96 protein-coding genes and 1 tRNA gene (1 of these 97 running past the window's edge) are annotated in these 115,343 nt (G+C 58.4%); 59 read left to right on the top strand and 38 right to left on the bottom strand.

Annotated elements, in window-relative coordinates:
• Both sodB and pcaF read left to right on the top strand, forming a co-directional pair.
• Positions 1-80: the final stretch of a superoxide dismutase [Fe] gene (gene sodB, locus EDC26_RS14655; RefSeq protein ID WP_132583912.1), read on the top strand. 499 nt of this gene lie to the left of the window's left edge; only the last 80 of its 579 coding nucleotides appear in the window; its start codon lies beyond the left edge, outside the window; the stop codon is at positions 78-80.
• Positions 81-392: 312 nt separating this feature from the next.
• Entirely contained in the window at positions 393-1,598 is a 1,206-nt protein-coding gene (pcaF, locus tag EDC26_RS14650) for a 3-oxoadipyl-CoA thiolase (protein ID WP_132583910.1), read from the top strand.
• Between the two features lie 10 nt (positions 1,599-1,608).
• Here the strand turns inward: pcaF and EDC26_RS14645 are convergent, their stop codons facing one another.
• A complete protein-coding gene (locus tag EDC26_RS14645; protein ID WP_425012737.1) occupies positions 1,609-2,085 on the bottom strand; it encodes a DUF192 domain-containing protein in 477 nt (158 codons plus the stop codon).
• Positions 2,086-2,109: 24 nt separating this feature from the next.
• The gene (locus EDC26_RS14640) at positions 2,110-2,355 is read right to left on the bottom strand and encodes a cold-shock protein (RefSeq protein WP_132583908.1); all 246 of its coding nucleotides are present in this window, start codon (positions 2,353-2,355) and stop codon (positions 2,110-2,112) included.
• 321 nt (positions 2,356-2,676) lie between these two features.
• On the opposite strand from EDC26_RS14640, the gene clpS reads away from it, so the two are divergent.
• From clpS to EDC26_RS14585, 11 genes are all read left to right on the top strand, one after another.
• Positions 2,677-3,000, top strand: a complete 324-nt coding sequence (clpS, locus tag EDC26_RS14635) for an ATP-dependent Clp protease adapter ClpS (protein ID WP_132583906.1) — start codon at positions 2,677-2,679, stop codon at positions 2,998-3,000.
• A gap of 155 nt (positions 3,001-3,155) precedes the next feature.
• The gene (gene clpA, locus EDC26_RS14630) at positions 3,156-5,468 is read left to right on the top strand and encodes an ATP-dependent Clp protease ATP-binding subunit ClpA (protein WP_132583904.1); all 2,313 of its coding nucleotides are present in this window, start codon (positions 3,156-3,158) and stop codon (positions 5,466-5,468) included.
• Entirely contained in the window at positions 5,468-6,781 is a 1,314-nt protein-coding gene (locus EDC26_RS14625; RefSeq protein WP_132583971.1) for a paraquat-inducible protein A, read from the top strand. Before clpA ends, EDC26_RS14625 begins: the two co-directional genes overlap by 1 nt.
• A gap of 11 nt (positions 6,782-6,792) precedes the next feature.
• On the top strand, positions 6,793-8,502 hold the full coding sequence (locus tag EDC26_RS14620; protein WP_132583902.1) for a PqiB family protein: 1,710 nt from the start codon (positions 6,793-6,795) through the stop codon (positions 8,500-8,502).
• Between the two features lie 21 nt (positions 8,503-8,523).
• Positions 8,524-9,159: a PqiC family protein gene (locus tag EDC26_RS14615; RefSeq protein ID WP_132583900.1), complete on the top strand. Its 636-nt coding sequence runs from the start codon at positions 8,524-8,526 to the stop codon at positions 9,157-9,159.
• Positions 9,160-9,302: 143 nt separating this feature from the next.
• Positions 9,303-13,124 (top strand): trifunctional transcriptional regulator/proline dehydrogenase/L-glutamate gamma-semialdehyde dehydrogenase, encoded by a 3,822-nt coding sequence (gene putA / locus EDC26_RS14610; protein WP_132583898.1) that lies wholly within the window; start codon positions 9,303-9,305, stop codon positions 13,122-13,124.
• An 80-nt stretch (positions 13,125-13,204) separates the two neighbouring features.
• On the top strand, positions 13,205-14,365 hold the full coding sequence (locus tag EDC26_RS14605; RefSeq protein ID WP_132583896.1) for a branched-chain amino acid ABC transporter substrate-binding protein: 1,161 nt from the start codon (positions 13,205-13,207) through the stop codon (positions 14,363-14,365).
• Between the two features lie 118 nt (positions 14,366-14,483).
• Positions 14,484-15,416, top strand: coding sequence for a branched-chain amino acid ABC transporter permease (locus EDC26_RS14600; RefSeq protein ID WP_132583894.1), 933 nt, complete (start codon positions 14,484-14,486; stop codon positions 15,414-15,416).
• Positions 15,416-16,507 (top strand): ABC transporter permease subunit, encoded by a 1,092-nt coding sequence (locus EDC26_RS14595; protein ID WP_132583969.1) that lies wholly within the window; start codon positions 15,416-15,418, stop codon positions 16,505-16,507. Before EDC26_RS14600 ends, EDC26_RS14595 begins: the two co-directional genes overlap by 1 nt.
• The gene (locus EDC26_RS14590) at positions 16,504-17,334 is read left to right on the top strand and encodes an ABC transporter ATP-binding protein (RefSeq protein WP_165931038.1); all 831 of its coding nucleotides are present in this window, start codon (positions 16,504-16,506) and stop codon (positions 17,332-17,334) included. Before EDC26_RS14595 ends, EDC26_RS14590 begins: the two co-directional genes overlap by 4 nt.
• 52 nt (positions 17,335-17,386) lie before the next feature.
• Positions 17,387-18,127 carry an ABC transporter ATP-binding protein gene (locus EDC26_RS14585; RefSeq protein ID WP_132583892.1) on the top strand — a complete coding sequence of 247 codons (741 nt, stop codon included), beginning with the start codon at positions 17,387-17,389 and terminating at the stop codon, positions 18,125-18,127.
• 599 nt (positions 18,128-18,726) lie between these two features.
• Here the strand turns inward: EDC26_RS14585 and dut are convergent.
• The 5 genes from dut to EDC26_RS14560 all read right to left on the bottom strand — a co-directional run bounded on the left by dut (position 18,727) and on the right by EDC26_RS14560 (position 25,031).
• On the bottom strand, positions 18,727-19,176 hold the full coding sequence (gene dut / locus EDC26_RS14580; protein WP_132583890.1) for a dUTP diphosphatase: 450 nt from the start codon (positions 19,174-19,176) through the stop codon (positions 18,727-18,729).
• Between the two features lie 132 nt (positions 19,177-19,308).
• Entirely contained in the window at positions 19,309-20,517 is a 1,209-nt protein-coding gene (coaBC, locus tag EDC26_RS14575; protein ID WP_132583888.1) for a bifunctional phosphopantothenoylcysteine decarboxylase/phosphopantothenate--cysteine ligase CoaBC, read from the bottom strand.
• Positions 20,518-20,694: 177 nt separating this feature from the next.
• Positions 20,695-21,246 carry a signal peptidase II gene (lspA, locus tag EDC26_RS14570; RefSeq protein WP_132583886.1) on the bottom strand — a complete coding sequence of 184 codons (552 nt, stop codon included), beginning with the start codon at positions 21,244-21,246 and terminating at the stop codon, positions 20,695-20,697.
• Positions 21,239-24,076, bottom strand: a complete 2,838-nt coding sequence (gene ileS / locus EDC26_RS14565) for an isoleucine--tRNA ligase (RefSeq protein ID WP_132583963.1) — start codon at positions 24,074-24,076, stop codon at positions 21,239-21,241. Before ileS ends, lspA begins: the two co-directional genes overlap by 8 nt.
• Positions 24,066-25,031, bottom strand: a complete 966-nt coding sequence (locus EDC26_RS14560) for a bifunctional riboflavin kinase/FAD synthetase (protein ID WP_132583965.1) — start codon at positions 25,029-25,031, stop codon at positions 24,066-24,068. The genes ileS and EDC26_RS14560 overlap by 11 nt, the downstream gene beginning before the upstream one ends.
• A 48-nt stretch (positions 25,032-25,079) precedes the next feature.
• On the opposite strand from EDC26_RS14560, the gene purN reads away from it, so the two are divergent.
• The 4 genes from purN (at position 25,080) to EDC26_RS14540 (ending at position 30,954) form a co-directional block, all read left to right on the top strand.
• Positions 25,080-25,778, top strand: a complete 699-nt coding sequence (gene purN / locus EDC26_RS14555; protein WP_132583884.1) for a phosphoribosylglycinamide formyltransferase — start codon at positions 25,080-25,082, stop codon at positions 25,776-25,778.
• 191 nt (positions 25,779-25,969) lie between these two features.
• Positions 25,970-27,241, top strand: a complete 1,272-nt coding sequence (locus EDC26_RS14550; protein WP_341802618.1) for an RsmB/NOP family class I SAM-dependent RNA methyltransferase — start codon at positions 25,970-25,972, stop codon at positions 27,239-27,241.
• A 114-nt stretch (positions 27,242-27,355) separates the two neighbouring features.
• Positions 27,356-28,570, top strand: a complete 1,215-nt coding sequence (locus EDC26_RS14545; protein WP_132583880.1) for a DesA family fatty acid desaturase — start codon at positions 27,356-27,358, stop codon at positions 28,568-28,570.
• Positions 28,567-30,954 carry a UvrD-helicase domain-containing protein gene (locus tag EDC26_RS14540; RefSeq protein ID WP_132583878.1) on the top strand — a complete coding sequence of 796 codons (2,388 nt, stop codon included), beginning with the start codon at positions 28,567-28,569 and terminating at the stop codon, positions 30,952-30,954. Before EDC26_RS14545 ends, EDC26_RS14540 begins: the two co-directional genes overlap by 4 nt.
• Before the next feature lie 467 nt (positions 30,955-31,421).
• Here EDC26_RS14540 and EDC26_RS14535 read toward each other — a convergent pair whose 3' ends face one another.
• From EDC26_RS14535 to EDC26_RS14510, 6 genes are read right to left on the bottom strand one after another with little or no spacing between them, the layout of a single operon-like run.
• Positions 31,422-32,201, bottom strand: a complete 780-nt coding sequence (locus EDC26_RS14535) for an ABC transporter permease (protein ID WP_132583876.1) — start codon at positions 32,199-32,201, stop codon at positions 31,422-31,424.
• An 8-nt stretch (positions 32,202-32,209) separates the two neighbouring features.
• Positions 32,210-33,412 (bottom strand): ABC transporter substrate-binding protein, encoded by a 1,203-nt coding sequence (locus EDC26_RS14530; protein ID WP_132583874.1) that lies wholly within the window; start codon positions 33,410-33,412, stop codon positions 32,210-32,212.
• A gap of 8 nt (positions 33,413-33,420) precedes the next feature.
• Complete coding sequence (locus tag EDC26_RS14525; protein WP_132583872.1) at positions 33,421-34,242, bottom strand: ABC transporter ATP-binding protein; 822 nt, start codon at positions 34,240-34,242, stop codon at positions 33,421-33,423.
• An 8-nt stretch (positions 34,243-34,250) separates the two neighbouring features.
• On the bottom strand, positions 34,251-34,415 hold the full coding sequence (locus tag EDC26_RS14520) for a rubredoxin (protein WP_132583961.1): 165 nt from the start codon (positions 34,413-34,415) through the stop codon (positions 34,251-34,253).
• Complete coding sequence (locus EDC26_RS14515) at positions 34,415-35,539, bottom strand: acyl-CoA dehydrogenase family protein (protein ID WP_132583870.1); 1,125 nt, start codon at positions 35,537-35,539, stop codon at positions 34,415-34,417. Before EDC26_RS14515 ends, EDC26_RS14520 begins: the two co-directional genes overlap by 1 nt.
• 12 nt (positions 35,540-35,551) lie before the next feature.
• Positions 35,552-36,094: a carboxymuconolactone decarboxylase family protein gene (locus tag EDC26_RS14510; RefSeq protein WP_132583868.1), complete on the bottom strand. Its 543-nt coding sequence runs from the start codon at positions 36,092-36,094 to the stop codon at positions 35,552-35,554.
• Between the two features lie 313 nt (positions 36,095-36,407).
• On the opposite strand from EDC26_RS14510, the gene EDC26_RS14505 reads away from it, so the two are divergent.
• The 3 genes from EDC26_RS14505 (at position 36,408) to EDC26_RS14495 (ending at position 38,596) form a co-directional block, all read left to right on the top strand.
• Positions 36,408-36,734 carry a DUF1330 domain-containing protein gene (locus EDC26_RS14505; protein WP_243700925.1) on the top strand — a complete coding sequence of 109 codons (327 nt, stop codon included), beginning with the start codon at positions 36,408-36,410 and terminating at the stop codon, positions 36,732-36,734.
• 93 nt (positions 36,735-36,827) lie between these two features.
• Positions 36,828-37,787, top strand: a complete 960-nt coding sequence (locus EDC26_RS14500; protein WP_132583866.1) for a dihydrodipicolinate synthase family protein — start codon at positions 36,828-36,830, stop codon at positions 37,785-37,787.
• A gap of 5 nt (positions 37,788-37,792) precedes the next feature.
• The gene (locus EDC26_RS14495) at positions 37,793-38,596 is read left to right on the top strand and encodes an enoyl-CoA hydratase-related protein (RefSeq protein ID WP_132583864.1); all 804 of its coding nucleotides are present in this window, start codon (positions 37,793-37,795) and stop codon (positions 38,594-38,596) included.
• A gap of 37 nt (positions 38,597-38,633) precedes the next feature.
• Here EDC26_RS14495 and EDC26_RS14490 read toward each other — a convergent pair whose 3' ends face one another.
• The gene (locus tag EDC26_RS14490) at positions 38,634-39,701 is read right to left on the bottom strand and encodes a LacI family DNA-binding transcriptional regulator (RefSeq protein WP_132583862.1); all 1,068 of its coding nucleotides are present in this window, start codon (positions 39,699-39,701) and stop codon (positions 38,634-38,636) included.
• Positions 39,702-39,890: 189 nt separating this feature from the next.
• Here EDC26_RS14490 and EDC26_RS14485 point away from each other — a divergent pair, with 189 nt between their 5' ends.
• The 6 genes from EDC26_RS14485 to EDC26_RS14460 all read left to right on the top strand — a co-directional run bounded on the left by EDC26_RS14485 (position 39,891) and on the right by EDC26_RS14460 (position 44,871).
• Positions 39,891-41,132, top strand: a complete 1,242-nt coding sequence (locus tag EDC26_RS14485; RefSeq protein WP_132583860.1) for a CaiB/BaiF CoA transferase family protein — start codon at positions 39,891-39,893, stop codon at positions 41,130-41,132.
• Positions 41,125-41,907 carry a 3-ketoacyl-ACP reductase gene (locus EDC26_RS14480; protein WP_207915162.1) on the top strand — a complete coding sequence of 261 codons (783 nt, stop codon included), beginning with the start codon at positions 41,125-41,127 and terminating at the stop codon, positions 41,905-41,907. Before EDC26_RS14485 ends, EDC26_RS14480 begins: the two co-directional genes overlap by 8 nt.
• A gap of 19 nt (positions 41,908-41,926) precedes the next feature.
• The gene (locus EDC26_RS14475; protein ID WP_132583856.1) at positions 41,927-42,724 is read left to right on the top strand and encodes a transporter substrate-binding domain-containing protein; all 798 of its coding nucleotides are present in this window, start codon (positions 41,927-41,929) and stop codon (positions 42,722-42,724) included.
• Between the two features lie 68 nt (positions 42,725-42,792).
• Positions 42,793-43,506: an amino acid ABC transporter permease gene (locus EDC26_RS14470; RefSeq protein WP_132583854.1), complete on the top strand. Its 714-nt coding sequence runs from the start codon at positions 42,793-42,795 to the stop codon at positions 43,504-43,506.
• A complete protein-coding gene (locus EDC26_RS14465) occupies positions 43,503-44,159 on the top strand; it encodes an amino acid ABC transporter permease (protein ID WP_132583852.1) in 657 nt (218 codons plus the stop codon). The genes EDC26_RS14470 and EDC26_RS14465 overlap by 4 nt, the downstream gene beginning before the upstream one ends.
• Complete coding sequence (locus EDC26_RS14460; protein ID WP_132583850.1) at positions 44,140-44,871, top strand: amino acid ABC transporter ATP-binding protein; 732 nt, start codon at positions 44,140-44,142, stop codon at positions 44,869-44,871. Before EDC26_RS14465 ends, EDC26_RS14460 begins: the two co-directional genes overlap by 20 nt.
• A gap of 233 nt (positions 44,872-45,104) precedes the next feature.
• Here the strand turns inward: EDC26_RS14460 and EDC26_RS14455 are convergent, their stop codons facing one another.
• The 5 genes from EDC26_RS14455 to dapC are packed head-to-tail and all read right to left on the bottom strand — an operon-like array spanning position 45,105 to position 51,153.
• Positions 45,105-47,042 (bottom strand): ABC-F family ATP-binding cassette domain-containing protein, encoded by a 1,938-nt coding sequence (locus EDC26_RS14455; protein WP_132583848.1) that lies wholly within the window; start codon positions 47,040-47,042, stop codon positions 45,105-45,107.
• Entirely contained in the window at positions 47,039-47,935 is an 897-nt protein-coding gene (gene prmB, locus EDC26_RS14450) for a 50S ribosomal protein L3 N(5)-glutamine methyltransferase (protein WP_132583846.1), read from the bottom strand. The genes EDC26_RS14455 and prmB overlap by 4 nt, the downstream gene beginning before the upstream one ends.
• A gap of 25 nt (positions 47,936-47,960) precedes the next feature.
• On the bottom strand, positions 47,961-49,097 hold the full coding sequence (dapE, locus tag EDC26_RS14445) for a succinyl-diaminopimelate desuccinylase (RefSeq protein WP_132583844.1): 1,137 nt from the start codon (positions 49,095-49,097) through the stop codon (positions 47,961-47,963).
• Positions 49,097-49,918 (bottom strand): 2,3,4,5-tetrahydropyridine-2,6-dicarboxylate N-succinyltransferase, encoded by an 822-nt coding sequence (gene dapD, locus EDC26_RS14440; protein WP_132583957.1) that lies wholly within the window; start codon positions 49,916-49,918, stop codon positions 49,097-49,099. The genes dapE and dapD overlap by 1 nt, the downstream gene beginning before the upstream one ends.
• Positions 49,919-49,959: 41 nt before the next feature.
• Positions 49,960-51,153, bottom strand: a complete 1,194-nt coding sequence (gene dapC, locus EDC26_RS14435) for a succinyldiaminopimelate transaminase (protein ID WP_132583842.1) — start codon at positions 51,151-51,153, stop codon at positions 49,960-49,962.
• A gap of 232 nt (positions 51,154-51,385) precedes the next feature.
• Between dapC and EDC26_RS14430 the strand changes: the two genes are divergently transcribed.
• From EDC26_RS14430 to EDC26_RS14405, 6 genes are all read left to right on the top strand, one after another.
• Positions 51,386-51,470 (top strand) — tRNA-Leu (locus EDC26_RS14430).
• Between the two features lie 425 nt (positions 51,471-51,895).
• On the top strand, positions 51,896-52,426 hold the full coding sequence (locus EDC26_RS14425) for a Csu type fimbrial protein (RefSeq protein ID WP_165931037.1): 531 nt from the start codon (positions 51,896-51,898) through the stop codon (positions 52,424-52,426).
• Between the two features lie 23 nt (positions 52,427-52,449).
• Positions 52,450-53,199, top strand: a complete 750-nt coding sequence (locus tag EDC26_RS14420) for a fimbrial biogenesis chaperone (protein ID WP_132583838.1) — start codon at positions 52,450-52,452, stop codon at positions 53,197-53,199.
• A gap of 10 nt (positions 53,200-53,209) precedes the next feature.
• Positions 53,210-55,543, top strand: coding sequence for a fimbria/pilus outer membrane usher protein (locus EDC26_RS14415; RefSeq protein ID WP_165931036.1), 2,334 nt, complete (start codon positions 53,210-53,212; stop codon positions 55,541-55,543).
• Positions 55,531-56,616: a Csu type fimbrial protein gene (locus EDC26_RS14410; RefSeq protein WP_132583834.1), complete on the top strand. Its 1,086-nt coding sequence runs from the start codon at positions 55,531-55,533 to the stop codon at positions 56,614-56,616. Before EDC26_RS14415 ends, EDC26_RS14410 begins: the two co-directional genes overlap by 13 nt.
• Positions 56,617-57,735: 1,119 nt before the next feature.
• Complete coding sequence (locus EDC26_RS14405; RefSeq protein WP_132583832.1) at positions 57,736-61,869, top strand: autotransporter outer membrane beta-barrel domain-containing protein; 4,134 nt, start codon at positions 57,736-57,738, stop codon at positions 61,867-61,869.
• 223 nt (positions 61,870-62,092) lie between these two features.
• Here the strand turns inward: EDC26_RS14405 and EDC26_RS14400 are convergent, their stop codons facing one another.
• Entirely contained in the window at positions 62,093-62,971 is an 879-nt protein-coding gene (locus EDC26_RS14400) for a lipid A biosynthesis lauroyl acyltransferase (RefSeq protein ID WP_243700924.1), read from the bottom strand.
• Between the two features lie 323 nt (positions 62,972-63,294).
• Between EDC26_RS14400 and tig the strand changes: the two genes are divergently transcribed.
• The 4 genes from tig to lon all read left to right on the top strand — a co-directional run bounded on the left by tig (position 63,295) and on the right by lon (position 69,294).
• Complete coding sequence (gene tig, locus EDC26_RS14395; protein ID WP_132583828.1) at positions 63,295-64,605, top strand: trigger factor; 1,311 nt, start codon at positions 63,295-63,297, stop codon at positions 64,603-64,605.
• Positions 64,606-65,262 carry an ATP-dependent Clp endopeptidase proteolytic subunit ClpP gene (clpP, locus tag EDC26_RS14390; RefSeq protein WP_132583826.1) on the top strand — a complete coding sequence of 219 codons (657 nt, stop codon included), beginning with the start codon at positions 64,606-64,608 and terminating at the stop codon, positions 65,260-65,262.
• 94 nt (positions 65,263-65,356) lie between these two features.
• Positions 65,357-66,664 carry an ATP-dependent Clp protease ATP-binding subunit ClpX gene (clpX, locus tag EDC26_RS14385; protein ID WP_165931035.1) on the top strand — a complete coding sequence of 436 codons (1,308 nt, stop codon included), beginning with the start codon at positions 65,357-65,359 and terminating at the stop codon, positions 66,662-66,664.
• Positions 66,665-66,816: 152 nt separating this feature from the next.
• Positions 66,817-69,294: an endopeptidase La gene (lon, locus tag EDC26_RS14380; RefSeq protein ID WP_132583822.1), complete on the top strand. Its 2,478-nt coding sequence runs from the start codon at positions 66,817-66,819 to the stop codon at positions 69,292-69,294.
• A 137-nt stretch (positions 69,295-69,431) separates the two neighbouring features.
• Here lon and lexA read toward each other — a convergent pair whose 3' ends face one another.
• Both lexA and EDC26_RS14370 read right to left on the bottom strand, forming a co-directional pair.
• Positions 69,432-70,073: a transcriptional repressor LexA gene (gene lexA, locus EDC26_RS14375; RefSeq protein WP_132583820.1), complete on the bottom strand. Its 642-nt coding sequence runs from the start codon at positions 70,071-70,073 to the stop codon at positions 69,432-69,434.
• 192 nt (positions 70,074-70,265) lie between these two features.
• The gene (locus EDC26_RS14370; protein ID WP_132583818.1) at positions 70,266-71,465 is read right to left on the bottom strand and encodes an amino acid aminotransferase; all 1,200 of its coding nucleotides are present in this window, start codon (positions 71,463-71,465) and stop codon (positions 70,266-70,268) included.
• An 80-nt stretch (positions 71,466-71,545) separates the two neighbouring features.
• On the opposite strand from EDC26_RS14370, the gene uvrB reads away from it, so the two are divergent.
• From uvrB to EDC26_RS14315, 11 genes are all read left to right on the top strand, one after another.
• Positions 71,546-73,576, top strand: a complete 2,031-nt coding sequence (uvrB, locus tag EDC26_RS14365) for an excinuclease ABC subunit UvrB (protein WP_132583816.1) — start codon at positions 71,546-71,548, stop codon at positions 73,574-73,576.
• Between the two features lie 450 nt (positions 73,577-74,026).
• Positions 74,027-74,518: a low molecular weight protein-tyrosine-phosphatase gene (locus EDC26_RS14360; RefSeq protein WP_132583955.1), complete on the top strand. Its 492-nt coding sequence runs from the start codon at positions 74,027-74,029 to the stop codon at positions 74,516-74,518.
• A 324-nt stretch (positions 74,519-74,842) separates the two neighbouring features.
• Positions 74,843-75,352 (top strand): Fe-S cluster assembly transcriptional regulator IscR, encoded by a 510-nt coding sequence (gene iscR, locus EDC26_RS14355; RefSeq protein WP_132583814.1) that lies wholly within the window; start codon positions 74,843-74,845, stop codon positions 75,350-75,352.
• 21 nt (positions 75,353-75,373) lie between these two features.
• Positions 75,374-76,585 (top strand): IscS subfamily cysteine desulfurase, encoded by a 1,212-nt coding sequence (locus EDC26_RS14350; protein ID WP_132583812.1) that lies wholly within the window; start codon positions 75,374-75,376, stop codon positions 76,583-76,585.
• A gap of 13 nt (positions 76,586-76,598) precedes the next feature.
• Positions 76,599-76,988: a Fe-S cluster assembly scaffold IscU gene (gene iscU / locus EDC26_RS14345; RefSeq protein WP_132583810.1), complete on the top strand. Its 390-nt coding sequence runs from the start codon at positions 76,599-76,601 to the stop codon at positions 76,986-76,988.
• A complete protein-coding gene (iscA, locus tag EDC26_RS14340; RefSeq protein WP_132583808.1) occupies positions 76,985-77,308 on the top strand; it encodes an iron-sulfur cluster assembly protein IscA in 324 nt (107 codons plus the stop codon). The genes iscU and iscA overlap by 4 nt, the downstream gene beginning before the upstream one ends.
• 259 nt (positions 77,309-77,567) lie before the next feature.
• Positions 77,568-79,160, top strand: a complete 1,593-nt coding sequence (locus EDC26_RS14335; RefSeq protein ID WP_132583806.1) for an ABC transporter substrate-binding protein — start codon at positions 77,568-77,570, stop codon at positions 79,158-79,160.
• Between the two features lie 131 nt (positions 79,161-79,291).
• The gene (gene dppB, locus EDC26_RS14330; protein WP_132583804.1) at positions 79,292-80,311 is read left to right on the top strand and encodes a dipeptide ABC transporter permease DppB; all 1,020 of its coding nucleotides are present in this window, start codon (positions 79,292-79,294) and stop codon (positions 80,309-80,311) included.
• A gap of 10 nt (positions 80,312-80,321) precedes the next feature.
• Positions 80,322-81,209: a dipeptide ABC transporter permease DppC gene (gene dppC, locus EDC26_RS14325; protein ID WP_132583802.1), complete on the top strand. Its 888-nt coding sequence runs from the start codon at positions 80,322-80,324 to the stop codon at positions 81,207-81,209.
• Between the two features lie 9 nt (positions 81,210-81,218).
• On the top strand, positions 81,219-82,199 hold the full coding sequence (gene dppD / locus EDC26_RS14320) for a dipeptide ABC transporter ATP-binding protein (RefSeq protein WP_132583800.1): 981 nt from the start codon (positions 81,219-81,221) through the stop codon (positions 82,197-82,199).
• Entirely contained in the window at positions 82,196-83,287 is a 1,092-nt protein-coding gene (locus EDC26_RS14315) for a peptide ABC transporter ATP-binding protein (RefSeq protein ID WP_132583798.1), read from the top strand. Before dppD ends, EDC26_RS14315 begins: the two co-directional genes overlap by 4 nt.
• Here EDC26_RS14315 and lysS read toward each other — a convergent pair.
• The 4 genes from lysS to EDC26_RS14295 form a co-directional block, all read right to left on the bottom strand.
• Complete coding sequence (lysS, locus tag EDC26_RS14310) at positions 83,253-84,794, bottom strand: lysine--tRNA ligase (protein ID WP_132583796.1); 1,542 nt, start codon at positions 84,792-84,794, stop codon at positions 83,253-83,255. The two genes, EDC26_RS14315 and lysS, sit on opposite strands and share 35 nt — an antisense overlap.
• A 10-nt stretch (positions 84,795-84,804) precedes the next feature.
• On the bottom strand, positions 84,805-85,557 hold the full coding sequence (locus EDC26_RS14305) for an SDR family oxidoreductase (RefSeq protein ID WP_132583794.1): 753 nt from the start codon (positions 85,555-85,557) through the stop codon (positions 84,805-84,807).
• A 20-nt stretch (positions 85,558-85,577) separates the two neighbouring features.
• Positions 85,578-86,682, bottom strand: a protein-coding gene (prfB, locus tag EDC26_RS14300; RefSeq protein WP_132583792.1) for a peptide chain release factor 2 whose coding sequence is annotated in 2 segments (ribosomal slippage) — positions 85,578-86,600 and positions 86,602-86,682 — 1,104 coding nt in all. Because the reading frame shifts where the segments join, the coding sequence is not laid out codon by codon here.
• Between the two features lie 82 nt (positions 86,683-86,764).
• Positions 86,765-87,967 carry an ammonium transporter gene (locus EDC26_RS14295; RefSeq protein ID WP_132583790.1) on the bottom strand — a complete coding sequence of 401 codons (1,203 nt, stop codon included), beginning with the start codon at positions 87,965-87,967 and terminating at the stop codon, positions 86,765-86,767.
• Positions 87,968-88,446: 479 nt separating this feature from the next.
• On the opposite strand from EDC26_RS14295, the gene EDC26_RS14285 reads away from it, so the two are divergent.
• Positions 88,447-88,863, top strand: a complete 417-nt coding sequence (locus EDC26_RS14285; protein ID WP_132583788.1) for a MaoC family dehydratase — start codon at positions 88,447-88,449, stop codon at positions 88,861-88,863.
• Between the two features lie 68 nt (positions 88,864-88,931).
• Here EDC26_RS14285 and EDC26_RS14280 read toward each other — a convergent pair whose 3' ends face one another.
• From EDC26_RS14280 to EDC26_RS14255, 6 genes are all read right to left on the bottom strand, one after another.
• Positions 88,932-90,209 (bottom strand): TRAP transporter large permease, encoded by a 1,278-nt coding sequence (locus EDC26_RS14280; protein ID WP_132583786.1) that lies wholly within the window; start codon positions 90,207-90,209, stop codon positions 88,932-88,934.
• Positions 90,206-90,754, bottom strand: coding sequence for a TRAP transporter small permease (locus tag EDC26_RS14275; RefSeq protein ID WP_132583784.1), 549 nt, complete (start codon positions 90,752-90,754; stop codon positions 90,206-90,208). Before EDC26_RS14275 ends, EDC26_RS14280 begins: the two co-directional genes overlap by 4 nt.
• 31 nt (positions 90,755-90,785) lie before the next feature.
• On the bottom strand, positions 90,786-91,790 hold the full coding sequence (locus EDC26_RS14270; RefSeq protein WP_132583782.1) for a TRAP transporter substrate-binding protein: 1,005 nt from the start codon (positions 91,788-91,790) through the stop codon (positions 90,786-90,788).
• 266 nt (positions 91,791-92,056) lie between these two features.
• The gene (locus EDC26_RS14265) at positions 92,057-93,448 is read right to left on the bottom strand and encodes a c-type cytochrome (RefSeq protein WP_243700923.1); all 1,392 of its coding nucleotides are present in this window, start codon (positions 93,446-93,448) and stop codon (positions 92,057-92,059) included.
• A gap of 16 nt (positions 93,449-93,464) precedes the next feature.
• Positions 93,465-95,102, bottom strand: coding sequence for a GMC family oxidoreductase (locus EDC26_RS14260; protein WP_132583780.1), 1,638 nt, complete (start codon positions 95,100-95,102; stop codon positions 93,465-93,467).
• Positions 95,103-95,112: 10 nt separating this feature from the next.
• The gene (locus EDC26_RS14255) at positions 95,113-95,631 is read right to left on the bottom strand and encodes a sugar dehydrogenase complex small subunit (RefSeq protein ID WP_132583778.1); all 519 of its coding nucleotides are present in this window, start codon (positions 95,629-95,631) and stop codon (positions 95,113-95,115) included.
• Positions 95,632-95,858: 227 nt separating this feature from the next.
• Here EDC26_RS14255 and EDC26_RS14250 point away from each other — a divergent pair, with 227 nt between their 5' ends.
• A complete protein-coding gene (locus tag EDC26_RS14250; RefSeq protein ID WP_132583776.1) occupies positions 95,859-96,518 on the top strand; it encodes a DsbA family oxidoreductase in 660 nt (219 codons plus the stop codon).
• Positions 96,519-96,601: 83 nt separating this feature from the next.
• On the opposite strand, the gene EDC26_RS14245 is transcribed toward EDC26_RS14250, so the two are convergent.
• From EDC26_RS14245 to EDC26_RS14225, 5 genes are all read right to left on the bottom strand, one after another.
• Positions 96,602-97,825, bottom strand: a complete 1,224-nt coding sequence (locus EDC26_RS14245) for an MFS transporter (protein WP_132583951.1) — start codon at positions 97,823-97,825, stop codon at positions 96,602-96,604.
• Between the two features lie 169 nt (positions 97,826-97,994).
• The gene (locus EDC26_RS14240) at positions 97,995-98,780 is read right to left on the bottom strand and encodes an aldolase (RefSeq protein ID WP_132583774.1); all 786 of its coding nucleotides are present in this window, start codon (positions 98,778-98,780) and stop codon (positions 97,995-97,997) included.
• 241 nt (positions 98,781-99,021) lie between these two features.
• Positions 99,022-99,900, bottom strand: a complete 879-nt coding sequence (locus tag EDC26_RS14235; protein ID WP_132583772.1) for a LysR family transcriptional regulator — start codon at positions 99,898-99,900, stop codon at positions 99,022-99,024.
• Positions 99,887-101,626: a single-stranded-DNA-specific exonuclease RecJ gene (gene recJ / locus EDC26_RS14230; RefSeq protein WP_132583770.1), complete on the bottom strand. Its 1,740-nt coding sequence runs from the start codon at positions 101,624-101,626 to the stop codon at positions 99,887-99,889. Before recJ ends, EDC26_RS14235 begins: the two co-directional genes overlap by 14 nt.
• Complete coding sequence (locus tag EDC26_RS14225; RefSeq protein WP_132583768.1) at positions 101,608-102,537, bottom strand: hypothetical protein; 930 nt, start codon at positions 102,535-102,537, stop codon at positions 101,608-101,610. The genes recJ and EDC26_RS14225 overlap by 19 nt, the downstream gene beginning before the upstream one ends.
• A 37-nt stretch (positions 102,538-102,574) precedes the next feature.
• Here EDC26_RS14225 and EDC26_RS14220 point away from each other — a divergent pair, with 37 nt between their 5' ends.
• The 3 genes from EDC26_RS14220 (at position 102,575) to EDC26_RS14210 (ending at position 105,511) form a co-directional block, all read left to right on the top strand.
• The gene (locus EDC26_RS14220; RefSeq protein ID WP_165931033.1) at positions 102,575-103,852 is read left to right on the top strand and encodes a lipoprotein-releasing ABC transporter permease subunit; all 1,278 of its coding nucleotides are present in this window, start codon (positions 102,575-102,577) and stop codon (positions 103,850-103,852) included.
• Complete coding sequence (locus tag EDC26_RS14215) at positions 103,845-104,546, top strand: ABC transporter ATP-binding protein (protein WP_132583766.1); 702 nt, start codon at positions 103,845-103,847, stop codon at positions 104,544-104,546. Before EDC26_RS14220 ends, EDC26_RS14215 begins: the two co-directional genes overlap by 8 nt.
• A 128-nt stretch (positions 104,547-104,674) precedes the next feature.
• Positions 104,675-105,511, top strand: a complete 837-nt coding sequence (locus EDC26_RS14210; protein ID WP_132583764.1) for a TatD family hydrolase — start codon at positions 104,675-104,677, stop codon at positions 105,509-105,511.
• 123 nt (positions 105,512-105,634) lie between these two features.
• Here EDC26_RS14210 and EDC26_RS14205 read toward each other — a convergent pair whose 3' ends face one another.
• Entirely contained in the window at positions 105,635-106,162 is a 528-nt protein-coding gene (locus EDC26_RS14205; RefSeq protein WP_132583762.1) for a copper chaperone PCu(A)C, read from the bottom strand.
• Between the two features lie 75 nt (positions 106,163-106,237).
• On the opposite strand from EDC26_RS14205, the gene EDC26_RS14200 reads away from it, so the two are divergent.
• From EDC26_RS14200 to greB, 7 genes are all read left to right on the top strand, one after another.
• Positions 106,238-108,808, top strand: coding sequence for a DNA internalization-related competence protein ComEC/Rec2 (locus EDC26_RS14200; protein ID WP_243700922.1), 2,571 nt, complete (start codon positions 106,238-106,240; stop codon positions 108,806-108,808).
• A gap of 297 nt (positions 108,809-109,105) precedes the next feature.
• On the top strand, positions 109,106-110,341 hold the full coding sequence (locus EDC26_RS14195) for a 3-methyl-2-oxobutanoate dehydrogenase (2-methylpropanoyl-transferring) subunit alpha (RefSeq protein WP_132583760.1): 1,236 nt from the start codon (positions 109,106-109,108) through the stop codon (positions 110,339-110,341).
• Between the two features lie 2 nt (positions 110,342-110,343).
• On the top strand, positions 110,344-111,384 hold the full coding sequence (locus EDC26_RS14190) for an alpha-ketoacid dehydrogenase subunit beta (RefSeq protein WP_132583758.1): 1,041 nt from the start codon (positions 110,344-110,346) through the stop codon (positions 111,382-111,384).
• The gene (locus EDC26_RS14185) at positions 111,384-112,700 is read left to right on the top strand and encodes a dihydrolipoamide acetyltransferase family protein (RefSeq protein ID WP_132583756.1); all 1,317 of its coding nucleotides are present in this window, start codon (positions 111,384-111,386) and stop codon (positions 112,698-112,700) included. Before EDC26_RS14190 ends, EDC26_RS14185 begins: the two co-directional genes overlap by 1 nt.
• Before the next feature lie 155 nt (positions 112,701-112,855).
• The gene (locus tag EDC26_RS14180) at positions 112,856-113,779 is read left to right on the top strand and encodes an alpha/beta fold hydrolase (RefSeq protein ID WP_243700921.1); all 924 of its coding nucleotides are present in this window, start codon (positions 112,856-112,858) and stop codon (positions 113,777-113,779) included.
• A 61-nt stretch (positions 113,780-113,840) separates the two neighbouring features.
• Positions 113,841-114,689 carry a 3',5'-nucleoside bisphosphate phosphatase gene (locus EDC26_RS14175; RefSeq protein ID WP_132583754.1) on the top strand — a complete coding sequence of 283 codons (849 nt, stop codon included), beginning with the start codon at positions 113,841-113,843 and terminating at the stop codon, positions 114,687-114,689.
• A 16-nt stretch (positions 114,690-114,705) separates the two neighbouring features.
• Positions 114,706-115,257, top strand: coding sequence for a transcription elongation factor GreB (greB, locus tag EDC26_RS14170; protein WP_132583752.1), 552 nt, complete (start codon positions 114,706-114,708; stop codon positions 115,255-115,257).
• Positions 115,258-115,343: the final 86 nt, after the last annotated feature.

Here is a 115,343-nt window from a genome sequence, read left to right as displayed (position 1 = left end):
ATCGCAATGCGCGCCCCAAGTATCTGGAAAATTTCTGGAATCTGGTCAATTGGAAGTTCGCCGCGACCAATCTTGGCTGATGGCTCTTAGCCTTCGTGTTGTGCCAGACCCCCGGTTTTCGGGGGTTTTTTGTTGTGTCTTTGTCCTGGCGTGTCGGGTTTGGGTGATGGCACCCACGAGGGGTGCCGCTACAGAAACGTGGCCGTCGCGAATGTAGCGGCAGCCCTTGTGGCTGCCATCCAGGCGTTTACCAATTCGCCCCGTAACCCATTCTAATCGCCATCAGACGGCGCGCGCCGCAGGTGCTTAAAAGATCAGGCTCGATGGGATAAGATAGAGGCGGATATTTATTGTTTCTTGGCAATCTCCACATTCTGAACCCCCAGGTATCTATGACCACACATGCTTTTATCTGCGATGCAGTTCGCACTCCTTTTGGCCGTTACGGTGGCGCTTTGGCGCCAGTGCGTACGGATGATCTGGCGGCCGTGCCGTTCAAGGCGCTGATTGAGCGTAATCCAGGCGTGGACTGGGCACGGTTGGACGACACCTTGTTTGGCTGCGCCAACCAGGCCGGTGAAGACAACCGCAATGTGGCCCGCATGGCCATTTTGCTGGCGGGTTTGCCGGTGGAGGTTCCCGGCGCCACGATCAATCGTTTGTGCGGTTCAGGCCTGGATGCAGTCGGGTCAGCCGCACGTGCAATACGCGCGGGCGATGCGCATTTTGTGTTGGCGGGTGGCGTCGAGAGCATGAGCCGTGCGCCGTTCGTGATGGGCAAGGCCGAGTCGGCCTATGCGCGCAGCGCCGCCATTTACGACACCACTATAGGCTGGCGCTTTGTGAATAAATTGCTCAAGGCCCGGTACGGGATCGATTCCATGCCGGAAACGGCCGAGAATGTCGCCGATCAATTCAAGGTATCGCGGGTAGACCAGGATGTGTTTGCGTTGGCCAGCCAGGTCAAGGCGGCCGCGGCGCAAAAGGCGGGAGTTTTCGCGGCGGAAATTACGCCGGTCGCTATTGCCCAGAAAAAAGGCGATGCAGTGGTCGTCGATACGGACGAGCATCCACGCCAGACCACACTGGAAGCCTTGGCGCGTCTAAAGCCTATTGTCCGTCCCGATGGCACGATTACGGCCGGCAATGCGTCAGGCGTCAACGACGGCGCGTGCGCCTTGCTGGTGGCGTCCGAGTCCATGGCTAAAGCGCAGGGGCTGACGCCGCGTGCACGCGTGGTGGCCATGGCCACTGCCGGTGTTGAACCGCGCATTATGGGGATCGGGCCCGCGCCTGCGTCCCAAAAGGTATTGGCGGTGGCCGGGTTGACGCTGGCCCAGATGGATGTCATTGAACTTAACGAAGCATTTGCCGCGCAAGGATTGGCGGTCATGCGGTTGTTGGGCCTGTTCGATGACGACCCGCGCGTCAATCCCAATGGCGGCGCCATTGCATTGGGCCATCCCCTGGGCGCGAGCGGCGCCCGCCTGGCGATCACCGCGGTGAATCAGCTGCATCGCACAGGAGGACGTTATGCCTTGTGCACAATGTGCATAGGGGTGGGCCAGGGTATTGCGCTTGTCCTGGAGCGTGTGTAGCGGGTTGGTTTCAGGGCTTGGGCAGGCCTGTCACGGTCTGGCCGGCCTGGATCTGGTGGCCGGCGAACCATCCTTGCTGCATTTCCAGCGCATAAACGATGGGCCCCACAGGGCAGTGCGCATCTTCAGTCTGTGGCTGCATGTCGGCGATATTCAGGATTTTGCCGTCGCCCGCAATAAAGGCAATGGATAGCGGCAAAAGCGTGTTCTTCATCCAGAAACATTGCACGTCTGCGCTGTCGAATACAAACAGCATGCCGTGGTCGGGCAGCAGCGATTGCCGGTACATCAGGCCTTGTTCGCGGCTGGCTTCGGTGGCGGCAACTTCGGCTTGTACCGTCTGCGCACCAATGGCAATTTCGGTGGTGGGCAGGAGCTGCATGGTCTGGGCGTTGCACGAGCTGGCCTGCATGCTGCCGGCCAGCAATGCGGCGCAGAAAAAAAATGCGGGACTGAATAGTCCCGTTATTTTGTGTACTGCAAACATTATGATTATGGCCTGCCGCGATGGCTAGGCTGCCGTAATATTGAGGGCTTGTTTCCCTTTTGGTCCTTGGGCGATTTCGAAGGCTACTTTCTGTCCTTCTTTGAGTGTCTTGAAACCATTCATCTGGATAGATGAAAAATGAGCAAATAGGTCTTCGCCACCATTGTCCGGGGTTATAAAGCCGAAACCTTTGGCGTCGTTGAACCATTTAACGGTCCCTATTAGTTTTTGAGTATCCCCAGGGACGGTGGGTGTGGTTGGATCTGACATTCGGACGGCCTCTCGACTATAGTGTTGACTTGAATGCTCGGCGGTGAAACCGGGGTTAGCCTTTAAATTCTGTTGATGCTGACATCAGCGTGAAAACATTCAGAATATGATGATAATGCTTAATGTATCCATGCTAGTCAACTATGGAAAGCACTTATTCGGCTAAAAAGCCATTTTTTTCTTGACTTATTATACGATTTATTGCGTGTTTTGCGATAAATAAGTCCGGCTCGATGCCCGAAGGCAGATGGGCGGTATCAGGCCCGGACGGTAGTCCGTCCGGCGGCGCCTTCATCGGCATTTGACAGTTTTATTTTTTTTATGGCTCTGACAACCCAAAACCAGCGTGAAACGGTGCTCGATCGTCGGGTTGCCCGGCTTGCGCCTCCGCCTTTGTATCAGGTGGTTCTGCTCAACGACGACTACACCCCCATGGAATTTGTGGTGCATGTGCTGCAGCAAATTTTTCACAAGAACGAAGAGGATGCCGCCCGGATTATGTTGCTTGTGCATCACGAAGGGCGTGGCGTGTGCGGCGTCTATCCGCGCGATATTGCGGCGACGCGAGTCGAGATGGTTCGTCAGTTGGCGCGTGCGCACCAGCATCCCTTGCAATGCGTTATGGAGCCGGCGCCTGATGTTTGACTCCCGCCACATGCTGCACGATTGAATGAATAAATTCGCAGTTTTGATGCAATCCGGTAACATCGGTACTGTTTGGACGATACGCCGACAGAATTTAGTCATAGAATAGACTCTGTCAACGTGTTTTGTCCGCTTCGAAATGTCATGGAGGAAGCGTGATTTCCGAAGAACTTGAAGTCAGCCTGCATATGGCCTTTGTCGAGGCCCGTACAGCAAGACATGAATTTATTACCGTAGAGCACTTGCTGCTCTCCTTGCTCGACAATGCGTCGGCGGCCGGGGTGTTGCGTGCGTGCTCGGCCAACATCGACACTCTGCGCCAGGATCTGCGCAAGTTCATTGCGGAAAACACGCCCGTGTTTCCAGGCGATGGCGAGGTCGACACCCAGCCCACGCTGGGGTTTCAGCGTGTGATCCAGCGTGCGATCATGCATGTGTCCTCGGGCAATTCCGCAAAAAATACGGTGACTGGCGCCAATGTGCTGGTGGCCATGTATGGCGAGAAAGATTCGCACGCGGTGTATTACCTGCTGCAGCAGGGCGTGACGCGTCTGGATGCCGTCAATTTTCTATCCCACGGCATCACCAAAACGGCCGATGAGCCGGCCGGGGAACCCGCCAGGCAAGCCAGCCCCGATACCGAGCACAAACCCGATCAGCAGAAGTCGCCGCTCGAGCTTTATGCCCTGGACCTCAATGCCGAGGCCAGGCAGGGCCGCATCGACCCTCTCATCGGCCGCGAGCTCGAAGTTGAACGTGTCATCCAGGTCTTGTGCCGCCGGCGCAAGAACAACCCCTTGCTGGTGGGCGAAGCCGGCGTGGGCAAGACCGCCATCGCCGAAGGCCTGGCTTGGCGCATCACCCGCGGCGAGGTGCCCGACATTCTGGCCAATGCCGAAGTGTATGCGCTCGACATGGGCGCTTTGCTGGCCGGCACCAAGTATCGGGGCGATTTTGAGCAGCGCCTCAAAGCGGTGCTCAAGTCGCTCAAAGACAACCTCAATGCGGTCTTGTTCATTGACGAAATCCACACCTTGATCGGCGCCGGGTCGGCCTCGGGCGGCACGCTGGATGCATCCAACCTGCTCAAGCCGGCCTTGTCCTCGGGGCAGCTCAAATGCATGGGCGCGACCACCTACAACGAATATCGCGGCGTTTTTGAAAAAGATCATGCGCTGGCGCGCCGCTTCCAGAAAATCGATGTGGCCGAGCCGACCGTCGAACAGACCATACAAATTCTGCGCGGCCTCAAAGGGCATTTCGAGGCGCACCACGGCGTTCGGTATTCGGCGGCAGCCATTACGGCGGCGGCTGAGTTGTCGGCACGGCATATCAATGATCGTTTTCTGCCTGATAAGGCTATCGATGTCATCGATGAAGCCGGCGCGGCGCAGCGTTTGTTACCGCGTTCGCGGCAAAAGAAGCTGATCGGCAAGGCCGAGGTGGAAGCCACGGTAGCCAAGATCGCCCGCATACCGCCTCAAAACGTATCGAGCAACGATCGCAACAAGCTGGCCACCCTTGAACGCGACCTTAAAACAGTGGTGTTCGGCCAGGATGTGGCTATCAAGGCACTGGCGGGAGCCATTAAAATGGCGCGTTCCGGCCTGGGGCGGCCGGACAAGCCGATCGGATCCTTCCTGTTTTCGGGCCCGACGGGAGTCGGTAAAACCGAGGTGGCGCGGCAACTGGCGTTTACGCTGGGCGTCGAATTGCTGCGCTTCGATATGTCCGAATACATGGAGCGCCATACGGTATCGCGTCTTATCGGCGCGCCTCCGGGCTATGTGGGTTTCGATCAGGGTGGCCTGCTGACCGAGGCCATAAGCAAACAGCCCCATTGTGTGCTGCTGCTCGACGAAATCGAGAAGGCGCACCCGGATGTTTTCAATATTTTGCTGCAAGTCATGGACCATGGCACCCTGACCGACAACAACGGCCGCAAGGCCGATTTCCGCAATGTGATTATCGTCATGACGACCAACGCCGGCGCGGAAACCCTGAACCGTGCGTCCATCGGCTTTTCCACGGCAGCCAAGGTTGGCGACGAAATGGTCGATGTCAAGCGCATGTTCACGCCGGAGTTTCGCAATCGCCTCGATGCCATTATCGGGTTTACCCCGCTGTCGCGCGAAGTCATTTTGCGCGTGGTCGACAAATTCCTCATGCAGCTCGAAGATCAGTTGCACGAGAAGCACGTCGAGGTGGTGTTTTCGCAAGCGTTACGCGATTATCTCGCCCGTGAAGGTTTCGATCCGCTTATGGGTGCGCGCCCCATGCAGCGGCTTATCCAGGACACCATACGCAGCGCCCTGGCCGACGAGCTGCTGTTTGGCCAGCTGGCGGGTGGCGGCAGCGTGACTGTCGATCTCGATGCGCAAGGCAAAGTCGTGTTGTCGCTGAGCGATAAGGCGGCTAAAACCAAGCCGCAAGCGGCGGTGGGGTCGGAAGCCGAGCTCGTCGATTGATGACGCGGCGGCCCCTGATAGCCTGCCCGCACTGCGCGCAGTTGCACGAGCGCATTCCCATTGCCCAAGGGGCAAGCGCCGCTTGCGTGCGTTGCGGCTATGCTCTGTATCGCCAGAGTGCGCTGCCGCTCAAGGGTTGGCTCGCACTAACGCTGGCAGCCTTGCTTGTCTTTGCCATCGCCAATTATTTTCCCATTGCCACGCTCACCGCCAACGGCAGACAGATCGACGCCACCTTGCCTCATGCATTGGTCCTGACCTGGCAGCAAGGGCGTCTGCTGGTAGCGATCATGACGGGCCTGTTCGGTTTTGTCTTGCCGCTGATGCAGCTGCTGTTTTTGTTTTGGGCCCTGCATGCGATTATTTCGCGCCGCCTGCCTGCCGATTTTCATTTTGGCATGCGTGTTCTCCAAGGTTTCTCCTCGTGGTGCATGGTGCCGGTACTGCTGCTTGGCATCCTGGTGGCCATAGTTAAATTGTCCGGTCTGGCTCGGCTAGAGCCCGGGCCTGGCCTGTGGGCCTTTGGCGTTCTTACGGTTTTACTGACGGTTTTAAGCCGAGTTACCGCCCTGCGGCTGTGGCACTGTGCCGAAGACGATGGCCTGACGCCTTTATCGGGCGCTCGGGTGGAGCCCGGGCATGTTGTGGGCGCCTGTCATTCTTGCGGCAATGTGCAGAATATCGAGTCCGTTTCGGGTTCTTATTCGTGTGAACGATGTGGCGCGAACAACCATTTTCGCAAACCCGATTCGGTGTCGCGCACATGGGCGTTTGTGATTGCCGCCAGCATTTTGTACATTCCCGCCAATATATTGCCGGTCATGCAGGTACGCCTGCCTACCGGCGTCACGGCTCATACGATTCTGGGCGGTGTGATAGAGCTTTGGAGATTGGGTTCCTGGGATCTGGCGCTGATCGTTTTTGTCGCCAGTGTGGTGGTGCCGATGACCAAGCTGTTCGCTTTGGCGGTATTGCTCGCGCAGCGCCGATGGAAGGGCGTTGCCATTGCCCGCCAGCGCACACGTCTGTATGAACTGATCGAATTCATCGGTCAATGGTCGATGCTGGACGTGTTCGTGGTGCTATTGTTGGCGGCGATGGTTGATTTTCCTGGCCTGTCGCAGGTTACGGTGGGCCCCGGGGCGGCCAGCTTTGGCGTCGTGGTGGTTCTGACGATGTTTGCCGCCATGAGCTACGACCCTCGCCGCGGCTGGGATGCCGATCCCAGTCGCGATCCTCGTAGTTCCCCGGCCCGTGGTCGGTCAGCAGGTTCTGATCGATCGCCCGTCAACCCTACTACGCAGATCGTGTAAAGAAGAGAGGCATGAGCGAAACGCCAACCCCGTCCGAACCCGTAGATCCGAATCCCGAGCCCTCTGGCACGCCGCCCCAGGAGCCTCCCGCGCCTGTGGCGCCAGCACCCGTCGTTACTCCCAAGCGGCAGACCCGAATTTCCTGGATCTGGCTCATCCCTTTGCTGGCGGCGGCGATAGGCGTGTCACTGCTCGTTAAGGACTGGTTGCGCATCGGGCCTGTGGTGACAGTCAGCTTCGAATCGGCCGAGGGGCTCGAGGTCGGGCAAACCAAGGTGCGCTATAAAGACGTGACGATCGGTGTCGTCAAGGACATCGGTGTATCGGAGGATCGTCACAGGGTGCTGGTGCATATTGAGCTCAGCCACGATGGATCAAGCTACATTACCCGGGAGGGGACGCGTTTCTGGGTGGTGCGCCCAAGGCTGGGAGTCAGCGGCGTTTCGGGGCTGGGCACCTTGCTGTCAGGGGCCTATATTGCCGTGGATACGGCCAGGGAATCCGATGCGTCTAAAAGTGCGCCCAAAGCCAAATATGATTTTGTGGGGCTGGAAAAACCACCTGAAATTACCAGTGACCGGCCGGGGCGAAGATTTACCCTGACCAGTCCGGATTTGGGGTCGCTCGAGATTGGCTCGCCGATTTATTTTCGACGCATCCAGGTCGGACGGGTAATTGGTTACGATCTGGATCCTAAAGGCCAGGATGTGCACATTCAGATATTTATCGATGCCCCCAACGACAGGTTCGTCACTAATGCCACTCGGTTCTGGTATGTCAGCGGCGTCAATGTATCACTGAATGCAGACGGTTTCGTGGTGCAGACCGGGTCCCTGGCTTCGGTTTTGGCCGGGGGTATAGCGTTTGCATCGGTGGAAGACGAACCAAACGTCAAGCCGTCCGCGGCCGATTCGGTTTTCCCGATTAGCGCTACGCAAGGTGAGGCCATGGCCGAGCCCGACGGAACGCCGTTTCGGCTCGATATGGTGTTTGAGCAGTCCGTGCGCGGCCTGAAAGTCGGCGCACCCGTCGACTTTCACGGTATGGATCTGGGCAAGGTATACGACATCGATCTGGAGTTCAACCCCAAAATCAAACGCTTTGTGGTCTTGGTGAAAACACGCTTGTATCCGTCGCGCTTTGGCCAGGCCTACCAGGATCTCTTCACGGCGAGCGAAAAAGAAGGTTACGAAGGCCAGGCTTTGCTGGGCCCGTTGGTCAAGCATGGCTTGCGTGCGCAAATACGTTCGGCCAATCTTTTGACCGGCCAGCAATACATTGCCCTGGATTTCTTCCCCAACGCGCCGCCCGTTGAATTCGACAGCAAAGCCGTGCCGGTTGTACTGCCCACCATCGCGGGGAGTTTCGACCATTTGCAGCAGCAGGTAAGCAGCATAGTGACCAAGCTCGATGCCGTGCCGTTTGACGGCATTAGCCAGGATTTGCGGGCCAGTTTAAAGTCCCTGACCAAGCTCATGAATCGCCTGCAGACCGAGGTCACGCCGCAGGCGACGGCCACGCTCAAGGCGGCGCAGCAGTCTTTGGGTCGAGTCAACAGCATGCTGGCCGACGACTCTCCCTTGAACGGCAATCTGGAGCAGACTCTGCGCGAGTTGGGCGATGCGGCCAAATCACTGCGTGCGCTGGCTGATTATTTGCAGACTCATCCCAGCGCACTCTTACGGGGGCGTGCAGCCGATGTGTTGCCGACCAACCACTAACAGCCGGGATCCCGAGGAGTCATGATGCGCGTTTTCAAGTTGATGCCGATGTTAAGTGCGTTGCTGCTGGCAGCGGGCTGTGCATCTCCTGTCAGCCATTACTACACGCTGTTGCCGGAAGCGGCGCCATCGGGCACTGTTCGCACCGCCCCGATTCCGCCCGCATACGCCATCAGTGTCCAGGCAGTAACGGTTCCCGCCCAGGTCGACCGGCCGCAAATCGTTATTGGGTCGCCCGACAGCGTGGCGCTGACGCCTTTGAACAACTCGTTGTGGGCGGCGCCGCTGGGTAGTGAAATCCGCCAGGCGCTGGCCTACGATTTGTCGCAACGGCTCGGCGTGCTGGATGTGCCGGCCGGCGTGGCGCTCAAAACTCAAGCGTTATGGAAGATCAGCGTTATCGTCCACCGTTTTGATTCCATCTATCAGCAAGGGGTGGTCATTGATGCGAGCTGGCGCTTGACACCGGTTAACCAGCCCAAACGGACGTCCCTGATTTGCCAGGCTCGAGTGGATGTGTCTGCGGGGCCCGGTATTGCCGCGCTGGTTCAAAGCCACCAGAAGGCCCTGCATGCGCTGGCCGGTGTGATTGCGGCCCAGTTATCGCATAAGGCCATACGCCCGGATTCGACGGTGCACCTAAAAGGTTGCACCTAAAACAGCTGTTATGGGCTATAGGGTTAACCTTAATTTTGAAATAGTTGCAACCCGTTTAGTATTCCACCTCATTATGCAGAATAGCTGCTCACAGGCGTGTTGCAACCTCTATGGGTGCGCCGCAGTGCAATGGGAATACTAAGATGGCAAGCACGACACTGGGCGTCAAAGTCGATGACGCTTTGCGCGAGCGGCTTAAGAACGCCGCGGAAAAATTGGGGCGTACGCCGCATTGGCTGCATAAACAGGCAATCCTGTCGTATGTGGAGGCCATTGAACGCGGACAGTTGCCGGCCGAGGTCGCGTATCTGAACGCGTCTGACGCGAGCAGTGCCGCCGAGCCGGCGCATGTGTCCGAGGGGCCGCTGCCTTTTTACGAATTTGCGCAAGACGTGCAGCCTCAGTCAGTGCTGCGCGCCGCCATTACGGCGGCCTATCGGCGGCCGGAAACCGAGTGCGTGCCCATGCTGGCCGATCAGGCTCGCGGTTTGCACACGGCCGGCGTTCATGCGCTCGCCAGCCGCCTTGTGGGCGCTTTGCGCAGCAAGCGCGGCGGGGGCGGGGTAGAGGGGCTAATCCAGGAGTTTTCATTATCGAGCCAGGAGGGCGTGGCGCTGATGTGCCTGGCCGAGGCTTTGCTGCGCATTCCCGATCGGGCTACGCGCGACGCCCTGATTCGCGACAAAATCAGTCATGGAGACTGGAAGTCGCACGTGGGCGAGTCGCCTTCGCTATTTGTGAACGCGGCCACATGGGGCCTGATGCTGACCGGCAAGCTCGTCAGCAGCAATAGCGAACAGTCTTTGTCCAAGGCACTGACACGCCTGATAGGCAAGGGCGGAGAGCCATTGATACGCAAAGGCGTGAACATCGCCATGCGCATGATGGGCGAGCAGTTCGTCGCAGGGCAAACGATTTCGGCCGCCATCGCCAATAGCCGCAAACATGAGGTCAAGGGTTTCCGTTATTCCTACGATATGTTGGGCGAAGCGGCTACGACGGCCGACGATGCGAACCGCTATTACACGTCGTACGAGCAGGCCATACATGCCATTGGCAAGGCGTCGCAAGGCCGTGGAATCTACGAAGGCCCGGGTATTTCGATCAAACTATCGGCGCTGCACCCGCGCTACAGCCGGGCGCAGCGCGAGCGCGTCATGGCCGAGCTTTTACCGCGAATAATCGCTCTGGCGCTGCTCGCACGCAGCTATGACATCGGTCTGAATATCGACGCGGAGGAGGCGGATCGCCTGGAAATATCGCTGGACTTGCTTGAGGCCCTGTGCTTCGAGCCGCAACTGGCGAGTTGGAATGGTATCGGCTTTGTCATCCAGGCTTATCAAAAGCGCGCGCCGTTTGTCATCGATTATGTTATCGATCTGGCCAAACGCAGTTCGCATCGTTTGATGGTGCGCCTGGTCAAGGGCGCTTATTGGGATTCGGAAATCAAGCGCGCGCAGGTCGATGGCCTGGAGGGCTATCCCGTGTTCACGCGCAAGGTCTATACCGACATCTCCTATCTGGCTTGCGCGCGCAAATTATTGTCCGACCCGGTCGCCGTTTATCCGCAGTTTGCCACGCACAACGCGCACACGATGGCAACCATCTATCACCTGGCTGGCCAGAATTATTACCCCGGGCAATACGAATTCCAGTGCTTGCATGGCATGGGCGAGGCACTCTATGAAGAGGTGACCGGACCGATCTCGCAGGGCAAGCTTAATCGCCCATGCCGCATTTATGCGCCGGTGGGCACGCATGAGACTTTGCTCGCGTATCTGGTGCGCCGCCTGCTTGAAAACGGCGCCAATACCTCGTTTGTGAATCAGATAGGCGACGCGGAAATTTCCGTTGAGTCTCTGATTGGCGACCCGGTGGCCGCGGCCTTGCGAATTTCGCCGCTGGGTGCGCCGCACGATAAGATTCCCTTGCCGCGCGATTTATATGGATCGAGCGATGCGCGGGCGAATTCGGCCGGCCTCGATTTAAGCAATGAGCAGCGCCTGGGTTCCCTGTCGGCCGCCCTGTTGGGCAATGGAGCGGCCCAGTGGCGCGCGATGCCTATGGTGGGCGGGCGCGACTATGAATGGGATCAGGCGTTGGGTCGCGCGGTGCGCAATCCGGCCGATCGTCGCGACATCGTAGGCTTTGTAATGGAAGCCGGCGCGGCCGATGTGCAGGCCGCTCTGGACGAGGCGCAGCATGCGGCGCCTATCTGGCAGGCCACTCCTGTTAGCGTGCGGGCGCAATGTTTGATGCGTGCCGCGCAATTGCTTGAAGACGAAATGCAGCCTTTGCTGGGGTTGATCGTGCGCGAAGCCGGTAAATCGCTGCCCAACGCCATTTCCGAGGTGCGCGAGGCGGTTGATTTCCTGCGCTATTACGCTAGCCGGATCACGGCGACGTTTTCCAATGACACCTACCGTCCTTTGGGACCGGTGTTGTGCATCAGTCCGTGGAATTTTCCCCTGGCGATTTTCACAGGCCAGGTAGCGGCGGCGCTGGCCGCCGGTAATCCGGTTTTGGCCAAGCCCGCCGAGCAGACTTGCCTGATTGCCGCTCAGGCCGTGGCGATTTTGCGCCGCGCCGGCGTGCCGGCCGGTGCGGTGCAGCTTTTGCCGGGGCAAGGCGAAACGGTAGGCGCAGCGCTCGTGGCAAGCCCGCTGGTGCGTGGCGTGATGTTTACCGGTTCTACCGAAGTGGCCCAGTTGATTTCCAGAACCTTGTCGCAGCGGCTCGATGACGCGGGTCATCCCATCCCCTTGATTGCCGAGACCGGTGGGCAAAATGCCATGGTGGTAGACTCCTCGGCCTTGGCCGAGCAGGTTGTGTTCGATGTTCTGACCTCGGCCTTTGATTCTGCCGGGCAGCGCTGTTCGGCCCTGCGCGTTTTGTGCGTGCAGGAGGACTGCGCCGATCACGTGCTGACCATGTTGCGCGGCGCCATGCGCGAATTGCGCGTGGGTAATCCCGATCGCTTGAGCGTCGATGTCGGGCCGGTCATCGACACGCAAGCGCAAACCGCCATCCAGACTCATATTGAGGCGATGCGTGAGGCGGGTCACAAAGTCGACCAGCTCGACCTCGATGCGGCGTGCCGGCACGGCACGTTTGTGGCGCCCACGCTCATTGAAATCAGCGACGTGGCGGCGCTCAAAAAAGAGGTGTTCGGCCCGGTGCTGCATATTGTGCGCTACGCCCGTAACGACCTGGACTCCCTGATCGACCAGATCAACGCCACAGGCTATGGTCTGACCTTTGGTGTGCATACGCGCATCGACGAAACCATTGCGCGCGTCAGCCGGCGCATACGCGCGGGCAATGTATACGTCAATCGGAATATTGTGGGTGCCGTGGTAGGGGTGCAGCCCTTTGGCGGCGAATGCCTGTCGGGCACGGGCCCCAAGGCGGGCGGCCCGTTGTACCTGTTGCGCTTGCTTGCGCAACGGCCCGCGGGTGGTTTGCCGGCCGGTTGCGAGGTGGGTGAGGGCGCGCACGAGACCCAAATCACTTTGCAAGGTCCCACCGGCGAGACTAATTTTTATCATCTCAAGCCGCGTGGCCGCGTGCTGTGCATTGCCGCCTCCGAAGTGGGCGCGCAGGTGCAATACCAGGCGGGCGCGTCGACCGGCAATACTTTGTCCTTGCTGGATAATTCAGCGGGCAAGGCGTTCTACGCCACGCTCGGCGCTGATCAGAAAAAGCAATTGCGTATGGTGCCCGATGGTGAAATCGAGCAGGGCGATTATCAAAGCGTCTTGTTTGAAGGCGACAGCGACGCCTTGCGCGAGATCAATCAGCGGGTCGCAGCGCGCAGCGGACCCATTATTTCGGTGCAAGGCCTGAACTCCGACGAAATCCTGACGGGTCGGCGTTATGTGCTGGACCGGCTTTTGCGAGAAGTTTCAGTAAGCATCAATACCACTGCGGCAGGCGGCAATGCCAGTCTGATGATGGTGGGGTGATGTCATTTTTACAGGCCGGCATCCGGCTTATTAATCAACAAGAGACGATTTTGGTCTCATGCATTATTGGAGAGAGTCACATGCAGTCCACCAGGAAATTTAAACTTCTGGCCGCTTCAGCCGCTGTGCTGGCCGGTTTCGCGTTCGGGCCGGCTCACGCCGCCGGTACCGAAACCGTGAAACTGGGTTTCGCGGCGCCGCTTACCGGCCCGCAGTCGCACTACGGCGAGGACATGAAAAATGGCCTGACCCTGGCGCTCGAAGAAGCCAACAAGCAAGGCATCACGCTCGATGGCAAAACGGCCAAGTTCGAACTTGTGACGCGTGACGATCAGGCCGATCCGCGCACCGCCGTGCAAGTGGCGCAGCAGATTGTTGACGAAAAAGTCGATGGCGTTCTGGGTCACTTCAATTCCGGCACCTCCATTCCTGCATCCAGCGTTTATCATGACGCGGGCTTGCCCCAGATTGCCATGGCTACTTCGCCTGAGTACACGGCGCAAGGCTACAACACGACCTTTCGCATGATGACCAGCGACACCCAGCAAGGCGCGGCCGATGGCGAATACATGGTCAAGGATCTGGGCGCCAAGACGGTTGCCCTGATCGATGATCGCACCGCTTACGGCCAGGGTCTGGCCGATCAGGTTGCCAAAGCGGTTGTGGCCGCGGGCGGCAAGGTGATTGCACGCGAATACACCACTGACAAGGCCAATGATTTCACTTCCATTCTGACCAATATCAAGGCCAAGAAGCCGGATGCCATTTTCTTTGGCGGCCTGGATGCACAGTCTGGCCCGATGCGCCGTCAGATGGCGACTTTGGGTTTGAAGGCTCCCCTGGTGTCAGGCGAGATGACGCGTAGCGATACCTTCCTGAAGCTTGCCGGCGATGCGGCCAATGGTACGTTTGCCTCGTTGGCCGGCGTGCCTTTGAAGAACATGGCGAAGGGCGAGAAGTTCGAGGCCGATTACAAAGCCCAGTTCAAGAAAGATCCGGGGGTCTATGCTCCTTACGCTTATGACGGCGCTTGGAACATGATTACCGCCATGAAAGAAGCCGGCTCTGCCAAGCCCGCCGCTTACCTGCCCAAGCTGGCTGTATTGAAACGCAGCGGCGCCACCAGCGATCACATTGCTTATGACAAGAATGGTGATCTGAAAGAAATTTCGGTCACGATCTACGAAGTCAAGAATGGCAAGTGGGAAATGGTCAAGACCATGGTTAGCCAGGCTAAGTAAGTGTTGCCCTGACGCCGCTTGTGCCGCTTGCCGACGGCAACTGCGCAAGCGGCGTGAATTCTTTCAATTTCAATCTCGCACGGCCGGCCTGACCGGCTCTGCGTGCAGGTTATAGAGCATGGATATTCTTCTCCAGCAGCTAATCAACGGGGTGACCGTGGGCAGTGTGTATGCCCTGGTGGCGCTCGGCTACACCATGGTTTACGGGATTATCGGCTTGATCAATTTTGCCCATGGCGACGTGGTGATGGTGGGCGCCATGGTGGCCACAACGGTGGTGACTGCCCTGGTCAGCGCCGATCCGGGCGGCCTGTCGCCGTGGCTGGTCATCATCGCTTCTCTGGCCCTGGCCATTCCGGCCTGCGCGGCCCTGGGCTGGATTGCCGAACGGTTCGCCTATCGGCCCTTGCGGCGTGCGCCGCGCCTGGCTCCGCTCATTTCCGCGATTGGGGTATCCATCATTATTCAGACCTTGGCCATGATGGTTTGGGGTCGCAACTATTTAAGCTTTCCGCACATCATCAAGCCTGCGATCTATCAGGTTGGCGGAGCACGCATCAGCTCTTTGCAACTGATCATTATTTTGTCGGCGGTCGCGATCATGGCGGGCCTGCTGCTGGTGGTGCATCGCACGCGTCTGGGCACGGCCATGCGGGCCACGGCGCAAAACCGCGAGGTGGCCGGCTTGATGGGCGTGAATATCAACACGGTCATTTCAGCGGCCTTTATCATAGGCTCGGTACTGGCCGCCGTCGCCGGCGTAATGGTCACCACCTATTATGGCGTGGCGCAATACACCATGGGGTTTTTGTTGGGTCTGAAGGCCTTTACGGCGGCCGTGCTGGGTGGGATCGGCAATCTGGGCGGCGCCATGTTGGGCGGCTTGCTTCTGGGGATTATCGAATCGCTGGGGGCCGGCTATATCGGCGACCTGACCCACGGTGTGTTCGGCAGCAACTATCAGGATGTATTCGCTTTTATTGTTTTGATCCTGGCCCTGGTTTTTCGTCCGTCGGGCTTGCTCGGTGAGCGGGTGGGAGACCGCGCATGATGAACAATTCTTCCGCAAGTTCGCAACAGGGCGCAACACCCAAGGTCTGGTTCGGCATCGCGCTCTTTGCCGCGGTGCTGGCCGTGTTGCCCTTTGTGCTGGGCATGGCCGGGCAAAGCTGGGTGCGCACGATCGATTTTGCGCTGCTGTATGTCATGCTGGCGCTGGGCTTGAATATTGTGGTGGGTTTTGCCGGCCTGCTCGACCTGGGCTATATCGCTTTTTATGCCGTGGGCGCTTATGTTTGGGCGCTGCTGGCGTCGCCGCATTTCAATCTGCATTATCCCTTTTGGGTGATCCTGCCGGCCGCCGTTTGCCTGGCGGGATTTTTCGGGGTCATCCTGGGCGCGCCTACGTTGAAGCTGCGCGGCGACTATCTGGCGATCGTGACCCTGGGCTTTGGCGAGATCATCCGCATTTTCATCAATAATCTGGACGCGCCCATCAATATCACCAACGGGCCGCAGGGGATCAATCGCATCGATTCCTTTTCGGTGGGCGGCGTGGCGTTGGGGCGCACGCAGGAGCTGCTGGGCTTTCGCATCACAGGCCCGGAAAAATATTATTACCTTCTGCTTTTGCTGGTCATCATCATTGTGATTATGTGCGTGCGCCTGCAGAATTCGCGCATCGGCCGCGCCTGGCAGGCCATACGCGAAGACGAGGTCGCGGCCAAGGCGATGGGGATCAACACGCGCAACATCAAGCTGCTGGCCTTTTCCATGGGCGCGACCTTTGGCGGCGTGGCCGGCGCCATGTTTTCGTCCATGCAGGGCTTTGTCAGCCCGGAGAGCTTCAGTCTGACTGAATCAATAACGGTATTGTGCATGGTCGTGCTGGGCGGCATGGGCCATATTCCAGGCGTTATCCTCGGCGCTGTCTTGCTATCGGTCTTCCCGGAATTTCTGCGTGAAGTGGTGGTTCCCTTGCAGCAGAACCTGCTGGGCTCGGTGATGTTCGACCCGGACGGTATACGCATGCTGTTGTTCGGCCTGGCGCTGGTGTGCGTGATGATCTACCGGCCGGCCGGTTTATGGCCCTCGGCCGTGCGGCGCCGTGAACTTGACCGCAACAAGGAGGGCCAGGCATGACGCAGGCGAACATTAATCAGGACGCTCGGTCCATGCCCGATCTTTTGTTGGTGGCCAGCAAGCTGAGCAAACGCTTTGGCGGTCTGCAGGCCTTGTCTGACGTCAGTTTCTCGATTTGCAAGGGCGATATCTATGGTTTGATCGGCCCCAACGGGGCGGGCAAGACGACCTTGTTCAATGTGCTGACCAGCCTGTATGTACCCGAATCGGGAACCTGCAATTTCATGGGCCATCAGCTTACGCGCTTGAAACCCCACGAAATTGCTATTGTCGGGATTGCCCGCACGTTCCAGAATATTCGTTTGTTTGGCAGTTTGAGTGCCATAGAAAACGTCATGATAGGGCGCCATATTCGTACTCGCGCCGGTGTCTGGGGCGCGATCACCCGCAACAAATCCACTCGCAGCGAAGAGGCGGCGGTTGAACAGCGTGCGCACGAACTGCTGGAGTATGTGGGTATCGCACATCGTGCGAACGATGTGGCCAGTTCTCTGCCTTATGGCGATCAGCGCCGGCTTGAAATAGCGCGGGCATTGGCGACCGATCCGACCTTGCTTGCGCTGGATGAACCGGCGGCGGGCATGAACGCATCGGAGACGGTGGTGCTGCGCCGTTTGATTGAAAAAATCCGCAATGACGGCGTTACGGTATTGCTGATCGAGCACGATATGAAGCTGGTCATGGGTTTGTGTAATCGGGTCCTGGTGCTGGAATACGGCAAGGTCCTGGCTGAAGGGCGGCCGGCCGAAGTTCAGCGCAACCCGAAGGTCATCGAGGCGTATCTTGGAGCCGGGTCGGCCGAGGTGGCGGTGGGGGTATCGGCATGAACCAGCCGAGGATTGTGTTTGGATGGGATGGGCGTGAATCGAGGAGTGCAAGATGAGTCAGGCTGAAAATATGCTGGAGCTCGACTGCCTGGAAGTGGCGTATGGCGGCATACGCGCGGTGCGATCGATTAGCCTGCATGTGGGCAAGGGCGAGCTGGTTAGCCTGATCGGCGCCAATGGCGCGGGCAAGAGCACGACGCTGCGGGCCATTTGCGGCTTGGTGCCGACGGTCGGCGGCGATATTCGCTACGACGGGCGGTCGATCACCGGGGCGCCGTCTTTTACTCTGGTGCGCCAGGGTCTGGTGATGGTGCCGGAGGGGCGGGGTATTTTCGGCCAGTTGACTATTGAAGAGAATCTGGAGATGGGCGGCTATAGCCGCCGCGATCTGAATGCCGTGCGGCAAGACACCGAGCAGGTATTTGCGTTGTTTCCGCGTTTGGCCGAGCGCCGCAGGCAGTCGGCGGGAACTCTTTCGGGTGGGGAGCAGCAAATGCTGGCAATAGGGCGGGCAATGATCTCCCGGCCTCGCTTGTTGTTGCTCGATGAGCCGTCGATGGGCTTGGCGCCGTTGATGGTTGAGAAGATTTTTGAAGTGGTGCGCACGATTGCCGCGGAGGGCGTGACGATTTTGCTGATAGAGCAAAATGCGAAACTGGCGCTTCAAACCAGTCATCGCGGCTATGTTATGGAGTCGGGTGAGATCATTCTCGAGGGGCTATCGGCGCAGTTGCTGGACAACCCAAAGGTGCGCGCTGCGTACCTGGGGGAAGAAGAGGTCGCTGCTTCGTAGCGTCACGTTTTTATAGCGCCGCCCCTCGTAACACCCTCGTCGCGCTACCCCTGTGGCGCCACCCCTGTAGCGCCACCCCTTGTGGGTGGCATTCGCTGCAGGTGGCATTTCTGGCAAGTGGCGTTTGGTGGGTGGCATCCTTTTTTCGCATCATCCTATCCTGTTATAAAACCTTCTAGCCCCGCGTCGTGGGCGGTTAAGGTGGATCGGGCTCTGACGGTCACGGTCATGGCTGCGCCATGACTTCCCGCGCGCAGGGCTGGCTTCGGGGCGGCGTGCGAACTCGCAGGGCGGACAGCCCACTGGGCTGTCCGCAAGCGTCCTGCTCAAACAGCGCACGCCTTGCATCCCCGAATCCGGCCCTGCGCGCGGCGTGCCCGAATCGCCCGCCCCACCTTAACCGCCCACGACGCTCGTGTGGTGGATGTTGGTGGGGTCGTTGGTGGGTTTGGTTGGCGTGATCGTCGCTTGTAGTGGCAGCCCTTGTGGCTGCCATCGGCGATCTATAAATATCACCTCGGCTCTCAACGATTATGGCAGCCACAAGGGCTGCCACTACAAATACAACGAATCAATGGCACCCCTTGGGGTGTCAGACGTCACGCGCGCCCGGTGCTTCCAAATCCGCCTGCCCCTCGGGTACTCTCGTCGAAATCGCAGACGATGTCGAACTCTATGTGCTGCACGGGCACGACGATTAGTTGCGCTAGCCGCTCCATGGGTTGCAGCACGAAGGCATGTTGGCCGCGATTCCATGCCGACACCATCAGCGGCCCCTGATAGTCGGAGTCGATCAGGCCGACCAGGTTTCCCAGCACGATGCCGTGCTTATGCCCGAGGCCTGAGCGCGGCAAAATAATGGCTGCGTAGGCCGGATCGGCAATGTGGATGGACAGGCCGGTTGGAATGAGTTCGCAGGTGCCTGGTTCCAGGGTGATTGCTGTATCCAGGCAAGCGCGCAGATCCAGGCCCGCCGAGCCCTCGGTCGCGTAGGCGGGCAGGTAGTCGTTCATGCGGGGATCGAGAATCTTTAGTGCGATTTTTTTCATATATGAAGGCTCAGAAGATTTAAGGCGATTGTTCCAACGCGGCATTTGATGCCGGAAATGTAGTGGCAGCCCTTGTGGCTGCCATTTACCGGGACTACCTGCTCATCGATAATAAACATGGCAGTAAAAAGTTTAAGCAATGAGGCGTGGAAGTCGGTTGGCAATGGCCTGAATCAGTTGGCGCGCGGCTTCGATTTTGGGTAGGACCGGCAGCGGGTGCGATCCCTGGTCGTCGAACAGCACGAGTTCGGTGATGTCGGCGTTCATGGCGTGTTGCGCCAGATTGCCCACCAGCAGGGGGACCGCCTTGCGCCGCCGTTTGGCTTGGGCGTATTCATGCAGGTTTTCGGTTTCGGCGGCAAAACCGACGCACCACGGGCCGTGCGGGAGCGCCGCCACTTCGGCCAGGATGTCGGGGTTGGTCGCGAATTCCAGTGAAGGTGCGCCCGCCGCGCCGGTTTTTTTAATCTTGCTATCGGTGGCGTTGGCCACGTGCCAGTCGGCCACGGCGGCTACGGCAATAAACAGGTCGGTGTCGGCAATGGCGTGCATGACCGCGCTACGCATGTCGCGTGCGCTTTCCACATCGATGCGTGCGACGCCATAAGGGGCAGGCAAGGCCGTGGGCCCCGAGATCAAGGTTACCTGGGCGCCGGCTTCGCGCGCCGCCTGTGCAATGGCGTAGCCGGTTTTGCCCGAAGAGCGGTTGCTGATGACGCGGATGGGGTCGATTTTTTCGATGGTGGGTCCGGCGGTGATGACCACTCGACGTTGCGCCAGGACCTTGGGCTGGAAGGAGGCGATCAGCTCGGCCAGCAGTTCGTTGGGTTCGAGCATGCGGCCGCTGCCGACTTCGCCGCAGGCTTGGTCGCCCACGCCTGGGCCCAGTACCTGGGCGCCATCGGCTTGAATTTGACGAACGTTGCGCGCTGTGGCCGGATGCTGCCACATTTCGCGATTCATGGCTGGCGCAATAAGCAGTGGACATGCGCCTCTGGCCACGCATAGCGTGGATAAAAGATCGTTGGCCAGACCCTGCGCCAGTTTGGCGATGAAATCGGTGCTGGCCGGAGCGATCAGGATGGCATCGGCTCCGCGGCTCAGGTCGATGTGGGCCATGTTGTTGGGTATCCGGGCATCCCAGGTATCCAGAAATACCGGGCGCCCCGACAGCGCCTGTAGCGTGACAGGGGTAATGAAATGCGTGGCGGCCTCGGTCATGACGACGTCGACGATCGCACCGCGTTCGATGATGCGCCGCACGAGTTCAGCCGTCTTGTAGCAGGCAATCCCACCCGTCAAGCCCACGATAATGCGTTTTTGCGCCAGATCTAATGTCACAGAAGTCTACCTGCGAAATACAGAGGGTTGGTAGGAATATCGTAGTGGTTTTATAAGGTATCAGTCAGAATATCTTGTAGCGCCACCCCTTGTGGGTGGCAAAATCGTTAATAGTCAGGACAGCATCTTGCATGGATGGCAGGCACAAGGCCTGTCGCTACATGGTTCGTGGATATTCTATTCCTTGGCCGGCTTGCTGCGTTCGCGCCGCCAGCGCAGAAACTCGTCGAGAATTAAAAGGATCGCGCCGCAGGTTATGGCGACATCGGCCACATTAAAGGCCGGAAAATACCAGCTATTCCAATAAAACAGGAAGAAATCAATGACGTATCCGTGCTGGATGCGGTCTATGACGTTGCCGACGGCTCCCGCCAGGATGGTCATGAGCGAGGAGCAGAACAGCCATTGATTGGGGCTGCGGCGCAGCAGATGAATGATCAGCCCGGCGGCACCCAGCGCAATAGCCGTAAACAGCCAGCGCTGCCAGCCGTGGCCTTCGGCCAGAAAACTGAATGCCGCGCCGCTATTGTGCAGCAGGGTGAAGTCAAAAAAGGGCAGTACATGCCAGCGCTGCGCATAGGGCAGGTGAGCGCTGAAATAGCCTTTGCTGAGCTGATCGACCACGACAATTAGAATGGCGCCCAGTATCCATGCCCAGAAGCGCAGGCGATTCCTTTGTCGCCGTGCGGCTGCGGCAATGGCGCCGTCGACGTGATTCGACTCAGGCATGATGGCGCAGTTCGCCCAGGCCGAATAGGTTGTCGACGCAGCGACCGCAAATTTCGGGATGCTCGGGGTCGGCACCCACGTCGGCGCGATGGTGCCAGCAGCGTTCGCATTTTTTATGCGGGCTGGGACTGACCACAATGCGCAGATCGCCGGGCGCCTCATGCAAGGTGGCGCGCGACACGATAAAGACGAAACGCAGATCGTCCTCCAGCGAAGCGAGCAGGCGATGATCGTCGCCGCTGGCGTACACATCCAGTTCGGCTGCCAGGGATGAGCCGATCCCGCCAGTGGTGCGCACGGCTTCGATCTCGCGCATCGCATGACCACGGATTTCGCGCAGCCGATTCCATTTCTCGATCAGGGCCTGGGCGTTGGCCAGGTCGGGCAGGGTGTGGAAGAGTTCGGTAAAGATGCTGGCCGTTTCGTGGCCGGTGTGCAGATCTTTCCAGGCTTCTTCGGCGGTAAAGGAAGTAACGGGTGCCAGGAGTTTGAGGAGCGAATGGGTGATGTGATGGATAGCCGTTTGCGCAGAGCGCCGCGCCAGGCTGTTTTTATCGGCCGTGTACAGGCGGTCTTTGAGTATATCGAGGTAGAACGCACCGAGGTCTTCCGAGCAGAAAATCTGCAGGCGCGACATGGCGGGCTGGAATTCATAGCGATTGAAATTGGCCAGCACATCGGCTTGCACGCTTGCGGTCATGGCCAGCGCGTAGCGGTCGATCTCGAACATTTCAGCGGGCGCCACCGCATCCGTTTGAGCATTGAAATCCTGCAGATTGCCCAGCAGGAACTTGAGCGTATTGCGGATGCGGCGATAGCCTTCGACCACGCGTTTGAGAATTTCGTCGGAAATCGACAGTTCGCCGGAATAATCGGTAGAGGCCGTCCACAGGCGCAGGATTTCGGCGCCCAGGGAGTCAGAGATTTTTTGCGGTGCAATCACATTGCCCACCGACTTGCTCATTTTCCGCCCCTGGCCGTCCACCACGAAGCCGTGCGTGAGCAAGGCCTTGTAGGGCGGCCGGCCATACAGCATGCAGCTGGTCAGCAGCGACGAGTGAAACCAGCCGCGGTGCTGGTCCGAACCTTCCAGGTACAGATCGGCGGGCCATTGCAGTTCGTCGGCGTGCGAGCCGTGGACAGTATGGTTCTGGCCGCCCAACACGGTTGCGTGGGTGCTGCCCGAGTCGAACCAAACGTCCAGCGTATCGCGGTTCTTGACGTATTGGTCGGCTTCGTCACCCAGCAGATCGCGTGGGTCGAGCGACTGCCAGGCTTCAATGCCATGCTGCGCCACGCGTTGTGCAATCTGTTCCATCAGCTCGACCGTGCGGGGATGCAGCTCGCCCGTTTCCTTGTGTACAAAGAAGGCCATGGGCACACCCCATTGGCGCTGGCGCGACAAGGTCCAGTCGGGGCGATTGGCAATCATGGCATGCAACCGGGCACGGCCCCAGGCGGGGAAGAAATCGGTTTGATCGATGCCGGCCAAAGCGGTTTCGCGCAGCGATTTTCCGGTTTTCGGTGGCCGGTCCATACTGGCAAACCATTGGCTCGTGGCGCGATAAATGATGGGCGTTTTGTGCCGCCAGCAGTGCATGTAGCTGTGCTTGTGGGTCTCGACTTTGAGCAGGCTGCCCACCGACTCCAGCGCTTCGACAATTTTCGGATTGGCTTTCCAGATCATCAGGCCGCCAAATACAGGCAGGCTCTGTGCGTAGTGGCCGTCGCCCATCACCGGGTTCAGGATCTGTGAATCCTGCAGGCCGTGGGCTTTGCACGACAAGAAGTCTTCGATCCCGTAAGCGGGCGAGGAGTGCACCACGCCGGTCCCCGCTTCGAGGGTAACGTAATCGCCCAGATAAACCGGCGCCATGCGCTGATAGCCCTCGTCCAGATCGTAGAGCGGGTGCTTGAATTCGAGGCCTGCCAGCGACGCGCCCTTGGTCGTGGCCAGCACGTGACCGCTAAGGTGCCATTCGTTCAGGCACGATTCGACCAGATCGTGGGCCAAAATCAGCATGGAGCCGGTTGCGCGCGCCTGATCGAGCTTGACCAATGCGTAATCGATGTCGGGATGAAGGTTCAGGGCCTGGTTGGCGGGCAGCGTCCAGGGCGTGGTGGTCCAGATGACAATGGCGCCGTCTTCCACGTTGGGCAGGCCGAACGCCTGGGCCAGCTTTTCACGGTCGCCGAATCTGAATGCCACATGCACCGCCTGGTCCTTGCGATCGGCATATTCCACCTCGGCCTCGGCCAGCGCTGAACCGCAATCAAAGCACCAGTTCACGGGTTTGAGCCCGCGGTAGATATAGCCTTTGTCCAGAATATGGGCCAGCGCGCGCAGCTCGTCGGCTTCGTTGCTGAAATTCATGGTCAGATAGGGATGGTCCCAATCGGCCAGTACGCCCAGGCGCTTGAAATCCTTGCGCTGGCGGTCGATCTGCTCGAGCGCATAGGCGCGGGCTTTGGCCTGCACCTCGGCCACCGGCAGGCTCTTGCCGTATTTTTTTTCAATCTGGATTTCGATCGGCATGCCGTGGCAGTCCCAGCCCGGCACGTAATGCGCATCGAAACCGGCCATCGAACGGCTTTTGACTATGATGTCTTTCAGGATTTTGTTGACGGCGTGGCCGATGTGTATATCGCCATTGGCGTAGGGCGGGCCGTCGTGCAGTATGAATTTGGGTCGGCCCCGGCTGGCCTGGCGTATGGCCGCATAGACTTTATTTTCTTCCCATTGGGCAATCCAGCCTGGTTCGCGGCGCGCAAGGTCGCCACGCATCGGGAAAGAGGTTTCGGGCAAATTGAGTGTGTTTCTATAGTCCATGGAGGGCGAAATAATCACGAGCGTTTTGCGCATCGATGTCGATGGCGGCGATCATGGTGGGTAGGTCAGGAAATTTTTCTTCATCCCTCAGGTAGCTGAGGAATTCGATCCGTGTAAGTTTACCGTATGCGTCCAGGCTGCAGTCCAGAAGGTGGACTTCAAGCAATACCTGGCTGCTGTCACTGACGGTGGGGCGCACTCCCAGACTGGCTACGCCGTGGATGGCGTGTGCGGCCAGGCCGTGGGCGCGCACGACATAGACGCCGGAACGCGCCGCACACAGCGGCGGGACGCGCAGGTTCAGCGTGGGGTAGCCGATGCTGCGGCCCAGCTTCTGTCCGTGTATGACATGGCCGCTGATATGGTACGTGTGGCCCAGCAGATGCGCGGCGCGTTCCAGATCGCCCACCGCCAGGGCGGTGCGCACCTCGGAGCTCGAAATGCGATGGCCGTTTTCGTCGGCCACATCGGCAATGGTTTCCACCTCGAAGCCGTGCTTTGCACCCATTTTGCGCAGCAAGTCGATATCGCCGCTGCGCTTGTGCCCATAGCGAAAATCGGCGCCTACCAGAAGCCAGCGCGTGTTCAGCCCCCGCACCAGCAGTTGTTCAATGAACGTTTCGGCCGACATCTCGGCCAGCCTCTGGTTAAACCGTTCGAGCGCCACCTGTTCGATGCCGTGGTGCGCGAGCGACCAGATTTTGTCGCGAAGGCTGCTGATTTGCGTGGGAATAAGCTCGGGCCGTTGCCCGCGCGTGGCAAAATAGGCCCGTGGGTGCGGCTCGAAGGTCATTACGGTCGGCGCCCAGCCGCGTTCGGCCGCCAGTGCATGGACGCGGGCGAGTATGGCCTGGTGGCCCCGGTGCACACCGTCGAAATTGCCGATGGTCACCGCGCTGGGGCGGTCAGAATCGAAGCGCGGAAGGGAACGATAAATTTTTGAAGCGGATTTCACACCCGAGAGTTTACAATTTTGCACCGCCTTCGCTTGGGAATATTTATTTTGCCTGCCATAACCTCTTCCAACTGCCGCCTGGTGGTGCTGATTTCCGGACGCGGCTCAAACATGCAAACCATCGTCAATACGGTGCGCACACAGGGTTTGCCGGCCGAAGTTTGTGCCGTTATCGCCAATAAAGCCAATGCCTCGGGCCTGGAGTGGGCGCATGCGCATGGCATACAGGCTAAACTGGTGGCTCATCGCGATTACGCCACGCGCACAGAATTTGATCAGGCGCTTGCTCAAGCGATCGACGCCTATCGTCCCGATTATGTTTTGCTGGCCGGTTTCATGCGCGTGCTGACGCCCGAGTTCGTCGAACATTTCAATGGGCGGCTGCTTAATATCCACCCCTCGCTGCTGCCGGCGTTTCCCGGTTTGCATACGCATCAGCAGGCTCTGGCAACCGGTGTGCAGTGGCATGGCTGCACGGTTCATTTTGTGACGCCGGTGCTCGATCATGGCCCTATTGTGGCGCAAGGCGCGGTGCCTGTGCTGGCCGACGACACGCCCGATACGCTGGCCGAACGGGTTCTGGGCGTGGAGCATCATCTTTATGCGCAGGTGGTGCGCTGGCTGGCCGAGGGCCGGGTTTCGCTGGACGCGATGCAGCGCGTGCATGTGCGCGGGGTGGCCAGCCGCTCCTTTGCCATTGCGCCGCAAGGCCCCGAATCACCCTGGATTACAACGAGTAAAAATTGATGAACAAAGCAGAAAAAGCCGCCCGCTCCTCGCCGACGCGAGCCCAGACCCGGGGCGCCGAGAACCGGCGGCGTGCCGCCGAAAGCCGGTTGTTGCGCCCCGACGGCGAACGCCGCGCCAAAGATGGGCAAAGCGCAGCTGCGCCAGGCGCGTCGCGTGCGGCCACCTCCGACGGCGCTCCGCGCTATGTCATGTCGGCTGTGCGGATCGAGCAGGTGCGCAGCGTTCTGGGCGAGATACTGCAGTGGGAATACCCCGCCGATGCCACGCTGTCGCACTGGCTGAGGGCGCACCCCAAGCTGGGCGCGCGGGACCGCGGTGAAGTGGCCGGGGCCGTATTCGACGTATTGCGTCATTTGCGCCGCTATCGCCATTATGCGGAAAGCGGGACCGGACCGGCCACGCGCCGTCTGGCCATTCTGGGCCTGGTTTCGGTGTTCAGCCACGATGTCCTGAATGCGGGCCTGGCCGAGCAAGAGCAGCATTGGCTGGCTCATGTGCTGCGTATCGATCTTCAAAGCCTGCCGCGCGCCATCCGCCACAGCCTGCCCGACTGGCTCGACGAGCGGTTGGCCGAGCTGGAGGATGCCGATGCGCTGATTGAAGCGCTGAATCGTTCGGCGCCGCTCGATGTGCGTGTCAACCCCCTGAAAACCGATCGCCCGACGATGCTGAAGAAAATGCGCGAAGGCGGCGCGCTGCGTTTCGATCCCGAACCGACTCCTTATTCGCCCTGGGGCATACGCCTGCAGGGACGTCCGCCGGTGAATCGCTGGCCGATGTTCGAAAGCGGCGAGATCGAGGTTCAGGACGAGGGCAGCCAGATTCTGGCGGCGCTGGTTGGCCCCAAGCGGGGCGAGATGGTCATTGATTATTGCGCCGGAGCCGGCGGCAAGACCCTGCTGCTGGGTGCGCTGATGCGCTCTACAGGCCGGTTGTACGCGTTTGACGTCTCGGCGGCCCGCCTGGCGCGGGCCAAACCGCGCTTTGCGCGCAGCGGCCTGTCCAACGTGGTGCCGGTGGTCATCAGCGCCGACAATGATCAGCGCGTCAAGCGTCTGGCCGGCAAGGCTCATCGCGTGCTGATCGACGCGCCGTGCAGCGGTCTGGGCACCTTGCGCCGCAATCCCGACCTGAAATGGCGTCAGCACCCGGAGTCGCTCGCCGAAATGATGGCCGTACAGGCGCGCATCTTGCGGCAGGGGGCTCGCTGCGTGGCGGCGGGAGGGCGGCTGGTCTATGCCACCTGTAGCTTGCTGCCGGAAGAAAACGAACGGCAAGTTGAGGCCTTTTTAGCTGAAAATCCCGACTTTACGCTGGTCGATGCCAGCAAAGTGGTGCTTGATCGTTGCGAAAATCTGACACTTTCAGGGCCTTATCTGTCCATGCGCCCGGACCGCCACGGCACAGATGGCTTTTTTGCCGCGGTCATGGAGCGTGCCAAGCCGGATTTACCCGCTTAGTGCCTGACTTGGCGCCTGATTTCCCTGGGGGCCTTCCTGAAATTTAGCTGTCAAGCAGGGGGTAAGTGGGATAAACTACCGGGTGTATTCACTGCGAGGCCCAAATAAACGGCTATGGACTATACCTTGAAGTTTCTCTCTGGCGGCTTCCTCCAATTATCCTGGTGGCAGGTCGCTTTGGTCACGCTGGTGATTACCCATATCACCATCGCTGCGGTCACTATTTTTCTGCATCGCAGCCAGGCGCACCGCGGTCTTGATCTTCATCCCGCAGTGATGCATTTCTTTCGTTTCTGGCTGTGGCTGACTACAGGCATGGTCACCAAAGAGTGGGTGGCTATCCATCGCAAGCACCACGCAAAGTGCGAACGCGATGGCGATCCTCATTCGCCGGTTGTCTTTGGCATAGGCAAGGTATTCTTCCGCGGTGCCGAGCTGTATCGCGAAGAAGCCAACAATGCCGAAACGCTCAAGCGCTTTGGCACCGGCACGCCCGACGATTGGCTCGAGCGCAATGTATATACACGGCATAGCCTGCTGGGCGTGCTGATCATGCTGGCGCTCGATCTTTCGCTGTTTGGTGTTCTGGGCCTGACCGTCTGGGCGGTTCAAATGGCCTGGATTCCCTTTTGGGCCGCCGGCGTGGTCAATGGCCTGGGCCATTTCATAGGCTATCGCAACTATGCCTGCCCCGATGCCAGCACCAATGTGTCGCCATGGGGCATCATTATCGGCGGCGAAGAACTGCACAACAACCATCACGCCTATGGCACTTCGGCCAAGTTTTCGACTAAATGGTACGAATTCGACATAGGCTGGGGCTATATTACGGTGCTGCGTTTCTTTCATCTGGCCACGGTCAAGAAGCTGGCTCCCAAGCTCAAGCTCGAACCCGCATCGGCCACTGTGTCGGTTAGTTTAAGCACCTTGCAAGGCGTCATTACGCATCGCTACGAAATTCTCGCGCGGTATACCGACCTGGTAAAAAAGGCCGCCAGCGAAGAGCTGGCCAAGCTCAAGCCCAGCCGTAAAGAAGGCAGTGCCGATTGCCGCTGGTCATTGCTTAGCCGTGCCAAGGATGTCCTTAGCCGTACCGACGACGCGCTCGAGCCTGCCCAGCGCGTAGAACTCGATTCGGTGTTGGCCGGCAATCAATCCTTGTCGACGCTGGTGCAAATGCGTCGTGAACTGGTGCGTTTGTGGGAAAGCTCCAGCGCGAGCAGCGAGCAGTTGCTTGGCGACTTGCAAGCCTGGTGCCAGCGCGCACAGCAAAGCGGCATTGAAGGCCTTGAGCAGTTCGCCTATCGGTTGCGCCGCTACGCGGCATGATCGATCGCCTTAACCCCGAACAACAAGCCGCGGTCACACTTCCTCCCCAACACGCACTGGTTCTGGCCGGTGCGGGGAGCGGCAAAACCCGAGTACTCACGACCCGCATGGCCTGGCTGATTCAAACCAGTCAGGCCAGTCCGTTTGGGCTGTTGGCCGTTACGTTCACCAACAAGTCGGCGCGTGAAATGCTTACGCGCCTGACGAGTCTCTTGCCTATCAATACGCGAGGGCTATGGGTGGGTACGTTCCACGGGCTGTGCAATCGCATGTTGCGCGCCCACTATCGGGATGCCGGCCTGATCCAGACCTTCCAGATTCTTGATAGCGCCGATCAACTGGCCTCTATCAAGCGCTTGCTCAAGGGTGCGGGGATCGACGACGAAAAGTACCCGCCTCGCGACGTGCAGCGATTCATCAATGGTGCTAAAGAGCAGGGTGAACGCCCCAGCGATATCGAGGCCTGGGATGATCATCGGCGCCGCCTGATTGAGATATATAAACTGTATCAGGCGCAATGCGAACGCGACGGCGTGGTCGATTTCCCGGAACTGTTGCTGCGTTCCTACGAACTGTTGCAGCGTAATGCTCCCATACGTGAACATTATCAGCGGCGCTTCCGGCATATTCTGGTTGACGAGTTTCAGGATACCAATGCCTTGCAGTATCGCTGGCTGATTCTACTGTCGGGCGGCGGCGCATCGATATTTGCGGTGGGCGACGATGATCAGTCGATTTATGCTTTTCGCGGCGCCGATGTAGGCAATATGGCCGACTTTCAGCGCGACTATGCGCGTGGCACGGTGATACGCCTGGAGCAGAACTATCGGTCCTACGGTCATATCCTGGACTCGGCCAATGCGCTGATTGCCCATAATACGTCGCGCCTGGGCAAAAACCTGTGGACCGAGCAAGGTGCGGGCGAGCCGGTGCGCGTGGCCGAGCAGCCGTCCGACCTGCTCGAGGCTCGGTGGGTTATAGACGAAATCAAGGCGCTCATCCACGATGGCGGCCTGCGCAGCCAGATTGCGGTGCTGTATCGCAGCAATGCACAATCCCGCGTTATCGAGCATGCCTTGTTTTCAGCAGGTATTTCGTACAAAGTGTATGGCGGTTTGCGGTTTTTTGAACGCCAGGAGGTCAAGCACGCCCTGGCCTATTTGCGGCTGATGGATAACCGCAACGACGATACCTCGTGGCTGCGGGTCGTCAATTTCCCCACGCGAGGCATAGGTGCGCGCACGCTTGAGCAACTGGCCGATCTGGCGCGCGAGCACAATATCAGCTTGTGCCAGGCCGTTCCTTTGATGAGCGGCAAAGGCGGCGGCAACCTGTTGAAATTTGCGGCGCTGATTGAAAGCATGGCCCATGAGGCGCAGGTGGTGTCGTTGCCCGAGCTGATCGAACATGTGATTCATCACAGTGGCTTGCGCAACTATTATCAGAATGAAAAAGAGGGCGCCGAACGCCTGGAAAACTTGCAGGAGCTGGTCAATGCGGCCACGGTGTTTGCGGCCGAGGAAAATTTCGAGGGTTTGCCCGCCGGACGCATGATCGAGCAGCCTGTTCCTGCAACGCCTCCAGAGGTATTGGGTACGGATGAGCCGGCCGAGCTCGATGCAGCCGATGTACCCATCAGGGCGTTGGACGATTCCGGGTTTGCCGGGGCGGTGCTCGAGCAGACCATGTCGCCTTTGGCGGCATTTCTAAGTTATGCCTCGCTCGAAGCGGGCGACAATCAGGCTCAGGCGGGCCAGGATGCGGTGCAGCTTATGACGGTGCATGCCGCCAAGGGGCTGGAATTCGATGCCGTGTTTATTACCGGTGTGGAGGAGGGCCTGTTTCCGCATGAAAACAGTCTGCTTGAACCTGCCGGTCTGGAAGAAGAACGCCGCCTGATGTATGTGGCCATCACGCGCGCGCGCGAACGTTTGTACATAACCCTGGCCCAAAGCCGCATGTTGCACGGCCAGACCCGCTACGCCATGCGGTCGCGGTTTTTGGACGAGATTCCGCAAGAGCATCTTAAGTGGCTGACCCCCAAGGCCGGTTTGGCCCGGGACGCTGCAACATGGGGCGATGATACCGGCTCGGGTGCTCGGTCGAGCGCGGGGGGCGGCGCTTATCGCCGTGGCGATGCCTACAATCGCCCGTCTAGCGGCACCATTGCGCCACGCGCGCCGCGTAGCCTGACCTCGGGCGTGACGGTGGGCGACCAGCATTTCCGCATTGGCCAAGGCGTGCATCATCAAAAATTTGGCGACGGCACGATTATCGGGCTAAGCGGCAGCGGCCAGGATGCGCAGGCGCAAATTCAGTTTCGCGACGTCGGCCCCAAAACTCTGGCGTTGGGCGTGGCCAAGCTGGAAGTGATCGCCGCTTGATTCGCGTTTGTAGCGGTAGCTTGTAGCGCCACCCCTTGTGGGTGGCATTCGCTGCAGATGGCATTTTTTACATCGCCGTATCTTGGTTATAAAACCTTCTAGCCCCGCGCCGCACCCGATTAAGGTAGGTCAGGCTCCGACGTGCACGGTTCTGGCTTCGCCAGAACTCCCCGGGCGGATGGGCGGCTTCGGGGCGGCGCGCGAACTCGTGGGGCGAATAGCCCACTGGGCTATTCGCAAGCTCCCACTCAAACAGCGCGCGCCTTGCCTCCCCGAAGCCGTCCATCCGCCCGGCGTGCCCGAGTCGCCCGCCCCACCTTAACCGGCCACGGCGCTACCGTTGTTGAAAATGGCAGCCACAAGGGCTGCCGCTACAGATGGCGCTAAATTATTCACGGGTACGCAGTTGTAGCGGCAGCCCTTGTGGCTGCCGTCTCCAACCTCAAACGCTATTTCAACTCTTGCGATCAACCCGCCTGATGCGTCCAGCGCTGGTGCAGTTTCTGGGCGCAGCCGTCAAGCAAGAACCCCAATGCGCCGATCAGCACGATAACCGCCATTAGCTCGGAATAGGCAAGGCGGTCGCGCGTGTCGAGAATAAAATAGCCTAACCCCGAACTGACGCCCAGCATTTCGCAGGGTACCAGGACTATCCAGACGATGCCGATGGCCAGGCGCAGGCCGGTCAGGATGTCTCCCAATATGCCGGGCAGCATGATTCTGAACAAAATCTCCCGGCGCGTTGCGCTCAGGCTACGGGCCAGCATGAGCCATTTCGGATCGATCTGGCGCACGCCCGCCGCTGTGTTCAGAATGATCGGCCAGATGGCGGCAAAGGTCAGTAGAAAATAAATAGGCGCGTCGCCTATGCCAAACACCATTACGGCGATGGGCATCCACGATAGCGGCGAGATCATGCGCAAGAATTGGAATGCGCTGCTGGTACTGTTGTGCAGCGCGCGCGATGTTCCCACGGCCAGCCCGATAGGCACTCCCAACCCCAACGCAAGAGCCAGGCTGACAAGTACGCGTTTAAGGCTGATGAGCGTGTGCACGGTGAGCTGGTTTTGCACCACGAGCTGATACAGGCTTTCGAACGTGTGGCCGGGACCGAGCAGGCCGGCGAGCGCCACGCTTTGGCCAAGCCATCGTGTGGCGATCGACCATGCCATCAGCAGAGTAGCCAGGCCCAGCAGGCTTAGCCCCAGGCGGACGCTGGATTGGGTGAGTTTGACGTTCGCGCGCATGATAAGGCTCACGCCTCAATGGTTTCGCGGCGGGTAAACGAGTCGGGCAGGCCGAAGGCCGACATTCCGCCTACTGCGGCAATAGCCTTTCTGACAAAGCGATCGTCGACCAGATCTTTGGCTACAAAGGCAGGGTCCAGCGCCTGCAAAAAATCGTTTTTGCCGGAAACCAATGTGCTTTTGAGCATCGACACCAGCGCTTCGGTGTAGCTGGGGAAAGGGAAGGGCTGGAAGTCGATGCGTTTTTCTTTCCAGTCAGGATGGCGGATGGCGCCCGACGCCTCGTACAAAGCGTTTTGCTCTGGATGAGGCACAAGCACGCGGGCTAGCGTTTCGTAGCTGTGCGGCGTGTAATGGTCAGGGTTGCTCTTGGACAGAATGTGCGCCGTTTCGTCGCGATGATCGAGGATCCAGGCCTGGGCTTGCACGATGCCGTTGATCACCTTTTGCGACCAGGCTGGACGCTGCTCCAGGTCGTTTTCGTGCATGAGCACCACGCAGCAAGCGTGGTCCTTCCACACGTCGCTGGTAAACCGCATGATCTTGCCCACCTTGAGCAATTCGGCCGACGCATTGAACGGCTCTGCAACGGTATATCCTGCGATCTGCCGGGTGGATAGCGCAGGCAGCATGTCGGCGGGCGACATGACCACCAGCTTGACCTGTTTCGGCCCAGGCGTGCCGTCGCTGATCGCTTCGATGCCCTGGTTCTTCAGTATGTATTGCAGCACCACGTTATGGATGGAGTACCAGAACGGAATGGCAACGGTCTTGCCGCCCAGATCCGTGAGTTGATTCACCTCGGGCAGCACCGTCAGGCTGGAGCCCGACATATGGTTCCAGGCCACCACCTTGGCGCGTGCCTGGCTGCCGTACCGGGCCCATACCGTCATGGGCGAGAGCAGGTGCACTACGTTGACCTGGCCGCTTAAAAACGCTTCTACTACTTGCGCCCAACTGCGAAACCGGCGTGGCGGGTCGACTTCCAGCCCCTGATCCTGGAAAAAGCGCTTGTGGTGTGCGACCAGCAGCGGCGTGGAATCGGTCACGGCCAGATAGCCGATTCGCAGGGGAGCGCTGGGCTCGGCGGCTATGGCTTTGTTGTAGGTTTGCAGCAGAGGCAGCGCACCCGCGGCCGTAAACATGGCGGAGAGTTTTAGAAATTGGCGGCGTGCGTCCGCGGTGGCGGTTGGGCTGGCGGGTGTTTTCATGATGGTTCTCAAGAGTCCAGGTGAGCGTGGTGAGGCGCGGTGCGGCGAGCATCGCGCAGCGCCGCAACGATTTCGATCCGTAGGTGAATGAGTTCGGGCGCGGCCTCATCGCGCGGATGGGGCTGATCGATATGCCATTGGCCGATCAGACGCCCCGGGTAGCGGCCGATAAGCAAAATGCGGTCGGCCAGAATCAGGGCTTCGTCGATATCGTGTGTCACCAAAATTGCCGATGCCTGGCGGCGCACGGTAATTTGCTGCAGCAAGGTCTGCATCTCGCCGCGGGTGATTTCATCGAGTGCGCTAAATGGTTCGTCCAGAAGCAGTATCTCTGGCTGCCGGGCGAGGCTTCGGGCCAGCGCCGTGCGCTGCGCCATGCCGCCGGACAGTTCCGCCGGATAGCGTTGGGAGGCGCGCTGCAAGTCGACTTCGGCAATGGCGGCGCGTACGCGTTGCTGCTTTTCGTCACGGGTAATGGGCGCCTGATGGGTGAAGTCCAGGCCAAAGCCAACGTTCTCTTCCAGAGTCAGCCAGGGCAGCAGGCTGGGGTCCTGGAAGACAAAACTCAAGCGCGGATGCGGGCCGCGAAGTGGTTCGCCCTTGACATGCACTATGCCTTTGTCCGGCGCTTGCAGACCGGCCAGTACGCGCAGCAAAGACGATTTTCCTACACCGCTGGGACCCAGTACCGCCACAATTTCGCCTTGCGCCAGCTGCAACGAAAAATCGTGCAGCACAGTATTGCTTGCCCGATTTTCCTGAGGGTAGCTCAGCTCGATTCCATTGGCATCGAGGACGATATTGCGGGCCGGCGAGGCGTGAAGTGGCATGTCCATCTTTAGTCGGGAATAAGAAAGAAGTCGGCCTTGGTAACCCCGCAGTCCGGGCAAACCCAATCATCGGCAATCGCCGAAAATGGGGTGCCGGGGGGGATGCCATCTTCAGGCATGCCTGCCGCTTCATCATAGATATAACCGCAAGGGCCGCACATCCATTGCGTCATCACGCGGCCTCGGCATGCGGCTGATGGATTTCGAGATCGTGGATTTCCTTGCGCAGGTGTTTCAGCGCGGGCGTGACGATGGCAACGAACACGGCTTCTCGCAAGCGGCGCTGTGCCGGATGGCGCATCAGATAGCCGCGGGCTCCGGCGTGCAACATGGCCGAGTTGGCGGCCTTGAGCGCGAGCTCCGATGTCTGTGCACGCACTTTCAGTACGGGCAGCAAAGGTGCGATGCCATGTTGGGCCTGCTTGGCCAATGCGCTGGCCGCCGTCTTGATTTCGGCCAGCTCGGCAGCCAGCTCGGCGCCTTGCGCGTCAAGAAATAAATTGACGTGTCCGTGGCTGATATTGCTTTCGCGTATGGTTTTCAGGCAGCCCTCGATAACGCCGAAACCCATGCCCGTCTGCCCCAAAATGAATCCAGCCTTGATGCGTTGCATGTATTGGACAAACTGGCGAGGGTGGGCCAGTACGTCCGCGGCTTCAATGCGGACATCTTTGAAGCGCAGGTTTAGCGTTTGTGTACCTTCCATTCCGGAAAACTCGGGGCAGGGGTGCAAGCCCAAGCCTGCCGCGCTGCCATGCACGGCAAACATGACATAGCCTTCGGCTTCGACCTCGGCTGCCACGATAACCAGATGCTCGGCGCCGACGTTGGAGACCCAGGGCAGGGTACCGTCGACAATGTAGTCATCGCCGTCGCGGCGGGCACGTAGATAGAGTCTTTCGATTCCGGCCAGATGTTTGGCCGTATTGGACATGCCGGTGCCCGATAACAGCGACCCTTTGACCACGCGCGCGAGGTAACGCGCACGCACGGCTTCGTTGGGTGAGTGCTGCAAATACCAGGCGCAAATAGACTGGCACCACACCAGGAATGCGGTCGATCCGCATTCACGGCCGACTTCAGCCGTGACGTCGATTTGGGTGGACAGGTCGAGCCCCAGGCCGCCGTATTCGATGGGAACACTCGCCCCAAAGCCTCCCAAAGCACCCAGTTTCTGGAGGTAGCCGGCAGGGAAAAGGCCATCTTCATCGATGGCCTGGGCGATGGGGGCAAGTTCGGCTTTGATCTGTGCTTTCACCGCATCGAGCAGCGATTCCGCAGCATTGGACGATGTCATGATTGTGTCGGCTCAGGCAAACGCTTCAAGTTCGGTATTGATGGGGGTCTGCGCCAGGTTGTTGGCGTAATTGCACAGAGTGGCCAGGCTGACACCCAATACCACTTCGAGCGCGCTGGCTTGTGTATAGCCCGCCGCCAGGAAGCCCTGGAGCTCGTCGTCGGATACGCGGCCCTTGTGTTCAATGATCGCCAGCGTAAACAGGGCCAGGGCGTTTAGCCTGGGGTCGGTTAAAGCCTTCGTGCCGCGCAGCGCGATCAGCAGCTCTTCAGGCATTTGAATTTTTTTGCGGGCAATGGCGGTGTGGCCCGCGACGCAAAAGCCGCAGCCATTGCGGGTGGCCGCGGTAATCTGCACCACCTCGCGTTCCGTGGCCGACAGGCTGGTGCGCGCATTGATCGCGCTCACCGTCTGATACGTTTCGAGCGCGGTGGGGGCGTTAGCTAGCACGCCCAATAGGTTAGGCAAAAAGCCGCTGCTTTTCTGCGCAGCGTCCAGGCGTGCTTTGGCTTCGGCGGGAGCACTTTCAACGGTTTGTATGGCAAGGCGACTCATGAGGCTTATCTTCGATTCGGGTTTATAGTGTTTTAATTCTAAGGACGATTGTTTAAACACAAAACGAATATAAAGATATTTGGTTATGCCTTATATGCTTATTCCCGAGAGTTTGTCGTTGGAGAAAACGTATCTGTCGCATGTAGTGGCAGCCCTTGTGGCTGCCAAGATCGTTGATAATTGAGACGATATCTTGCATAGATGACAGGCACGAGGCCTGTCGCTACAAAGTCCGGGCGCCAAGATTCAGACGCTGGTTTCTGTAGCGGCACCCCTTGTGGGTGCCACCCCCCATTAACTAAAGAGAGAAATCATGGAAAACGATAGCAGCTCCAAGCCCCAACAAATCCCGGCGATGTCCGCGTGCATTGTCGGCCACGTAACGGTCAAGGATGCGGGCAAATGGGTTGAATATTGCAGCAAGGTGCCCGCCACCATTATTCCGTGGGGCGGACGTCTGGTGCTGCGTGGCCAAACCAATACCGTACTTGCCGGCGCGCATACGCACACCGGCGTTGTGATTATTCAGTTTCCGGATGCGAAGGCGGTGGCCGGATGGCACAACTCGCCCGCCTATCAGGCGCTTATTCCTACACGTCAGCAAGCCGTTGACCTGGTCCTGGTCAGCTACGACTGCTGACTCCGGCCTGCGCAATCGATCCTTGACGCCAGGCAATGAAATCGATACCATAGATTATCAAAAAACCCGATAATCCAAAATAATGGAGCAGAAATGATAGCTGTGAAGCCGGTCTTTACGCCGCGCGGTGTGATACCTGCGGTGCTTTTGCCATTCAAATCCGATTTTTCAATCGATGCGGCGGCCTATGGGCGGCACCTGCGCGATCTCGCCGGCGTGCCCGACGTGGCCGCGCTTACCATCAACGGCCATTCGGCCGAAGTGCACGCGCTGTCTTTCGATGAGCAAAAGCAGGCGCTGGATTTAACCATGGACGCGGTAGGCAATACCTTGCCGGTCATCTGCGGCGTTTATACAGAAAGCACGCTCCAGGCGCAGCGTTTGGCGCGCATGGCGCAAGCCGGCGGGGCGGCGGCCCTGCTGGCGTTTCCGCCCAACGTTCTCATGTTCCGCGGCGAGGACAGGCCGGAACTCTTTGTCGATTATTACAGGGCCCTGGCTGATGCCACGGATCTTCCCATTGTCCTCTTTCAGTTTCCCAAATGGACCGGGCTGCAACTTGCTCTGGAAACACTGGTCGAGGTCTGCGAGAGCGTGCCGACGATCGTGGCAATCAAGGACCTTTGCTCCGAGCCCGCATTGCACGAAAAGCAGATTCGCACATTGCATTCCCTGACGCGGCCGGTAAACGTATTGACCACCCATTCTTCCTGGCTGATGGGGTCGCTTGCCATGGGCGCGCGCGGCATTATCTCGGGCGCGGGCAGCGTTATCGCCGATCTGCAGGTTGCCCTCTTTCGCGCCTACGAGCAGGGCGATAAGGCCCAGGCCGCCGCGGTTGGCGAGCGGGTTTATGCCGCTGTCCAGGCGTTCTACGACAAGCCCTACATCGACTGGCAAGCGCGCATGAAGGAAGCGCTGGTTATGCTGGGCAGGTTGCCGGCAGCCTATGTCCGCCCACCTTTGAAGGCGATCAAGGACGCGGATCGTCTCGCCTTCTGGCTCGACAAGGCAGGGCTTACTCGCGAAACGGTGTACGCCGCGGCGGCCTGATCTCCATGTCTATCAAATCTTCCAGCGTCCCGGGATCCGACGAATTGGTGCTCTCGGGCACGCCGAGCGAGGGCGTGCTTGTGTTGACGCTGAATCGGCCTTCGAAAGCCAACTCGCTAAGCAAGGAGGCCGTCGTTCGCTTGTGCGAGTGTCTACGCGCGGCGGCGGCCGATTCTGCGGTTCGTTGTGTGGTGCTGACGGGGTCGGTTCGCATTTTTTCGGCTGGCGCCGATATATCGGGTATGGCGGAGCACGGTGTCGATTGGTACCTGGACGGCGAGCGTCTTGACCGCTGGCGCGAAATTCAGGATTTTCCCAAACCAATTATCGCCGCGGTTAATGGGCCGGCTATTGGCGGGGGCTGCGAGCTTGTCTTGCTGTGCGACATTGTTGTCGCCGGCGAGGAGGCGTCCTTTAGCCAGGGCGAGATTACCGTTGGCGTAATCCCCGGAGACGGCGGAACGCAGCGGTTACCGCGCGCCGTGGGCAAATCGCTGGCCTTGCAAATGATTCTGACCGGAGAGCGCATTTCGGCGCAACGCGCTTATGAGGCGGGGCTGGTGTCCGAGGTGGTTCCGACGGCGCGCACGGTGGCTCGCGCCGTCGAGATTGCGGCGCTCATTGCGTCGCGTCCGCCGCTGTCGGTTCAATTGGCCAAGCGCGCCGCGCTTGCTGCCTACGCCTTGCCGCTGGCGGAAGGCCTGGCGTTCGAGCGCGATAGGGTGGTGGATGTTTTTGAGACCGAGGATCGGGCAGAGGGAATGCGCGCCTTTCTCGAAAAGCGCCCCCCGCGATATGTAGGAAAATAGCGGTGGACCGCGGCGCCATTCCTGGCGCCGCGCGGCATTATGGGGCCGGCGGGGCGGTCGTTCCGCGCAAGATAAGATTGGCTTCCAGTTCCACATAGGCCCTTTCGGTGCTGCCCGAAAGCCGCGCGATAAGGTGGCGGGCGGCCCCTTCGCCCATGGCGGCTGCGGGAACCTCGATGGTCGTCATGCCCGGGGGCAGGTGGGCGCAGAATTCGAGATTGTCAAACCCGATGACCGATAGCTGACGGGGTACGGCAATATGCTGGCTTGCACATTCGACCAGTACGCCAAACGCCAGCACATCGGAGGCGCAGAACACGGCGGTTGGATGGGGTTTGACCGAGAGCAGTGTTCGCAGGGCTTCCCGGCCGGCCGCAATTTGATAGGGCTTTTCGATGAGGTAGTGCGCGGGCAGCGAGAGGCCCCGTTTTTTCAGGGCAGCCCGTACGCCGGTGACGCGGCCGCTCGCCCGATCGTTATCCCGCGTTATGCCGGCGATCATCGCAATGCGCGTGTGGCCAAGGTCGATCAGGTGATTGATCACTTTTTCGACGACGGTGACGTTGTCAAAGCCCACGCAGGATCGGCTCCCTGTGGGATGGTAAACGTACGTGTCGATGGACGGAATCTCCTGTTCTTCGAGCATTGAGATGAGGTCGGGGTGATGGGACCCGCCAATCAAAACCAGCCCTTCAACGCCGCGTTCAATGAGCGTGCGCGCCTGATGGAATTCTTCCAGCCGGGAGTAACCCGATGACGTGACCAGCAGCGAGTACCCATGCTTGCCGAGAGTCTGTTGAAGAGCCTCGATTTGACGGCTGTAAATGGCGTAATCGAGGGTGGGCAGCACTGTGCCGATGAGCCGCGTGCGGCGTGAGCGTAACGCGCGCGCGGCGCCGTTGGGCATATAGCCCAGCTTGGCGGCGGCTGCCTTGATCCGGGCCAGGGTCTCTGCTTGAACTTTTTGCGGCTCGGAGAGGGCTCTGGATGCCGTCGTTACTGAAACCTTGGCTGCTGCCGCGACGTCCTTCAGTAGAACGTTGCGAGTGCTGTCACGTGGCTGCGCCGGCTTGGTCGATGGTTTGGTGACGGGATATCGGGGCATTTTTCGCGATTGGCTTATTTCAGAAACACTGGAACTATAGCATCAGTGCGATCGATTCCAGCCATCCACAATGAATCATTCCAATAAATCAACTATGGTAAATACCCTATATTGACATTGGTTTTGCCTGAAGATATGCTTCGTTATGAAATCGATTCCATCGAATCACGTCTTTGAAGGAATGTATGCATGCTGGAGCAGATGAAGGTCCTGAGCTTTTGCCACTACTTGCAGGGGCCCGCCGCAACCCAATATCTTGCCGACCTCGGTGCCGAGGTCATTAAAATCGAGCCGCTGGCCGGCGCGCACGAAAGACACTGGGCGGGTGCGAAATCGTTTATCGACGGGGTCAGTTCGTTTTATCTTTGCGCCAATCGCAATAAACGCAGCCTGGCCGTCGATCTGAAATCCCCCGAGGGGAGGGACATCGTCCACCGCCTCGCGGCCCATTGCGATGCCGTTGTCGAGAATTTTCGCCCTGGGGTGCTGGATCGCCTGGGGTTCGGTTACGAGGCGCTGCAAAAAATCAACCCAGGGCTGATTTATGCTTCGGCCACGGGGTTTGGTTCGTCGGGCCCCATGAAAGACAGCCCGGGCCAGGACCTTCTCATTCAGGCGCGTTGCGGGTTGGCCGCGGGTACCGGCGAACGCTTCACCGATCCCAAGGTGGTGGGTGCTGCCGTCGTCGACCAGCATGGCGGCTTGCTGCTTGCGATGGCGGTCATTGCTGCCTATGTGAAAAAGCTGACCACCGGCAAGGGTACGCGGGTCGAATCAAGCCTGCTTAACGCCGGCATTGATCTTCAGGTTGAGGCGCTGGTAGCCTATGTCAACAGCGGTGCCGGGCCGCAATCCTATCGCCGTCAACGCAACCTTGCCACGTGGTTTCACGAGGCGCCTTACGGGGTTTATCGGACCAGCGACGACAAATTCCTGGCGATTGGGTTGAACGATCCGGCCCAGCTTGCCGAGGCGTTGAATAGCCATCGCCTGGCCGAGCTCATCGAGCTGGATCGTTACGATGATCGCGACATTTACGCGGCCGCGGTCGCCGATGCCGTGCGTGCCCTGGCGTATGCCGAATTGGCGCAACGATTTGATCGCCTGTCGCTCTGGTATGCGCCGGTGCAGGATTATGAAGATCTCAAAACCGATCCTCAGGTAGTGCATAACCAGGTATTCAAAAAAGTCGAGTTGATGGGCCGCGATGTCACCCTGATCAGCAATCCCGTGCGCTACGATGGCCAGCCGCTGCCCGTACGTCGCATCGCGCTTCACGCAGGGGCCGATACGCGTGAGATTCTTGCTGGAATAGGCATGGGCGAGGCCGAAATCGACGACCTCGTTGCCCGCCGCATTGTTGCGGCGCCGGCCGCCGCGGTGGCCCGGTTCGATGCCGATGGCGCGGTGCTGGGGGCGGTCCATGGATAAGGCCTCGCAGGATCGCCGTGTGGCGATTGTTACCGGTGGGCGCCGCGGCATTGGACGGGCGATCGTCTATCAACTGGCCCAGGCAGGCTTCGATCTGGTCCTTAACGACGTAGTCGCCGATCCGGCCCTGGACGAGACTCTGAAAGGGGCGGATGCGCGTGGTGCGCGCGTTGAGTTCGTGCTTGCCGATATCTCCGACGTTGCCGGGCATGGCACCCTCGTCGATGCGGCCTACGAACGGTTCGGGCGCCTGGATGCTCTGGTGAACAACGCCGGTGTTCAGGTTCGGATGCGCGGCGATTTGCTCGATGTGACGCCCGAACGGTTCGATGAAATCATCGGTATCAATCTACGTGGCAATTTTTTTCTGACGCAGCACGTGTCGCAGCGCATGCTGGCCGACGGCCAGCCGACAGCCGGGCGCTCCATCGTTATCGTTTCGTCGTCCAACGCAGAGCTCGTCTCCATCGAGAAGGGCGAGTACTGCGTGTCCAAGATTGGCCTATCCATGACGGCCAAACTCTTTGCCGTGCGCCTGGCCGAGGCGGGTATCGCGGTGTTCGAGATCCGGCCCGGCCTGATCCGCACCGACATGACCGCCGAGGTGCGCGACAAATACGGCCTGTTGATCGAGCAAGGCATCTCGCCGATTCGGCGCTGGGGCGAGCCCGAAGACGTTGGCCGAGCCGTCGCCACACTAGTTTGCGGCCTCATTCCCTTTGCTACCGGGATTGCGGTCGATATCGATGGGGGATTGTTGATTCCCAGGCTTTAGCATCTTAAAGGAGTGAGGTATGAAAATGAAAAAAGGCGCTCTGTTGGGCGTACTACTAGGGGCAGTGATGCTGGCGGCTGGCGCAGTCGCGAATGCGCAGTCGGTCAACGACATTGTGAAGCGCGGCAATGTTCAAATCGGGGTAAACAGCGGGGCGCCGCCGTTCAGTTTCGTCGACGCCAAGGGTGCGGTGCAGGGGTACGATGTCGACGTTGCCAATCTGTTCGCCAAGTATCTGGGCGTTCCCGCCAAGATTACCGCGTATACGACACCGGCCCGCATTCCGGCGCTCGAGGCCGGCAAGGTGGACTTGGTCATTGCAACGCTTTCGCCTACGCCGGAGCGTGCCAAGGTGGTCATGTTCACGATGCCCTATAGCACCTTCGAGCTGGTTGTCGTGGGCCCTAAAGGCAGCAAGATCAAATCGCTGGCCGACCTGGTAGGTAAAAAAGTGGCTGTGGCGCGAGGCACGCCCCAGGAGGTCGCGCTGACACGTGCGGCACCCAAAGGGACGGTTTATTCGCGCTTCGACGATGACCTGACTGCGGCTCAGTCGCTGATTTCGCATCAGGCCGATGCCGTTGCCATTCCCGAGACTATTTTTAAAGAACTTAAAAAGGCCCGGCCCGATGCCGATATCGAAGTCAAGTTCCCGTTCTTCAATCAGTACATGTCGATAGCGGTGCGGCGCGACGCTTTTGAACTGCGTCAATGGCTAAACACCACACTGTCTTATGTGAAGCAAAACGGCGAGCTGGACGATATCGCCGTGAAATGGACAGGCCACAAGCTGCCCGCGGGCATGCCGGTGTTCTGATTCCGCGATCCTCCGTGCCTGGGCCCTGACTGGCCAGGCGCGGCCTTCACGCCGTTTTATAGGTTTTTATGGCATTTGAACTGCAATTCGCCCCCGTCCTGGCCCAAGCCCCGGTACTGCTCGGATCGTTCTGGCTAACGATCAAGCTGTCGGCTGCGGCGATCTGCCTTGGCGGCTCGGTCGGCCTTCTGGCCGCGATGACGCGCAGCATGTTGCCGGCCGCGTCTCGATGGCCCATCGATCTTTATGTCGAGCTCATCCGCAACACGCCGTTCCTGGTACAGCTCTATATTATTTTCTTCGGCCTGCCCGCCGTGGGCATCCTGATTCCGGCCGAGTATGCCGGACTACTGGCGATGACGATAAACCTGGGTGCTTATACTGCCGAAATCTTCCGCGCCGGGATTGAATCCATACACCGCTCCCAAATAGAGGCAGGGCTTTCGCTTGCGTTGACGCGGTTTCAGGTTTTCCATCACATCATTCTTAAACCGGCCGTCGCTCAGGTCTGGCCGTCGCTGGTTAGTCAATTCATTCTCATCATGCTCACCTCCAGTGTGTGTTCATTCATCTCTGTCGAAGAACTGAGCGGTGGCGCGGCCATCATCCAGTCGCTGACGTTTCGCAGCTTCGAGGTTTACATCATCGCTTCGCTGCTTTATTTGGCGCTCGCGCTGGTGCTTAAAGTCGGCTTGACCATTCTGGGCCATTTTCTCTTTTCGCAATCGCCGAGCAAGCGTCCGGCATCCCGGCCTGAATCGGGTGTGGGGGTGCCGTCATGATCCGGCCATTCGGGTTCGACGAGGTTCTGTTCCTGTTGCAGTCGACCGGCTGGACCGTGGTCCTGACGATCGCCGCCTCGACGATCGGAGGCGCATTGGGTCTGTGTATTGCCCTGGCCCGTGTGGCGGCAAACCCCGTGATGCGCGAGTTGGCCAGGGCGTATATCGCCATTGTCCAGGGCATACCGGTGCTGATGGTTCTGTTTCTGTCCTATTACGGCTTGTCGCAGGCCGGCCTCGAGCTGCCGCCTGTTGTTGCGGCCTCGATGGCGTTATCCGTATATTCCAGCGCTTATCTTGGCGACATCTGGCGCGGCGCCATTCAATCCGTTCCGCGTCAGCAATGGGAGGCCAGCGCTTCTTTGGCCCTTACCAAGGGGCAGCAGTATCGCCACATCATATTGCCTCAATCGATAAAAATTGCGTTACCCCCGACGGTTGGCTTTCTGGTGCAACTGGTCAAGAACACCTCGATAGTGTCCATCGTCAGCGTCGTCGAGTTGACGCGCGCCGGGCAGCTTGTCAATAACGTGACGTTCGAGCCATTTCGGGTATTCATCGTCGTCGCCTTGATTTACCTGGCTATTTGTTATCCGATGTCGCGCGCTAGCCGTCGCCTGGAGGAAAAATTTCGTGTCTATCGTGACCATTGAAAACGTTCGAAAAAAATTCGATTCCAATGAAGTTCTGAAAGGAGTCTCGATGCAGGTGGAGCGCGGCCAGGTGGTGGCGCTTCTTGGGCGCAGCGGCTCGGGCAAGAGCACGCTGCTAAGGTGCCTGAATGGCCTGGAAGTCATCGATGGAGGCCGCATCGAGATCGCGGGCCATGCCATGGATTACGAGCCGGCCAAGTTGCGTGAATTGCGGCGCGATGTGGGCATTGTGTTTCAAAGCTACAACCTTTTCCCGCATTTGTCGGTTGCCGAAAACATCATGCTCGCGCCCGGCCTGGTCAACGGGGTTGGCAAGCGCGAAGGCCGGGCTGTCGCCGAGCAGGTGCTTGACCGTATTGGCCTGCTCGACAAAATTGACGCCTATCCCGATAAGCTATCGGGTGGCCAGCAACAGCGCGTGGCGATTGCGCGAGCACTTGCGATGCAGCCGCGCGTGATGCTTTTTGACGAAGTCACCTCCGCCCTCGATCCTGAGCTGACCGAAGAGGTGCTGGCCGTCATTGAACAGCTTGCCCGCGATGGGATGACGATGTTGCTGGTTACGCATGAAATGAGTTTTGCCAGGCGAGTGGCCAACACGATTGTTTTTATGCACGAAGGCAAAATTCGGGAAACCGGCGAGGCCGAGGCCATGTTCGGGAACCCTCAAACGAAGGAGTTCGAGTTGTTTGTCAGGCGTGCCGCTAAATAGAGGGGGATGCGGGGAAGAGGGTAGTTGACAGGCATGGCAGCCACAAGGGCTGCCGCTACAAAAACGTACCGGTCGCAAAAACGTACCGGTCGAAAAAAAACGTACCCGCCGTTCATGTAGGGGCAGCCCTTGTGGCTGCCATCAACCCAACCAGATCACGTTACCGGCGAATAGCCTGAATGCCCCTGCGCACCGAACAACCCATTACCCCCCACGCGCCGAACTCCCCACGTCTACACCTGCGCTTCCTGCTCTTCCAACTCCTCATGCAGCATTAGCCACTGGTCTTCAAGCTCGCCGGATTTTTTACTTAGCTCACCGTGTTCGCCCAACACCTTGATGCGTTCGTCGCGGCGCTCCTGCGCGTAGAAATTCTGATCGGCAATCAGGGTGTTCAGGGTTTGCAGGCGCAGGCGGATGATTTCCAGCTCGGTTTCGATCTTTTTTATTTTTGCCTCGATGGGTTTGCGACGCGTCGCCTGGCGCTGACGTTCCTCGGCTTCAAGCCGGCGCTGGGCCTTGCGGTCGACGGTGCCGCCATCGGCTCCGTCCGGTTCGGCTTGACTGCGAATCTGGGTCCGGGCTGTTGCGGCGCGTGTGACCAGCCAGTTGCGGTAGTCTTCCAGGTCGCCGTCGAATTCTTGCACTGTGCCATCGGCCACAATCCAGAAATTGTCCACAGTCGTGCGCAACAGGTGGCGGTCGTGCGAGACCAGCAATACGCTGCCGGCAAATTCGGCCAGTGCCGTAGCCAGCGCCTCGCGCGTGTCGACATCCAGGTGATTGCTCGGTTCGTCGAGCAGTAATAAATTAGGCTTTTGCCAAACGATCAGCGAGAGTGCCAGGCGCGCTTTTTCGCCGCCCGACATGGGTGCAATCCTGCTATGGACAGTATCGCCGCCAAAGCCGAAGCCGCCCAGGTAATTGCGTAGTTCCTGTTCGCGGGCTTGCGGCGCGATGCGCTGCAGATGCTGCATGGGTGTGCCGTCCAGGTCGAGCATGTCCAGTTGATGTTGGGCAAAGTAGCCGATTTCCAGGCCCTTGGAAGCCCGCCGCTCGCCCGCCAGCACCGGCAATTCTTCGGCCAGCGTTTTAATCAGCGTGCTTTTACCCGCGCCGTTCACGCCCAGTACGCCGATGCGGCTGCCGCCGCGGACCATAAGCTGCACGTCGCGCAGCACGGTCTTGACTTCGCCTGTCGGCAGCCGGTAGCCGGTGCTGATCTTGTCCAGAATCAGCAACGGGTCGGGCATGCTGTCAGGCGTCGGTAGCTGTATATCGATGCCCGCTTCGGCGTGCAGCGGTGCCAGCGCCTCCATGCGAGCCAGGGCCTTGACGCGGCTTTGCGCCTGCTTGGCTTTGGTGGCCTTGGCCTTGAACCGGTCGATAAAACTTTGCAGCCGGGCGGTTTCCCGAGTTTGCCTGTCCCAGGCAAGCTGGGTCTGGCGCAGGCGTTCGGCGCGTTGGGTCAGAAAATCTTCGTACCCGCCGCGATAGCGCACCAGTTTTGTGTGATCAAAGTGCAGGATGGATTTGGCCACCGCATCCAGGAATTCCGTATCGTGCGAGATCAGCAATACGGTTCCCTGGTACGCGCCCAACCAGCGTTCCAGCCACAGCATGGCGTCCAGGTCTAGGTGGTTGGAGGGCTCGTCCAGCAACAGCAACTCCGAAGGTGCCATCAAAGCCCGTGCCAGCGCCAGCCGCATTTGCCAGCCGCCTGAAAAATCGCTGACCGGGCTTGACCATTGTTCGGGGGTGAATCCCAGGCCCGCCAGAAGTTGCTCGGCGCGCGAGGCGGCGCTCCAGGCATCGGCCTCGACCAGTGCCGCTTCCAGCTCGGCAATGCGTTGGCCGTTAGTATCCGGTGTCGCCAGCCGCTCGGCCTGCAGCGCGCGTAGATGGGTGTCGCCATCGATGACGAATTCGCGCGCCGCCACGGCGTTGTTGCTGATTTCCTGCTCGACGCTGGCAATGCGCCAGTGGCTGGGGATGCTAAGTGTGCCGGCATCCGCATCCAGGGTTCCTTGCAACAGTGCGAACAAGGTGGATTTGCCCGCGCCGTTCTTGCCTACGATGCCCAGCCGTTCACCCGGATTCACCACAAAGTCGGTATCGTCGAGCAACACTTTGGCGCCGCGGCGCAGTGTCAGTCCGGTGGCGCGAATCACGATGCCAATTGGTCCCGGGTTAGCAGCAGGATCTGGTCTTCGGTGCGTTCGGTGCTAAGCCAGACAGGATCCAGGTCGGGAAAAGCGGCAATGAAGTTCTCGTACTCATTGCCGATTTCCAGCACCAGCAAGCCGTCCGGCGCCATGAAGTCGGGGGCGCGGTGCAATAGCCGCCGTATCAGGTCCATGCCGTCTTCACCGCCCGCCAGCGCCATGGTGGGTTCATGGCGGAATTCGGGCGGCAAGGCTTCCATCGAGTGGTTGTTGACGTAGGGAGGATTGCACACGATCAGGTTGTATTCGCAATGCGGCAGTTGATCGAACAGATCGCTGCGATGCGTGGTGATGCGCCCGTCCAGGCCGAAGTGTTCGATATTCTGATCGGCCACTTCCAGCGCGCGTTCAGACAAATCGACGGCGTCGACCTGGGCGTTGTCGAAGGCCAGTGCGGCCAACACCGCCAGGCAGCCCGAGCCGGTGCACAGATCGAGCACGAACTCGACATCTTCGGGTTTGGTGATCCAGGGCGATAAATCTTGCGCCAATAATTCGGATATGGGCGAGCGCGGCACGATGACGCGCTGATCGACAAAGAATCGCTGCCCCTGCAGCCAGGCTTCACCCGTGAGGTAGGCGGCGGGCAGGCGTTCATCGGTGCGCCGGTCTATCAGTTTCAGAAAGCGTTCGCGTTCTGGCGGGAGGACGCGGGCGTCGAGAAACGGGTCCAGGGTATCGAGCGGCAGATGAAGCGTGTGCAGCAAGAGGTATACCGCTTCGTCCCACGCGTTGTCGCTGCCGTGGCCGAAGGCCAGCCTGGATGAATTGAATCGGGTAACCGCATAGCGCAATAGATCGCGCAGGGTTCGCAACTCTTCATGTGCGGATTCGTGCATGCTGACTCCGGGGCGGTGATGTGGCTTAGGCGAGCAAAAGATGCTCTAGGGTGCGGCGGTAGATATTTTTCAGGGGTTCGAGCGCATCGAGCCGTATATGCTCGTCGATCTGGTGAATGCTGGCATTGATCGGGCCGAATTCGATGACTTCGGGACATATCTTGGCAATGAAACGGCCGTCGGAGGTGCCGCCTGTGGTGGACAGCTCGGTCTGTACGCCGGTTTCCTGGTGGATGGCCAGGCTAAGCGCTGCGCTCAGACGCCCTTTGGGAGTCAGAAACGGTTCGCCGCCCAACGTCCAGTCCAGGGTGAACTCCAGGTGATGCCGGTTCAGAACTTGCACGACGCGTTCTTTAAGCTCGGCAGGGGTGCTGATGCTGGCAAAGCGAAAATTGAAGTCCAGTATGGCCGTGCCGGGCACGACGTTGGTGGCGCCGGTGCCCGAATGCAGGTTCGACACCTGGAAGGTGGTGGGTGGAAAATAATCGTTGCCCTTATCCCATTCGATTTGCGTCAGCTCAGCCAGGGCGGGCGCCAGCAGGTGAATGGGGTTGCGAGCCAGATGCGGGTAGGCCACGTGCCCTTGGCGGCCCTTGATCGTCAGCTTGCCCGACAAGGATCCGCGCCGGCCGTTTTTGACCATATCGCCCAGGTCTTTGACCGAGGTAGGTTCGCCCACGATGCAGTAGTCCAGCGTCTGCTTGCGCGCGCTTAGCGCCTGGCAGACCTTGACGGTACCGTTGATGGACGGCCCTTCTTCGTCCGAGGTAATCAGCAGGCCGATCGAGCCTTTATGCTTGGGGAATTTGGCGACGAATTCCTCAGCCGCCACGGTGAAGGCGGCGATCGAGCTTTTCATGTCGGCCGCACCGCGTCCGTATAGCTTGCCGTCGCGTTCGGTGGGGGTGAAGGGGTCGCTGGACCATTGGTCCAAAGGGCCGGTGGGCACCACGTCGGTGTGGCCGGCAAACACCACCAGGGGTGCCGCCACACCCTTGCGCGCCCATAGATTGGTGACTTCGCCGAACACCAGGGTTTCACATTTGAAACCCGCGGCGTTCAGGCGTTCGGCCAATGCCGATTGGCAATCGGCATCGATCGGCGTCACCGAGTGGCGTGCGATCAGGTCTTTAGTCAGGCGCAGGACGGCAGAATCGCCCATCAGGTTCTCAGTAAATCGTTGATGCTGGTTTTGGAGCGCGTTTGCGCATCGACCCGCTTGACGATAACGGCGCAAGCCAGGCTGTGCGAGCCGTCGGCCGAGGGCAGCGACCCGGGCACCACCACTGAACCCGAAGGAACTCGGCCGTACGAGATTTCGCCGGTCGCGCGATCGTAGATCTTGGTGCTTTGCGATATGAACACGCCCATGGCCAGCACCGAGTTTTCTTCAACGATAACGCCTTCGACCACTTCGGAGCGCGCGCCGATAAAACAATTGTCTTCGATGATGGTGGGGTTGGCCTGTAACGGTTCGAGCACGCCGCCTATCCCCACGCCGCCCGATAGATGCACGTTCTTGCCGATCTGGGCGCACGAACCCACCGTGGCCCATGTGTCGACCATAGTGCCTTCATCGACATAGGCGCCGATGTTGACGTAAGAGGGCATCAGGACCACATTCTTGGCAATAAAGGCGCCTTTGCGGGCGACCGCGGGGGGCACCACGCGAAACCCGCCGTTGGCAAATGCCTGTGCGCCATATTCGCCGAACTTGAGCGGCACCTTGTCGTAGAACTGCATGGGCGCCTGGCCCATGATTTCATTTGGTTCGAGCCGAAATGACAAAAGCACGGCTTTTTTGATCCATTGATGTACGACCCATTCGAAGTTGATTCTTTCGGCGACGCGCAGGTGGCCTGTGTCCAGGGCGTGGATGGTGTCTTGTACGGCTTCGCGCAGCGCGGCGTTTTCTGCGCTGGGAGTGATTTCGGCACGATTGGTCCAGCCTTGTTCGATGGTGCTTTGCAGATCGAGAGTCATAGTCGCTTTGTCATTGAAGTAAAAGAAGGGTTGCAGGGCCGTCAGTGTTTTTCCATAAACCGCGCGATTCGGTGCGCGGCTTGCAGGCATTGTTCCTTGGGCGCCACCAGCGCGATGCGAATGCGGTTTGCACCCGGATTGACGCCATGGGCCTCGCGTGCCAGGAAGCTGCCCGGCAGCACGGTCACGGCCGTTGCGCCATATAAGTCGCGGGCAAAATCAAGGTCGGAATAGGGTGTTTTCGCCCACAAGTAAAACGATGCATCAGGCCATTCTACATTGAGTAGAGGCCTGAGCAGCGGCACCAGGGCTTCAAATTTTTCGCGATATAGCCGGCGGTTTTCGACAACGTGGGTTTCGTCGCCCCAAGCTGCCACGCTGGCCTGGGACACCACCGCGCTGATGGCGCTGCCGTGATAGGTGCGATAGAGCAAAAACTGCTTGATCAGTGCCGCATCGCCCGCCACAAAACCAGAACGCATGCCGGGTACGTTGGAGCGCTTGGACAGGCTGGAGAAACACATCAGGCCGCGGAAATCGGTGCGCCCCAAAAGGCTCGCCGCCTGCAGCCCGCCTAGCGGCCTGTCGGCCTCCTTGAAATATATTTCGGAATAGCATTCGTCCGAGGCAATCACAAAACCATACTCATCGGCCAGTGCGAACAGGGTCTTCCAATCGTCCAGAGCCATGACATTGCCGGCCGGGTTGCCGGGCGAACACACAAATAACAGGCGGGTTCGCTGCCACACGTCGACAGGCACGGCCTTCCAGTCATAACCGAAATTAAGGTTTTCCTGCGCATTGATAAACCAGGGCTGGGCTCCGGCCAGAAGCGCCGCGCCCTCGTAGATCTGGTAGAACGGATTAGGGCATATCACCAACGAGCCCGCGGCGGGATCTATCACTGTTTGTGCAAAGGCAAACAGGGCCTCTCGCGAGCCCAGCGCCGGCAATATCTGCGTGTCGGGGTTTGGCGGCGCGATGCCGTAGCGTTGGGCAATCCAGTGGGAAATTGCGCCGCGCAAGGCCGGATCGCCCTTGGTAGGCGGATACACCGATAAGCCCGCCATCGCGTTTTTCATCGCATCGACGATAAATGCCGGCGTGGCGTGCTTGGGCTCGCCTATGGAAAGATTGATCGGCGCGAGATCAGCCGGCGGTACCGGCGCCTGAGCCATCAGTTGCCGCAATTTTTCAAAAGGATAAGGGTGTAGGGCGCTTAATCGTGGGTTCATGGGCCGCCGCGAGGTTCGATTCTGGTTGTCAGCGAATGATTTTAGCAAGCGGGCGGATATTCTGCCGCTACGGGTACGTTTTGTAGCGGCACCCCTTGTGGGTGCCATCGACGTTATTCTGATAGCGTTTTGATTGCTGCAGGCTTTGGCAGCCACAAGGGCTGCCACTACAGACTCTTGCCTTGCTTGCGGCCCCACACGAATGCCGCTAAACTTATGGGCTTGGTTTTTGGCGAACGTGGCGGAATTGGTAGACGCACCAGATTTAGGTTCTGGCGCCGAGAGGTGTGAGAGTTCGAGTCTCTCCGTTCGCACCAACCTTCAGGGTTGGGTATACAGGCCGGAAAATAAAGCAGGCCCGAAAATAAAGCAGGCCCGAAAATAAAGCAGGCCGGAAAATGAAGGCTGGGGCATCAATACACGGAATAAAAAAGCAGCCTAAGAAAAGCAGCCGGCTTCAACCCTGCTTTTTTATATTACTTATATACATATGTTAAGTTTATGCGACATATATAAAGGAATACCCGAGTTTTTGTAAAAAATGTCGATTAGTGTTTGAAACGATACATGCGGTAGGCTAAACTAGCGCCGTTACATTAAGTATGTTTAAGGGCTCGCAACGACCAGTGTCAATGTGTAATTTATGTAATTTACACGTGGCATATGAGGCAGCTTGATTCTAAAAATGACTTTAGTAAAAGGGATACACCTTTTTGCAAGTCTACCTATGAGGTTTTACAAAATGAATCATTCATTGTCTGCTTTGGTTGCATTGGTCGCGGGTTTGACGTTCTCTGTTGTTGCTTCTGCAGCAACACCTGTCACCGGCGGTACTTTCAATGTGAAAATCGCCATTACGGCCGAATGTTCCATGGGGACTGGCACCAATACCGCTATGGATTTTGGCAGCGCCGGCTCCACAAGTGCCACTACACCCACTGAAACCACTGCGGCCAGCTTTCAGGTGAAGTGCACCAACCTTACTCCGTATACCATTGGCTTGCAGCCTGGGAACGCGAATCTGCTGGGTGCTGGCCAAATGGCTGGTGCTATAAACACCGGGACCAAGATTGGATATCAGTTGTATCAGGATGCGGGCCATGCGACCATATGGGGCAATACGCCCGGAGTCGGCGGCAACTTGCTGAGTGCAACGGGTACTGGCAGCCTCCAAACCTATTCGGCATACGGTAAGCTTCTCGCTTCAATCAGCTCGCTAAATTTGCCTGTTGATAACTACAGCGACACGGTAGCCATTACGGTTTACTACTGACGCAATTCGAGGTCCCACCTTCCATGCAGATAGCACGTTTTGTCCGATGGCCCGTACATTTTTTGCTGATGTTGTTTTTGGGGCTGTTGGGCAATGCGGTTTGGGCGGGTGGTCTGCAAATCTCACCAGTTAGTCTGGAGATTCCGGCTGCTTCACGGTCGGGAGAGGTTTGGCTGCGCAATGCCGGCACCGATGTCGTGCATGCCCAGGTTCGGGTGTATCGTTGGTCGCAAGACAAGGGCGAAGACGTTTTAACCCCCGACAACGGTATGGCGGCCAGCCCGCCCATGGTGCAGGTGGCCGCAGGGCAGCAACAACTGGTGCGGTTGGTTCGCATCGGGTCCATGGCGGCCTCAGCGGCTAATGAGCGCACCTACAGGCTGGTGATCGACGAGCTGCCTATCAAAAAGCCTAACAGCAAGATAGGCCTGGATTTTGTGTTTCGGTATTCCATTCCGGTTTTTGTCGCCGGTACGGCGCCGGCCAAGTTTCAACTCGACTGGTCGGTTCATGAAGTCGGCAAGAAGGTTTGGCTGCAGGTGAACAATGGCGGCAACAGCCATGCTCAACTGGCCAATCTGGCTTTTACTCCATCTAATGGCAAATCGGTGATGGTGTATCAGGGCCTGGCGGGCTATGCTCTTCCAGGTAAGTATCGACGAGTCGAGCTTTCGGCGCCGGCCAGCTTGTTTGCAAGCGGTGGAACATTCAATAGTCTGATCAATGGCATTAAAACAGCGACGAAGGTACGACCTATTTCCAAAGCTCCTTAGCTGGTATGTGATGAGCTCATTATTAATGGGCAATGCCGTTACCGCCACGGCTCAGGCCTTCCCTCCAGCGCTGGCCCCCACTGAACAAAAGCCTGATTCTGTTACTGTTGTTGCCAATACCGTTTTTCTGTCCGTAAAACTGAACGGCAACCAAGATGCCGATCTGGTGCCATTTACCGAGCGCGACGGCGAGCTGTATCTGTCCAGGGAAAGCGCGACTCAATTGGGCTTTAGCGCCGATTTTCTGAATTCGGTGGCTGCTACCACGCCGCTTTCCAAGTACCCGGATGTAAAGATCGACTACAACCGCGGTCTGCAAAGCATCAACATGACCGCGCCGTTTTCCGTTCTAAGCTTGTCTACAGCCGTGGTGGGTGCACCCAGCGAGGCCCGCACGGTGGCATCGGCATCGCCTGGCCTGATGCTGAATTACGATCTGTATTCTTCCTATACGAATCAGAACGACGCCAATCTCAGCGGTTTTCTGCAGTTGCGCGCGTTTAACAATTTTGGCGTTTTGAGCGATTCGTACCTGGTTTCGGAGCAGCGCCTGCACGGCCAGCCAGGCTGGCAGCGAAGCGCGGTGCGTCTGGACACGACGCTGGAACATTCCCTGCAAGACAAAGAGGTGACGTTCAGGTTGGGCGACACCGTCACAAACGGCTTGTCGTGGACGCGTCAGACCCGTCTTGGCGGGTTTCAGATATCGCGCAATTTCGCCTTGCAGCCGTACCAGAACACGACGCCGCTGCCCGCTTATTTTGGGCAGGCCACCTTGCCATCAGCGGTTCAACTCTATGTCAATGGTATCCAGCAATACAACGGCAATGTACCTGCGGGGCCGTTCGAACTCAATGCGATGCCCACGGTCAACGGCGCCGGCCAGGCTCAGGTCGTGCTCGTCGATGCATTGGGGCGGCGTACTTCGGTTGATTTTTCCTATTACAACGCGTCCAAGCTACTGCGCAAGGGGCTGACGGATTGGTCGTTTGAAACGGGCTATGTGCGCCAGAACTATGGAATTCAGTCGTTCGATTATGGACACGATCCCATGGTCTCGGGCACGATACGCCACGGCTTTACCAATTGGTTCACGGGCGAAGGACACGTGGAAGGCAGCAAGGGGGTTGTGTCGGGCGGGCTTGGCGCCTCGGCCAATGTGGGGACTCTGGGCGTTGTGTCTGCCTCGTGGGCACAGAGCAAGGCCTTGGGTGTAAAGGGCGGGCAATATAGCCTGGGCTATCAGGTGCAGCGCGGGCCGTTTAACGCCGGGTTCAATACGCAGCGTTCCGTCGGCAGTTTTAACGACGTGGCCAGCCTTTATGGCGGTTCGCCTGTGGTGCGCAATGACAGTGCCTATGTGGGTTTCAGCGCTGGCCGTCTGGGTAATTTTTCACTCAACTATGCGCTGCTGCAGCAGGCGGATCAACCGCGTTACCGGTATGGTGGCGCGTCGTGGTCGCGTACTTTCGATCACGGCATTTCGGTCAGCCTGAGCGCCAATCAAAACCTGGATGTGCGCAGCGATCGCACCATCTACCTGAGCGTCAATTTCAGCCTGGGCAAGAATGTTTCAGCCTATACGTCGGCCGTGCGCGCGCAGGGCTCTGACACCTATACGGCCGGCGCAAGCCATTCTGCGTCCAATGGCGGCTGGGGCTGGAGCGTGCAGGCGCAGAAGGCCGATCAGCAGGGGGCTACGGCAAACGGCCAGGTCAATAAGCAGTTTCAGTATCTGGACTTTGGCGCTGGCATCAGCAGTGCGGGAGCGAATCAGTATGGCTATGCCAGCGCATCGGGCTCGCTGGTGATGATGGGCGGAGGCGTGTTTGCAACGCGCCGCATCTACGATGGTTTCGCCGTCGTCTCAACCGATGGCGTGCCCGGCGTGCCTATAAAAAACCAGAATCGCGTGGTGGGCGATACCAATGGCAGCGGCTTGTTGCTGGTGCCTTCTTTGCAGTCCTATCAGCACAACAAGATTTCGGTGGATCCCACCAACCTGCCTGTCAATATGCGTATAGGGCGCGTCAATGCCGATGTGGTGCCGCGCTACGGCTCGGGGGTGAATGTGAAGTTCACGCTGGAAACCGTGCATGCCGCGTCCCTGATACTGCACGGACCCGATGGCAAGGTGGTGCCGATGGGCGAGCAGGCGTTTCTGAATCATGGCAAGGAACCTGCCGGATGGGTGGGGTACGACGGACGTCTTTATCTTGAAGGATTGAAAGAGAACAATTATCTGTCGATACAAGGCGAAGATATCAACTGCACATTGCGATTCCCGTATAAGGCAAAAGCCGATACGGTACCCGAGATGGGGCCACTATTATGCAAACCGTAACCAGACAAACAGGGTGGACTCATTGGGCCGGGCATTTGGGCAAGATGACGCACTACGGATGCATGAGCTTTATTTTGGCGTGCAGCGTCTTGTGGGGTAGCGCGACACAGGCCCAGACCGTTTCGTGCACGACCAGCGGAACACCTAACTTGGTTATTGGTTCAGTGAATGTGCTGGCTGGAACACCCGCTCAAACGTCGGCTTCGTTCTCGTATACCTGCTCCGCAAACGCTTTTCCGAAAGATAGCTATGTCATCGTTTGCTTTAACATCAACGATGGCAGCGCCGGTAGTGGCAATTCGTACAATCCGCGGCGTTTGGCAGGAGTCGCCCCCCTTCCTTCGGCCAGCAGGCTGAATTTTGATATTTATCAAAATAGCTCATTGACGCTTTGGGGCACTCAATCCAATGCGGCTAGTGGCAACCCCGCTTTTGCAGGGCCGTTTGGTCCGTTCAAGGGAAAACTTGCCTTTCCGACGGGCTCACTAACGTTGGTGTCCACCGTTATACCGCTGCAAAACACGGCGTTGGCCGGAAATTACAGTTCTGACTTTACGGGGGCTACCTCGATTACCTGGCTGTCCGTGCCGGGCGGCAACGTTGGCTCTCCCCCGTGTGCGGGAGCGACTGCCGTTTCCGGTACCAACAGCTTTGGATTCAACGTAACGGCCACGGTGTCCAATCAGTGCTATGTAACGACCAGCGATTTGAATTTCGGGCCGGTTTCCAGTTTGGCTGCAGGGCCCATTACCGGCCAGTCCACGGTCAACGTGCAGTGCACCAACGGCACGCCGTATACGGTGGGTTTAAGCAATGGCCTGAACAGTACCGGCGGCACCAACCGTTCCATGAAAAACACGGCAACGGCGACGCTGGTGCGTTACGAGTTGTACCAGGACGCGGGGCGCAGCGTCCGTTGGGGTAACAATAATGGGATGGGTGGAGATACCTTGAACAATCAGACGGGTACGGGCTCCTATACGCCTATCACCATATACGGGCAAGCCTATCCCGATGCCTCGACGACCGCCGGCAATTACGCTGATACCGTTACCGTCACGCTTTATTATTAACGAACCATTCGCCAAGCCCGGCAAACCTTGGTAGCCTTTATGGAGTGGTCATGGTAGACTTACAAAGTGTTTCAACGTCTTGGCGTACAAGTATGGTCGCAAGAACTTCTTTACTGATGGCAAGCTTGTTTCTACTACTGGCTACGCTTATCGTGGTTGGGCCCGCTCGCGGCAGCAACCAGTTCAACGTTCGCATTTCCATTGTTTCACAGTGCGGCCCTCAGCCTGGTCCGATGTTCGGGCCGGGCTCGCAGTTCAACATCGCGTGCCTTTCCTCCGGGACTATGTTTCATGCGCAGCAATTCAGTGTAGCGCCAAGTTTTGCCCCAAGTTCCGGTTCTGGCTCTGGGAGCACCCGTACGGCTGAAGGCACGTCGAGTGGTCAGTCTGTAAGTTATGGCAATGGCACAGGAGGCGCTGGCTTTAACGCGCCGTCAGTCGACCTCCCGTCACCTCCTCTGCCTTCGGATTCAGCCAAGGATGTTGAGAAGGTGGTTTACGTGGTATTTTAAAGAAGCGCCAACTGTGTAGTTCTTCCGGTAATGCGCTGACAACGACCAATGGTCTGAATCTCGGGTCGATGTCCAATGTTGATACCCCTTAAGGCTGGCAAAGCTCCTACTGTCAGACTGTATCCACCCCGTCCATTAGCAGATATGTCCGTTAGCGCGCTGGCGGCTGGCATCGTTTGTACTCGTTTCTCTGTTTGTTTAAATCCCCAAGTTTGTTCAAACGCTCGAAATAGCGGCTTTTATGGCTCTATTTCGGCTTAGTGTTTTCCCTAGATAATACTGTTCCGCGGTTGATCGAGTTTACATTCAGCTTTATTTAAGGTTCAATATCCCCATATTTTGACTTATTTTGATAGTATTTTTACTGAATTAAAGTTTAATGCGTCAATATTTAGTTTAATTGTCAGTTGATTTACTGAATGTAATTATTAAAGTGGTGTATATGTAACGAAATTTCTGTCCATCTGGGGATTTTTATCTGTAAATAAAGTAAGCGGCAGGTTTTTAGTTCCAGTGTTCGTCAGTGCCCGTTGTGTGTGAGGCGCAGCAGGCAATATCTGCGAGCACTTGTTCAACCGTCAAGTATGGCTTGGCAAGGGGAGAAGTAATGTGTAACGCAATCGGTATGGGTGCGCTGCGAGTTTCGCTGCGCGGTAATATTTTCAGGACAACAGCATTGGCGGCGGCATTGTTGGGGGTATATGGGACGGCATATTCGGCCCCTCCCGCTGCCGAATATGCGTCTTCAGGCAGCACTATCAACCTCGATGGCGTTACCGTTGATGCCGGATCGATTATCGGCGCATGGTCGGATGGCCTCGGCTCGAAGATTACGGCACTGAACGGCACGACGATTTTGACTGATGGCGGCAAATATGGCGCTTATGCAACGGCCGGTGGGTCGATTGATCTGACCGGCGGGTCAGTAACGAACACAAATACTGCGGCTGGAAGCATGGGCATTGCCGCCGTTGGGTCCGGGTCGACCATTACAGGTCTTAATGTTGCTTTAAGCGCGAAAGGCGAAAACACAAGCTCTTCTGCGTTGTCGAATGTCGTCTCAGCCAGTGGCGGTGCGAATGTCGCTTTGACGGGAGGGTCGGTTACCTCATTGAGCAGCCGGTTTGCGCGCGGCATCCTGGCTTCGACCGGAGCAACGGTCACCACCAATGGAACAGCTGTTTCCACAATAGGCAATAAATCGGTTGCTGTGCATGCTTTTGGGGCCAGTTCGGATGTGTCGTTGACTGGGATTGGCATCGCGGGCGGCACTGTTAGCACCCAGGGTGATGAGTCTTATGGGCTATACGCGCAGCACGTGAGCAAAATCACTAGCACGGGGGCGGCTATTACGACTGCGGGCAAGGCCGGTTTTGGCGCCTTTGCGGAAGATGGCGGGCAGATTATCCTGAACGGGGGATCAATTACTACCACCGGCGCGGCGCTGCCGGTGACCGGTGGTCAGGTGGGTAGTTTCGGTGTGTTAGCCAAGGATGGTGGCACGGCGGGCTTGAGCAATCTGAGTGTTACGACCGGGGGCGATTACGCAGACGGTGTGCGTGCTGAAAATGGGGCTATTAATGTCACTAACGGCAACATTACCACCGGTGGCTTGTGGGCGCACGGCGCTTATGCAACAAGCGGCGGAACGATAGTGCTGGATGGCGGCTCTGTTACGACGAACAACGCGACCGGTCGAACGGTTCAGAATGGCGATGGGTCGCGCGCCTATGCTTTGTATGCCAACGGGCCCGGATCAAGTGTAACCACGAAAAATGGCACGGCAATCGTTACGCAAGGTCAGCGTGCTTACGGTGCTTATGCAACGGGCGGTGGCAAGGTGGACCTGACAGGAGGTTCCATCAACACTAACGGATTCATGGCGTATGGTGTCTATGCCAGTGGCGCAGGTTCTACTGTGACGACGCATGATGTAAACATCACGACTGCCGGAAATGTCGGGGATGCGATCTGGGCTTATCAAGGTGGTGTGTCCACCATAAATGGCGGCGTTGTTTCGGTGGGTGGCGGCCCCAATATTCCCGGTGCGGGCGAGACCGCCAATGGCATGACGGCTACCGGTGGAACGAACGGTTCGGGCGATGGCGTCGTCAACGTTCACAATGCGACGGTTACGACCTTTGGCGCCGATAGCGCGGGTGCGCTTGCGGGCTCGGATGTAGGAAGTACTCGTGCTTCGGGTACGATCAATCTCGACCGGACGTATATAACCGTCAAAGGCGCGAATTCGGTGGCCGCCATGGTGAGCTACGGCAGCACGTTCACGGCTGCCAATTCGTCCGGGTTGGTGTCGCTTCAAGGCGATGGCATTTCCATGAATGACAATGCGACGGTTAATCTGTCCGATACCACAGTGCAAGCCAAGGGGGCTTCGCTGGTATCGAATCTGAATACGTCCGGTGCCGTGCAAAATATCACGGCGGGCTCGGGGACGACGATGACCCAGAACAACGGTACGTTGTTGCAGGTGAATCGCGCGGCGGCCGGCATGGATGGCATAGTGAATCTAACCTTGGCGGCCGGGTCCACGTCCGTCGGCGATGTGGTGGATCTGGACGGGCTGGTTCAGGGCGGCCCCGGCACGCGCACCCTGGGTGGCAAAACCAACCTCACGGTCGCCACGGGTGCGAGCTGGACGGGGATTGTTAAAGGCATCAACGATGCGGCCACGGCCGACAATGCTTCGGCGACCTTTAACGACGCCACACCGATCGCCGGCAACGTCTCAAGCGGCAGCAACTCGACCATTACGTTTACTAATGGCGCCAATATTGGCGGTGGAGTTTCCACCGGGGCGGGCACTCAGGGCACTTTCCACGGCACTACCCAGGTTGGTGGCAACGTGGTCACTCAGGGGTCGACGCTGGCCTTTAACGGACCAACCACGATTGGTCAGGGAGTGAGCGGGGGTTCGGGTTCGAACATAGCCTTCAATCATACGACCGCGATAAGCCAGGGCGTCAGCGGCGGTTCGGGTTCGAGCTTTAATTTTGCCGGACCCACCACTATTGGTCAAACCGTTTCGGGCAGCGGTGCGAACTTCCAGTTCAGCAAGGGTCATCCCACCACCATCGGCGGAGATGTAGTGTTGAGCGATAACTCAACGCTCAAAGGCGGCACAATCGGTACGCCGATTCAGATTCAGGGCGCGGCCACCGTCACCAGTGGTTCGACCCTAGGCGGGAATCTGCTGGTAACAGGGCCTTTGGGCGGCTCTGGCGGCACCGTTAGCCCAGGGAACTCGGTCGGGACACAAAGCTACGCGACCAGTGCCGGTTTTACGGGGGCGTACAAAGCCGAGGTCAACGCGGCGGGCAACTCGGATCTGATCATCATCCGTTCGGGCAACTTTGACCTGTCGGGCATTGATTTAGCGGTTGCTCAGGAAAATGGCACGGGCGGTTATGTTCTGCAGCATAAGTACACCATCATCCAGACGCCGGGCGGCCAGGTGCAGAACACCTTCAAAAGCACTGCGCTGGATGCGAGCTTTGCCAATACGCTGGTGAAACTGGATCCTGTGGCTTACGGCGCTCAGGACGTGCAGGTAAGCTTGTCAGTGGACCCCGCCAAGGTAGCCAGCGCGCGCCGGGGCTTGAGCTCGAATCAGAATGCGACACTTGATGGAACGATCTCGGTGGCGGGCTTGAATGCTTCGGCCGCCGCCGCCCTCGCGTCGACTGACACAAAAGATGTGTTGAATCAATTGTCAGGCGAAATGCACGGCAGCACCCAGTCGGCCTTGCTCAGTTCGGGCGGTCAACTGGTGCGTACGCTTTCGAACCGCATGCGCGCCAACCTGGGCGCACCCATGATGGCGGGTGCGCCGGTGGCGCAGGCGTCTGGGTCGATGCCGGCCGGCGCTATGCCGCAGTCTTCCGCGTATCCGCTGTGGGCGCAGGTGGTGGGCGATTGGCAGACCTTCAAAGGCAATGACAACACCGCCAAGAGTTCGCTGACTACCGGCGGTTTGTTTGTGGGTGGCGATGCGAATGTCGGCGCTGGGTGGCGCGTGGGCGGGGCCTTGGGCTTTACCAACGGCAGGGTCGATGTCAACGATCGCTCGTCGAAATCCGATCTCAAGAGCTATACCGCCTCGCTGTATGGGGGCAAAAGCTGGGCAACGGAAAAGGGGCAGATCAACTTCCTGGCCGGCGCTGGCTATACACGCTACTCCGTCGACAGCCGTCGCAGCGTGACAGTGGGCGGCGCGCAGACGCTGGAGGCGAATTACCATGCCAATGCGACGCAGCTCTTTACCGAGTTGGGGTACGCAATTCCGGTGGGCCAGGCAAGCACGATCGAGCCGTATGTGGGTCTGGCCTGGATCAACCTGCGCTCGCAAGGGTTTGATGAAACAGGCGGGGCGGCGGCACTGCATGGCGACAGCCGTACCGACAGCGTCAGCACCATGACCCTGGGTTTACGAAGCAAGACCACGGTGAATGTGGGCCGTCAGACGGCGACCCTGACGGCGGGGCTGGGCTGGCGCCTTGCCGCAGGTGATGTGAATCCCGAACGGCGTCTGGCGTTTATCCAGGGCAACGGGGCCGCCTTTAACGTGGCTGGAGCCCCGATTGCCAGGAACGCCGCAGTGGTGGATCTGGGCGCCGAGATGGCGGTGGGCAAAAACGCGGCCCTGGGCCTGGCCTATAGCGGCCAGTTCGGGGCGGGCAATAGGGATAACACCGGCTCGTTATATGTGAAGGTGCGTTTCTAACCCGGCTGAATTTGTAGCGCTGGGTGAATTTGTAGTGGCACCCCTTGTGGGTGCCATTTTCGATAAACAGAGCTTAGGTTATTGCGAAAATGGCACCCACAAGGGGTGCCGCTACACAAGGGGTGCCGCTACATTAAGCGACGGCCACGTTCTTGTAGCGACAGGCCTTGTGCCTGTCATCCATGCAAGAAACAGGACGACCACAAAGATTGCCCCTGCAATCTCAATACACCGATTTCTCGCCATTGGGGCGGCGCTTGAAGCGGCGGTGGACCCAATAATATTGTTCCGGCATAAGACGAATCTGGGCTTCCAGGAACTGGTTCATTTGCAGGGCGTCGGCGTGCACGTCGCCGCAAGGATAATTTTCGAGCGGCTCGAAGATTTTCAGCTTGTAGCCGCGATACTTGGGCAGAACTTCCGTAGTGAACGGAACCACACGGGCGCCGCTGAGTTGCGCCAGACGCGAAACGGCGGTGAGCGTACAGGCCTGCACGCCGAAAAAAGGCACGAATACCGAGTCGCGCAGGCCAAAATCCATATCGGCTGCAAGCATGATCGGCTTGCCCGATTTGAGTATTCTCAGGGTCTGGCGCGCGCTGCTGTTGCGCGGAATCATTTCGGTGCCGAAACGGGCGCGCTGCACGCGCGCGATATCGTCGGTCGCATCGTCGGACATGGGGGTGTAGAGCGAAGCGACAGGATGCAGGATGGAGTATTCCATGCAGCCGGCTTCTATGGCGGCAAAGTGAAACCCCATAAAAATGGTGGGCTGGGCGTAGGAGTCGTGCAGCTCTATGGCGCTTTCAAGTTTCACCAAACGATTTAGCGTTTTGGCACTGCCGAACCATTGGGTGCCGCGTTCCAGGTAGCTGCGAATGACGTGGCGGAAGGTGGAGTGCGCCAATCGTTCCCGCTGCGCCTCGTTTTTTTCGGGAAAACACAGGCGCAGGTTGGTGTGCAGAATACCTTTGCGCCGGCTGGGGATAAGGTACAGCAATGAGCCCAAGGCTTCGCCCACGCGCGCCACCAGCCCGTAGGGCAGGACAGCGAACAGACGAAGCAGGCCGGCTGTCAGGGTGTTTTGAGTGCTTTGTTTCAATGGATGGGGAAAAAAGTTGCGGTGGGAGGGGTAGTAAATATATCTCGTGGATATTGCGCGGGTCGTTTGCGCAGATCGATGGTGGCACCCACAAGGGGTGCCGCTACAAAAGGCAGGTGGCATAACTGTGACAATCGCGACAATAATTGGAAAACGTACCCGTCGCTCATGTAGCGACACCTCTTGTGGGTGCCATCGCCCGCCGAAAAAGCAAGCCTACCTGATAAGGGTTCATGCTAGCACGAGCTGGTTACATGAAGTTGTCCGGTTTCCGGTAAAATACCGTGTTCATTTATTCAATTACTCATTTATATAGGTCTCTAATGCAGCCCGTGGTTGAAATTTTGTCTGGCCTGGAGCGCCGTGTGGATCTGGTCGTTTCGGTCGCCGACATAGAAAAAGAAGTCCAGACGCAACTCAAACGCGTCGCCCGTACCGCCAAGGTGCAGGGGTTTCGGCCCGGCAAGGCGCCAATGGCGATGATCGAGCGCAGCCACGGCCCAGGCATACGCTACGACGTGATCAATGGCGAAGTCGGCAAATCGCTGGACAAGGTTATTGCCGAGGCCAAGCTGCGCGTGGCCGGGGTTCCTAATCTGGAACCTAAAACCGAAGGGACCGAAGAGGGCGCGCTGGCGTTTTCCGCTACGTTCGAGGTCTACCCCGACGTGACCGCGCCCGATCTGTCGACCTTGCACGTCAAGCGCGCTCAGGTCGAGGTGGGCGACGCCGAAGTCGATCGCACCATCGATATTTTGCGCAAGCAGCGTGCCACCTACGAGGCACGCGATGGCCGCGCCGCGCAAGACGACGACCGCGTAACGCTTGATTTTGCCGGCACGATCGATGCCGTGCCGTTCGATGGCGGCTCTGCCGAAAAATTTCCCTTTGTGTTGGGTCAGGGCCGCATGTTGCCCGAGTTCGAATCGGCCGTGCGCGGCATGAAGGCGGGCGAGAAGAAAACCTTTCCGCTCACCTTCCCGGCCGACTACAACGGCAAGGAAGTCGCCGGGAAAACGGCTGAATTCGCCATCACGGTAACGGAAGTCGCCGAGCCGCTGTTGCCTGAAGTCAATGCCGAATTTGCCAAGTCGCTCGGGCAGACCGAAGGCGATGTGGCCAAGCTGCGCGCCGATGTGCGCGCCAATATCCAGCGTGAAATCAAGTCGCGCGCACAGGCTCGCACCAAGGGCAGCGTGATGGATGCATTGATCGCCGCTTGCGACTTTCCGGTGCCCAAGGCGCTGGTCGACAACGATGCGCAAGGCCGCGTGGCAGCAGCGCGTGAAGACCTTAAACAGCGTGGCCTGCCCAATGCGGATTCGGTACCGATTCCGGTTGAGGCCTTCACGGCGGAATCCGAGCGTCGCGTGCGTTTGGGTTTGCTGGTGTCCGAACTGGTCAATAGTGCCGACCTGCAAGCCAAGCCCGAGCAGGTCCGCGCCCGTATCGAAGAGTTCGCGCAGAACTACGAGCAGCCGGCCCAGGTGGTAGCCTATTACCTGGCCGACCGCCAGCGCCGCGCTGAAATCGAAGCTATCGTGCTGGAAGACAATGTTGTGGATCACGTTTTGTCCAAGGCGCAGGTCACCGACGAAAAGGTGGCTTTCGATGAACTCATGGGGACTGCATAAATGCAGAGATTTACTGACTTCTATGCATCAATGAATGGTGGCGCTTCGGTGACGCCCACCGGTCTGGGCTATGTGCCTATCGTGATTGAACAGTCGGGCCGTGGAGAGCGGTCTTACGATATCTATTCGCGCCTTCTGCGCGAGCGGGTGGTTTTTTTCGTGGGCGAAGTCAACGATCAGTCGGCCAATCTGGTGGTGGCGCAGCTGTTGTTCCTGGAATCCGAAAACCCGGACAAAGATATCTCGCTGTATATCAACTCGCCGGGCGGATCCGTCTACGCAGGCATGGCCATTTACGACACCATGCAGTTCGTCAAACCCGATGTGTCGACCTTGTGCACCGGCTTTGCCGCGAGCATGGGGGCGTTCCTGCTGGCCGCAGGCGCCAAAGGCAAGCGTTATACCTTGCCTAACTCGCGCATGATGATTCACCAGCCTTCGGGCGGCACCCATGGCCAGGCGTCCGATATTCAGATTCAGGCGCGCGAAATCCTTAGCTTGCGTGAACGCCTGAACCACATCCTTGCCAAGCATACGGGGCAGCCGTTGGAGCGTATCGAGGAGGATACTGAACGCGATAATTTCATGTCGGCCGAAGATGCGGTATCGTATGGTTTGGTCGACAAGGTATTGGTCTCTCGCGCCGACGAGGCGTAGGGGTCGGTTCCTGGTTATGATGGCACCCACTAGGGGTGCCGCTACATGAATTATGGTGGCGCCTGCAAAGGGCGCCCTACACTCGAAGAGTTTTATGCCTGAAAAAAAAGGATCCGCCGACGGCAAAGTATTGCATTGCTCGTTTTGCAATAAAAGCCAGCACGAGGTTCGCAAGCTCATTGCCGGACCCTCGGTTTTCATCTGCGATGAATGCATCGGTCTGTGCAACGACATCATCCTGGAAGAAACCCACGAGGCGGCCCGCGACGCCATTCACAATGAATTGCCCACGCCGCACGAAATCAAAAGCTTTCTCGATGGCTACGTCATCGGGCAAGACGTGCCCAAGCGCAATCTGGCCGTGGCGGTTTACAACCACTACAAGCGTATACGCTATGGCGTCGCCAAGGACGACGGCGTCGAACTGTCGAAAAGCAATATTTTGCTGATCGGGCCTACCGGCTCGGGCAAGACTCTGCTGGCTCAAACCCTTGCGCGCATGCTCGATGTGCCTTTTGTGATGGCCGACGCCACTACATTGACCGAAGCGGGTTATGTGGGTGAAGACGTCGAAAATATTATTCAGAAGCTGCTGCAAAACTGCAATTACGAAGTTGAAAAGGCGCAGCGTGCCATTGTATATATCGATGAAATCGACAAGATTTCGCGTAAATCCGATAATCCGTCCATTACCCGCGACGTCTCGGGCGAAGGCGTGCAGCAGGCCTTGCTCAAGCTGATCGAGGGCACAGTGGCGTCTGTACCGCCCCAGGGCGGCCGCAAGCACCCCAACCAGGACTTCGTCCAGGTCGACACGACCAATATCCTGTTCATCGTGGGGGGCGCTTTCGACGGGCTGGAAAAGGTCATTCGTGATCGCACCGAAAAGTCCGGCATCGGGTTTTCGGCGTCTGTGCACGCCAAGGACGCGAGCAGCGTAGGTGAACTCTTTACCGAGGTCGAACCCGAAGATCTGATCAAGTTCGGCCTGATTCCCGAGCTGGTGGGCCGTTTGCCTGTTGTTGCAACGCTCGAAGAGCTCAAGGAAGATACGCTGATCCGCATTCTGACCGAGCCCAAGAACTCGCTGATCAAGCAGTTCCAGAAACTGTTCGAGATGGAAGACGTCGAACTCGACGTTCGCCCGCAGGCTCTTAGCGCCATCGCCCGCCGTGCGCTCAAACGGCGCACGGGCGCCCGCGGCTTGCGGTCCATTGTCGAGCAGGCGCTGTTGGGCACCATGTATGAACTTCCGTCGCAAACCAATGTCAAACGAGTGGTTCTGGATGAAAACGCGGTTGAAGGTAAAGGTACCCCCTTGCTTATTTTTGCCGATCAAGACGCCAAGCCTGCGCCCGAACGCAAGGCCGATCGGCCCAAGCTGAAGGACGCCGCCGCGTAAGCGCCATATAACCATCTAGCGGGACAGGGGCATGTAGACGATAGGGCTTGAATATCTGGCCATCGCCCCTACATACACTGCAGGTAGTACAGCGAAAGGGAGGCAGACGCTTCCCTTTCGTTTCCAAAGCGGTGCTTTTTAAGGAAATTACTATGGCTGCGAGCCAGATTCTCTCTTCAGAACCCATGGACTTGCCTCTTTTGCCTTTGCGCGATGTGGTGGTGTTCCCGCACATGGTGATTCCTTTGTTCGTAGGCCGCCCGCGCTCCATCAAAGCGCTGGAGCTGGCCATGGAAGCGGGCAACAATATTATGCTGGTGGCGCAAAAATCGGCCAGCAAGGATGACCCGACGCCCGACGATCTTTACGAGATCGGCTGCGCGGCGGGCATTTTGCAAATGCTCAAATTGCCCGATGGCACGGTTAAAGTGCTGGTCGAAGGTCTGCAACGCGCCCGCATCCAGGATGTCAGCGATGCCGAGACGCATTTCATGGCCAAAGTCCTGCCGCTCGAGCCCGACACCGAACAAGGAGCCGAGTCCGAGGCCCTGCGCCGCGCCATCGTTGCGCAGTTCGAGCAGTACGTCAAACTGAATAAAAAAATTCCTCAGGAAATTCTCACCTCGCTTAGCGGGATCGACGATGCCGGCCGTCTTGCCGACACGATCGCCGCCCATTTGCCCCTCAAACTCGAGCAAAAGCAGAAAATGCTCGAGTCTACCGGCACGTCCGAGCGTCTCGAGAATCTTTTGTCTCAGCTTGAGGGTGAAATCGACATTCTCCAGGTCGAAAAGCGCATACGCGGCCGCGTCAAGAAGCAAATGGAAAAAAGTCAGCGCGACTACTATCTGAATGAGCAGGTCAAGGCCATTCAGAAAGAGTTGGGCGAGGGCGAAGAGGGTGCGGACATCGAAGAGCTCGAGAAAAAAATCCTCGCGGCCAAAATGTCCAAAGAAGCGTATAAGAAGGCGGAGTCCGAGCTGAAAAAGCTCAAACTCATGTCGCCCATGTCGGCCGAAGCCACTGTGGTGCGTAACTATATCGACACCTTGATCGGTTTGCCCTGGCATAAGAAAAACCGCATCAGCGGTTCGATTCCCAATGCCGAACAGGTGCTCGACGCCGATCATTACGGCTTGGAAAAAGTTAAAGAACGCATCATCGAGTATCTCGCTGTGCAACAGCGGGTCGACAAGCTTAAAGCCCCCATCCTGTGTTTGGTTGGGCCTCCGGGCGTGGGGAAAACATCGCTCGGTCAGTCGGTCGCGCGTGCGACCAACCGCAAGTTCGTGCGCATGGCGCTGGGCGGCGTACGTGATGAAGCCGAGATTCGTGGGCATCGCCGCACGTATATTGGCTCGATGCCGGGGAAAATTTTGCAGAACATGACCAAGGTGGGCGTGCGCAATCCTTTGTTCCTGCTCGACGAAATCGACAAGATGGGCGCCGATTTCCGTGGCGATCCGTCTTCGGCGTTGCTCGAAGTGCTCGACCCAGAACAGAATCATACGTTCCAGGATCATTACATCGAGGTCGATTTCGATTTGTCCGATGTGATGTTTGTGGCTACCAGCAATACCTTGAATATTCCGCCGGCGCTGCTCGATCGCATGGAAGTCATTCGCCTGTCGGGTTATACCGAAGACGAAAAAGTGCGTATTGCCTTTGACCACCTGTTGCCCAAGCTCATGAAGAACAACGGTGTGCGCAAGGGCGAAATGACGCTGGACGAATCCGCCGTGCGCGATATCGTGCGCTATTACACGCGGGAATCCGGCGTGCGTGCGCTGGAACGTGAAATCAGCAAGATCTGCCGCAAGGTGGTCAAGCGTCTTTTGGCACAATCGCCGGAAACTGCGGTGCGTGGCAAGAAGCCGGCGGCCGGTGCGCCGGCGGCGGTGGAAGCCATCGTCAACGCCGAAAACCTTGGGGAATTTCTGGGCGTGCGCCGCTACAGCTTTGGCATGGCCGAGAAAGAGAACAAAGTAGGGCAGGTGACCGGTTTGGCCTGGACCGAAGTGGGTGGCGAGCTGTTGACCATCGAGGTGGCTGATATGCCGGGCAAGGGCGTGGTGACGCGCACGGGTTCCTTGGGCGACGTGATGAAAGAATCGGTCGAGGCGGCTCGTACGGTGGTGCGTTCACGGGCGCAGCGCTGGGGGATTGCCAACACGGCTTTCGAAAAGCGCGATTTGCACGTGCACTTTCCCGAAGGCGCAACACCCAAGGACGGCCCGTCTGCCGGTATTGCCATCACGACAGCCATGGTGTCGGCACTGACGGGCATCCCCGTTCGCGCCGATGTCGCCATGACGGGTGAAATCACCCTGCGCGGCGAAGTGTTGCCCATCGGCGGCCTTAAAGAGAAGTTGCTGGCGGCGCATCGCGGCGGCATCAAGGTGGTGATGATTCCCGAGGAAAACGTCAAAGACTTGGCGGAAATCCCCGACAACGTCAAGAATCGCCTCGAGATCATTCCCGTACGCTGGATCGATCGGGTGCTGGAAGTGGCCTTGCAGCATATGCCTACTCCCTTGTCCGACGAAGAAGTCGCCAAGCTGGCGGCCGAGGCGGTCGCTACCGCCAAGCCTGTCGAGGACGCGTCCGGCGGTGGTTTGATGAAGCATTGATTTGGCGGGTTTTGTAGCGGCGACCCTTGTGGTCGCCGTTTTCGCCATTGTTTTGTAGCGGCACCCCTTGTGGGTGCCAGTTTTTTTGCATGGATGGCACCCACGAGGGGTGCCGCTACAAAAGAGGCGCGGGCGCCTTAATGCAACGGGGTAGTGCGGATGAGGCCCACGACAATGCCTTCCAGGGAAAAATCGTCGTCGGGGCCAACAACGATGGGCTTGAAATCGGGGTTTTCGGGCAGCAGCTCGATGCGGTTGCCCGATTCGGAGAGGCGCTTGACGGTAACGTCGTCGCCCAGCCGTGCGACGACGATCTGGCCGTTGCGTGCTTCGAGGGTTTTTTTAATGGCGAGCAGGTCGCCATCCAGTATGCCTGCGTCGCGCATGCTTAAACCGCGAACCCTCAACAAGTAGTCGGGTGTTTGGCTGAACAAGGAGGCTTCGACACCGATTTCGCGTTCGATGTGCTCGGTGGCGAGAATAGGGCTGCCCGCCGCTACCCGGCCTATAAGTGGCAAAAACAGTTGTGCCAGCCCAGAGACTGTAGAAGGCGCTGAGGTGGCTTGGTTTTTCAACCTGATACCACGCGACGCACCCGCGGTGAGTTCGATAGCCCCCTTTTTGGCTAAGGCCTTAAGGTGGTCTTCGGCGGCGTTGGCGGACTTGAACCCCAGCGTACGCGCGATTTCGGCGCGTGTAGGCGGAAAGCCGGTGCGCGCGATCTCCGTACGGATGAGATCCAGTATTTGTTGTTGACGCGCGGTAAGCTTGACGGCCATGCAAAAACCTTAGCTGTATTTATATACAGCACGTATTCTGCACGAGTTCTGTCAGGAAAACAAGCGGTAGCGGGTACGTTTTTGTAGCGGCACCCCTTGTGGGTGACATCTATGCAATAACCTGCACCTTGTTTATCGAAAATGGCAGCCACAAGGGCTGCCACTACATGATTCGATGGCAGCCAAAAAAGCTTACAGCACTTTGGCGATGGCTTCTGCCACGTAGTCGATGTTGCGGCTATTCAGGGCCGCGACGCAGATGCGCCCGCTGTTGATGGCGTATATCGCGTGTTCTTCGCGCAGACGGTCGACCTGAGCCGAGGTCAGGCCTGAATATGAAAACATGCCGCGCTGGGCCAGCACAAAATCGAAATTCTGTTTGACGCCGTGGGTCTTCAGCTTTTCGACCAACTGGATGCGCATGGCGCGAATGCGCTCGCGCATGCTCGTCAGTTCTTGGGTCCAAAGTGCGTAAAGTTCAGGCGTATTCAGCACCATCGAGACGACCGTGCCGCCATGCGTGGGCGGGTTGGAGTAGTTGGTGCGGATCAGGCGCTTGAGCTGGCTTAATACGCGGGTGGATTCTTCGCGGCTGGCCGAGATGAGCGTCAGGGCGCCCACACGTTCTCCGTAAAGCGAGAACGACTTCGAGAACGAAGAACTGACAAGCATGGTCAAGCCTAGCTCGGCGAACAAACGCACCACCGAGGCGTCTTCTTCCAGGCCTTCGCCAAAGCCCTGATAGGCAATGTCCAGAAAAGGCACGAGCTGTTTTTCTTTGACCACGTTGGCAATTTTCCGCCATTGATCAAGGGTGGGATCGACACCGGTGGGATTGTGGCAGCAGGCGTGCAGCACGACGACGGTTTGGGTCGGCAGCTTGTCCAGCGCCGCCAGCATGCCCTCGAAATCCAGGCCGTGGGTGGCCGCGTTGTGATAGGCGTAGGTGTCGACGGTAAAGCCGGCGTTTTCGAAGATGGCGCGATGGTTTTCCCAGCTGGGGTTGCTGATCGCAACCTTGGAGCCGGGCAGCAAACGTCGCAGGAAATCGGCGCCGACCTTCAGGGCTCCCGTGCCGCCCAAAGTCTGGGCGGTCAAGACGCGGCCCTCGGCGACAAGCGCGGAGTTTTTGCCCAACAGCAGCGTTTGGGCTCCCTTGTTGTAGCCGGGGATTCCGTCAATAGGCAGATAGCCGCGAGCCGCCGCCGCCTCGGTTTGCGCAATTTCTGCCTGGCGAACTGCCTTGAGCAGCGGAATCCGGCCTTGGTCGTCGCAGTACACGCCTATTCCAAGATTGACTTTATTGCTGCGGGTGTCGGCGTTGTATTGTTCGTTAAGGCCAAGAATGGGGTCGCGCGGGGCGAGTTCGACGGAATCGAAAAGAGAGTTCATTTGGGGTGGGTAGTTGATGAGTAGGTGGGTTTTGGACAATAGTGTGATAATAAGGGGTTTACCCTTAATGTGTCCAGCTGATGAGTGATCCAGGCTTTGTCCAGTACCTTGATAGTCCGTTTCAGTTATACCAGCCGTTTGCGCCCGCTGGGGATCAACCCACAGCTATTGAATCGCTGATCGAGGGCATCAGCGACGGCTTGATGTTCCAGACGCTGCTGGGCGTAACCGGGTCGGGCAAGACTTATACGATGGCCAACGTCATCGCCCGCCTGGGCCGTCCGGCAATTGTGCTGGCGCCCAACAAAACGCTGGCCGCGCAGCTGTACGCCGAGATGCGTGACTTTTTCCCGAATAACGCGGTCGAGTATTTCGTGTCGTACTACGATTACTATCAGCCCGAGGCTTATGTGGCCGCGCGCGACCTGTTCATTGAAAAGGATTCGTCCATCAATGAACATATCGAGCAGATGCGCCTGTCGGCCACTAAAAGCCTGCTCGAGCGGCGCGACACCATCATCGTAGGTACGGTCTCGTGTATATACGGGATAGGTAATCCTGGCGATTACCACGCGATGGTGCTGACCTTGCGTACGGGCGATACCATCCCCCGGCGGGAGTTGCTGGCGCGCCTGGTGGCAATGCAATATGAGCGCAATGACGTGGAGTTTGTGCGCGGCAAATTTCGGGCACGCGGCGAAACCATAGACGTGTTTCCCGCCGAGCATGCCGAGCTGGCCTTGCGAATCACCATGTTCGACGACGAAATCGAAAGTCTTGAAATGTTCGATCCGCTGACAGGCCGGATCAAGCAGAAAACGCCGCGCTTCACTGTGTTCCCCAGTTCGCATTACGTAACGCCGCGCGAAACGGTGTTGCGTGCCGTCGAGACTATCAAGATCGAGTTGCGCGAGCGGCTCGATGTGCTTGTCAAGGATGGCAAGCTCGTTGAGGCGCAGCGGCTGGAGCAGCGCACGCGTTTCGATCTGGAAATGCTGCAGGAGCTGGGGTTTTGCAAGGGGATCGAGAACTATTCGCGCCATCTGTCGGGGGCCGCGCCCGGCGAGCCGCCGCCGACACTGATCGACTATCTGCCGGCCGATGCCTTGATGTTCATCGACGAAAGCCATGTGACGATGGGGCAGTTGGGCGGCATGTACCGTGGTGACCGGTCGCGAAAAGAAACCTTGGTGCAGTTTGGTTTCCGCCTGCCTTCGGCGCTCGACAACCGTCCGCTGCAGCTCGAGGAATTTGAGCAGCGCATGCGCCAGTGTGTTTTCGTATCGGCTACTCCCGCTGCGTACGAAAAAGAGCATTCCGATAACGTCGTGGAGCAGCTCGTACGGCCCACCGGCCTGGTCGATCCGGAAGTCGAGGTGCGTCCGGCCCTGACCCAGGTCGATGACCTGCTGGGAGAGATCAAGAAGTGTATTGCGCTTAAAGAGCGGGTACTGGTCACCACGCTGACCAAGCGCATGTCCGAGGACTTGACCGATTATCTGGCTGAAAGCGGTTTGAAGGTGCGCTACCTGCACTCCGATATCGAGACCGTCGAACGGGTGGAGATCATCCGCGATTTGCGCCTGGGGGTGTTCGATGTGTTGGTCGGTATCAATCTGTTGCGCGAGGGGCTGGATATACCTGAGGTTTCGTTGGTGGCGATCCTCGATGCGGATAAAGAAGGGTTTCTGCGTTCCGAGCGCAGTTTGATCCAGACTATGGGACGTGCCGCGCGCAACCTGCATGGCCGCGCCATTTTGTATGCCGATCGCATTACAGATTCCATGCAGCGGGCCATGGGCGAGACCGAGAGGCGCCGCAACAAGCAAATAGAGTTCAACAAAGTGCACGGCATTACCGCTCGCAGCGTGAACAAGGCGGTACGTGAATTGATCGACGGCTTCGTGTCGACTCCCGATCCTTCCCTGGTGCCGGACGATATATCGTCCGAGGTATTGCATGACGAGAAATCTCTGGCCAAGGAGATCCGGCGCTTGGAAAAACTGATGCTCGACCATGCCAGGAATCTTGAATTCGAGCAGGCGGCCGCAGCGCGCGATTCCTTGAACCGATTAAAGGATCGCGCCTTGTTTGGCCCGGGGCATCCGTAAGGTGAATGGATTGTCGAGGGTTTGCCAACCACCTCGGAACCTGCTGCTACCCTCTTAATGTGAATTTCACCCGCTCATGTAATATTTTGTTGGAAAATACCAACAGCAAAATATGCTGATCCGCAGCAATATCAATGAATCGCGTTATCGCTTCGGCCATTTCGACGGTCGCTGCGTTCGTCTTATAACGTCGTCAGGCCTAGGGTTTACCTTAGTGCCGCTTCGGGCTAACGGATCGGCAACGCCCGAAATAAAGGGAGTGCTGCACTGCATTATTACCAGCACTTTTTGCAGGACAAACAGGTGTTTGAAACTCTCTGAAAAATCTTTAAAAGCCAGCTAAAGTCTTAATATAGTTGTATATTATATTTGTCAACCCAGTGTTCGTAGTACATTGTGACAGTGCAAAAAAGTCTTGCCTTATTGCGGGTTTTCCCTCACAATTTAACTATGATGACTAAGGTACTTTTCGTTTGCATGGGTAATATCTGCCGCTCGCCGAGCGCAGAGGGCGTCTTTCGCCATTTAATCGACGATGCCGGATTATCCGGGGTAGTAGGTGTCGATTCAGCTGGTACCCACAGCTTCCATATCGGCGAACCCCCTGATGCGCGGGCGCAGGCCGCTGCGCGCAAGCGGGGCTACGATATTTCCGGCCGCACCGCGCGGCTGGTTACAGCCGAAGATTTTCGCGAATTCGACATGATTCTGGCCATGGACTGGGAAAACCTCTCGGCCTTGCAGCAGCAGTGTCCCAAAATCTATCAGCACAAGCTCATGCTTCTGATGCGTTTTGCGAACGAATTCGAAGAGGCCACCGTTCCCGATCCCTATTATGGCGGCCCGGAAGGCTTCGGCAAGGTTCTCGACTATCTCGAGGATGCCTGCCAGGGTGTTCTTGAATTGGTGCGTAAACGCGCCACGCAATACCAGGCGGCATAACCTCGTTTGTGTTTCCATGCTGTTTGTCGTCAAAAAACCGCGCTAGCCGCGGTTTTTTGTTGTGGGTGCGCGGTACGTGGCGCACACAAGGGGTGCCGCTACAAAAACCTACCCGCCGCTTGTGGCGACAGGCCTTGTGCCTGTCATCCATGCAAGACACTGTCCAGGTGTGGTTGCCATCTCCAAAATTGCCGGACGAATTTCGACGGTTGCATACCGCAGTAAATCAGTCGGGAATTTGATATACTTGACTTAATTAGTCGGGTTAAAGAATCCCGGCTATGGTTCCACTTATTTGCATCAGGTTTGGGCAAGGAAATCACCATGCGTTTAACGACTAAAGGGCGTTTTGCAGTGACCGCCATGATTGATCTGGCGTTACGGCAGCAAAGTGGCCCTGTTACATTAGCGGCCATCAGTCAGCGTCAGAATATTTCGCTGTCTTATCTCGAACAATTATTTGGCAAGCTGCGCCGGCACGAGCTGGTCGATAGTGTGCGCGGGCCGGGGGGCGGGTATTCGCTGGCCCGTCTGGCACGCAATATTACGGTTGCCGACATGATTTTTGCGGTTGACGAGCCATTGGATGCGACCAGTTGCGGCGGCAAAGAAAACTGCACTATTGGCCGCATTGGCAAGTCCGGCAAGTGCATGACCCACGATTTGTGGTCTACTCTTAATCGAAAAATGGTTGATTATCTGGATTCGGTTTCTTTGCAGGATCTGGTCGATCAGCAGCGTATGCGTCTGCTGCAGGAGTCGTCCCAAGAGCTGGCCGAAGCGCGCCTTAACAGAATGCCCGGTGTCGGGGCCGCAGCTCCGGTTGCGGCATAAAGATTTTCAGGAGTCAGTTCGATGCGTTCACGTCCGGTGTACCTGGATTATTCGGCGACTACGCCGGTCGATCCGCGCGTCGTCGACAAAATGGTGCCATGGCTGTATGAACAGTTTGGCAATCCGGCGTCGTCCAGCCATTCGTATGGGTGGGAGGCCGAAGAAGCGGTAGAAGGCGCACGCGCTGAAGTCGCAAAGTTGCTTAATGCCGACCCGCGTGAAATTGTCTGGACATCGGGAGCGACCGAATCGGACAATCTGGCGATTAAAGGGGCGGCCGCCTTTTATGCCAGTCGCGGCAAACATATTATTACGGTTAAAACCGAGCACAAGGCTGTGCTGGATACCTGCCACGAGCTCGAACGCCAGGGCTTCGAGGTCAGTTACCTCGACGTGGGCAACGATGGCCTGGTCGATCTGAACACCTTGCTTGCGGCCATCCGGGCCGACACCATTCTGGTGTCGGTCATGTTCGTCAACAACGAGATTGGCGTTATTCAGGATATTGCCGCCATTGGTAAAATCTGCCGCGAGAAGGGCATCGTGTTTCATGTGGATGCAGCGCAGGCAACGGGTAAGACCCCCATTGACTTGCAAACGCTCGACGTCGATCTGATGTCGCTTTCGGCCCATAAAACCTATGGCCCCAAGGGGATAGGCGCTTTGTACATACGGCGCAAGCCGCGTGTCCGTATCGAGGCCCAGATGCATGGCGGGGGGCACGAGCGTGGGTTCCGTTCGGGCACACTGGCCACTCATCAGATTGTGGGCATGGGCGAGGCCTTCCGTTTGGCGCGTGAAGAAATGGCGGTTGAAAATAAGCGTATTCGCGTGCTGCGCGATCGCCTGTGGGCGGGGATATCGAAGATCGAGGCCGTTTCCTTAAATGGCGATATCGAACAGCGCGTGGCCCATAATCTGAATGTCAGCTTCGACTATGTCGAAGGCGAGTCGCTGATGATGGCGATTAAAGAGCTGGCGGTATCGAGCGGTTCGGCCTGTACGTCAGCCAGCCTCGAGCCCTCTTATGTGTTGCGCGCCCTGGGCCGCAGCGACGAACTTGCGCATAGCTCCATACGCTTTACGATCGGCCGATTCACGACGATGGAAGAAATCGATTTTGCGGTTCAACTGATTGATGACCGCGTGCGTAAATTGCGCGATATGTCTCCGCTGTGGGAAATGGCCCAGGAAGGCATTGACCTGAATACGGTGCAATGGGCTAGCCGCTAGCCGGGAAACATCTATGGTTTATAGCGAAAAACTGCTTGATCACTACGAAAACCCGCGCAACGTCGGCGCTTTCGACCAGTCCGGGGCGGACGTTGGCACCGGTCTGGTCGGGGCCCCCGCGCTGGGCGACGTGATGCGGCTGCAAATCAGGGTGAACAGATCGGGTATCATTGAAGAAGCCCGGTTCAAAACCTATGGCAGCAGTTCAGCAATAGCCGCCAGTTCTCTGGTAACCGAATGGGTCAAGGGTAAAACGCTGGATCAGGCCATGGACATACGCAGTACGCAAATTGCCGAAGAACTGGCTTTGCCGCCCGTCAAGATTCACTGTTCGATTTTGGCCGAAGACGCCATCAAGGCGGCGGTGCGCAACTACAAACAGAAGCTTCAGGAGCTGTCATGAGCATTACCCTTACACAGAAAGCAGCCGATCACATCGACCGTTATCTTAAAAAACGCGGCACAGGTATTGGGCTGCGCCTGGGCGTTCGCAATACGGGATGCTCCGGCATGGCTTACAAAATCGAGTACGTGGACCAGGCCCAACCCGACGATATCCTGGTCGAGTCGATGGGGGTCAAGGTATTCATCGATCCTCAAAGCCTCTCTTATCTCGATGGCACGCAACTCGATTATTCACGCGAAGGCCTGAACGAAGGCTTCAAGTTCGCTAACCCGAACGAAAAAGGCACTTGCGGTTGCGGCGAGTCTTTCACGGTGTAGCCTCTCTGTGGCGCCACCCCTTGTGGGTGGCGAAACCCCGGCTGGCAGGGCGGTATCTTGCACCGATGACAGGCACAAGGCCTGTCGCTACAAAATCCACCTTTACGCTCTCTGTAGCGGCACCTCGCGTGGGTGCCAATCGAGGGTATATCCCAGAGTTTTCAGAGTAACGAAACGGCCTTGTTTCATGCTACATTCACAGCGCTTACTGCGTTGCGGCGCGTTCAGCCCGGGCGCTTTACGAGACAAAGGATAAATCATGAGATATCGTCATCTGAAGCTGAGTCTGGCTGTAGCCGCACTGGCATTTGCAGCGTCGGCGGTTCAGGCCAAAACCTATGTATTTTGCTCCGAGGGTTCGCCCGAGGGCTTCAATGCGTCCCTATTTACGTCGGGGACGACCAACGACGCGACGCATCCTATCTTTAACCGCTTGGTTCAATTCAACCCGGGTACGACTGTCGTGGGGCCATCGCTGGCCGAAAAATGGGATGTCAGCGATGACGGCAAGGTCTACACCTTTCATTTGCGCAAAGGGGTCAAGTTCCACAGCAACAAGCTGTTCAAACCCACGCGTAATTTCGATGCCGACGATGTGCTGTTTACGTTTGCCCGCCAGAAAGATGCCGATAATCCCTACCACAAGATTTCGGGCGGCACATACCAGTATTTTCAGGGTATGGGCATGGGCAGCCTTATCAACAAAATTGAAAAGGTCGACGATTACACCGTCCGTTTTGTGCTGAACCGCCCCGATGCGCCGTTTATCGCCAATCTGGGCATGGAGTTCGCCTCGATCCAGTCGGCCCAGTATGCCGACGCTTTGTTGAAGGCCGGTACGCCCGAGAAAATGGATAGCGAGCCCATCGGCACCGGGCCGTTCGAGTTCGTGTCCTATCAAAAAGACGCGCGCATTCAATACAAGGCGTTCAAAAATTATTGGGGAGCCAAACCCAAGATTGACCGCCTGGTGTTCTCCATTACGCCTGACGCCACCGTGCGCTATGCCAAATTGCAAAAAAATGAATGCCAGTCCATGCCGTATCCCAATCCGGCCGATATCGCGGCCATGAAGAAAAACCCCGATATTCAGATGAAGCAGCAGGCGGGTTTGAATGTTGGATACCTGTCGTTCAATACCCAGAAAAAACCCTTTGATAATGTCAAGGTGCGCCAGGCGCTCAGCATGGCGGTCGACAAAAAAGCGATTATCGAGGCCGTCTTTCAGGGGGCTGGGCAGCCGGCCAAGAATCTGTTGCCGCCTACCATGTGGTCGTATAACAATGACGTGAAAGACTATCCCTACGATCCCGTCAAAGCCAAGGAACTGCTGAAGGAAGCGGGCTACCCGAATGGTTTCGATACCGATCTGTGGGCCATGCCGGTGCAACGGCCCTACAACCCGAACGCGCGCCGGATGGCCGAGATGATCCAGTCCGACTGGGCCAAAATCGGCGTCAAGGCCAAGATTGTCAGCTACGAATGGGGCGAATACCTCAAGCGCGCCAAGGCGGGCGAACATCAAACCATGCTGATCGGCTGGACGGGCGACAATGGCGATCCCGACAATTTCCTGGCCACCTTGTTCAGCTGCGATGCCGCCAAAAAGGGCTCGAACTATTCACGCTGGTGCTACGAGCCCTTTGAAAAGCTGATCTTGCCGGCACGCGCAACGGCCGACCAGGCCAAGCGCACCGAGCTCTACAAACAGGCCCAGGTTGTCATGCATGATCAGGCGCCTGCCTTGATGATTGCGCACTCGACGGTGTACGAGCCTTTGCGCAAGAACGTTAAAGGCTACGTTGTGTCGCCCCTGGGCCGTCACATATTCGGTAACGTCAGCCTCGACTAGAACGTTCTCGGTACTCGCTTCCAGGGTACTTCTTGCGGTTCACCTCTGCCTTGGGCGGCGGTGAACCGTGTTCGCCTGCAAGCCGCATTCATTTTCGGATGCGCACGCAGGCTTGATCAGAGAAGCTTTTTATGTTGTCTTTTATCTTTCGGCGCCTGGGGCTGGTCATTCCTACCTTTATCGGAATTACGCTCCTGACGTTTGCCTTCGTGCATCTGATCCCCGGCGACCCCGTCATGGTGATGGCGGGCGAGCGCGGCATCTCACCCGAGCGTCATGCCATGCTGATGGCGCAATTGGGGCTGGACCGGCCTTTGTACGTGCAATATTTCCATTATGTCTGGAATGTGCTGCATGGCGATTTGGGCACAACGCTGACCAGCCGCTTGCCGGTATGGCAGGAGTTTGTACCGCGTTTCAAGGCCACGTTCGAACTGGGCACGGTGGCCATGCTATTGGCTATTGTGGTGGGCATTCCGGTCGGTATGCTGGCTGCCGTCAAGCGGGGCTCGATCTTCGACCATACCGCGGTCAGCATTTCGCTGGCCGGCTATTCCATGCCGATATTCTGGTGGGGACTGATGCTGATCATGCTGGTATCGGTGCACTGGAATCTGATGCCTGTGTCGGGCCGCATCGGGGATACGGTTTTTCTCGACGACAGCCTGCCGTTAACGGGCTTTATGTTGATCGACACCTTGTTTTACGGCGAGCAAGGCGATTTTCTCAACGCGCTGCACCATATTATTTTGCCGGCGATTGTGCTGGCGACCATCCCTCTTGCCGTGATCGTGCGCATGACGCGCTCTTCCATGCTCGAGGTGCTGGGCGAAGACTATATCCGCACGGCGCGCGCCAAGGGCTTGAGCCGTATGCGCGTGATTGTGGTGCACGCGCTGCGCAATGCCTTGCTGCCGGTCATTACCGTCATTGGCCTGCAGGTGGGAACCTTGCTTGCCGGCGCCATTCTGACTGAGACGATTTTTTCCTGGCCGGGGCTGGGACGATGGTTGATTCAGGGGTTGCAAGAGCGCGACTACCCCGTCGTGCAGGGTGGGGTGCTGGTGGTGGCGACCCTGATCATTCTGGTCAATGTATTGGTCGACGTGCTGTATGGCGTGGCCAATCCGCGAATCCGCCGCCGCAAATAAGGAGCCACTGATGTCGGAACTTGTATTGGCTCCCATGCCGCCCGGCCCCTTGGCCGCTTTCTGGGGCGATTTTCGCCGCAACAAGGGCGCGGTGCTGGGGTTGGCATATATCGTTGTCATGCTGGTCATTGCGCTGGGTGCGGGCTGGCTCGCGCCGCACGACCCCACCATGCAATATCGCGACGCGCTGCTGCAGCCCCCGGTGTGGCAGGATGGCGGCTCGTGGCGGTTTGTCCTGGGCACTGATGATATCGGCCGCGATCTGCTTTCACGGCTCATGTTCGGTTCGCGCTTGTCACTGTTGGTCGGTTGCCTGGTCGTGACGCTGTCGCTAATTTTGGGAATCGTGATGGGCTTGCTGGCCGGTTATCTGGGCGGCATGATCGATATTGTTATCATGCGGCTGGTCGATATTATGCTGGCCTTGCCCAGCTTGCTGCTGGCGTTGGTGCTGGTGGCCATTTTCGGCCCATCCATCGTCAATGCGTCGCTGGCGCTTACCTTTGTGGCCTTGCCGCATTATGTGCGGCTGACGCGGGCCGCTGTGCTGATCGAGGTTAGCCGCGATTATGTGACGGCCTCGCGCGTGGCGGGCGCGGGCGCGATGCGCCAAATGTTCATCAATGTATTACCCAACTGCCTGGCGCCTTTGATCGTACAGGCTTCACTCGGCTTTTCCAATGCCATCCTCGACATGGCCGCCTTGGGCTTTCTGGGTATGGGCGCGCAGCCGCCCACCCCTGAGTGGGGCACGATGCTGGCCGACGTTTTGCAGTTCACGCAGCGCGCCTGGTGGGTCGTTGCCTTTCCGGGTATTGCGATTTTGCTGGCTGTTCTGGCGTTTAATCTGATGGGCGACGGCCTGCGCGATGCGCTCGATCCCAAGCTGAAGGTGTAAGGGGCGCTGATGTCATTGCTGGATATACAGAACCTGTCGGTGCATTTCGGTGATCGCGATGCGCCTTTCAAGGCAGTCGATCGCATTAGCTATCGGGTTGAGGCCGGAGAGGTCCTGGGCGTCGTGGGCGAATCGGGTTCGGGCAAATCGGTCAGTTCGCTGGCGGTGATGGGGCTGATCGATTTTCCGGGTGTTGTCAGCGCCGATGCCTTGAGTTTCGAAGGCCGCGATCTCCTGAAACTCCCCGAAAAGGCGCGGCGTACGTTGATTGGTTCGGAAGTGGCCATGATTTTTCAGGACCCCATGACGAGCTTGAACCCTTGTTACACCGTCGGCTATCAGATCATGGAGGCGATTGGAGCGCACCAGGGCGGCAGCCGCCACGCGCGCCGGGCGCGCACTATTGAATTGCTCAATCAGGTCGGCATTCCCGATCCGCAATCGCGGCTGGACGCCTATCCGCATCAGATGTCGGGTGGAATGAGCCAGCGCGTGATGATTGCCATGGCCATTGCCTGCCGGCCCAAGCTTTTGATTGCCGACGAGCCTACTACCGCGCTGGACGTCACCATCCAGGCGCAGATCATCGATCTGCTGCTGGATTTGCAGCGTAGCGAAGGCCTGGCCCTGGTACTGATTAGCCATGATCTGGCGCTGGTAGCCGAAGCGGCCGATCGCATTATCGTGATGTACGCCGGACAGTTGGTGGAGTCGGGCCGGGCGAGCGATATCTTTCGCAGCCCCCAGCATCCTTACACACAGGCCCTGTTGCGCGCTTTGCCGGAGTTTTCGAAAGGTCGGTCGCGCCTGGATTCGCTGCCTGGAGTGGTGCCGGGGAAGTACGATCGTCCCCAGGGTTGCCTGCTCAGCCCGCGTTGCGCTTATGCCACCGAATTTTGCCGCCAGCACGAGCCCGAGCTGCGCGGCGCGCCCGGTCGGCAGGTCAAGTGCCACACGCCTTTGAATGAATCGGGAGACCCTGTGCGATGAACAGCTCCATCACGCCCGAGGTTGCCGCGGCGCCTGCACGGGTATCGGCCGCCGGATCGGCGCCCGTGTCCAGCGAGCATTTGCTTGAGGCCGTCGACCTGAAAAAATATTACCCGGTGAAGAAAGGTCTTTTCTCGCCGATGCAGACGGTCAAGGCTCTGGATGGTGTGTCGTTTACCCTGGAGCGCGGCAAGACGCTTGCGGTGGTCGGCGAATCGGGCTGCGGCAAATCGACTCTGGGGCGATTGCTGACCTTGATCGAAACACCCACGGCGGGTCATCTGTATTATCAGGGCCAGGATCTGCTGAAAAAAGATCCTGCCGCGGAAAAACTGCGCCGCCAAAAAATCCAGATTGTGTTTCAGAACCCGTATGCGTCGCTTAATCCGCGCAAAAAGGTAGGGACCATTCTTGAAGAGCCCTTGCTCATCAATACCAGGCTCAGTGGCCCCGAGCGTCGTGAGAAAGCCCACGCGATGATGGCGCTGGTGGGTTTGCGCCCCGAGTTCTACCATCGTTATCCACACATGTTTTCGGGTGGCCAGCGCCAGCGGATAGCCATCGCGCGGGGCCTGATGCTTAATCCGGATGTTCTGATTGCCGACGAGGCGGTCTCCGCGCTGGATGTGTCGGTGCGCGCGCAGGTGTTGAATCTGATGATGGATCTGCAAAAGGAGCTCAGTCTTTCGTACGTGTTCATTTCACACGATTTGTCGGTGGTTGAACACTTGGCCGACGAGGTGATGGTGATGTATCTGGGGCGCACGGTCGAGCAGGGGCCCAAGGCGCAGATATTCGGCAACCCGCGTCATCCCTATACCCGGGCTTTGCTATCGGCTACGCCGCGCCTGAACCCGGAACTGCGCCGCGAGCGCATCAAGCTAAGCGGTGAGCTGCCCAGTCCGTTGAATCCTCCGCTGGGTTGTGCGTTCAATGCGCGCTGCCCGTTGGCCATGGATATTTGCCGGCGGCAGCAGCCTGCGTTGAAGCCCTACGGTGAAATCCAGGCCGCCTGTTTTGCTTTGGATGGGGCGCCACAAACACATAACCGAATCAATCTTCCCGGCGCAGATGCGGAAACAGGATAACGTCGCGGATGCTGGGGCTGTCGGTCAGCATCATCACCAGGCGGTCTATCCCGATACCGCAACCGCCCGTGGGAGGCATGCCGTATTCGAGCGCGCGAATATAGTCAGCGTCGTAATACATGGCTTCTTCGTCGCCGGCATCTTTGGCCTGAACCTGCGCCTGAAAGCGCGCCGCCTGGTCTTCGGGATCGTTCAATTCGGAAAACCCGTTGGCAATTTCGCGGCCGGTGGCGAACAGCTCGAAGCGCTCAGTGATTCCGGCTTGCGTATCCGAGGCGCGCGCCAGCGGCGACACCTCGATGGGGTAATCGATGATAAAGGTGGGTTGCCACAATTTGGATTCCGCCGTTTCCTCGAACAGCGCCAATTGCAAGGCACCGATTCCTGCTCTGGCGAGTACCGGGCCGTTTACATCGGCGCCCAGCCTTTTGAGTTCCGTGCGCAAGAAGGCTTCGTCGTGCAGTTGCTCCGTGGTGTATCCGCTGGCGTATTTCTGTATCGCCTGTACGATGGTCAGGCGGTCGAAGGGCCGGCCCAAATCCAGCGGCCGCCCCTGGTAGTTTAATGCGGTGCTGCCGCATGCGGCCTGCGCCGCGGCGCGAATCAGCGATTCGGTGAAGTCCATCAGCCAGCGGTAATCGGTATAGGCGGCATAAAACTCCATCATCGTGAATTCAGGATTATGGCGCGGGCTGACTCCTTCGTTGCGAAAATTGCGGTTGATTTCAAAGACGCGATCGAAGCCGCCTACGACCAGGCGCTTGAGGTAAAGTTCGGGCGCAATGCGCAAGAACATGTCCATGTCGAGCGCATTGTGATGCGTCTCGAAAGGTTTGGCGCTGGCGCCGCCCGGGATCGGGTGCAGCATGGGTGTTTCGACTTCCAGAAAACCGTTATCCAGCATGAACTGGCGGATGCTGCCTACTGTTTTGCTGCGTGCCTTGAAGGTATGCCGGGTTTCTTCGGTCATGATCAGGTCGACGTAGCGCTGCCGGTAACGCAGCTCCTGGTCGGCGACCCCATGAAACTTATCGGGCAGTGGCCTCAGGGACTTGGCCAGCAGCCGCGCGCTTTGCGCATGCACGGACAGCTCGCCCTTGTTGGTTTTGAAGACATTGCCTTCAATCGCAATAATGTCGCCGATGTCCCAGGTTTTGAAATCGGCGTATCGATCTTCGCCGAGGCTGGCCCGGTCGAGATAGATCTGGATGCGTCCTGCGCCATCTTGCACGGTGGCGAAGCTGGCCTTGCCCATGACGCGTTTAAGCATCATGCGCCCCGCAACCTTGACATGCCGTCCGGCTGCGGCAACGGCCTCCTGGTCCAATGCGTCGTAAGCTTCGTGCAACTGGGCGCTGGCGCTGTCAGGCCGGAAGTCGTTCGGGTAGGCAAGCCCCTCGTTGCGCAGTTTGCTCAGCTTGCTGCGGCGCTCGGCGATCAGGCGGTTCTCGTCGGCGGCGGCAGGGGCGCTGTGCGTGGCGGGGGGAATGGAGGTGGATTCAGTCATGGTTTTGCTATCAGGAATAATTTCGTATGTCATCGAGCACGGTCGTGCCGAAATCGTCACGGGCGATATAGCGGAGGATCTTTGCGGCCGTTTCGGCGGGCGAGGCAAGCTGGCCTTCTTCGTGCATGGACACGAAGCGCGACAGGCCCGGGAAGTCTTTGGGATCGCTTGCGCGTATGTGTTCCTGCATCCCCGTATCGACCACGCCTGGGGCGAGCGAAACAACGCGTACATCGGGTGCCTCGGCCGCGACGACCTGCGAGTATCGGTCTACGGCCGCTTTGGTAGCGCAATACACGGCCCAGCCAGGCATGGCGTTGCGGCCGGCACCCGATGAAATGTTCAGAATCCGGCGTTGGGCTTTCAGGTCGCGCGTGGCGCGCAGGAACGCGGCGCTCATCAGCATGAGGCTGGTCACGTTCAGGCCAAAGGCGGCGGTAATGGCGGCCTCGTCGTCCAGTTGCGCGGCGGCCCGTACTGGATCGACCGTGCCCGCGTTATTGATAAGCAGATAGCGTTGCGCGCCGCCAGGCAGGGCGGCCATGATTTGCGTGGCGCTGCGTTGGGCGGCGCGCGGGTCGCTCAGGTCGACCTGGATCTGCTGCAGCGTGCAGCCGGCATCGGCCGCGCGGGCCGCAAGACTCGCGTTGCGGCTGCGCGCCATGGTGATAATGTGCGCGCCGGGATCCATCAGCCCAAGCGCCAGCGCCTGGCCCAGGCCTTTGGATGCGCCGCTGATGACGGCAACGGTCGATAGATTCATGTAGTTCTCCCTCGGCGCATTCATACGCCTTGTTTCAGGCTGGCCTCGATAAACATGTCGAGGTCGCCATCGAGCACTTTTTGCGTGTTCGAGGTTTCGACATTCGTGCGCAAATCTTTGATACGGCTTTGGTCCAGCACATAAGAGCGTATCTGGTGACCCCAGCCCACATCGGTTTTGGCATCTTCCATTTTTTGCTGTGCGGCCATGCGCTCGCGCAGTTCAAGTTCGTACAGACGCGATTTAAGCATTTGCATGGCCTCGGCGCGGTTGCGATGCTGCGAGCGGTCGTTTTGGCATTGCACGACGATACCGCTTGGAACGTGCGTAATGCGCACCGCCGAATCGGTCTTGTTAATATGCTGGCCGCCCGCGCCGCTGGCTCGATAGGTGTCGATGCGCAGGTCGGCCGGGTTGATCTCGACTTCGATGGAGTCGTCGACTTCCGGATAGACGAAGACGCTGGCGAATGAAGTGTGGCGCCCGTTGGCCGAGTCGAAGGGGCTTTTGCGGACTAGCCGGTGTACACCGGTTTCAGTGCGCAGGAAGCCAAAGGCATGGTCGCCTTCGATTTTGATGGTGGCCGATTTGATGCCGGCGACTTCGCCGTCGGACTCTTCCAGGACCTGGGCCTTGAAGTCTTTGCGTTCGCAGTAGCGCAGGTATTGGCGCAAAAGAATAGACGCCCAGTCTTGCGCTTCGGTGCCGCCGGCACCGGACTGGATATCCAGAAAACAGTTGAAAGGATCGGCCGGGTTGGAGAACATGCGCCGAAACTCCATCGCATCGAGCCGTGCGCCATAGCCGTCGCAGTCATGCTCGATGGCCAATAGCGTGCTGTCGTCGTGATCGGCCAGGGCAAGCTCGAAAAGTTCTTTTGAATCGGCCAGGCCCGTGCCCAGTTCTGACAGGGTGTGTACGGTATTTTCCAGGCTTTTCTTTTCCCGGCCTAGCTCCTGGGCGTGTTTGGGGTCGTTCCAGACATCCGGGTTTTCGAGCTCGGCGTTGACAACCTGCAGGCGTTCAGATTTGGCATCGAAGTCAAAGATACCTCCGAAGTCCCTGCTGCCGTTCTTCGTAATCGTTCAGACGGGCAGCAAGTAGGTTTTGACGTTCGGCTTCCATAATATTCCTGAATAAGGTGTTCGGGCGCGGCGATTTCTCGCGGCCAATCCGGCATTTTAACCTGTCGGCGCGCTACGTAGCGTCACCAAGTGGTTTCGCGGTCCGAGGTCGACGATATCCGATGGATCGATAAATCAGCTCCGTCGAATTCCTGCTCGGGATCGAGCCGGATTCCGACGCATTTTTTCAGGCCGGCGTACAGCACATATCCTCCGGCCAGTGCCACCGTGATGCCCAGCAACGTCCCGATCAACTGCGACATGAACGATACGCCGCCCATTCCGCCCAGGGCCTTGTGTCCGAAAATTCCCACAGCCAGCCCACCCCATGTGCCGCACAGGCCGTGCAATGGCCAGACTCCAAGCACATCATCGATCTTCCATTTGTTTTGGGTCAGCGTGAACATCCAGACGAAGATGCCTGAGGCAACGGCACCAGTTAGCAGCGCGCCCAGTGGATGCATCAGATCGGAGCCCGCGCAGATGGCGATCAGGCCCGCCAAGGGGCCGTTGTGAATGAAGCCCGGGTCGTTTTTCCCCAGCACCAGAGCCACCAGCGTTCCTCCAGCCATCGCCATCAGGGAATTCATGGCGACCAGGCCATTCATCTTGTCCAGCGTTTGCGCGCTCATGACATTGAAACCGAACCAGCCGACCGTCAATATCCAGGCGCCCAGGGCCAGAAAAGGAATGTTGGAAGGAGGGTGGGCAGCCACGGCGCCTGTTTTCGTATAGCGGCCGCGTCGCGCGCCCAGCAGCAGCACGGCCGGCAATGCAATCCAGCCGCCGACCGCATGCACCACGACCGATCCGGCAAAATCGTGAAATGGAGCGGAGAACGTGGACTGGAGCCACGCCTGGACCCCAAAATGGTGGTTCCAGGCTATGCCTTCAAAAAAGGGGTAGATCAGACCTACCAATACGGCGGTCGCGAATAGCTGAGGATAAAACTTGGCGCGTTCGGCCATGCCGCCTGAAATAATCGCAGGAATAGCGGCGGCAAAAGTCAGCAAGAAGAAGAATTTGACGAGTTCAAAGCCATTTCTCGCCGACAGCACGTCGGCGCCGCTATAGAAGGTAGTGCCATAGGCGACGTAATAGCCCACGAAAAAATACGCCATCGTGGAAACGGCGAAGTCGGCCAGAATCTTGACCAGAGCGTTGACCTGATTTTTTTTGCGCACCGTCCCCAGCTCGAGGAAGGCAAAACCGGCATGCATGGCAAGAATCAATATCGCGCCGAGCAAAATGAATAATGCGTCGGCACCGCTCCTGTGACCATCCATGTCCATGACTCCTCGTGCGTACGCCAATGAAAGTGGCTTGTTTCCCATGCGGGAATGATTCCGGGAAATGATTGTACGAGCGGTTTATTTACGAATGGTTGAATATGCGGCCAGGGAGGGGCGCCTGGGCTGAAGCGTAGAATTAGGATTAAGCCCAAAACGTGCTGCCTGGGCCAGAATCCGTCTATCCATTTCACTCACATTCTTTTACCGCGACACGTTTTTCCGGTTTCCCCCGGGCGATCTGGTACCGCCCGTATTGGATCAATATGGGCGCCATGTGATCAGGCGCTTTCCTGTGCAATACGACGCCCTGTATTGGGGCGCGGTATTTCACAAGAACAGCAAGACCTCCTGCGTGCCGGTCATGTGATATGAAGGCGCGTCGGGGCGATTGAATCCGGCGAAGGTCGTTTGTCAAAGGCGGGCCCTATGCTATCTGTGTGCTTTGAGTGCTGGAATTTCATGGAGATTTCCTGATGAAATCTTTATTGGTCGATAAATGGCAAGAGTCCTTTCAAATCGAAGCCCGGCAACTGGCTGCGTATCTGGCTTCGGTCGGAGGTGGACATCCTGTTCACTCCTCGCAAGACCTGGCAATGCGTGCCGGATTCAAAGACACGCCTTTGCCAGGAGTACAGGTAGTGGGCGCTGCATTGGCAGCCCTGACACGCCAAATGGCGACGCTTCCCATTAAACTGCTCGACGTCAAATCAAGTTTTTTTCATCCAGTGCTGCCAGGCGACGAAATTCATTTGACCTGGTTGCTGGATCCGGATTCGACAAAAGAAACCGAGCGCTATGTAGAAGGGCAATACACGGCCGTGTGTGAATTAGGCGATGCCGTTAAGGCTGCGACCGTGCATGTCAGATTGCGTGTCGTGCGGGAGGGGTGATTGGATATTCGGGAATGATTTTGAAGGTTATGGCACCCACAAGGGGTGCCGCTACAAGGCATTCTTGCCTAAAACCCCATATTTGGCAGCCATAGCGAAATAATGGGCACATACGTGACCAGTACCAGGAAGGCGAGCAGCACTGATAGCCACGGCATGGCCGCTCGCACGACTTGTCCGATAGACATATTGGTAATGCCCGCGGTGACGAACAGGTTCAGGCCTATGGGTGGCGTGACCATGCCGATTTCCAGGTTCACAACGATAATAATTCCCAGGTGAACGGGGTCGATGCCCAGTTTCATGGCGATGGGAAACAGGATGGGGGCCAGAATCAGGATAATGCCGGTGGGTTCCATGAAGGCGCCGGCGATCAAAAGCAAGATATTGACGACAATCAGGAACTGCCAGGCGGGCATATCCCAGGCCACGATTTGTTCGGCGATCATTTGCGGGATGCGTTCGGTGGTGAGCACATGCGCGAACAACAAAGCATTGGCGATGATGAACATCAACATGACCGTGACCTTGGCCGCATCGATTAGCACCGATGGGACCTGTCGCATGCCGATGTCGCGATAGATGAAAACCGCCACGATGAAGGCATAGACGGCAGCGACCGCGGCGGCTTCGGTGGGTGTGAAGACGCCGCCATAGATCCCGCCCAGGATGATGACGATAAGCATCAGCCCCCAGAATGAATCGCGCCCGGCGACCAGGACTTCGCCCATGTTGGCGCGTGGCAGGCGCGGCAAATTCTTGACCTTGGCAACGATATAGATCACTACCATCAGCAGCAGCCCAAGCAGCAGCCCCGGCACGACGCCCGCCATGAAGAGCCGGCCCACCGATGTTTCGGTGGCGGCGCCGTACACCACCATGACAATGGAGGGCGGGATGAGGATACCCAGCGTGCCGGCATTGCAAATGACGCCGGCCGCGAAGGATTTTGGATAACCCGAGCGCACCATGCCGGCGATGACGATCGAACCCACCGCGACGACTGTTGCAGGCGAAGAACCCGAAACGGCCGCAAAAAGCACACAGGCCAACACCGAAGCGATGGCCAGCCCGCCATGCAGATGGCCGACGGCGGCGATCGCAAAACGGATCATGCGCTTGGCCACGCCGCCAGTGGTCATGAAGGCGCCAGCGAGTACGAAAAACGGGATGGCCATCAACGTAAAGTGTTCGGAGGTTTCGAACATTTTCAGCGACATCGAGGCCAGTGAATCGTGGCCGAATGCGATGATGGTGAGTATGGACGACAGGCCCAGCGCGACTGCCACGGGCATTCCCATGAACATGAACACGAACAACATTATGAATAGCGCGCCGGTTGTCATTTGTGCTCCGGTGTGTAATGGCTGTCTGTGTCGGAGCGATATTTGAGCGCGTCTTCAACTTCATCGCCCAACAAATGGTTTCCTTTGCCGGTAAGCAACCCGAACAGCACTTGCGCAAAGCGTATGAATAGCAGGGCGAAGCCGATGGGCAAGACCAGCCGAGGCACCCATTGCGGTATGGGCAGGTCTTGCGCCAGGATGCCGATCTCGACCATTTTGGCGACATAAACCCAGCCGCCTATAAAAACAATGGCGGCATAAAGCAGGCAAAGCAGGCTTGCAACGACGGCGACACGGCGGGCAAGCGATGCGGGAAGAATTTTGACCAGGGCATCGACGCCTATGTGTGCGCCGACCCGCACACCGTAAGACATTCCGATAAAGATCAGCGCGCCGAACAGGTAGGTGGTGAGTTCAAGCGCCCACACAAAGCTGTGGTTGAACCCATAGCGCGCAACGACCTGCATGAACGTAACCAGTGTCATGGCGGCAAGAAGAAAGGCAATCAAGCCTTCTTCCAGCCGCTCGAGCCAGATGAATTTCATCCGCATCCCCGAAAAATTATTTGGCCAGGTCTTATGTGTTGGATTTAAGTGCGGATTGAATCAGTTCGGGGCTGATCTGGGTTTCGAACTTTTTCCATACAGGCTCCATGGCCTTGCGCCATGCAGCGACGTCTTCTTTAGACAAGGTTTGCACGCGGGCCTTATTGGCGTCGATGATGCGCTTGCGGTCGCGTTCGTTGAGCTCGGCCGCCATTTTATTGGCGTGATCGGTCGCCTGCGCCATGGCCGTTTCCAGGCCTGTGCGGACATCGTCGGGCAAGCCTTTCCACCATTTTGCGTTGGTGACCACCATGTAGTCGATCACGCCGTGGTTGGTATTGGCGATGGTTTTTTGTACCTCGTGGAATTTTTGCGAATAAATATTCGACCACGTATTTTCCTGGCCATCCACCACGCCGGTTTGCAGCGCCTGGTAGACTTCGCTGAAGGCCAGTTTCTGCGGATTGGCGCCCAATTGACGGAATTGTGCTTCGAGCACGTCAGAGGCTTGAATGCGGAATTTCAGACCTTTGATGTCGTCAGGGCGAGTCAGGGTGTCTTTGCTGTCGGACAGCTGCTTCATGCCGTTATGCCAGTACGCGAGGCCTTGTATGCCTTTGCCTGTCATGGAACTGAGCAATGCTCGGCCGTCGGCACTGTGCTGGAAGCGATCAACGGCGTCCATGTCGTCGAACAGGAAGGGCAGGTCAAATAGCTGGACTTTTTTGGTGTAACGGTCGAATTTCGACAGCGACGGCGCAATGATCTGCACGTCGCCCAGAAGTACCGCTTCCATTTCCTTGGCATCGCCAAAAAGCTGCGAATTGGGGAAAATCTGTACCTGAACCTTGCCGGGCAGGAGTTTTTCGGCGATTTCCTTGAACTTGATGGCTCCTTGTCCCTTTGGAGTCGCATCGGCCACCACGTGGCTGAATTTGATGATGATCGGTGCTTGCGCCGCGAAGGCCGACCCTGACAAGGTCAGTGCGAAAGTTGTACTCAGTGCTGCAAAAATTGCAGACGCTTTTAGGCCCATGATTGATCCCCTGATGTGCGTTGTTGGCTATCTATCGTGTGTAGATATGACCCGAACTGTACCGGCGATGGGCGTATTTGTCAAAAATTTCAGGTTTTTGTAAGATTTGTGGCTGGGCCGCCAATAATGTGGCGCCACCCCTTGTGGGTGGCAAAATCGTTGATGGGCGGGGTGGTATCTATAGAACGCCGATGGCAGCCACAAGGGCTGCCGCTACGAAAACGTACCGGTTGCCAATGTAGTGGCAGCCCTTGTGGCTGCCAAATCTATTTCCCGCGCTTGCGCGCACCAAGCAGAAAGAGCGCCACGAGCAGCAGGCCGGCGATGATCATGCCGACTCGCGCGAACCAGATCAAATGGGATGGTTCGCCGCCGGCCCTTAATGTTTTTACCTGTTCGACGGTGACGTTGGCACCCGGGTTGCCGTAGTGCTGCGTCAGGTACGTGCCTAGCGTTGCGATTTGAATGTCGGATAGTTGCGCCCTGAAACCGGGCATCAACACATCGGGGGCGTCGGGACGCCGCTCTATGCCGTCAAGCAGCACCATGACCAGATTGTTGGTATTGGTTCTGCCCAGCGCGGTATTGTGAAACAGGGCCGGCAGGCCGCCGTCCGGACTGCCTTGCCCGCGCGCCTGGTGGCAGCTTGCGCAATTGGCGTCATAGAGTTGCGGGCCTGTCATTTGGTCCAGATTCTTGGGTAGCGGCACGCCGCGTATGCTGTTCAGGTCGTCGCCGGCCGTTCCCCAGACATAGACTGGGCGGGTATCCGCTGCATCATGCAAGGCAGGTACGGTTTTTAGATACACGGCGATTGCACGCAGGTCGGCCGCGTTCAGGTGCCGCAAGCTGTGGTCGATGGCTTCGGCCATAGGGCCGGCCGCCTGGCCTTTGCCATCGGCATGGCCAAGCTGCAAGTAGCTGATGATTTCCTGTTCGCTCCAGCCGCCAATGCCGCTGTTGGCGTCCGAGGTGATATTGGGCGCGTACCAGGTGCCGACTTCGCCGCCGCCCAGGTTGCGCGAAAAATCTTCCGCCATCATTATGTTGCGCGGTGTATGGCAGGCGCTGCAATGAGTCAGCCCTTGTGTCAGATAGGCGCCGCGATTCCATAGTTCGCCTTTGTCCGGCACGGGCTTGTATGGCTTGTCGTCGAGGAATAGCAGATTCCACCCCGCCATCGACAGGCGGATGTTGAAAGGAAAAGGCAAGTTCGTGGATGGTGGAGAAGCATCTACCGGTTCCACCGCTTGCATGAAGTAGGCGTACATCGCCTTGATGTCGTCGTCGGTGACCTTTGCGTAGGAGGTGTAAGGCATGGCCGGGTACAGGTGCTGCCCATCGGCGCGCACCCCCTTGCGCAAGGCATTGGTAAATTGTTCCAGCGTGTAATGGCCGATGCCGTTCGTTTTGGACGGCGTAATGTTGGTGGATACGATGTCGCCCACCGGCGTCGACAGCAGCAATCCGCCTGCGAACGGTTTACCCCCGGTCGCGGTGTGGCAGGCAATGCAATCGCCCGCCGTCGCCAGATATTGGCCGCGCTGGATTAGTTCGGTGCTGGCCGTATTGGTGGTTGCGGCGGCGCAAACGCTCAGGCTTGCCAGTGCCATGACAGCAGCGGCGAAGTCACATTGCAGGCGTGTCATGAATTTCATTGAGGCCTACCTGTAGTCAGGATTTCGATATGGGCGAGTTCGGCGCCTGCCCGTTTTTTTGCGTCGGGAGTATGTGCTCGGCGGTGCGCAATGCCAGCGCCAACCCGGTCATGGTCGAATTACAGGTAGCGGCGGTCGGCATGATGCCGGTGCTGGCGATGAACAGATTCTCGTGGTCGTGCGTGCGCCCGTAGCTGTCGACAACCGACGTCTTGGGGTCTTTGCCCATGCTCATGGTGCCCGTGATGTGCTGGTTGTTGGCGAAACTGCCTTCTTTGCTGTAGCGCAGATTCGTGCCGCCCATCAGTTCGGCAATACGCGCGAAATCCTTGCTCGATACCTCGGCCCCTCTGCGCGTGTAATCGTCGATGGCATAGTGCGCTTCAGGTTTGGGGATACCCATGGCGTCTTTTTGGGTACTGATTGTGATGCGATTTTCCGGATGGGGCAGTACTTCCAGCACGTTTTTCAGGCTCATTTCATAGGCTGCACTATGGCGCAGCCGCTTTTCCAGCTCAATACCGTAGACGCCCGCGTCGATCAAGGCCTGTGTGGCGCCCAGCACCCGCGAGATGTTGGTGAAATCGAGACGGTATGCCGAATGCTCGGTGCGAAACGCTCCGTCGCGCATGGTATTGATGGAACTGGGGCTTTGCGGGCCGCGGCCCAGCCATAGTTCTTCGTCGGCATCGAAGGTGATCGATGTGCTGGGGTGATCCATCAGGTGACGGCCCACCATGCCGGAACTGTTGGCCAGGCCGTTGGGGTATTTGTCGCTTGTCGATATCAATAACAGTTTCGGGCTTTCAATTCCGTTGGCCGCCAGGATAAAGGTCTTGCCTGTGACGCGGTGCGAGGTCTTGTTGGGGTCGTAATAATGAACGGCCGCGATACGGCCTTGTGAGTCATGCTCGATCTTGTAGACGACGGCGTTCGGGATCAGTTTTGCGCCGGCAGCTTCGGCGTCGGCTGCCGCAATGCCGCCGTGGTATTGAGCGTCGATCGGACAGATCGGCTGGCAGCTATTGTTGCCGCAACAGGCGGGCCGCCCGCCATAGCTGCGGCTGTTGCGCGCCGTGGTGTTGCCCACAAGCTCGTAACCGCCGGGCGCGATTCGTTCGCGAATCCGGCGCATGGCCCAGATTTCTGCCACAGGCTCCATCGGAAAAGGCTTGCTGCGCGGCGAGCCGGTGTTGGGCAAGCCCGAGACGCCCATGATTTCTTCGGCTTCCTGATAAAAAGGGTCGAGCTCCTCGTAGGTGAGCGGCCAATCGACACCCACCCCATACAAGCTTTTGATCCGCAAATCGTTGGGCACCACGCGCCAGGCCTGGGCGGCCCAGTGCCACGTTGTGCCGCCGACCTGGCGAATGTATTCCGCGGGGTAGGGATAGGGCCCGGCTTGTACCAAGTAGCCATTATCTTTGGGCTGATAGATTGGGTGCGGTGCCCAGGGCGATGGCGGGTAAGGCGACATCCAGTCGCTCTTGCGCGGCGAATTCCGGAAGCGGCCGACGATTTCACCGCGGGTAACACGTGGCCCGGCTTCAAGAATGACAACCGACGCGCCTTGTTTCAAAAGCCTGTGGGCTGTCAACGAACCTATGATTCCCGAGCCGATTACGACAAAGTCAGCTGACAACGATTCCGGCATTGAGTGCTCCTTAGCGTGGTTTCGCGGCCCAGGTTCCGTAGGCGCCGTAGGCGTAGGTGGGGGGCCTGAGCATGTCTTCGACGATAACGGCGTTCAACGCAGTTTCATACGCGATGCAGCGCGCATTTTCGCCGCTGCCGACGATGCCGGTGAACCAGGCAGTGACGATTTTTCGCGGCAGGGCGGCCAGCGTGGGGTGCCCGCCGTCGAGCACCTTTTGCAATTGGAGAGGGTCTATTTTTTGTTCATTGATCAGTTTGAGCAAGGCGCCGGTCGCTGCGGAAAAGCCGGGATCCTCGGCTACAAGCGCATCGTAGAAGCGTTTGCCCAGTACGGGATCAAGGGACTGACGGCCGGCCAGGATGGCCGAAACGGCTACAAATGCGCCTTGGTTGTCGTCGGGGATTGCCTGCGCCGTCGCCCAGGGGATCAATGAGGCGGTGTACCCGGATAGCAGGCTGATCAGCATGCGCCGACGTGCAGGGTCGGGTGAGCCTGGGTATTTATCTGCCTTGTTCAGATCATCCATAGCGGGCGCCTGTTAGGTGGGCGTGTGTGCCGTGTTGACATCTTACCCCCACCTGTTGCCATTGCAAATTTTTTTAACGTCGCGTGACTGCGCGCCCGTTGGCAATCAAGGCTGTATTCGCTTTGTAGCTTGGCCAGGGCTCGGAATCATGGAATCGGATTAAACTGTTTTCAGCTAAGGCCGTGGGCGATCATGCGGCTGGAAATCGATGAAGATAAGGTGATAATGTGGCTACTCAACTGAAGATAGATTTTGTGTCTGATGTTTCCTGTCCGTGGTGCGCAGTCGGACTGAGCTCGCTTGAAGGAGCCTTGGGCCGCTTGGATGGCCAGGTAGGCGCCGAGCTGCATTTCCAGCCTTTCGAGCTTAACCCGCAGATGCCTCCCGCAGGCCAGGATATTGTTGAACATCTAAGCGCAAAGTATGGCTCGACGCCGGAGCAGATTGCGCGCAATGCTGAAGCGATCCGGGTTCGCGGCGCAGAGGTCGGGTTTACTTTCGGCATGGGTAAACGCAACCGTATTTACAATACCTTCGATGCGCATCGCCTGTTGCACTGGGCCGGCCTGGAAGGCTGTCAGGCAGCGCTTAAACATGCTTTGTTCCAGGCTTACTTTACCGATGGCGAGGATCCCAGCGCGCACGACGTGCTGGTTCGCCTGGCCGTCAAGGTGGGTCTGGATGCCGCGCGGGCGCAGGCTATTCTCGCGTCCGATACCTACGCGAAGGAAGTGCGCGAGCGCGAGGATTTCTACCGTGAACACGGTATCGATTCCGTGCCGGCGATCATCATCAACGATCGCCACTTGATCCAGGGCGGCCAGCCGACCGAGGTATTTGAAAAGGCCCTGCGGCAGATAGCCGCAGAGCAGGGTGGGAGCCAGTAGCGCTGTCGTTGGCGGCGGTCATGGATTCGGTGTTTACGGGTAACCCGGGCCGTGCGTGAGCATGCGGCCCGGGATCCTTCGGATCAGTGTGCCTGGGCACGCATGCGCCATGCGCTTACCAGGGCGATGATGCCAAGAAGGCAGAGATACCATGTTACGTATTTTGGGTTGCCGCCACCGATCGATAGCAGCCAGATGGCAACAATAGGCGCCAGACCGCCGCCGATTGCTCCGGAGAGCTGAACGCCGATCGAGATTCCGCTGTATCGTATTTCCGGTGGAAACTGGTTTGAAAAAAGACTGGCCTCGGGCGCGTACATTGCGGCGTACACGACGCCGATGGCCACGATCATGGCCATGTTGACCCAAAGCGCCTGTTTGGTCGCGAGCAGATCAAAGAACGTGAATCCGAATAAAAAGATACCAATGGCGCCGAGGATGAAAACCCATTTATGACCGATGCGGTCTCCCAGCATGCCCAGTGCCGGCATCGTGAAGAAGGCGATGAGGGCGCCCCAGATGGTTGCCTCCAGCATGAGTGCCTTGGGGATTCCCAGGGTGGTGGTGGCATAAGCCAGCGCGAAGGTGACGACCGTGTAGAACCAGGTGACTTCCGCAAATCGGGCGCCCACGACCTTCAATACAGCCAGGGGGTGCGAACGGAAGATTTCGACAATCGGAAATTTGACTTTGGCGCCCGACTCTTCCATTTTTTCGAAGTCAGGCGATTCGCTGACGCGAATCCGGATGTACCAACCGATCAAGAGCAGTACGACGCTGGCAAGAAAAGGAATACGCCATCCCCAGGTCAGCATGTCCTGTTGGGGAAGGACGGCTACCCACAGCATGGCGAGCGAAGCCAGTACGAGGCCGGGTCCGACGCCGGCTTGAGGCAGGCTTCCGAACAGGCCTTTCTTGCCCGTCGGGGCATGTTCGACCGCCATGAGCACAGCGCCTCCCCATTCACCTCCCACCGCCAGGCCCTGCAGCAGGCGCATCAGCACCAGCAGAACCGCTGCCCAGTAACCGATCGACTCGTAAGACGGAATCAGGCCGATCAATATGGTGGGTATCCCCATGAGGAAAAGGGTGGTGATAAACATGGATTTGCGCCCGACTCGATCGCCGAAATGGCCGAATACGATTCCTCCCAGAGGGCGGGCGAAAAACCCGACAGAATAGGTGGCAAAGGCGGCCAGTGTGCCGGTGATGGGGTCAAACGACGGGAAAAATATCTTGTTGAAAATGAGCGCGGCGGCGCTGCCATATAGAAAAAAATCGTACCACTCGATAGTCGTTCCGATCATGCTGGCAAGGCCGACCTTGACGTAGCCGGCCTTACGAGGTGTGGCGGTTTCCAGATTATCGGTTTCCAGGCTGTCGTTATAGGCAGTCATAATTTCTCCTCACTGTGTTGTTATAAGGTTTGTTGTCAGGCTGGCCGCTTGCGCGACCGGCGTGCTTGTTGCCCGAGGTTCACATGGACCGGGCGCCTTGCCCAATGGCGGCGTCGGCTTGCCGGCTCCAGTAATCGAATGTCGCGTTCACGATGGATGGCTTTAGCAGGTAATCGTGGGCTTCCTGCGCCAGATGATCGGGTACCGGGATCAGTGGCCCGAACGCTTGGGCGCGAATTTGCATGCGGGCGGCCCGTTCCAGATAGACGGACAAGTAGGTGGCTTCCTGAAGAGAAGATCCCGCCGTCAGGTAGCCGTGGTGAGCCAGCAGGATCGAGCGTTTGCTGCCGATTGCGGCCGAGATGATGACACCCTCCTGGTCGGCAATGGGGACCCCTGGCCAGTCGGCCAGGAATGCGCAGTCGTTATAGAAGGGAGTCATGTCCATGTGCAGGACGACCAGCTTCTGGCGTGCCGCTGCAAGCGTCGAGGCCCATGGCGCATGCGTGTGAATGATGGCATTGACATCGGGCCGGGCTTTGTACACCCATAAATGGAATCGCGTGGCCGGGTTGGCCATGCCCTCTCCGCTTAGTGTGTTGAGATCCTGATCGACCTCGATAAAATCATCTGCCGTGGCTTCGTCGAAACCCAGGCCGAAACGCAAAGTCCAATAGGCATTTTCACGCTCCGAGCGGGCACTGATCTGGCCGGCCAATCCAGCTTCTTGGCCGGTCATTGCAAGGATTCGGCAGGCCGACGCGAGTGTCTCGGCCAGGGAGCGTGTTTTGGTGTGCAGGTGTTTGCCCATTTCCCGCGTCGCTCGCTGGTCAAAGTATTCTTTGGATCGCAATTTTTCACTCATGTCATTCTCCGTTTCCATAGCTTCGCCCGCGTTTGGGCTATGTGGCGATAAAGGGTTGATCAGCGCAGTATGGGAGGCTGTTGCGGTACAAGCCAGAGACTATTGCTCATAGCTGGTATGAGCTTTAAACCTCGCGGCGGCGCAAGTTGGAAAAAGGGAATGGCGCTAGAGCATTTTTTTTGGTCAAACGGTGTACGGCACGGGATGTTTCAGTTCCGTAAACACTTCAACCGAAAATGCACTAGCGGCTCAGATTGCCCAGCGCGGCATCGAGCATGAGTTGCGTGAGCGATGAAGGAGGTACCGCTATTTTAGTGATGGCCACGACGCGCCGAGTAAGCAGCGGCTGGTCGATGGCGATTTTCCGCAAGCTGTATTCCGCCAGCAATTTGGTGTGGATGCGATCGGGAAGAATGCAATAGCCCACTCCTGAAGACACCAGATCGAGCATTACCGCAATGGTTTCCGCTTCGGCCACGGTATCGAATTCCAGACCGCTGCTATGCAGCATGCGGCGCAGCGCGTAGTGGGGTGGAAATACGACCAGCGACAAACGATGCTTGTTGAGGTCGATAGATTGACTTTTGGCCTTGTATTGCCGATTGACGATCAGGCACATGCGGTCGTCAAAGAGAGGGGTGCTGTTCAGACGGTCCGATGCCACGGCGGAATCGTAGACGAAGCCCAGGTCGACATCGCCGCGTTCAACCAGGGTGACGACCTCGGGAGAACTGCGGGCAACGAGTGACACCGTCGTTGTAGGCCGCACACCCAGGAATTTTGCGACGATTTCCGCCATGAAGTAATAGCTCAGCGTATGGACGGTGGCGATTTTCAACTTTCCCTGAGTGGCGGCGTCGTGGCCTTTGATCGACGCCAAGGCATTGTCGATCGTCTCGTAGGCCGTGTGCGTCTGAGACTGCAGGAAAGACCCGGCAGGGGTAAGTTCAACACCGCGCCCGGTACGGTAAAACAGTGGTACGCCAAGGTGCTCTTCGAGGGACCCTAATTGCCGGCTTATGCCTGATTGGGTAAGTCCGAGCGCCTCGGCGGCCTGGGACAGGGATTTCAGTTCGGCAATAACCCGAAAGTACCGTATCTGGCGGTCAAACGAATTCATGGGCATCGCCTGATTGGCCCTGTGCCCCGCAGGCATATTCAATAATCAGCTGCGCCGTGATATTGCCGTTCCACACATTCTGGTCCAGCCGGTAGGCGACGTCGATGTATTCGGGCAGCATATCGGCGTGGCCGAACCAGATGGCGTCAAAGCGCTGATGGCCGCGTTCCAGAGTCAGTTTCAGGTGCTTGTCTTTCAGTAGCCGCTGTTGGCGCACGTAAAAGTTGTCGCGAAATATCGGGGCGGGAAAGCCTGAACCCCAGACTTGTTGCTGGAGCAGGCCGGCAACCTCGGCGTTGGCGTAGCCCGACTCCAGCGAACCATCGGTTTCGATCACCGGATCGAACGTGGTGCGCCCGCTTAATTCCTTGACGGCATCGTCAAAGCCCTCGACAAAAGTTGCGTAGGCGTTTTCTTGCAGTGTCAAGCCGGCGGCCATCGCGTGGCCGCCGAACTTGAGGATGATGCCCGGATGGCGTTTGGCCACCAGGTCGAGTACATCGCGTAAATGCACGTCGGGGATGGAGCGGCCCGAGCCGCGCAGTTCGCCGGCATCGGATCGGGCGAAGGCGACGGTAGGGCGCCAGTAGGCTTCCTTTAGTTTGGAGGCCACCAGCCCCACTACGCCTTGATGCCATGTAGGGTGATAGACGCAGACACTTGCCCGAATGACGACATCGGGCATTTCCATTGCCGCCAGCGCTTCCTGGCGCATGGTGGTTTCTATGGCGCGCCGTTCGTGGTTGATGGCGTCGAGCTCGCGAGCCAGCTTTAATGCTTCGCTTTCATCGTCGGTGATCAGGCAATGGATACCCAGGCTCATGTCGGCCAGCCGCCCTGCTGCATTAATGCGCGGGCCGATGGCAAAACCCAGATCGAAGGCGCTAGCCTGCCTGGGTTCGCGCGCAGCTACTGCGAATAGAGCGCGCACACCTGCGTGCATTTGGCCTGCGCGCATTTTTTTCAGGCCCTGGGTGACCAGCAAACGGTTGTTGGCATCGAGTTTGACGACATCGGCTACGGTGCCCAGGGCCACCAGATCGGCCAGGGCATCGAGCCGCGGGCCTGCGTTTGCGGCATAGACGCCGCGGGTGCGCAGCTCGGCGCGCAATGCCAGCATCAGATAGAAAATGACGCCTACGCCCGCCAGATTTTTAGAGGAGAAACCGCAGCCGTGTTGGTTGGGATTAACGATAGCCAGCGCGTTGGGCAGGGTATCGCCAGGCAAGTGATGGTCGGTGATAATGACGTCGATGCCAGCGTCTTGCGCGGCGGCAACGCCCTCGACGCTTGCGATTCCGTTATCGACGGTGATGACGATATCCGGCTTGCCGCCATGATGGCGCAGCGCCAGTTCGACAACCGCCGCGGACAAGCCATAACCGGTTTCGAAGCGGTTGGGTACCAGAAAATCAACGTTGGCACCCATGCTGCGCAAGGCGCGGATTGCGACGGCGCAGGCGGTTGCGCCGTCGCAATCGTAGTCGGCAACGATAAGCAGGCGTTTTTTTTCAGCAATGGCGTCGGCGAGCAGTCGGGCTGCGTGTTCGCTATGGGTTAGCTGGCCTGGCGGCAGGAGCGTGCCCCAGCCGAATTGGGTTTCGGTTGCGTCGTGCACCCCGCGCGCGGCCCATAGCCGCGCCAGCAAAGGATGTATGCCGGCGGCCTCGAGCGACCGGGCGGCCTGATCGTCGGAAGCACGGGTGCTTAATTGCGGGGTGACCACCAGTTGCTCCAGTGCTTGCCGGGCAAGCGATTGACAAAGCGGGCCAGAGTGCCGGGCCGCAATTGAACGAATCTGTCGCGACCGATCAGCACCAGTTCCGGCGGCGTGTGGGCGAGGGGTTGAAATACTGTCGATTCGAGTTCGCCCAATGCCTGTAGCCAGGCGCTCCAGTCGTGCGTATTGAATGGAACATGCAGCGTCTCGCATATTTTGAAGACCGGAGTCGAGCGCGTGTCGGCGAACTGGTCTGCCTTTGCCCCGCCAAATAGCCACAGGCTGTTGATGGGGGCCAGCCCGCGCGCCTGCCTTGCTCGATTGACCGGATGGTCGAACCACAACATCTGCAACTCGTTGACCAGCCGGCGCCAGGGGCGGGCTTCGGGCTCTTTGGGCCAGGAATCGTTCATCGATCCCAAACTCACCAGGCTGGGGCTGGCACAAACGGGTGCGAAATTACCGTGTATCGTTATGAGCCAGTGTCGGGCGCTTGAAGGGCTGGCCGAAAAGCCGCTGCCTTTGAAGAAATCCTGGGCCGAATCGAACAAGGCTACACTTTCTGCGAGTTCGATCGACAGGTCGCTTGCACCGAACAGGCGGGCGCCATCGCGAGAGGGCGCTACATGAACCAGTTCCGCTAGCCAGACGGGCTGGTCACGTTTAGTGACGTTGCCGGCCCATAGGGGGCCTAAACCTGAGCTAAGATTCTGTCCTTGCGCGGGTTTGAATCCGTGCGCGGACAACAGCCAGTGTTCGTAGGGCGTGCAGCCTGCGGCAACGGGGTCGGTCGTGGTGATGCTGGCTCGGCCAAGACGTAGCCAGCGACTCAGTGTAGGGGCGGCTTTTAGCACGTGCGGAGCCAGTTCCCGTGCTTCGCTCGGGTCGGGCAGGGCGCCAGGGAGTACGATTTGCATTCTTGGATTGTAGTGTCAATAAGAAAACGGTGGCGGATTGAAGACTTCATATGAGCTCTGGATAGGGGCGCGGTACGCAGGTTTGGCGCGGGTCAAGCACGGCCGCGGACGGCGAGATCGATTTGTGTCCTTTATTGCCGCCAGTTCCATGGTGGGCATTGCATTGGGTGTTGCAGCGCTGATTATTGTGCTGTCGGTCATGAATGGCTTTCAGACGCAGGTGCGGGATCGGATGCTGTCGGTATTGCCGCATATCGAGCTGTACGTGCCGCGTACGGCGCCCGACCTGGTGCTGCAGCATTGGCAGCAAATTGCGCAGGATGCCAAGAAGAACAAGGAAGTGCGGGGCGAGGCGCCGTTTGTCGCCGCGCAAGCCATGTTGGTGCGCGGCGATTCCTTAAGCGGAGTGCAGATTCGCGGCATTGACCCCAAGCTTGAAGCGGCGGTGTCGGATGTAGGCGGGCAGATGACCGACGGCAATATCGACTCGTTGACGCCGGGAAGTTTTTCCATCGTGCTGGGCAACCAGATTGCCGCCAGCCTGGGGGTCAAACGCGGCGATACGGTGTTGGTCCTGGCGCCTCAGGGGTCGATATCGCCGGCGGGCTTTGCGCCGCGCATGCGGCAATTTACAGTCAGCGGGATTTTCTCTTCGGGCTATTACGAATATGACGCGTCGCTGGCCTTTGTCAATTTTGAAGACGCGGCCAAGGTGTTTCGCGATAACGGCACCAGCGGCGTAAGGCTGCGCATTGCGGATATGCAGAAGGCGCCCGAAGTGGCGCGCGAACTTATGCGAATTTTGCCGACATCGGTACAGGCGACCGACTGGACGCAGAATAATCGCACTTGGTTTGCCGCCGTGCAGACCGAAAAGCGCATGATGTTCCTGATTCTTGCCCTGATCGTTGCGGTGGCAGCGTTCAATCTGCTTTCGTCGCTGGTCATGGCGGTGAAGGACAAGCAGTCGGACATTGCCATTTTGCGTACTTTGGGCGCCAGCCCGCGCGAAATCGCCAAAATCTTCCTGGTTCAAGGCTCGCTGATCGGAGTCGTAGGCACTTTGCTGGGGGTCGGGTTCGGCATGTTGATTGCCTACAACATTGGTGTGATTGTGCCGTTCATCGAGCGTTTATCGGGCGTGCATTTTTTGCCGCAGCAAATCTATTTCATCAGCGAACTCCCGTCCAACCCGCAACTGTCCGATATCGTGACGATTGCGATCACTTCTTTGGTGCTCTCTTTGCTGGCTACTCTTTATCCCAGCTGGCGTGCCGCCAGCCTGCAACCCGCCCAGGTGCTGCGTCATGATTGATACGCCTCCAGTTCATGCCCTGAGCGCCCACAATCTGGTGAAGACTTACGATGACGGATTGGCCCGCATCGAGGTGCTGCGCGATGTTAGCCTGCACGTGGCACCACGCGAGTTTGTGGCTATTGTGGGGGCGTCCGGATCGGGCAAGAGCACGTTGCTGCATACCTTGGGTTTGCTCGACAGGCCTACGTCGGGCACGGTCTTTATTAATGGCGCGTCGGCGCAAGGGCTGTCTGAGGCCCAACGCAGTCAGTTGCGCAATCGCAGCCTGGGTTTTGTGTATCAGTTTCATCATTTGTTGTCGGAGTTTTCGGCGCTCGATAATGTGGCGATGCCATTGATTGTGCGGCGTGATACGCGCCATGCGGCTCGGGAGCAGGCGGCCCAGTTGCTGGAGCAGGTGGGGTTGGCCGATCGGATCCATCATTTCCCGGGGCAGTTGTCCGGCGGCGAGCGGCAACGGGTGGCGCTGGCGCGCGCCTTGGTGACGCGCCCAACCTGCGTTCTGGCCGATGAGCCCACCGGCAATCTGGATCGCTATACGGCCGAGAGCATGTTTGAGCTGTTGGTGCGTGTTAATGAGGAATTCGGCACGGCATTGGCCATTGTGACGCACGATCCGGCGCTGGCGGCATTGGCGCATCGTCAGTTGTTTATGGATAAGGGACGCCTGGCTGATGAAGAGGCCCTGTAACGCCACCCGTAGCGGCACCCCTTGTGGGTGCCATTAATCCAATAGCCCTAACTTCGAAAATCGACATCATCGTGTGTCTGGCCTGTAAAATTGAATCATTGAGCGGGTGCTTCTTTACGGGACGCGTAGTGCTTATCGATACCCATTGCCATCTGGATGCCGCAGAGTTTGCCGATGATCGGCAACAGGTAATCGCTCGCGCTGCACACGCAGGCGTGCAGGTCATTGTGATCCCGGCGGTGGAGCGCGGGAATTTTTCTGTGGTGCGTGATCTGGCCCATTCTTTCCGGGGCGGTGCTTATGCCTTGGGCATTCATCCTATGTGCGTCCCGCAAGCCGGGGATAGCGATTTGACGGTACTCGAGGACTTGGTGCGGGATGCTTTGGCTGATTCGCGGTTGGTCGCCATCGGCGAGATTGGCCTGGATTTCTTTGTGCCTGAGCTCACCTCCGTACCTATGCGAGCCAAGCAGGAATTGTTTTATTCGGCCCAGCTCGATCTGGCGCAACGGTATGAGCTGCCTGTTTTGCTGCATGTACGCCGTTCGCAAGACACGATACTGAAGCATTTGCGCCGCCGGCCCCGGATTGGCGGGATTGCCCATGCGTTTAACGGTAGTTTCCAGCAGGCCAAACAGTTTATTGCTCTGGGGTTTGCGCTTGGCATGGGCGGGGCCATGACTTTTACTCGTGCCTTGCAAATACGCCGCTTGGCGGCTCAAGTGCCGCTGGAGTCGCTGGTGCTGGAAACCGATGCGCCCGACATTGCTCCCGCGTGGCTGGGTTCGCCTGGGTCTGCGGGGACAGCGGGTAAGTCAGGGTTGATGCGTCCTCGCAACGAGCCCTCGGAAGTCGCGCGCATTGGCGAGGTTTTGGCCGAGTTGCGCGGCCTGTCTTATGAAGCTCTCCTGGGTGCGACAAGCGAGAATGCCCGGCGTGTGTTGCCGCGTCTGATGGGTGTCTAGGCGGCATGGGGCGGATGGCAGCCACAAGGGCTGCCGCTACAGAAACCTGCTGGCCGCTCATGTAGCGGCAGCCCTTGTGGCTGCCATTGCCGCACGACCGTCCGGTACGGCAGTCTGCCCGGCTTACTTGGCGTGCTGATGGTGCATATTCATATTCATGTGTCCAGCGCCCATGTCCATATCGCCCGCCGATTTGCCCGGTTGATAGGTAAGCGGTTCAACCTGAAATTCCACTGCCACCTTGCCGGCTTTTTCAAAAGTGAGGGTCGCGGAAATCTTGTCGCCTTGCTTGAACGGGGCCTTGATATGCATGAACATGATGTGATAGCCGCCCGGGCTGATTTGTATGGTTTGCCCTTTGGGGATGGGCAATTTCTTGGCGGCCTCCATTTTTGTCATGCTGCCGTCGCTGACGGTTTGGTGCAGCTCGGTCATGTCGGCGACGCCGCTTTCGACGGACAATAGCGTGTCGTCGGCCGTGCCGGCATTTTTAATGCCCATGTAGCCCGCGCCCGTGGTTTGCCCAGGCGCTGTGGCGCGAGCCCAAGGGTGTTCGATCTGGATGTGACTCACTTGCTGGGCCTGGGCAAAGCTTGCGCCGGTTGTCAGCAGGGCCATGGCGCCCAGGGCAAATAATTTGCGTATAGACATAAGGGTTTCCTGTGATGCAATAAAAGGCGGTTTCGTCTGCGATTATAGGGTGCCTGTCGCGCGGCCGTTTGCGACATGCGCCGCGTATTATCCGAAAGGCGCGAAACTATCCGGTTGACCCGCCTGGCGCGATTATTCGTCGTTACCCTTGCTTATTTTGGAGCGCGGGATGTGACGGGGCGATTAAGCATGCTGGCCATCGTGTTGGCCACCGGTGCCGCGCAGGTTTTGCCGGTGATGCCCGATGCCGCCACTTGGATGTGGCTGGCATTAGGCGTCCTTGGCTTGTCCTTGTGGCTGCTGAAAATGCAGCGGCCCGCGCGCGCCCTGATACCCGTCTGGGCGGCTGTGCTGGGTCTGCTGCTGGCGGTCGTGCGAATCGAACAGCGCCTGGCCGATGAACTCGCCGCTGAAAACGAAAATCGCGTCTCGCGTGTCGTGCTCCGGGTGGCCAGTCTGGTCAGGTTAAGGCCTGACAGCCGGGCTTTTGAGGCCGAAGTGATTTCCTCTCTGCCAGAAGGCGTGCCTTCGCGAATTTATGTTTCGTGGACGGCGCCGGGTCGGGCCGGTCCTTATGGGCGGTTTAATCAAGCACCGGCCCAGTTTCCGGAACTGATTCCCGGCCAGATATGGCGCATGTCCCTGACGCTTAAAAAGCTGCATGGAGCGCGTAACCCTAATGCGTTCGATTACGAAGCCTATATGTTTGCGCAAGGGGTGCGTGCTACGGGCAGCGTGCGAGGAACCCCGAAATATCAAGGTGACGATCCCTGGGTCAGTTTGGAAATCGTCGCTCAGCGCGCGCGCCATCGCGTGCGCCAGGCCATGCGGGCGCATCTTGACGGCATGCGCTACGGGGCCGTCTTGCTGGCGCTGGCGATAGGCGATCAGGCGAGTGTGGAGTCGGCCGATTGGCAGGTCTTCAACCGTACGGGCATTACGCATCTGGTGTCGATCAGCGGTTCGCATATTACGATGATTGCCGCCTTGGGCGGCCTGGTGGTCCTCTGGAGCTGGCGCAGGTTGCGCTTTCGCGGGCGCAATCTGGCCGAGCGTGTGCCCGCCCAGATCGCTGCCGCGATGGCCGCGCTTTTGGTTGCATGGCTATATTGCCTGCTGGCGGGGTGGGGCGTGCCCGCCCGGCGCACTTTCCTCATGTTGGCGGTCGTGGCCGCGGCGCATCTGTTGCGCCTGCCCATGAACGGTTCGCGCCTGTTGAGCGTGGTGGTGTTGGCGGTGGTGATGCTCGACCCTTGGGCCTTGTTCGCGAGCGGGTTCTGGCTGTCGTTTGGTGCTGTTTGTGTGCTGATGGCCAGCAGCGGCTGGGTGGGGAACCGGATCGGCCTGCCGGCGATGACTCGCATGCAGCGCCTGAAATTTTTCCTGACTTCGGCTTCGCGCCTGCAACTGGCCATTACGGTGGCTTTGATGCCATTGCTTGCGTTGATCTTTCACCAGATATCGTTTGCCTCGCCGCTGGCCAATGCGTATGCCATTCCTTTGATCAGCCTGGTGGTGACGCCCTTGTCCCTGCTGCTGGCGGCATTGGCTTTTGTTCCAGGCTTAGGCTGGATGGCCGGCTTTTGCGGTTGGCTGGCCCATACCTGCCTGGATTTGATGATGATTCCCACGGTCTGGCTGGCCGATTTCAATGCGGCGAGCATCGACGTGGCGCATCCGCCGCTGGCCTTGACACTGCTGGCCCTGCTGGGGCTTGTGCTGGCGCTCATGCCTTACGGCTTTCCGGCGCGTCGTGCGGCCTGGATCCTTATTCTGCCGGCCTTGTGCTGGCGTCCCGAGCGGCCGCCCGAAGGCGGTTGGGACGCGTTTGCGCTGGACGTCGGACAATCGGCCGCAATCGTGGTGCAGACGGCGCGCCATGTCCTGTTGTTTGATACAGGCTTGCGCAGCAGTGCCGCGAGCGACGAAGGAGCGCGCACGATATGGCCTTTCCTGCAATCGATGGGCATACGAAAACTGGATGTGATGGTGGTGTCTCACGCTGATATCGACCACGCAGGCGGAGCACGCAGCCTGCTCGAGGCGGTTCAGATTGAACAATCCTACAGTTCGTTCGATCTGGGGGGTTATTTGCGGCGCGAAGCGCATTTGCTGGGCAGGCCACAGAGCCTGCCGCGATTTCCGTGGGCCATGTCGGAGTGTGTGGCGGGCCACGCCTGGACGATCGATGGCGTCGATTTTCAGTTTTTGTGGCCACCACCCCTGGCTAAGCCGGGCCGGTCGGCCAAAGCCCCAAAGCCCAATGATCGGGCCTGTGTCTTGCTGATCAGGGGTCGAGACCACTCTTTGCTGCTGACCAGTGATATTGGCGCTGTGCAGGAAGCCTTGCTGCTGCGTCGCGGTTTGGATCCGGTCGATGTGGTTTTGGCGGCGCATCATGGCTCGCGGTATTCGTCCAGCCCGGGTTTTGTACAGGCCATGAAGGCCAGGCACGTGCTGGCCCAGGCGGGTTTATGGAATCGATATGGGCATCCCGGCCCCGAGGTGGTACAGCGCTGGGAGCAGGCCGGGGCGACATTCTGGCGTACCGATCGGCAGGGCGCCATTACGGTTCGATCCAGACAGAATGGGCTGCGGGCTTATAGCACGCGAGAATATGACCGGCGCTATTGGGCTGGCCGTTAACGGTGTTGGCTGGATGTGGGTTCGGGGGAGATTGCCAGGTCGCGGCGATGGCACCCACAAGGGGTGCCGCTACAAAAACGTATCCGCAGCTTGTAGCGGCACCCCTTGTGGGTGCCATCTCTCATAGCGCCCAACAGACAATCATTAACAATTACGCAAAACCATGCCAACGTCAACCAGTCTATTGGGGTGAATACCCTTGTGGATTTTGCCCGGATGCGCGATGATTGACACATTATCCACAAGATATATTCGGCTACGAGGCTCCACAAGACCCTTCGGAAGCGAATACACACCATGAGCCAGACACCACCCCTGCATCTGCACGTGCCGGAGCCCACCGGGCGTCCAGGCTGCCATACCGACTTTTCCTATCTGCATTTATCGCCCGCAGGCACCGTTCGCCGCCCTCCCGTAGACGCAGACCATATCGATATGGGCGATCTGGTCTACGCGCTGGTGCGTGTACTCGATGACGACGGCCAGGCAGTGGGCCCCTGGGCGCCCAGCATCAGCACAGAATTGCTGCGCAAGGGCTTGCGCACTATGCTGAAAACGCGGATTTTCGATGCGCGCATGCTGATCGCCCAGCGGCAGAAAAAACTGTCTTTTTATATGCAATCGCTGGGCGAAGAGGCCATCGGGACTGCGCACGGCATGGCGCTGTCCGAGGGCGATATGTGCTTTCCTTCGTACCGCCAGCAAAGCCTGTTGATGGTGCGCGACGATGTCCCGCTGGTCGATCTGATCTGCCAGCTATTGTCCAACCAGCGCGATCCGCTCAAGGGCCGACAGCTTCCTGTCCTGTATTCGGTGCGGCGGGCAGGGTTTTTCTCGGTTTCGGGTAATCTGGCCACGCAGTTTATTCAGGCGGTGGGCTGGGGCATGGCCTCGGCTATCAAGGGCGACAACAAGATTGCGTCAGGGTGGATCGGCGATGGCGCTACGGCCGAATCCGATTTTCACACAGCCCTGACGTTCGCCCACGTTTACCAGGCACCGGTCATTCTGAATGTCGTCAATAACCAGTGGGCGATTTCCACCTTCCAGGCTCTGGCGGGCGGAGAGCGCACCACGTTCGCGGCCCGCGGCGCGGGTTGCGGCATCGCCTCGTTGCGTGTCGACGGCAATGATTTCCTGGCGGTGTATGCCGCTTCGCAATGGGCGATTGAGCGGGCGCGCAACAATTTTGGGCCGACCCTGATCGAGTGGGTGAGCTATCGTGGCGGCCCGCACTCCACGTCAGATGACCCATCCAAGTACCGGCCCGCCGACGACTGGGCGCAATTTCCGCTGGGCGATCCGATCGAGCGGCTCAAGCGGCATATGATCGGACGTGCGATCTGGTCCGAAGAAGAGCACGAAGAAACCAGGAAAGAGCTCGAAGCCGAGGTTGTGGCGGCGCAAAAGGAAGCCGAGCGTTACGGGTCGCTTGCGAACGGCCATACGTTCAGCAATATAAGTATGTTCGAAGATGTATACAAAGACATGCCTCAGCATTTGCGCAGGCAGCTTGCGCAACTGGAGCGATGATCATGGCAAGTGCTATCAATAAGGGGCCGACGCGGCCCATGACCATGATTCAGGCGCTGCGTTCGGCGATGGACATCATGCTCGAGCGCGACAGCAACGTGGTCGTCTTCGGACAAGATGTCGGGTATTTTGGCGGCGTGTTTCGTTGCACTGAAGGTTTGCAGGCCAAGTATGGCAAATCGCGTGTGTTCGACACCCCTATTTCCGAGGGTGGGATCGTTGGCGCGGCGGTCGGTATGGGCGCCTACGGGCTGCGCCCGGTGGTTGAAATTCAGTTCGCCGATTATTTTTATCCGGCATCCGATCAAATCGTCTCCGAAGCGGCGCGCTTGCGCTATCGCTCGGTGGGCGAATTCACGGCGCCTCTTACGATACGGATGCCTTGCGGCGGCGGGATCTATGGCGGGCAGACACATAGCCAAAGCCCTGAAGCGCTTTTCACCCATGTCAGCGGCTTGCGTACGGTGATGCCGTCCAATCCCTACGATGCCAAGGGTTTGCTGATCGCCTCCATTGAAAATGACGATCCGGTCATATTTCTCGAACCCAAGCGCTTGTATAACGGCCCTTTCGATGGTCATCACGACCGGCCCATTGTGCCCTGGTCCAAACATCCGCTGGGCGAAGTCCCCGAGGGCTATTACACGGTGCCGCTCGAATCGGCGTCGGTTTTTCGCAAGGGCGCGGCGCTTACGGTGCTGACTTATGGCACCATGGTTTTCGTATCCGAAGCGGCGGCCCAGGAGACCGGGATCGACGCCGAAATCATCGATTTACGAAGCATTTGGCCGCTCGATCTGGATGCCATTGTGAAGTCGGTGAAAAAGACCGGCCGGTGCGTAGTGGTGCACGAAGCCACCCGTACCAGCGGTTTTGGAGCCGAACTGATAGCGTTGGTGCAAGAGCATTGTTTCTATCACCTGGAAACTCCGATCGAGCGTGTAACAGGCTGGGACACGCCTTACCCGCATGCGCAAGAGTGGGCTTATTTTCCGGGCCCGGGGCGAGTCGGGGCGGCTTTCAAACGCGCAATGGAAGACTGATGGGAATCCACATTATCAAAATGCCCGATATCGGCGAGGGGATAGCCGAGGTCGAACTGGCGCAGTGGCATGTGAAACCGGGCGATAGCGTCGCCGAAGACCAGGTGCTGGCCGAAGTCATGACCGACAAGGCAACCGTTGAGGTGCCGTCGCCGGTGATAGGCACCGTCGTCGCGCTGGGCGGCAAAGTCGGCGATGTCATGGCGGTGGGGTCCGAGCTGATACGCATCGAAATCGTTGACGAAGGCTCTGAATCCGGCCGTGATGCGGGTGCAGCTGCCGCGACAGAGCCATCGGCCGCGCCGGCCGTATCGGCTTCCCCTGCTGCCGTATCGGCTTCTCCCGTTGCATCGGCACCCCTTGTCGTAGCGGCACCCCTTGTGGGTGCCATCTCCCAAACGTCCCCGGCCGTCGTTTCCAGCACATCCCCAACCCACAGCAAACCGCTGGCCTCGCCCTCGGTGCGCCGCCACGCACGGCAATTGGGACTTGATCTGCGAGAGGTGCAAGGCAGCGGTCCGTCGGGACGCATCCGCCATCAGGATCTGGATGTTTCGGTAGCGAATCAGGCGAGGCATGGCGTTGCGCCAGTGGCCGCGGCGGCTTATGCCGAACGCCACGACGAGAACCCGATTCCGGTCATTGGCTTGCGCCGCAAAATAGCGCAAAAAATGCAGGAGGCCAAACGCCATATTCCGCATTTCACTTACGTTGAAGAGGTCGATGTGACCGAGCTCGAGGCGTTGCGCGTAAAACTCAATGCCAAGTGGGGCGCTCAGCGCGGCAAGCTGACTTTATTGCCTTTGCTGATTCGAGCCATAGTGCTGGCCGTGCGCGAATTTCCGCAGATCAATGCGCGCTACGACGACGAAGCCGGGGTGGTGACCCAATACGGCGCAGTGCACATGGGTGTTGCGGCTCAAACCGAACAGGGTTTGATGGTGCCTGTGCTGCGTCACGCCGAGGCCCGCGATTTGTGGGGCAATGCGGCGGAAGTCGCACGCCTGGCGCAGGCGGCGCGCACGGGTAAGGCAGTGCGAGAAGAGCTGTCGGGTTCTACCATCACCATCACCAGTCTGGGCGCTTTGGGCGGCATCGTTTCGACGCCTGTCATCAATCGCCCCGAGGTGGCCATCGTCGGCATCAATCGCATCGTCGAGCGGCCTGTCGTCCTGAGCGGCGCGGTAGTGGTGCGCAAGATGATGAACCTGTCTTCATCGTTCGATCACCGCGTCGTCGATGGTCTGCACGCCGCCGAGTTCATACAGGTGGTGCGCGGTTACCTCGAGTGCCCGGCGACGTTGTTTATAGAGTAGGGCGTTAGCCGCAATGCGTGTGGCACCCACAAGGGGTGCCGCTACAAAAACGTACCCGTCGATCATGTAGCGGCAGCCCTTGTGGCTGCCATGTTTTTTGCTTTTTCGCGCTACTGTGTGTAGCCTTTTGGTTTTCCTTGAATAAGTTGTGCGCCATGACAGAACCCCGCCTTGACTATGTTAGCTGCGCCAGTCCGTCGGGCGTGCACCGCATGGCGTACTGGGAATGGGGCGATCCGGACAACGACCGCGTATTGGTTTGCGCGCATGGCCTGACGCGCACCGGGCGTGATTTCGACACGCTGGCGGCGCGTTTGAGCACGCACTACCGCGTGGTATGTCCAGATGTGGTGGGCCGCGGTCAATCCGATTGGCTGGCCAACCCCGCCGGTTACGTGGTGCCGCAGTACGTGGCCGATATGCTTACCCTGATTGCGCGCTTGCAGGTCAGCCAGGTGAATTGGCTGGGGACGTCCATGGGAGGCTTGATTGGATTGGCGTTGGCCGGTGCGCTGGCCATGTCGGCGGCAATGCGGCCCGATAGGGGCGGGGATGGGCTGGATCCAAAGCTATCTCTGCGTTTGGGTAAAGTGATTTTGAATGATATTGGGCCGCGCCTGGATTATGACGGCTTGGCGCGTATTGGCGACTATGTGGGCGAAGCCAGGCAGTTCGACACCTTTGACCAGGCGGTCGATTATGTGCACTCGGTATCAGAAGGGTTTGGCCCCCATACGCGTGCTCAGTGGGGGGAATTGACCCGCCAGGTATTCATTCGGCGCGGCGATCACTGGATAAAGCGCTATGATCTGGCTATGGCGCAGCCGTTTGCGCTGCAAACCCCCGAGGTAGTTCGCGCGTCGGAAGCTCTGCTGTGGGGTGCCTACGAAAGCATACACACTCCGATGTTGTTGATCCGGGGCGCATTGTCGGACCTGTTCGCAGTCGATGTCGCCCAAGAGATGCTGGCTCGCAATTCGCATGCGCGACTGGTCGAGATACCCGGAGTGGGTCATGCACCCACCTTTTTCAGCGATGACCAGATCGACCTGGTCGAAACTTTTTTATTGACCTCTTGATCGTTGCGGCCGTGTTGTCTGCGAAGTATCTTGCCGGGTCAGGACGTATTTCAAAGAAAGCATGTCTACGAGCCCAAGCCTGAACGTCGATTTGCATTGCCACTCCACGGTTTCCGATGGCGTGCTGGCGCCGCGCGAGCTGGCCGCGCGTGCGCATGCCAACGGCGTCGGGCTTTGGGCCCTGACCGATCACGACGAAGTATCCGGCCTGGCGCCGGCCGCGCAAGCGGCGCATGACCTGGGTTTGCCATTCGTTCCCGGGATCGAAATTTCCGTGACGTGGGCGCAGCAGACCGTGCATGTGGTGGGCCTGGGCATAGACGCGGCCAATCCGGTGCTCAAGGCCGGGGTGGCCGACATACAGGCAGGGCGGGTTGGGCGCGCCAGGGAAATGGCCGACCGCCTGCAAGGCCTGGGCATTGCCGACAGCTATGCGGGCGCATTGCGCTTTGTGGGCAACCCGAACCTGATCAGCCGTACGCATTTTGCGCGTTTTCTGGTAGAGCAGGGGCATTCCAAAAACATGCAGGCGGTGTTCGATAAATATCTGGGCGACGGCAAGCCCGCCTGTGTGCCGGGCAGTTGGGCGACGCTTGCCCAGGCGCTTGGCTGGATAAGCGCTGCCGGCGGCCGGGCCATCATTGCCCATCCCGGACGCTACCACTACACCCCGGTTCAGTTTGGCGCCTTGTTCGACGAATTCAAAGACATGGGTGGGGCCGGCATCGAGGTCGTCACCGGCAGTCATAGCGTTGATCAGTACCGCCAGTATGCCGATGTAGCGCGTCAGTATGGTTTTATGGCTTCCTGCGGCTCCGACTTTCATAGCCCTTCCGAGAGCAATAAAGATCTGGGTTCCTTGCCTCCATTGCCGGCCGATTTGAAACCGGTCTGGCATGATTGGGTTTAATGATGGTGGACCCATTATGAACAAGGCCTTTGTTAAAGAATCTGATCAGGACGATGAAGATCCTGTTCCTGAAGGTCAGCGTTTACCCGCGGGCACCAAAAATTACATTACGGTGCAGGGGTATCAACGGCTGCGTGCCGAACTGGCCCACTTAATGACCGAGGAGCGGCCTGCCGTTGTCCAGATTGTGTCGTGGGCGGCGTCCAATGGCGACCGTTCCGAAAACGGCGATTATCTGTACGGTAAAAAGAGATTGCGGGAGATTGACCGGCGCATGCGGTTCCTTACCAAACGCCTGGAAATCGCCGAAGTGGTCGATCCGGCGTCTCAACCGAACAAGGATCAAGTCTTTTTTGGCGCGACCGTTCATTATGTGGATAGCGCGGGTGAGGAGCATACGGTGACGATCGTCGGGGTGGACGAGGCCGAGCCTCTGCTGGGGAAAATCAGCTGGATTTCACCGGTAGCCAGGGCCCTGACCAAAGCCCGCGAGGGCGATACCGTGACCCTGCGTACGCCTGCCGGCCTGGACGAACTGGATATTCTGTCGGTCAGTTATCCGTCCTAGGGCATTTTTGATTGCAGTGTTTACGGAGCTGAACGTGTTTTGGGTCGCTCTTTTTTTGAGCTGTCTTGGGTGGTGAGGTCATTCTG

Origin of the sequence: Paralcaligenes ureilyticus, assembly GCF_004346225.1 — a bacterium.
GTDB lineage: Bacteria > Pseudomonadota > Gammaproteobacteria > Burkholderiales > Burkholderiaceae_B > Paralcaligenes > Paralcaligenes ureilyticus.
Note: the sequence above shows the minus strand (reverse complement) of the source record. Positions and strands in the feature narration are given on the sequence as shown.

Coding starts and splice junctions, on each gene's coding strand:
- pcaF (WP_132583910.1), top strand. CDS start 393: ATGACCACACATGCTTTTATCTGCGATGCAGTTCGCACTCCTTTTGGC.
- EDC26_RS14645 (WP_425012737.1), bottom strand. CDS start 2,085: ATGTTTGCAGTACACAAAATAACGGGACTATTCAGTCCCGCATTTTTT.
- EDC26_RS14640 (WP_132583908.1), bottom strand. CDS start 2,355: ATGTCAGATCCAACCACACCCACCGTCCCTGGGGATACTCAAAAACTA.
- clpS (WP_132583906.1), top strand. CDS start 2,677: ATGGCTCTGACAACCCAAAACCAGCGTGAAACGGTGCTCGATCGTCGG.
- EDC26_RS14625 (WP_132583971.1), top strand. CDS start 5,468: ATGACGCGGCGGCCCCTGATAGCCTGCCCGCACTGCGCGCAGTTGCAC.
- EDC26_RS14620 (WP_132583902.1), top strand. CDS start 6,793: ATGAGCGAAACGCCAACCCCGTCCGAACCCGTAGATCCGAATCCCGAG.
- EDC26_RS14615 (WP_132583900.1), top strand. CDS start 8,524: ATGATGCGCGTTTTCAAGTTGATGCCGATGTTAAGTGCGTTGCTGCTG.
- putA (WP_132583898.1), top strand. CDS start 9,303: ATGGCAAGCACGACACTGGGCGTCAAAGTCGATGACGCTTTGCGCGAG.
- EDC26_RS14605 (WP_132583896.1), top strand. CDS start 13,205: ATGCAGTCCACCAGGAAATTTAAACTTCTGGCCGCTTCAGCCGCTGTG.
- EDC26_RS14600 (WP_132583894.1), top strand. CDS start 14,484: ATGGATATTCTTCTCCAGCAGCTAATCAACGGGGTGACCGTGGGCAGT.
- EDC26_RS14595 (WP_132583969.1), top strand. CDS start 15,416: ATGAACAATTCTTCCGCAAGTTCGCAACAGGGCGCAACACCCAAGGTC.
- EDC26_RS14590 (WP_165931038.1), top strand. CDS start 16,504: ATGACGCAGGCGAACATTAATCAGGACGCTCGGTCCATGCCCGATCTT.
- EDC26_RS14585 (WP_132583892.1), top strand. CDS start 17,387: ATGAGTCAGGCTGAAAATATGCTGGAGCTCGACTGCCTGGAAGTGGCG.
- dut (WP_132583890.1), bottom strand. CDS start 19,176: ATGAAAAAAATCGCACTAAAGATTCTCGATCCCCGCATGAACGACTAC.
- lspA (WP_132583886.1), bottom strand. CDS start 21,246: ATGCCTGAGTCGAATCACGTCGACGGCGCCATTGCCGCAGCCGCACGG.
- ileS (WP_132583963.1), bottom strand. CDS start 24,076: ATGGACTATAGAAACACACTCAATTTGCCCGAAACCTCTTTCCCGATG.
- EDC26_RS14550 (WP_341802618.1), top strand. CDS start 25,970: ATGTCGGCTGTGCGGATCGAGCAGGTGCGCAGCGTTCTGGGCGAGATA.
- EDC26_RS14545 (WP_132583880.1), top strand. CDS start 27,356: ATGGACTATACCTTGAAGTTTCTCTCTGGCGGCTTCCTCCAATTATCC.
- EDC26_RS14540 (WP_132583878.1), top strand. CDS start 28,567: ATGATCGATCGCCTTAACCCCGAACAACAAGCCGCGGTCACACTTCCT.
- EDC26_RS14535 (WP_132583876.1), bottom strand. CDS start 32,201: ATGCGCGCGAACGTCAAACTCACCCAATCCAGCGTCCGCCTGGGGCTA.
- EDC26_RS14530 (WP_132583874.1), bottom strand. CDS start 33,412: ATGAAAACACCCGCCAGCCCAACCGCCACCGCGGACGCACGCCGCCAA.
- EDC26_RS14525 (WP_132583872.1), bottom strand. CDS start 34,242: ATGCCACTTCACGCCTCGCCGGCCCGCAATATCGTCCTCGATGCCAAT.
- EDC26_RS14520 (WP_132583961.1), bottom strand. CDS start 34,415: ATGACGCAATGGATGTGCGGCCCTTGCGGTTATATCTATGATGAAGCG.
- EDC26_RS14515 (WP_132583870.1), bottom strand. CDS start 35,539: ATGACATCGTCCAATGCTGCGGAATCGCTGCTCGATGCGGTGAAAGCA.
- EDC26_RS14510 (WP_132583868.1), bottom strand. CDS start 36,094: ATGAGTCGCCTTGCCATACAAACCGTTGAAAGTGCTCCCGCCGAAGCC.
- EDC26_RS14505 (WP_243700925.1), top strand. CDS start 36,408: ATGGAAAACGATAGCAGCTCCAAGCCCCAACAAATCCCGGCGATGTCC.
- EDC26_RS14500 (WP_132583866.1), top strand. CDS start 36,828: ATGATAGCTGTGAAGCCGGTCTTTACGCCGCGCGGTGTGATACCTGCG.
- EDC26_RS14495 (WP_132583864.1), top strand. CDS start 37,793: ATGTCTATCAAATCTTCCAGCGTCCCGGGATCCGACGAATTGGTGCTC.
- EDC26_RS14490 (WP_132583862.1), bottom strand. CDS start 39,701: ATGCCCCGATATCCCGTCACCAAACCATCGACCAAGCCGGCGCAGCCA.
- EDC26_RS14485 (WP_132583860.1), top strand. CDS start 39,891: ATGCTGGAGCAGATGAAGGTCCTGAGCTTTTGCCACTACTTGCAGGGG.
- EDC26_RS14480 (WP_207915162.1), top strand. CDS start 41,125: ATGGATAAGGCCTCGCAGGATCGCCGTGTGGCGATTGTTACCGGTGGG.
- EDC26_RS14475 (WP_132583856.1), top strand. CDS start 41,927: ATGAAAATGAAAAAAGGCGCTCTGTTGGGCGTACTACTAGGGGCAGTG.
- EDC26_RS14470 (WP_132583854.1), top strand. CDS start 42,793: ATGGCATTTGAACTGCAATTCGCCCCCGTCCTGGCCCAAGCCCCGGTA.
- EDC26_RS14465 (WP_132583852.1), top strand. CDS start 43,503: ATGATCCGGCCATTCGGGTTCGACGAGGTTCTGTTCCTGTTGCAGTCG.
- prmB (WP_132583846.1), bottom strand. CDS start 47,935: ATGCACGAATCCGCACATGAAGAGTTGCGAACCCTGCGCGATCTATTG.
- dapE (WP_132583844.1), bottom strand. CDS start 49,097: ATGGGCGATTCTGCCGTCCTGCGCCTGACTAAAGACCTGATCGCACGC.
- dapD (WP_132583957.1), bottom strand. CDS start 49,918: ATGACTCTCGATCTGCAAAGCACCATCGAACAAGGCTGGACCAATCGT.
- dapC (WP_132583842.1), bottom strand. CDS start 51,153: ATGAACCCACGATTAAGCGCCCTACACCCTTATCCTTTTGAAAAATTG.
- EDC26_RS14425 (WP_165931037.1), top strand. CDS start 51,896: ATGAATCATTCATTGTCTGCTTTGGTTGCATTGGTCGCGGGTTTGACG.
- EDC26_RS14420 (WP_132583838.1), top strand. CDS start 52,450: ATGCAGATAGCACGTTTTGTCCGATGGCCCGTACATTTTTTGCTGATG.
- EDC26_RS14415 (WP_165931036.1), top strand. CDS start 53,210: ATGAGCTCATTATTAATGGGCAATGCCGTTACCGCCACGGCTCAGGCC.
- EDC26_RS14410 (WP_132583834.1), top strand. CDS start 55,531: ATGCAAACCGTAACCAGACAAACAGGGTGGACTCATTGGGCCGGGCAT.
- EDC26_RS14405 (WP_132583832.1), top strand. CDS start 57,736: ATGTGTAACGCAATCGGTATGGGTGCGCTGCGAGTTTCGCTGCGCGGT.
- tig (WP_132583828.1), top strand. CDS start 63,295: ATGCAGCCCGTGGTTGAAATTTTGTCTGGCCTGGAGCGCCGTGTGGAT.
- clpP (WP_132583826.1), top strand. CDS start 64,606: ATGCAGAGATTTACTGACTTCTATGCATCAATGAATGGTGGCGCTTCG.
- clpX (WP_165931035.1), top strand. CDS start 65,357: ATGCCTGAAAAAAAAGGATCCGCCGACGGCAAAGTATTGCATTGCTCG.
- lon (WP_132583822.1), top strand. CDS start 66,817: ATGGCTGCGAGCCAGATTCTCTCTTCAGAACCCATGGACTTGCCTCTT.
- lexA (WP_132583820.1), bottom strand. CDS start 70,073: ATGGCCGTCAAGCTTACCGCGCGTCAACAACAAATACTGGATCTCATC.
- EDC26_RS14370 (WP_132583818.1), bottom strand. CDS start 71,465: ATGAACTCTCTTTTCGATTCCGTCGAACTCGCCCCGCGCGACCCCATT.
- uvrB (WP_132583816.1), top strand. CDS start 71,546: ATGAGTGATCCAGGCTTTGTCCAGTACCTTGATAGTCCGTTTCAGTTA.
- EDC26_RS14360 (WP_132583955.1), top strand. CDS start 74,027: ATGATGACTAAGGTACTTTTCGTTTGCATGGGTAATATCTGCCGCTCG.
- iscR (WP_132583814.1), top strand. CDS start 74,843: ATGCGTTTAACGACTAAAGGGCGTTTTGCAGTGACCGCCATGATTGAT.
- EDC26_RS14350 (WP_132583812.1), top strand. CDS start 75,374: ATGCGTTCACGTCCGGTGTACCTGGATTATTCGGCGACTACGCCGGTC.
- iscU (WP_132583810.1), top strand. CDS start 76,599: ATGGTTTATAGCGAAAAACTGCTTGATCACTACGAAAACCCGCGCAAC.
- iscA (WP_132583808.1), top strand. CDS start 76,985: ATGAGCATTACCCTTACACAGAAAGCAGCCGATCACATCGACCGTTAT.
- EDC26_RS14335 (WP_132583806.1), top strand. CDS start 77,568: ATGAGATATCGTCATCTGAAGCTGAGTCTGGCTGTAGCCGCACTGGCA.
- dppB (WP_132583804.1), top strand. CDS start 79,292: ATGTTGTCTTTTATCTTTCGGCGCCTGGGGCTGGTCATTCCTACCTTT.
- dppC (WP_132583802.1), top strand. CDS start 80,322: ATGTCGGAACTTGTATTGGCTCCCATGCCGCCCGGCCCCTTGGCCGCT.
- dppD (WP_132583800.1), top strand. CDS start 81,219: ATGTCATTGCTGGATATACAGAACCTGTCGGTGCATTTCGGTGATCGC.
- EDC26_RS14315 (WP_132583798.1), top strand. CDS start 82,196: ATGAACAGCTCCATCACGCCCGAGGTTGCCGCGGCGCCTGCACGGGTA.
- lysS (WP_132583796.1), bottom strand. CDS start 84,794: ATGACTGAATCCACCTCCATTCCCCCCGCCACGCACAGCGCCCCTGCC.
- EDC26_RS14305 (WP_132583794.1), bottom strand. CDS start 85,557: ATGAATCTATCGACCGTTGCCGTCATCAGCGGCGCATCCAAAGGCCTG.
- EDC26_RS14295 (WP_132583790.1), bottom strand. CDS start 87,967: ATGGATGGTCACAGGAGCGGTGCCGACGCATTATTCATTTTGCTCGGC.
- EDC26_RS14285 (WP_132583788.1), top strand. CDS start 88,447: ATGAAATCTTTATTGGTCGATAAATGGCAAGAGTCCTTTCAAATCGAA.
- EDC26_RS14280 (WP_132583786.1), bottom strand. CDS start 90,209: ATGACAACCGGCGCGCTATTCATAATGTTGTTCGTGTTCATGTTCATG.
- EDC26_RS14275 (WP_132583784.1), bottom strand. CDS start 90,754: ATGAAATTCATCTGGCTCGAGCGGCTGGAAGAAGGCTTGATTGCCTTT.
- EDC26_RS14270 (WP_132583782.1), bottom strand. CDS start 91,790: ATGGGCCTAAAAGCGTCTGCAATTTTTGCAGCACTGAGTACAACTTTC.
- EDC26_RS14265 (WP_243700923.1), bottom strand. CDS start 93,448: ATGAAATTCATGACACGCCTGCAATGTGACTTCGCCGCTGCTGTCATG.
- EDC26_RS14260 (WP_132583780.1), bottom strand. CDS start 95,102: ATGCCGGAATCGTTGTCAGCTGACTTTGTCGTAATCGGCTCGGGAATC.
- EDC26_RS14255 (WP_132583778.1), bottom strand. CDS start 95,631: ATGGATGATCTGAACAAGGCAGATAAATACCCAGGCTCACCCGACCCT.
- EDC26_RS14245 (WP_132583951.1), bottom strand. CDS start 97,825: ATGATCGGAACGACTATCGAGTGGTACGATTTTTTTCTATATGGCAGC.
- EDC26_RS14240 (WP_132583774.1), bottom strand. CDS start 98,780: ATGAGTGAAAAATTGCGATCCAAAGAATACTTTGACCAGCGAGCGACG.
- EDC26_RS14235 (WP_132583772.1), bottom strand. CDS start 99,900: ATGAATTCGTTTGACCGCCAGATACGGTACTTTCGGGTTATTGCCGAA.
- EDC26_RS14225 (WP_132583768.1), bottom strand. CDS start 102,537: ATGCAAATCGTACTCCCTGGCGCCCTGCCCGACCCGAGCGAAGCACGG.
- EDC26_RS14215 (WP_132583766.1), top strand. CDS start 103,845: ATGATTGATACGCCTCCAGTTCATGCCCTGAGCGCCCACAATCTGGTG.
- EDC26_RS14205 (WP_132583762.1), bottom strand. CDS start 106,162: ATGTCTATACGCAAATTATTTGCCCTGGGCGCCATGGCCCTGCTGACA.
- EDC26_RS14200 (WP_243700922.1), top strand. CDS start 106,238: ATGCGCCGCGTATTATCCGAAAGGCGCGAAACTATCCGGTTGACCCGC.
- EDC26_RS14195 (WP_132583760.1), top strand. CDS start 109,106: ATGAGCCAGACACCACCCCTGCATCTGCACGTGCCGGAGCCCACCGGG.
- EDC26_RS14190 (WP_132583758.1), top strand. CDS start 110,344: ATGGCAAGTGCTATCAATAAGGGGCCGACGCGGCCCATGACCATGATT.
- EDC26_RS14185 (WP_132583756.1), top strand. CDS start 111,384: ATGGGAATCCACATTATCAAAATGCCCGATATCGGCGAGGGGATAGCC.
- EDC26_RS14180 (WP_243700921.1), top strand. CDS start 112,856: ATGACAGAACCCCGCCTTGACTATGTTAGCTGCGCCAGTCCGTCGGGC.
- EDC26_RS14175 (WP_132583754.1), top strand. CDS start 113,841: ATGTCTACGAGCCCAAGCCTGAACGTCGATTTGCATTGCCACTCCACG.
- greB (WP_132583752.1), top strand. CDS start 114,706: ATGAACAAGGCCTTTGTTAAAGAATCTGATCAGGACGATGAAGATCCT.